Source organism: Novosphingobium sp. HNCC26DJ243, from assembly GCF_057180545.1.
This window is the reverse complement of record NZ_JBXUGN010000007.1, coordinates 1-113,364: the sequence shown is the minus strand read 5'-3', so window position 1 is coordinate 113,364 and position 113,364 is coordinate 1. Positions and strand designations below refer to the sequence as shown.

General features: G+C 61.4%; 109 protein-coding genes and 4 pseudogenes (1 of these 113 only partly in view). 58 read left to right on the top strand and 55 right to left on the bottom strand.

Annotated elements, in window-relative coordinates:
* A protein-coding gene (locus AC2A04_RS16895; RefSeq protein ID WP_484213532.1) for an MFS transporter crosses the window boundary here: on the bottom strand, window positions 1–816 show its 5' portion. The gene continues 519 nt to the left of window position 1, outside the view; only the first 816 of its 1,335 coding nucleotides appear in the window; its start codon is at window positions 814–816; its stop codon lies off the left edge, out of view.
* A 182-nt stretch (window positions 817–998) separates the two neighbouring features.
* On the opposite strand from AC2A04_RS16895, the gene AC2A04_RS16890 reads away from it, so the two are divergent.
* From AC2A04_RS16890 to AC2A04_RS16845, 10 genes are all read left to right on the top strand, one after another.
* Window positions 999–1,517, top strand: a complete 519-nt coding sequence (locus AC2A04_RS16890) for an RpiB/LacA/LacB family sugar-phosphate isomerase (protein WP_484213531.1) — start codon at window positions 999–1,001, stop codon at window positions 1,515–1,517.
* A complete protein-coding gene (locus tag AC2A04_RS16885; RefSeq protein WP_484213530.1) occupies window positions 1,507–2,457 on the top strand; it encodes a ribokinase in 951 nt (316 codons plus the stop codon). The genes AC2A04_RS16890 and AC2A04_RS16885 overlap by 11 nt, the downstream gene beginning before the upstream one ends.
* Window positions 2,432–3,193: a FadR/GntR family transcriptional regulator gene (locus AC2A04_RS16880; protein ID WP_484213529.1), complete on the top strand. Its 762-nt coding sequence runs from the start codon at window positions 2,432–2,434 to the stop codon at window positions 3,191–3,193. Before AC2A04_RS16885 ends, AC2A04_RS16880 begins: the two co-directional genes overlap by 26 nt.
* Before the next feature lie 245 nt (window positions 3,194–3,438).
* Entirely contained in the window at window positions 3,439–5,715 is a 2,277-nt protein-coding gene (locus tag AC2A04_RS16875) for a TonB-dependent receptor (protein WP_484213528.1), read from the top strand.
* 152 nt (window positions 5,716–5,867) lie between these two features.
* Entirely contained in the window at window positions 5,868–6,989 is a 1,122-nt protein-coding gene (locus AC2A04_RS16870) for a hypothetical protein (protein ID WP_484213527.1), read from the top strand.
* Window positions 6,990–7,088: 99 nt separating this feature from the next.
* Window positions 7,089–7,865 (top strand): RraA family protein, encoded by a 777-nt coding sequence (locus AC2A04_RS16865; RefSeq protein WP_484213526.1) that lies wholly within the window; start codon window positions 7,089–7,091, stop codon window positions 7,863–7,865.
* 223 nt (window positions 7,866–8,088) lie between these two features.
* On the top strand, window positions 8,089–9,321 hold the full coding sequence (locus tag AC2A04_RS16860) for a tyrosine-type recombinase/integrase (RefSeq protein ID WP_484213525.1): 1,233 nt from the start codon (window positions 8,089–8,091) through the stop codon (window positions 9,319–9,321).
* Window positions 9,318–10,559: a tyrosine-type recombinase/integrase gene (locus tag AC2A04_RS16855; protein ID WP_484213524.1), complete on the top strand. Its 1,242-nt coding sequence runs from the start codon at window positions 9,318–9,320 to the stop codon at window positions 10,557–10,559. The genes AC2A04_RS16860 and AC2A04_RS16855 overlap by 4 nt, the downstream gene beginning before the upstream one ends.
* 57 nt (window positions 10,560–10,616) lie before the next feature.
* On the top strand, window positions 10,617–10,949 hold the full coding sequence (locus AC2A04_RS16850; protein ID WP_484213577.1) for a type II toxin-antitoxin system RelE/ParE family toxin: 333 nt from the start codon (window positions 10,617–10,619) through the stop codon (window positions 10,947–10,949).
* Window positions 10,933–11,250 carry a helix-turn-helix domain-containing protein gene (locus AC2A04_RS16845; RefSeq protein ID WP_484213523.1) on the top strand — a complete coding sequence of 106 codons (318 nt, stop codon included), beginning with the start codon at window positions 10,933–10,935 and terminating at the stop codon, window positions 11,248–11,250. Before AC2A04_RS16850 ends, AC2A04_RS16845 begins: the two co-directional genes overlap by 17 nt.
* 590 nt (window positions 11,251–11,840) lie before the next feature.
* On the opposite strand, the gene AC2A04_RS16840 is transcribed toward AC2A04_RS16845, so the two are convergent.
* The 3 genes from AC2A04_RS16840 to AC2A04_RS16830 all read right to left on the bottom strand — a co-directional run bounded on the left by AC2A04_RS16840 (window position 11,841) and on the right by AC2A04_RS16830 (window position 14,243).
* Window positions 11,841–12,920 (bottom strand): extracellular catalytic domain type 1 short-chain-length polyhydroxyalkanoate depolymerase, encoded by a 1,080-nt coding sequence (locus AC2A04_RS16840; RefSeq protein ID WP_484213522.1) that lies wholly within the window; start codon window positions 12,918–12,920, stop codon window positions 11,841–11,843.
* 494 nt (window positions 12,921–13,414) lie between these two features.
* Entirely contained in the window at window positions 13,415–13,750 is a 336-nt protein-coding gene (locus AC2A04_RS16835) for a hypothetical protein (protein ID WP_484213521.1), read from the bottom strand.
* A 31-nt stretch (window positions 13,751–13,781) separates the two neighbouring features.
* Window positions 13,782–14,243: a hypothetical protein gene (locus AC2A04_RS16830; RefSeq protein ID WP_484213520.1), complete on the bottom strand. Its 462-nt coding sequence runs from the start codon at window positions 14,241–14,243 to the stop codon at window positions 13,782–13,784.
* A 208-nt stretch (window positions 14,244–14,451) separates the two neighbouring features.
* Between AC2A04_RS16830 and AC2A04_RS16825 the strand changes: the two genes are divergently transcribed.
* Entirely contained in the window at window positions 14,452–14,970 is a 519-nt protein-coding gene (locus AC2A04_RS16825; protein ID WP_484213519.1) for a DUF736 domain-containing protein, read from the top strand.
* Between the two features lie 170 nt (window positions 14,971–15,140).
* Window positions 15,141–15,482 (top strand): hypothetical protein, encoded by a 342-nt coding sequence (locus AC2A04_RS16820; protein ID WP_484213518.1) that lies wholly within the window; start codon window positions 15,141–15,143, stop codon window positions 15,480–15,482.
* 12 nt (window positions 15,483–15,494) lie between these two features.
* On the opposite strand, the gene AC2A04_RS16815 is transcribed toward AC2A04_RS16820, so the two are convergent.
* Window positions 15,495–15,686, bottom strand: coding sequence for a DUF6771 family protein (locus AC2A04_RS16815; RefSeq protein WP_484213517.1), 192 nt, complete (start codon window positions 15,684–15,686; stop codon window positions 15,495–15,497).
* 86 nt (window positions 15,687–15,772) lie between these two features.
* Between AC2A04_RS16815 and AC2A04_RS16810 the strand changes: the two are divergent.
* From AC2A04_RS16810 to AC2A04_RS16795, 4 genes and pseudogenes are all read left to right on the top strand, one after another.
* Window positions 15,773–16,167 (top strand): annotated as a pseudogene (locus AC2A04_RS16810) (SOS response-associated peptidase family protein); the annotation flags it as partial.
* Between the two features lie 99 nt (window positions 16,168–16,266).
* A complete protein-coding gene (locus tag AC2A04_RS16805; RefSeq protein ID WP_484213516.1) occupies window positions 16,267–16,665 on the top strand; it encodes a hypothetical protein in 399 nt (132 codons plus the stop codon).
* Window positions 16,662–16,997 carry a hypothetical protein gene (locus AC2A04_RS16800; protein ID WP_484213515.1) on the top strand — a complete coding sequence of 112 codons (336 nt, stop codon included), beginning with the start codon at window positions 16,662–16,664 and terminating at the stop codon, window positions 16,995–16,997. The genes AC2A04_RS16805 and AC2A04_RS16800 overlap by 4 nt, the downstream gene beginning before the upstream one ends.
* Before the next feature lie 44 nt (window positions 16,998–17,041).
* A complete protein-coding gene (locus AC2A04_RS16795) occupies window positions 17,042–17,554 on the top strand; it encodes a hypothetical protein (RefSeq protein WP_484213514.1) in 513 nt (170 codons plus the stop codon).
* Window positions 17,555–17,558: 4 nt separating this feature from the next.
* Here the strand turns inward: AC2A04_RS16795 and AC2A04_RS16790 are convergent, their stop codons facing one another.
* The 4 genes from AC2A04_RS16790 to AC2A04_RS16775 all read right to left on the bottom strand — a co-directional run bounded on the left by AC2A04_RS16790 (window position 17,559) and on the right by AC2A04_RS16775 (window position 20,366).
* Window positions 17,559–17,984: a hypothetical protein gene (locus AC2A04_RS16790; protein ID WP_484213513.1), complete on the bottom strand. Its 426-nt coding sequence runs from the start codon at window positions 17,982–17,984 to the stop codon at window positions 17,559–17,561.
* Between the two features lie 180 nt (window positions 17,985–18,164).
* The gene (locus AC2A04_RS16785) at window positions 18,165–19,391 is read right to left on the bottom strand and encodes a DUF1173 domain-containing protein (RefSeq protein WP_484213512.1); all 1,227 of its coding nucleotides are present in this window, start codon (window positions 19,389–19,391) and stop codon (window positions 18,165–18,167) included.
* A 157-nt stretch (window positions 19,392–19,548) separates the two neighbouring features.
* Entirely contained in the window at window positions 19,549–20,133 is a 585-nt protein-coding gene (locus AC2A04_RS16780) for a YdeI/OmpD-associated family protein (protein WP_484213511.1), read from the bottom strand.
* Window positions 20,130–20,366, bottom strand: coding sequence for a hypothetical protein (locus AC2A04_RS16775; RefSeq protein WP_484213510.1), 237 nt, complete (start codon window positions 20,364–20,366; stop codon window positions 20,130–20,132). The genes AC2A04_RS16780 and AC2A04_RS16775 overlap by 4 nt, the downstream gene beginning before the upstream one ends.
* Before the next feature lie 257 nt (window positions 20,367–20,623).
* On the opposite strand from AC2A04_RS16775, the gene AC2A04_RS16770 reads away from it, so the two are divergent.
* The 11 genes from AC2A04_RS16770 (at window position 20,624) to AC2A04_RS16720 (ending at window position 26,532) form a co-directional block, all read left to right on the top strand.
* Window positions 20,624–20,968: a thermonuclease family protein gene (locus tag AC2A04_RS16770; RefSeq protein WP_484213509.1), complete on the top strand. Its 345-nt coding sequence runs from the start codon at window positions 20,624–20,626 to the stop codon at window positions 20,966–20,968.
* A gap of 476 nt (window positions 20,969–21,444) precedes the next feature.
* Window positions 21,445–21,780, top strand: a complete 336-nt coding sequence (locus AC2A04_RS16765; RefSeq protein WP_484213508.1) for a single-stranded DNA-binding protein — start codon at window positions 21,445–21,447, stop codon at window positions 21,778–21,780.
* Window positions 21,781–22,281: 501 nt separating this feature from the next.
* Window positions 22,282–22,839, top strand: coding sequence for a hypothetical protein (locus AC2A04_RS16760; RefSeq protein ID WP_484213507.1), 558 nt, complete (start codon window positions 22,282–22,284; stop codon window positions 22,837–22,839).
* Window positions 22,840–22,956: 117 nt separating this feature from the next.
* Entirely contained in the window at window positions 22,957–23,457 is a 501-nt protein-coding gene (locus AC2A04_RS16755; RefSeq protein WP_484213506.1) for a Ros/MucR family transcriptional regulator, read from the top strand.
* 86 nt (window positions 23,458–23,543) lie between these two features.
* The gene (locus tag AC2A04_RS16750; protein ID WP_484213505.1) at window positions 23,544–23,906 is read left to right on the top strand and encodes an XRE family transcriptional regulator; all 363 of its coding nucleotides are present in this window, start codon (window positions 23,544–23,546) and stop codon (window positions 23,904–23,906) included.
* Window positions 23,907–23,924: 18 nt separating this feature from the next.
* On the top strand, window positions 23,925–24,215 hold the full coding sequence (locus tag AC2A04_RS16745; RefSeq protein WP_484213504.1) for an RES family NAD+ phosphorylase: 291 nt from the start codon (window positions 23,925–23,927) through the stop codon (window positions 24,213–24,215).
* Window position 24,216: 1 nt separating this feature from the next.
* Window positions 24,217–24,480: an RES family NAD+ phosphorylase gene (locus AC2A04_RS16740; protein ID WP_484213503.1), complete on the top strand. Its 264-nt coding sequence runs from the start codon at window positions 24,217–24,219 to the stop codon at window positions 24,478–24,480.
* Window positions 24,481–24,637: 157 nt separating this feature from the next.
* Window positions 24,638–24,883, top strand: coding sequence for an AbrB/MazE/SpoVT family DNA-binding domain-containing protein (locus AC2A04_RS16735; protein ID WP_484213502.1), 246 nt, complete (start codon window positions 24,638–24,640; stop codon window positions 24,881–24,883).
* Window positions 24,880–25,269 (top strand): type II toxin-antitoxin system VapC family toxin, encoded by a 390-nt coding sequence (locus AC2A04_RS16730; protein WP_484213501.1) that lies wholly within the window; start codon window positions 24,880–24,882, stop codon window positions 25,267–25,269. Before AC2A04_RS16735 ends, AC2A04_RS16730 begins: the two co-directional genes overlap by 4 nt.
* A gap of 10 nt (window positions 25,270–25,279) precedes the next feature.
* Entirely contained in the window at window positions 25,280–26,179 is a 900-nt protein-coding gene (locus tag AC2A04_RS16725) for a hypothetical protein (RefSeq protein WP_484213500.1), read from the top strand.
* Between the two features lie 95 nt (window positions 26,180–26,274).
* The gene (locus AC2A04_RS16720; protein WP_484213499.1) at window positions 26,275–26,532 is read left to right on the top strand and encodes a helix-turn-helix domain-containing protein; all 258 of its coding nucleotides are present in this window, start codon (window positions 26,275–26,277) and stop codon (window positions 26,530–26,532) included.
* A gap of 462 nt (window positions 26,533–26,994) precedes the next feature.
* On the opposite strand, the gene AC2A04_RS16715 is transcribed toward AC2A04_RS16720, so the two are convergent.
* Both AC2A04_RS16715 and AC2A04_RS16710 read right to left on the bottom strand, forming a co-directional pair.
* Window positions 26,995–27,984, bottom strand: coding sequence for a GSU2403 family nucleotidyltransferase fold protein (locus AC2A04_RS16715; RefSeq protein WP_484213498.1), 990 nt, complete (start codon window positions 27,982–27,984; stop codon window positions 26,995–26,997).
* A 180-nt stretch (window positions 27,985–28,164) separates the two neighbouring features.
* Complete coding sequence (locus tag AC2A04_RS16710) at window positions 28,165–28,434, bottom strand: hypothetical protein (protein WP_484213497.1); 270 nt, start codon at window positions 28,432–28,434, stop codon at window positions 28,165–28,167.
* Between the two features lie 654 nt (window positions 28,435–29,088).
* Between AC2A04_RS16710 and AC2A04_RS16705 the strand changes: the two genes are divergently transcribed.
* Together AC2A04_RS16705 and AC2A04_RS16700 are read left to right on the top strand one after the other, a co-directional pair.
* Window positions 29,089–30,144, top strand: a complete 1,056-nt coding sequence (locus tag AC2A04_RS16705) for a DUF2493 domain-containing protein (protein ID WP_484213496.1) — start codon at window positions 29,089–29,091, stop codon at window positions 30,142–30,144.
* Window positions 30,145–30,612: 468 nt separating this feature from the next.
* Complete coding sequence (locus AC2A04_RS16700; protein ID WP_484213495.1) at window positions 30,613–30,924, top strand: hypothetical protein; 312 nt, start codon at window positions 30,613–30,615, stop codon at window positions 30,922–30,924.
* Window positions 30,925–31,085: 161 nt separating this feature from the next.
* Here the strand turns inward: AC2A04_RS16700 and AC2A04_RS16695 are convergent, their stop codons facing one another.
* Entirely contained in the window at window positions 31,086–31,313 is a 228-nt protein-coding gene (locus tag AC2A04_RS16695; RefSeq protein WP_484213494.1) for a hypothetical protein, read from the bottom strand.
* Between the two features lie 472 nt (window positions 31,314–31,785).
* Here AC2A04_RS16695 and AC2A04_RS16690 point away from each other — a divergent pair, with 472 nt between their 5' ends.
* The 8 genes from AC2A04_RS16690 (at window position 31,786) to AC2A04_RS16655 (ending at window position 39,095) form a co-directional block, all read left to right on the top strand.
* Window positions 31,786–32,076, top strand: a complete 291-nt coding sequence (locus tag AC2A04_RS16690) for a ribbon-helix-helix protein, CopG family (protein ID WP_484213493.1) — start codon at window positions 31,786–31,788, stop codon at window positions 32,074–32,076.
* A complete protein-coding gene (locus AC2A04_RS16685) occupies window positions 32,063–34,393 on the top strand; it encodes a type IV secretion system DNA-binding domain-containing protein (RefSeq protein ID WP_484213492.1) in 2,331 nt (776 codons plus the stop codon). Before AC2A04_RS16690 ends, AC2A04_RS16685 begins: the two co-directional genes overlap by 14 nt.
* Window positions 34,394–34,396: 3 nt before the next feature.
* On the top strand, window positions 34,397–37,441 hold the full coding sequence (gene mobF, locus AC2A04_RS16680) for a MobF family relaxase (RefSeq protein WP_484213491.1): 3,045 nt from the start codon (window positions 34,397–34,399) through the stop codon (window positions 37,439–37,441).
* Window positions 37,438–37,662, top strand: a complete 225-nt coding sequence (locus tag AC2A04_RS16675; RefSeq protein ID WP_484213490.1) for a hypothetical protein — start codon at window positions 37,438–37,440, stop codon at window positions 37,660–37,662. Before mobF ends, AC2A04_RS16675 begins: the two co-directional genes overlap by 4 nt.
* Before the next feature lie 2 nt (window positions 37,663–37,664).
* Entirely contained in the window at window positions 37,665–37,868 is a 204-nt protein-coding gene (locus AC2A04_RS16670; RefSeq protein ID WP_484213489.1) for a hypothetical protein, read from the top strand.
* Between the two features lie 18 nt (window positions 37,869–37,886).
* A complete protein-coding gene (locus AC2A04_RS16665) occupies window positions 37,887–38,231 on the top strand; it encodes a hypothetical protein (RefSeq protein WP_484213488.1) in 345 nt (114 codons plus the stop codon).
* Between the two features lie 201 nt (window positions 38,232–38,432).
* Window positions 38,433–38,654: a DUF5818 domain-containing protein gene (locus AC2A04_RS16660; protein WP_484213487.1), complete on the top strand. Its 222-nt coding sequence runs from the start codon at window positions 38,433–38,435 to the stop codon at window positions 38,652–38,654.
* A 252-nt stretch (window positions 38,655–38,906) separates the two neighbouring features.
* Window positions 38,907–39,095: a hypothetical protein gene (locus AC2A04_RS16655; protein ID WP_484213486.1), complete on the top strand. Its 189-nt coding sequence runs from the start codon at window positions 38,907–38,909 to the stop codon at window positions 39,093–39,095.
* A gap of 1 nt (window position 39,096) precedes the next feature.
* On the opposite strand, the gene AC2A04_RS16650 is transcribed toward AC2A04_RS16655, so the two are convergent.
* A complete protein-coding gene (locus tag AC2A04_RS16650) occupies window positions 39,097–39,867 on the bottom strand; it encodes a GntR family transcriptional regulator (RefSeq protein WP_484213485.1) in 771 nt (256 codons plus the stop codon).
* 226 nt (window positions 39,868–40,093) lie between these two features.
* Here AC2A04_RS16650 and AC2A04_RS16645 point away from each other — a divergent pair, with 226 nt between their 5' ends.
* From AC2A04_RS16645 to AC2A04_RS16635, 3 genes are all read left to right on the top strand, one after another.
* Entirely contained in the window at window positions 40,094–40,738 is a 645-nt protein-coding gene (locus AC2A04_RS16645) for an FCD domain-containing protein (RefSeq protein WP_484213484.1), read from the top strand.
* Window positions 40,739–40,893: 155 nt separating this feature from the next.
* Entirely contained in the window at window positions 40,894–41,448 is a 555-nt protein-coding gene (locus tag AC2A04_RS16640; protein WP_484213483.1) for a tyrosine-type recombinase/integrase, read from the top strand.
* A 4-nt stretch (window positions 41,449–41,452) separates the two neighbouring features.
* Window positions 41,453–42,646, top strand: a complete 1,194-nt coding sequence (locus AC2A04_RS16635; protein WP_484213482.1) for an IS91 family transposase — start codon at window positions 41,453–41,455, stop codon at window positions 42,644–42,646.
* A 333-nt stretch (window positions 42,647–42,979) separates the two neighbouring features.
* On the opposite strand, the gene AC2A04_RS16630 is transcribed toward AC2A04_RS16635, so the two are convergent.
* Complete coding sequence (locus AC2A04_RS16630) at window positions 42,980–43,651, bottom strand: SDR family NAD(P)-dependent oxidoreductase (protein WP_484213576.1); 672 nt, start codon at window positions 43,649–43,651, stop codon at window positions 42,980–42,982.
* 26 nt (window positions 43,652–43,677) lie between these two features.
* Here AC2A04_RS16630 and AC2A04_RS16625 point away from each other — a divergent pair, with 26 nt between their 5' ends.
* Both AC2A04_RS16625 and AC2A04_RS16620 read left to right on the top strand, forming a co-directional pair.
* A complete protein-coding gene (locus tag AC2A04_RS16625; protein ID WP_484213481.1) occupies window positions 43,678–43,950 on the top strand; it encodes a hypothetical protein in 273 nt (90 codons plus the stop codon).
* A gap of 146 nt (window positions 43,951–44,096) precedes the next feature.
* A pseudogene (locus AC2A04_RS16620) lies at window positions 44,097–44,243 on the top strand (DDE-type integrase/transposase/recombinase); the annotation flags it as partial.
* A gap of 82 nt (window positions 44,244–44,325) precedes the next feature.
* On the opposite strand, the gene AC2A04_RS16615 reads toward AC2A04_RS16620, so the two are convergent.
* From AC2A04_RS16615 to AC2A04_RS16595, 5 genes are all read right to left on the bottom strand, one after another.
* On the bottom strand, window positions 44,326–45,657 hold the full coding sequence (locus tag AC2A04_RS16615) for an MFS transporter (RefSeq protein WP_484213480.1): 1,332 nt from the start codon (window positions 45,655–45,657) through the stop codon (window positions 44,326–44,328).
* Window positions 45,658–45,683: 26 nt separating this feature from the next.
* Complete coding sequence (locus tag AC2A04_RS16610) at window positions 45,684–47,393, bottom strand: GMC family oxidoreductase (protein WP_484213479.1); 1,710 nt, start codon at window positions 47,391–47,393, stop codon at window positions 45,684–45,686.
* Window positions 47,394–47,448: 55 nt separating this feature from the next.
* Window positions 47,449–48,426 carry a Gfo/Idh/MocA family protein gene (locus AC2A04_RS16605; RefSeq protein WP_484213478.1) on the bottom strand — a complete coding sequence of 326 codons (978 nt, stop codon included), beginning with the start codon at window positions 48,424–48,426 and terminating at the stop codon, window positions 47,449–47,451.
* 47 nt (window positions 48,427–48,473) lie between these two features.
* A complete protein-coding gene (locus AC2A04_RS16600; protein ID WP_484213477.1) occupies window positions 48,474–49,388 on the bottom strand; it encodes a TolB family protein in 915 nt (304 codons plus the stop codon).
* A gap of 185 nt (window positions 49,389–49,573) precedes the next feature.
* Window positions 49,574–51,907: a TonB-dependent receptor gene (locus AC2A04_RS16595; RefSeq protein WP_484213476.1), complete on the bottom strand. Its 2,334-nt coding sequence runs from the start codon at window positions 51,905–51,907 to the stop codon at window positions 49,574–49,576.
* Between the two features lie 466 nt (window positions 51,908–52,373).
* Here AC2A04_RS16595 and AC2A04_RS16590 point away from each other — a divergent pair, with 466 nt between their 5' ends.
* The gene (locus tag AC2A04_RS16590; protein WP_484213475.1) at window positions 52,374–53,372 is read left to right on the top strand and encodes a LacI family DNA-binding transcriptional regulator; all 999 of its coding nucleotides are present in this window, start codon (window positions 52,374–52,376) and stop codon (window positions 53,370–53,372) included.
* Window positions 53,373–53,630: 258 nt separating this feature from the next.
* Here AC2A04_RS16590 and AC2A04_RS16585 read toward each other — a convergent pair.
* Together AC2A04_RS16585 and AC2A04_RS16580 are read right to left on the bottom strand one after the other, a co-directional pair.
* A pseudogene (locus AC2A04_RS16585) lies at window positions 53,631–53,882 on the bottom strand (DDE-type integrase/transposase/recombinase); the annotation flags it as partial.
* A 102-nt stretch (window positions 53,883–53,984) separates the two neighbouring features.
* Window positions 53,985–55,409, bottom strand: a pseudogene (locus tag AC2A04_RS16580) (aldehyde dehydrogenase family protein).
* A gap of 167 nt (window positions 55,410–55,576) precedes the next feature.
* Between AC2A04_RS16580 and AC2A04_RS16575 the strand changes: the two are divergent.
* The 3 genes from AC2A04_RS16575 to AC2A04_RS16565 all read left to right on the top strand — a co-directional run bounded on the left by AC2A04_RS16575 (window position 55,577) and on the right by AC2A04_RS16565 (window position 59,012).
* Window positions 55,577–56,311: a TonB-dependent receptor domain-containing protein gene (locus AC2A04_RS16575; protein ID WP_484213474.1), complete on the top strand. Its 735-nt coding sequence runs from the start codon at window positions 55,577–55,579 to the stop codon at window positions 56,309–56,311.
* A 90-nt stretch (window positions 56,312–56,401) separates the two neighbouring features.
* Window positions 56,402–57,277: an asparaginase gene (locus tag AC2A04_RS16570; RefSeq protein WP_484213473.1), complete on the top strand. Its 876-nt coding sequence runs from the start codon at window positions 56,402–56,404 to the stop codon at window positions 57,275–57,277.
* 361 nt (window positions 57,278–57,638) lie between these two features.
* A complete protein-coding gene (locus AC2A04_RS16565; RefSeq protein ID WP_484213472.1) occupies window positions 57,639–59,012 on the top strand; it encodes a transposase in 1,374 nt (457 codons plus the stop codon).
* A gap of 589 nt (window positions 59,013–59,601) precedes the next feature.
* Here the strand turns inward: AC2A04_RS16565 and AC2A04_RS16560 are convergent.
* The 21 genes from AC2A04_RS16560 to AC2A04_RS16460 form a co-directional block, all read right to left on the bottom strand.
* Entirely contained in the window at window positions 59,602–59,985 is a 384-nt protein-coding gene (locus AC2A04_RS16560) for a hypothetical protein (RefSeq protein ID WP_484213471.1), read from the bottom strand.
* A 10-nt stretch (window positions 59,986–59,995) separates the two neighbouring features.
* Window positions 59,996–62,644: a conjugal transfer protein TraG N-terminal domain-containing protein gene (locus AC2A04_RS16555; RefSeq protein WP_484213470.1), complete on the bottom strand. Its 2,649-nt coding sequence runs from the start codon at window positions 62,642–62,644 to the stop codon at window positions 59,996–59,998.
* Between the two features lie 13 nt (window positions 62,645–62,657).
* A complete protein-coding gene (locus AC2A04_RS16550; protein WP_484213469.1) occupies window positions 62,658–64,112 on the bottom strand; it encodes a conjugal transfer protein TraH in 1,455 nt (484 codons plus the stop codon).
* Window positions 64,112–64,924, bottom strand: a complete 813-nt coding sequence (locus tag AC2A04_RS16545; protein WP_484213468.1) for a thioredoxin family protein — start codon at window positions 64,922–64,924, stop codon at window positions 64,112–64,114. The genes AC2A04_RS16550 and AC2A04_RS16545 overlap by 1 nt, the downstream gene beginning before the upstream one ends.
* Window positions 64,839–65,270, bottom strand: a complete 432-nt coding sequence (locus tag AC2A04_RS16540; protein WP_484213467.1) for a hypothetical protein — start codon at window positions 65,268–65,270, stop codon at window positions 64,839–64,841. The genes AC2A04_RS16545 and AC2A04_RS16540 overlap by 86 nt, the downstream gene beginning before the upstream one ends.
* A 55-nt stretch (window positions 65,271–65,325) precedes the next feature.
* Window positions 65,326–67,467 carry a conjugal transfer protein TraN gene (gene traN, locus AC2A04_RS16535; protein WP_484213466.1) on the bottom strand — a complete coding sequence of 714 codons (2,142 nt, stop codon included), beginning with the start codon at window positions 67,465–67,467 and terminating at the stop codon, window positions 65,326–65,328.
* Between the two features lies 1 nt (window position 67,468).
* Entirely contained in the window at window positions 67,469–68,245 is a 777-nt protein-coding gene (gene trbC / locus AC2A04_RS16530; protein ID WP_484213465.1) for a type-F conjugative transfer system pilin assembly protein TrbC, read from the bottom strand.
* A gap of 8 nt (window positions 68,246–68,253) precedes the next feature.
* Window positions 68,254–69,276: a conjugal transfer pilus assembly protein TraU gene (traU, locus tag AC2A04_RS16525; protein WP_484213464.1), complete on the bottom strand. Its 1,023-nt coding sequence runs from the start codon at window positions 69,274–69,276 to the stop codon at window positions 68,254–68,256.
* Window positions 69,273–69,539 (bottom strand): hypothetical protein, encoded by a 267-nt coding sequence (locus AC2A04_RS16520; RefSeq protein WP_484213463.1) that lies wholly within the window; start codon window positions 69,537–69,539, stop codon window positions 69,273–69,275. The genes traU and AC2A04_RS16520 overlap by 4 nt, the downstream gene beginning before the upstream one ends.
* Complete coding sequence (gene traW, locus AC2A04_RS16515; protein ID WP_484213462.1) at window positions 69,536–70,213, bottom strand: type-F conjugative transfer system protein TraW; 678 nt, start codon at window positions 70,211–70,213, stop codon at window positions 69,536–69,538. Before traW ends, AC2A04_RS16520 begins: the two co-directional genes overlap by 4 nt.
* Window positions 70,210–70,683: a S26 family signal peptidase gene (locus tag AC2A04_RS16510; RefSeq protein ID WP_484213575.1), complete on the bottom strand. Its 474-nt coding sequence runs from the start codon at window positions 70,681–70,683 to the stop codon at window positions 70,210–70,212. The genes traW and AC2A04_RS16510 overlap by 4 nt, the downstream gene beginning before the upstream one ends.
* Window positions 70,684–70,723: 40 nt before the next feature.
* Window positions 70,724–71,284, bottom strand: coding sequence for a type-F conjugative transfer system protein TrbI (locus AC2A04_RS16505; protein ID WP_484213461.1), 561 nt, complete (start codon window positions 71,282–71,284; stop codon window positions 70,724–70,726).
* Between the two features lie 34 nt (window positions 71,285–71,318).
* Window positions 71,319–71,669: a hypothetical protein gene (locus AC2A04_RS16500; RefSeq protein WP_484213460.1), complete on the bottom strand. Its 351-nt coding sequence runs from the start codon at window positions 71,667–71,669 to the stop codon at window positions 71,319–71,321.
* Window positions 71,666–74,272, bottom strand: coding sequence for a type IV secretion system protein TraC (gene traC / locus AC2A04_RS16495; protein ID WP_484213459.1), 2,607 nt, complete (start codon window positions 74,270–74,272; stop codon window positions 71,666–71,668). The genes AC2A04_RS16500 and traC overlap by 4 nt, the downstream gene beginning before the upstream one ends.
* Window positions 74,273–74,277: 5 nt before the next feature.
* A complete protein-coding gene (locus AC2A04_RS16490) occupies window positions 74,278–75,456 on the bottom strand; it encodes a hypothetical protein (RefSeq protein ID WP_484213458.1) in 1,179 nt (392 codons plus the stop codon).
* Entirely contained in the window at window positions 75,432–76,331 is a 900-nt protein-coding gene (locus tag AC2A04_RS16485) for a DsbC family protein (RefSeq protein WP_484213457.1), read from the bottom strand. The genes AC2A04_RS16490 and AC2A04_RS16485 overlap by 25 nt, the downstream gene beginning before the upstream one ends.
* A 10-nt stretch (window positions 76,332–76,341) precedes the next feature.
* Complete coding sequence (locus AC2A04_RS16480; protein ID WP_484213456.1) at window positions 76,342–77,766, bottom strand: TraB/VirB10 family protein; 1,425 nt, start codon at window positions 77,764–77,766, stop codon at window positions 76,342–76,344.
* Window positions 77,766–78,563, bottom strand: coding sequence for a type-F conjugative transfer system secretin TraK (locus tag AC2A04_RS16475; RefSeq protein WP_484213455.1), 798 nt, complete (start codon window positions 78,561–78,563; stop codon window positions 77,766–77,768). The genes AC2A04_RS16480 and AC2A04_RS16475 overlap by 1 nt, the downstream gene beginning before the upstream one ends.
* Complete coding sequence (locus AC2A04_RS16470; RefSeq protein ID WP_484213454.1) at window positions 78,563–79,174, bottom strand: type IV conjugative transfer system protein TraE; 612 nt, start codon at window positions 79,172–79,174, stop codon at window positions 78,563–78,565. Before AC2A04_RS16470 ends, AC2A04_RS16475 begins: the two co-directional genes overlap by 1 nt.
* 13 nt (window positions 79,175–79,187) lie before the next feature.
* A complete protein-coding gene (gene traL / locus AC2A04_RS16465) occupies window positions 79,188–79,472 on the bottom strand; it encodes a type IV conjugative transfer system protein TraL (protein ID WP_019053911.1) in 285 nt (94 codons plus the stop codon).
* Window positions 79,473–79,543: 71 nt separating this feature from the next.
* Complete coding sequence (locus AC2A04_RS16460; protein WP_484213453.1) at window positions 79,544–79,852, bottom strand: hypothetical protein; 309 nt, start codon at window positions 79,850–79,852, stop codon at window positions 79,544–79,546.
* A gap of 335 nt (window positions 79,853–80,187) precedes the next feature.
* Here AC2A04_RS16460 and AC2A04_RS16455 point away from each other — a divergent pair, with 335 nt between their 5' ends.
* Window positions 80,188–80,547: a hypothetical protein gene (locus AC2A04_RS16455; protein WP_484213452.1), complete on the top strand. Its 360-nt coding sequence runs from the start codon at window positions 80,188–80,190 to the stop codon at window positions 80,545–80,547.
* 95 nt (window positions 80,548–80,642) lie between these two features.
* Window positions 80,643–81,155, top strand: a complete 513-nt coding sequence (locus AC2A04_RS16450; protein WP_484213451.1) for a hypothetical protein — start codon at window positions 80,643–80,645, stop codon at window positions 81,153–81,155.
* 81 nt (window positions 81,156–81,236) lie between these two features.
* On the opposite strand, the gene AC2A04_RS16445 is transcribed toward AC2A04_RS16450, so the two are convergent.
* Both AC2A04_RS16445 and AC2A04_RS16440 read right to left on the bottom strand, forming a co-directional pair.
* On the bottom strand, window positions 81,237–82,097 hold the full coding sequence (locus AC2A04_RS16445; protein ID WP_484213450.1) for a lytic transglycosylase domain-containing protein: 861 nt from the start codon (window positions 82,095–82,097) through the stop codon (window positions 81,237–81,239).
* A gap of 175 nt (window positions 82,098–82,272) precedes the next feature.
* Window positions 82,273–82,695, bottom strand: a complete 423-nt coding sequence (locus AC2A04_RS16440; protein ID WP_484213449.1) for a Ros/MucR family transcriptional regulator — start codon at window positions 82,693–82,695, stop codon at window positions 82,273–82,275.
* A 623-nt stretch (window positions 82,696–83,318) separates the two neighbouring features.
* On the opposite strand from AC2A04_RS16440, the gene AC2A04_RS16435 reads away from it, so the two are divergent.
* Complete coding sequence (locus AC2A04_RS16435) at window positions 83,319–83,783, top strand: hypothetical protein (protein ID WP_484213448.1); 465 nt, start codon at window positions 83,319–83,321, stop codon at window positions 83,781–83,783.
* A 313-nt stretch (window positions 83,784–84,096) separates the two neighbouring features.
* Here the strand turns inward: AC2A04_RS16435 and AC2A04_RS16430 are convergent, their stop codons facing one another.
* Complete coding sequence (locus AC2A04_RS16430; protein ID WP_484213447.1) at window positions 84,097–84,303, bottom strand: hypothetical protein; 207 nt, start codon at window positions 84,301–84,303, stop codon at window positions 84,097–84,099.
* Window positions 84,304–84,794: 491 nt separating this feature from the next.
* Here AC2A04_RS16430 and AC2A04_RS16425 point away from each other — a divergent pair, with 491 nt between their 5' ends.
* Window positions 84,795–86,579, top strand: a complete 1,785-nt coding sequence (locus AC2A04_RS16425) for a CshA/CshB family fibrillar adhesin-related protein (RefSeq protein WP_484213446.1) — start codon at window positions 84,795–84,797, stop codon at window positions 86,577–86,579.
* A 516-nt stretch (window positions 86,580–87,095) separates the two neighbouring features.
* Here AC2A04_RS16425 and AC2A04_RS16420 read toward each other — a convergent pair.
* The 5 genes from AC2A04_RS16420 to AC2A04_RS16400 all read right to left on the bottom strand — a co-directional run bounded on the left by AC2A04_RS16420 (window position 87,096) and on the right by AC2A04_RS16400 (window position 97,615).
* Window positions 87,096–92,174 carry a hypothetical protein gene (locus AC2A04_RS16420; protein WP_484213445.1) on the bottom strand — a complete coding sequence of 1,693 codons (5,079 nt, stop codon included), beginning with the start codon at window positions 92,172–92,174 and terminating at the stop codon, window positions 87,096–87,098.
* 115 nt (window positions 92,175–92,289) lie between these two features.
* On the bottom strand, window positions 92,290–93,360 hold the full coding sequence (locus tag AC2A04_RS16415) for a hypothetical protein (protein ID WP_484213444.1): 1,071 nt from the start codon (window positions 93,358–93,360) through the stop codon (window positions 92,290–92,292).
* Between the two features lie 41 nt (window positions 93,361–93,401).
* A complete protein-coding gene (locus AC2A04_RS16410; protein WP_484213443.1) occupies window positions 93,402–93,875 on the bottom strand; it encodes a hypothetical protein in 474 nt (157 codons plus the stop codon).
* A 51-nt stretch (window positions 93,876–93,926) separates the two neighbouring features.
* Window positions 93,927–94,931 (bottom strand): hypothetical protein, encoded by a 1,005-nt coding sequence (locus tag AC2A04_RS16405; RefSeq protein WP_484213442.1) that lies wholly within the window; start codon window positions 94,929–94,931, stop codon window positions 93,927–93,929.
* Between the two features lie 953 nt (window positions 94,932–95,884).
* On the bottom strand, window positions 95,885–97,615 hold the full coding sequence (locus tag AC2A04_RS16400; RefSeq protein ID WP_484213441.1) for a methyl-accepting chemotaxis protein: 1,731 nt from the start codon (window positions 97,613–97,615) through the stop codon (window positions 95,885–95,887).
* Between the two features lie 618 nt (window positions 97,616–98,233).
* Here AC2A04_RS16400 and AC2A04_RS16395 point away from each other — a divergent pair.
* Window positions 98,234–98,641 (top strand): hypothetical protein, encoded by a 408-nt coding sequence (locus AC2A04_RS16395; protein WP_484213440.1) that lies wholly within the window; start codon window positions 98,234–98,236, stop codon window positions 98,639–98,641.
* A gap of 242 nt (window positions 98,642–98,883) precedes the next feature.
* Here the strand turns inward: AC2A04_RS16395 and AC2A04_RS16390 are convergent, their stop codons facing one another.
* The gene (locus AC2A04_RS16390) at window positions 98,884–99,477 is read right to left on the bottom strand and encodes a DUF4402 domain-containing protein (RefSeq protein WP_484213439.1); all 594 of its coding nucleotides are present in this window, start codon (window positions 99,475–99,477) and stop codon (window positions 98,884–98,886) included.
* A 341-nt stretch (window positions 99,478–99,818) separates the two neighbouring features.
* On the opposite strand from AC2A04_RS16390, the gene AC2A04_RS16385 reads away from it, so the two are divergent.
* Window positions 99,819–100,544, top strand: a complete 726-nt coding sequence (locus tag AC2A04_RS16385) for a response regulator transcription factor (protein ID WP_484213438.1) — start codon at window positions 99,819–99,821, stop codon at window positions 100,542–100,544.
* A gap of 260 nt (window positions 100,545–100,804) precedes the next feature.
* Here the strand turns inward: AC2A04_RS16385 and AC2A04_RS16380 are convergent, their stop codons facing one another.
* The 3 genes from AC2A04_RS16380 to AC2A04_RS16370 all read right to left on the bottom strand — a co-directional run bounded on the left by AC2A04_RS16380 (window position 100,805) and on the right by AC2A04_RS16370 (window position 103,443).
* Complete coding sequence (locus tag AC2A04_RS16380; RefSeq protein ID WP_484213437.1) at window positions 100,805–102,064, bottom strand: IS701 family transposase; 1,260 nt, start codon at window positions 102,062–102,064, stop codon at window positions 100,805–100,807.
* Window positions 102,065–102,257: 193 nt separating this feature from the next.
* On the bottom strand, window positions 102,258–102,914 hold the full coding sequence (locus AC2A04_RS16375) for a hypothetical protein (protein WP_484213436.1): 657 nt from the start codon (window positions 102,912–102,914) through the stop codon (window positions 102,258–102,260).
* A 124-nt stretch (window positions 102,915–103,038) separates the two neighbouring features.
* The gene (locus AC2A04_RS16370; RefSeq protein WP_484213435.1) at window positions 103,039–103,443 is read right to left on the bottom strand and encodes a PilZ domain-containing protein; all 405 of its coding nucleotides are present in this window, start codon (window positions 103,441–103,443) and stop codon (window positions 103,039–103,041) included.
* A gap of 687 nt (window positions 103,444–104,130) precedes the next feature.
* Here AC2A04_RS16370 and AC2A04_RS16365 point away from each other — a divergent pair.
* From AC2A04_RS16365 to AC2A04_RS16340, 6 genes are all read left to right on the top strand, one after another.
* On the top strand, window positions 104,131–104,535 hold the full coding sequence (locus AC2A04_RS16365; protein ID WP_484213434.1) for a hypothetical protein: 405 nt from the start codon (window positions 104,131–104,133) through the stop codon (window positions 104,533–104,535).
* Between the two features lie 379 nt (window positions 104,536–104,914).
* A complete protein-coding gene (locus AC2A04_RS16360) occupies window positions 104,915–105,409 on the top strand; it encodes a DUF4402 domain-containing protein (RefSeq protein ID WP_484213433.1) in 495 nt (164 codons plus the stop codon).
* A 175-nt stretch (window positions 105,410–105,584) separates the two neighbouring features.
* Window positions 105,585–106,043, top strand: coding sequence for a DUF4402 domain-containing protein (locus tag AC2A04_RS16355; RefSeq protein ID WP_484213432.1), 459 nt, complete (start codon window positions 105,585–105,587; stop codon window positions 106,041–106,043).
* Between the two features lie 336 nt (window positions 106,044–106,379).
* Entirely contained in the window at window positions 106,380–107,132 is a 753-nt protein-coding gene (locus AC2A04_RS16350; RefSeq protein WP_484213431.1) for a hypothetical protein, read from the top strand.
* Between the two features lie 1,484 nt (window positions 107,133–108,616).
* The gene (locus AC2A04_RS16345; protein WP_484213430.1) at window positions 108,617–111,229 is read left to right on the top strand and encodes a hypothetical protein; all 2,613 of its coding nucleotides are present in this window, start codon (window positions 108,617–108,619) and stop codon (window positions 111,227–111,229) included.
* Between the two features lie 561 nt (window positions 111,230–111,790).
* Window positions 111,791–111,994, top strand: coding sequence for an IS3 family transposase (locus tag AC2A04_RS16340; protein WP_484213429.1), 204 nt, complete (start codon window positions 111,791–111,793; stop codon window positions 111,992–111,994).
* A gap of 503 nt (window positions 111,995–112,497) precedes the next feature.
* Here AC2A04_RS16340 and AC2A04_RS16335 read toward each other — a convergent pair.
* Entirely contained in the window at window positions 112,498–112,974 is a 477-nt protein-coding gene (locus AC2A04_RS16335) for a PilZ domain-containing protein (protein WP_484213428.1), read from the bottom strand.
* Window positions 112,975–113,364: the final 390 nt, after the last annotated feature.

Below are 113,364 nucleotides of genomic sequence, written 5' to 3'. Positions count from 1 at the left end.
CAATTTGGTGAAGAGCGGCGTCCCGATAAATGCCGCCGAATAGGCCACCAGCACAAGTGCGGACGCTGACGCGCGATCAAAGCGGAGTTGGCCCATGTAGTAGAACAGTGCCACTGCATTTGCGACACCGGTTGACAGCGCAATCGCAAGGTCTGCCAGAAGCAGCCGGATCACTCCGTATTTTCCGCAAAGACGGAAGAACGCTCCCAGTTCGGTAAACTGGCCGCGCTTCTCGCCCTCATCAACCACAAGCTTTTCGGGCATGGTCTTGAGTGAAAGTGCAATGGCGCAGGGTATCAGGATAGCCATGACCCATCCTGCCACCTGCATGCCGAAGGCCTTGTCATCCGGGCGCATACCCGATGCCAACGGAAGGATGGTCAGGATCGAGAACTGTCCCGCCGTGGCGAATACCTGCCACCACGCAAATACCCGCGTGCGCTCGGAAGGTATCGACGAAAGTGTGGCCGTCCATGCAAGATGCGACAGCACGATCATCGAAAAACCGATGAAGCATACCGCGAGCCAGAACCACAGGTATACGATACTTACGCCGCGTTCAGCCTGCAGAAGCATGAAGATTGAGACCATCAGAATTGGCGCGCTTGCGGCCAGCCAAGGCCTGAACCGACCCCAGCGCGTCCGCGTAGCATCCATCATCGCTCCCAATACGGGATCGATTGCCATGTCCACAATGCGAACCGTCATGAACGCCACGCCCACCGCCGCAACCGGAAGGCCCATGGCGTTGGAATAGAATTCAGGGAGAAAAACAATCAGCAGCGTGGCCAGCGCCTGAATTGCCAAGGCCGTCATGCTGAAGGCTGCAAGCTTCGCTTTCCCGATTCTCTTCTCGCCAACCGACTCAATCGATCTGCTCATATTCACGCATCCCGTTGCGCTTTTGCTGCGCCTTGATTAATTCGAATATTGGTCATACCGTGGTTTGAGCAAAACACCAGACGTTTTGACCAATGATGTGAAAGGCGGAAAGCGGAATGGCAGCCAATGAGTATCTGGACGTTGACAGTAGCGGGATTCCCCATCGTGAAACCATCGGATTTGCAAACGATCATGCAGGATTTGGTCTACGCAGCCTGGTGATGGCGGAAATCGGGCGCTACTGCGGCCAAATTCTCGATGTTGGCGCTCCATCCGACGAGCCCGTCGATTTTCCTGATATCACTGCCAAGGCAGTAAGCATGATCCAGCGTGGCGAAACCGAACGCGTGATCCTGCTCTGCGGCACCGGGGCCGGGGCCTGCATCGCCGCAAACAAGTTCAAAGGCATCCGAGCTGCCGTCGCCCATGATACATATGTCGCGCGACAGGCAGTCGTGCATGACGATGTAAACGTGCTGTGCATCGGCGCGTGGATCACCGGGCCACAAATCGCGCTCGACATCATCCGCCATTTTCTTGGCGCAACGTTCAGCGAGAACGAGAACTTCCGGCGGCGAGTAGCCAAGCTGTCATTGCTGGAGAACGGTGGCGGAGATTTGACCCATGACAGCTGAGGTTGTCATTCTGGGCAGTATCAACGTCGATCTGATCGTCAGCGCGGCGCGTCTTCCGATGGCCGGTGAAACCGTTTCGGGCGAGGGGATCGAATATCAACTGGGCGGAAAAGGCGCAAACCAGGCCGTCGGCGCGGCACGGGCAGGCGCACCCACCCGTTTTCTTGGCTGCGTTGGCGAAGATGAAGATGGTGGCGCCATGCTTGCGCGGCTTCGTGGCTACGGCATCGACATTACTGCAGTAAGGCATGTGCCAGGCCGCACCGGTTTTGCCATCGTTGCCACGTGCCCGAGCGATAACCAGATAATTGTCGTGCCCGGTGCCAATTGCCAGGTCGACGAGGCACTGGTTGGCGACGCGCGGATTGCAGAAGGCGATATTTGCCTTGCTCAGCGGGAAACGCCCCTGGCCGCCACGCAGCGCTTCTTCATGACCGCACGATCCGTAGGCGCAACGACCCTGCTCAATGCAGCGCCCGCAGATGAAGCCGTTCACGCGCTGCTGCCCTTGGTCGATATTCTTATCGCGAACGAGAGCGAATGCAGGTTGCTCGCCGGGCTTCCGCAGGCCGATCCAGGCAACGATACCGACCTCATGACGATTCGTAGCGGCATCGGTCTCGCGCGCGATCAGGTTCTGATCGCCACCTTGGGTGCGGCGGGCGTAGCCATCGCCAGAGCGGACGGCATTCATCGCATCGAAGGCGAATGCGTCGACGTGCTCGATACAACGGGGGCCGGAGACTGTTTCTGCGGATATCTGGCGGCAGGCCTCGCCCAAGGCATTTCGCTTGAAACGGCCACGCTAAGAGCCAATATCGCAGCGTCCCTGGCGGTACAGTCGCGCGGTGCCGCCAGTTCGGTGCCTCAAGACTCGACTGTTGCAGCTATCCTGGGAGCACGTCGGAGGTTAAATGGTCGCGAATATTCCAAGGTTTGATGCAGAAATCGAACTTTCCCAGCCCGTTACTCCCAAAGGCTATGACCACGTCGTCGATTTTCTGAGCGAGCAGATGCAACTGGGCAAGCTCAAGGTCGGCGATCGACTGCTGCCTGAGCGCGATCTTGCAATCAAACTGAACATCAGCCGCCCGGTCGTGCGTGAGGCTCTACGGTCGCTTTCGATGATCGGCGTGCTGGAAATCCAGCAAGGGCGCGGGACATTCGTGCGCGCTCCCGATTTCTCCGCACTCGGCCACCTGTTTACATTCATGTTCATCCAGAGCGGTGAAGCGCTCGACGACATCATGGAATTGCGTCAGGCCATCGAGTTGCAGGCGATCCGCCTTGCCTGTGCTCGTGCGCGGACTCAGGATATCGCGCGCATTGGTGATGCCATGGAGCAGATCCGCGCCACCATAGACGATGCCGATGCAGGTGGCATGGCGGATTTCGACTTTCATTCGCGAATTGTCGACGCATCGCATTCCACCGCGCTGATCAATATCCATGCAATCGTGTCACGGATCTTGCGCGACAACCACGTTCAACGCCGACGGCGCATCGCGATGGGCGACCAACTTCATTCCTATGTCGTTGATCACCACGAGGAGTTGTACCGCGCCATAGTAAAGCGCGACGCAGACGAATGCGCGCGTTTGCTGACCCTTCATTTTGCCATAGGCGACAAGCTTTCAGCCGATGGAGCGGGCACTCAATCAAGGCCAGCGTCCTAGCGACGGCCGCATGAGTGCCTATCGGCTCTCCACTATCCCATTGAGATATATGGATACCATCCTGTCCTGCGCAAGCTGATCAAATTATCGCTCCAGGACGCTTGCAAATATCTGTCCGTGGTATTACCAATCCTGAGGTCAAGGCGGCGACGCCTGCTTTCTGGCAGGCGCCCGGCGGCCATACCGCCACCCTTTGGTCAAATTGCCCTCAAGGCCTTCAGCGCCGAGGGAACAGGAGAGGAAAAATGAACCCGATGATTCGTTCGATGAGGTCCGTTGCTCTGGCGACATCTGCGCTCGTGACACTTGCGGCCAATTCCGCAGCCGCGCAGGACTCGGCAGCGCAGCAAGAGACAAGTGGCGTCGGGGCCGGCGACATCATCGTCACCGCAAACAGGTCTGAAAGCCTGGCGTCCAAGACCCCGATCGCGCTTACGGCAATTTCCGGCGAGGGACTGCGCTCAAGTGGCGTAACCCAGCCTATGAACCTCGCAGAGCGCGTGCCGAGCCTTGAAGTCAACCGTTCGCGCGGTGGCCTGAACTTCACTGTTCGCGGCGTTGCGACGACCGATACTTCGGAAAAAGGCGACAGTTCGACCGCGTTCCTGCTCGACGGAATCTATATCGCCCGCGCGCCGATGCGCGACGCCAGTTTCTTCGACATATCTCGCGTTGAAGTGCTGCGCGGTCCACAGGGCACACTTTACGGGCGCAACACCACTGCGGGTGTCATCAGCGTCGTGTCCAATCTGCCAACATTCGACTTCGGGGGTTCGGTCGATGCGAGCGCTGCCAATTTTGACACGTACCAGGTAACCGGCGCTGTCAATCTGCCAGTCAATGAAAGCGTCGCACTTCGCGCTGCGGTGAATTACGAGCGCAACGGATCGTTCCTGCGCTCGGGGCCGGGTGTCGATACGAGTTACAAGAAGGCGCGCGAAATTGCCGCCGGCCGGCTTTCCGCGCTGTTCAGGTGGTCGAGCGGCCGGTTGGTGTTGCGCGGGGACTATGCCGACATTGGCGGGGCGAATTTCTATTCCGTGCCGCTGGGCAATTTCTTCGATCGCCCTTCGGGCGTTGGCGCGACGCCGGTCTACAATGCCTCGCGCAAGACCAACGGGCAACTCCGGACGATCAACGCGACCCTGCCTTGGCCGATGTATCGCAACAATTCCAGTTGGGGCGTAAGCGCGGACATCGAGCAGGAACTCGGCCCAGTCACCGTCTACTACCTCGGATCGTACCGAGAACTGGATCGGGACGAGCAGTTCTCGAACTTTCTTTCGAACGGCGTAAATGCCGCGCGCCAGCAGACGCAGGAACAGGATTGGCAGCAGTCACATGAACTTCGACTGGCCCTGACCAACGTCGATCGCGTGCAACTTCAAGTCGGCGCGTTCTACTTTCAGGAATCATCCGACGTGGTGCAGCGCGCCAATCTCGGCATCAACACCACGCCCAATGGCGAGGCAGGCACTACGCTCATTTTCGATATTCGTCCGAGTGCCGCCGAGTCCTATGCATTCTTCGGCCAAGGCACTTATGACCTTACCGAAGCGCTGCGCATTACCGGTGGAATCCGCTACACGCACGACAAGAAGACTCGCCGCGGCTTCGGCAACATCGTCTGCAGCAACAATTTCTTCAACTGCACCGTTCCAGCCGGCACCAACGAAACCGAACATTCGAACTTCGCTTCGTCGAAGATCACGTGGAAGGTCGGCGTGGACTATGATGCAGCACCGGGAACGCTGCTCTATGCAACCGTTGCGACAGGATACAAGGCGGGCGGGTTCAACAACGGCTGTGCACAAGGCACTGCACCCGGATGCAGCGTTGCGCCGTCAACGCTCTACTTCAATCCAGAGTCGCTGACGTCTTACGAAGCGGGTGTGAAGTCGCGCTTTGCTGGCAACACTGTGCAGATCAATGCTTCGGTCTTCCATTACGACTACAGCCAACTGCAATTGACGCAGGCTCTTTCGCCGTGCCCAAGCACGCCGAACCTGCCTGCGAGCACGTGCAGCTTCACCCGCAACGCCGCCAAGGCCAAGATCGATGGCGTCGAACTGGAAGCGGTGTTGATGCCCAGCCCGCTTGACCGGGTGGACCTGACTGCCGCTTACCTTGACGGCCGCTATGACGAATTCCAGATCCGTCCGACGATCAACCTGGCAGGATCTCCGCTCAACCGCGCCCCGCGCTGGACTGCGAGTGCATCCTACCAGCATACGTTCCTTCTGGGCGGTGACTATGAACTGGTCGCAGGCGCTCGTTCGCGGATCAGCGACAGCTACTTCATTCTGTTCGAGGGCGGCGTGAACTTCTATCGCCAGCCGAGTTTTAGCCAGACCGATCTGACACTGACACTGAACGGTCCAAACCGTCGCTGGTACATCCAGGGTTTCGGCAAGAACCTCGAAAACAATATCATTTTCAATGATGTTCAAAGCGGAAACTTCCAGCAGATCAGCATTAACGATCCGCGCACATATGGCGTACGCGCCGGATTCAAGTTCTGACACTTTCCAGCGAACGAATTCCCTCCCCTGGGAGGCGGCCTTCGAACCCTCCTCTCGAAGGCCGCCAAAGGTGGCTTGAAACAGACATCGCCGATCGGAGTATCGACATGAAAAAGCCTATAGCTAGCGCGCTCGCAATACTTGTAGCGAGCATGGCAATTCCGACAAACGCATTGCACGCAGCCTCGCCTCCCACTCGCGACTACCTGAACGATAAATTCGACGTGGAGCGTATCCTCGATTGGGGTGATCGCCCGGTGTGGTCGCCCGACAGCAGGCGGATCGCGTTTACCGTCAGCGACGCAAAGCTGAGCGCAGCCTATGAAATCGACGTGGCAACCCGCAAGGTGCGTTGCCTGACGTGCCGCTGGGGTGCAAACGGCATGGTCGCGCGCATCTATTATCTTGCGGATGGCAGCTTCCTGATTGCCGGTCCGGCATCGCTCGATACGGCCGAAGCCTCTATCGGCGTGGACTCCGATCCGAAGCGGCATCCGGCGTCGACCACATACATGTACTGGATGCCAGCGGATCTTTCGCTGCCCCCGCAACCGCTGGGCGCAGCGCCGCTCGGTGAGATTGCAATCGACTACGATCATTCCGCTCCGGGCGAAACCCGCATTGCCTGGGGCGAAAGCCAGCCGAAATACCGGATGGTCATGGGCAACATCGTCAACGACGGCAAACGGGCCTATCTGACCAACCGCACGCTGCTCCATTCCGATCCTGGCGTCGATCCCAAGTCGCTCGTAACGATGATCGAGACTTACGACTTCATCGACGATGGAAAATCCGTGCTGTTCTTCACCATCGAGAAAGGACGTGCCTACAACGGCATGTATAAGCTCGATACGGCGACGGGCAAGACGACATCGCTGCAGACTGACGAGCAGCACAACGAGACGCACAGCTTTCCAGACGTCCGCTATGGGCTGGAGGAATCGAACCGCGCTTCCGATCCCAGCGGACCCTATCGCGGATTGTCAGGACACCGCCCGTCCTTGCTCGCATGGTCGCTAAAGGCCGCGGGAGTTGCCGACGCCGAAGCGATGGGCGAGCGTTATGGCGGCAAGACGTTCGATCTCTACATTCTTGACTGGAAAACCGGGAAGCGGCGCCGTTTGACAAACGTCAGCGATCTGGGCGGAGAAGCCCACCAGTCTTCGCCTGCGCGCGACGGCACTCACATCGCCTTTTCCATGACGCCTCCGCCATCGGGGCCATTCGCCGGCAAGGGAGGCCTTTACATCGGCAAATTCTCGAACTCGAAATAGACCTGACAGCTGACAGCCCCGCCAAATGGCGATTTCGCCGTATGGCGGGGCGTCACGCATTCAGGTCGCTTTTCGTTTCGCAATACAGGGAGATCAATGATGACGCCGGAGTATCGCAAGCAGGTTCTGGACACCGTTGCAAAGCTGCGTGTGACTGATATCCGCGATGGGATGGACTGGGTCGGGCTGCATCACTTCGGCACTGTTTCACCGGAAATCCGGCCTTTGTGGCGCACGCAGGCGGCAGGATTTGCCCAGACCTGTCGGCAAATCCCGACACAGCGGGCAATACCTACGATGAGCCCGGAAGCCTATACGAAATGGGCTTATGAATACTGGTACGGCCAGCTCTACGATACCGGTGATTTCCGCGACAATTTCCAGGAAGGCGATTTTCTTGTCGTCGATACTTGCGGCGCGAGAACGCCTGCGGTGGGTTCGTTGGATTCCATGGTTTTTGCCGCTTGCGGCATGAAGGGCGCGCTTACCAATGGCGGTACCCGCGATACCGACGAGGCGCTGATCCAGAAGGCGCTGCCCGTGTGGAGCCGTTGGATCGTGCAGCCCATGTACCAGGGGCGCGTTGAATGGGGCGGGCATTCGATGCCGGTCGAAATCGGCGGTCAGCTCATTCGCCCCGGCGATTTGATCGTGGCCGATGGCGACGGGGTAATCGTCGTACCGCCGGACGTGATCGACGACGTGCTCAAGTACGCTATCCAGGAGTCGGAGAATGACCGCGCCGGTCGCCGAATGCTTTACGAACGGCTTGGTCTGGAACCGGACGACAGCATTCAATCGCAATTCGATGTAGAACCGCACCCCTATCCCCTCAGGACAACCGCCCTTGGGCGAATGCTCGACAGGTTGAAATAAACCAGTTGTAGAGCCCGTCAGCGGGTAAACACTCGGAGGACTTGGCCCAACGGGAGAATTCACTCGGGTCACGCACCTGCCAGGGTCCGATATTTGCAATCTGCCTTGGCACCTGGCCGGGCGCATGATGGCTGGAGCGCACCCTACGCCGCCACGCGGCAGCAATGGAATTTAAACCATTGGTATAAGCTGAATTTGTTCCTTCTATGAAGGAGCAAGATCGATGTCAACGAATGGCCATGTGGTAACGCCAAGAGCGGTCGAACTTGAAGGATCGAATCGGCGTCGTCAAAACGGAATTACGAGCGAGAAAGTCAGGCTCGACGGCAACATCGCCCGGCGCAAGGTCAAAGCCAAGGAGTTCTTCTGGTGGAATACCGAACTGCCCGGAGTTGGCCTCAGGGCCTTCGCTGCGGGCTCGAAGAGCTGGTTCGTTCAGTTCCGCCAGCGTGGCAAACAAAAGCGGGTCACACTCGGCCGCCCACCCGAATTAGGCGCGGAGGAGGCGCGCGTCTTGGCACGCGCGCAGTTGGCCAAGGCTGCGCTTGACGGGCTGCCAGCAGCTCCAAAGTCTAGGCGTGCGCGCGGCAATGCGACCTTGTTTCGCGACTATGCTCCGCGCTTCTGGGCCGACTATGCCCGGCATTGGAAGCCCTCGACCCGCAAGGGCAATCGCGCCCGCATCTTCAAGGATCTGATCGAGATATTCGGTCACCAGCGGGTTGATGCGATCCGCAAAGCCGACATCCTGCGTTGGCGCGATAGCTGGGCCAATCGCTCAGGGGCATTCAACCGCACGATCCCGATCCTGTCGGTGATGATGGGCTACGCAGAACAATTGGGATTACGACCGCGCGGCTCGAACCCGTGCAAGGGAACCCCGCGCTTCAAACGTAAGCTGGTCGATCGATTCCTCAGCGCCCGCGAGTTCAATCGCCTTGCGGCAAGTCTGAGTGCATTCGAGGAGAGCGAACCGGTCGCGGTCCAGGCTATCCGGTTGCTGATCTATACTGGCGCGCGGCACGGCGAAGTGGTGGGACTGCGCTGGGAATGGGTGCAGCCGCCGCGCTTGATGTTGCCGGACAGCAAAACCGGAGCGAAAATCATCTACCTCAACCGGCAGGCACAGGCCGTCCTTGCTGCCATGCCGGCCAAGGCCGAGACCGGCCTCGTCTTCCCATCGGCGCGTGGTGACAAGCCAATTGCACTCAGCATTCCCTGGCTTGCGATCAGGCAGCATGCTGCCTTGCCTGATGTCCGGTTGCACGACCTGCGGCACAGCTTCGCGTCAATCGCCATCGCAGATGGGATTTCGCTGGTTGTGATCGGCAAATTGCTCGGCCACGCACTCGCCGAAACCACCGAGCGCTATGCGCACCTGGCCGACGAGGCGATTGCCGATGCCGCCAAGCGCGTTTCGGGTTCGCTCGCCAAGTGCCTGGGGATTGCGGCATGACCCGCGTTAGCCTTGCTCGCATCATCGCGGATGAGCTCGCGACCCTGCGCCGCTTCGATCCGGGCGCGAGGCCCGGCGGAAGGCCGCGCCGGGTGGTCTGGTCGGAGAAACAGCCCGGCTTCGGTGTTCGCTATTACGCGTCAGGACGAAGCACTTACGTCGTTCAGTCGCTAATGAACGGCGTAACCCGAACCATCACACTTGGTAACGCCAATGTCCTGAGCAAGACCCAGGCTCTGACCGTCGCGCGGCGGATTCTGCTGCGTGCCCAGGTTGGCGAAGACCCGGCGACAAAGCGCAAGGAAGCCCGAAAGGTCCCGACTTACGACGACTTCCTGACGCTGTACTGGAAGCAGGCCGCCGCGAAATGGAAGCCGAGCACGTTGAAGACACATAACTACTATCGCCGCCGGCATCTTGACCACGCTTTCTTCGGCATGTTCATCGACGAGATCGAACAGTCACACGTGCTGACCTGGTTCAACAAGGTCTCGGTCAATGCCGGTCCCGGCGCAGGCAATCGCTGCTTCGAGATCCTGCGCTCGATGTTCAACCATGCTGAGCGGTGGGGCCTGCGTCCCGAAGGCAGCAACCCTTGCGCCTACATTCGGCCCAACAAGCGCCGGAAGTGCGAGCGTTTCCTCTCCAATCAAGAGATTGCGCGACTGGGCGAGGTGCTGAGCCGCAAAATCCATAGTCATCCGCTGCACGCCTCGATCATCTATTTGCTGCTGCTGACGGGTTGTCGGAGCTCCGAAATTGCGGACCTCACCTGGAGCGAGGTGAAGGGCGGGCGGCTGCTCTTGCACGACAGCAAGACTGGTCCTCGCACAGTCTGGCTCGGCTACGAGGCGCGGACGCTGCTTGCCTCGCTCGAACGACGCGGCGGATCCGATCCAGTGTTCTGGAACAAGCTGACCCGGCGTCCTGTCGGCAGCATCGACGTGTTCTGGAAAGGCGTGAAGGCCGAGGCCAATCTGCCTGGAGTTCGGATTCACGACCTCAGACACAGTTTTGCCAACCACGCCGCTGCTCGCTCCGAGACACTGCCGATGATCGGCAAACTCCTCGGCCACGCACGGTTGCAGACCACCTCTCGCTATGCGCATCTTGATGACGGCCCTGTTCTCGACGCAGCGGAGCGGATCGGCGAACTCATAGCCGATGCTATGGGCGAGGATCATTCATTGAACTATAATACTATGTGTGATATCAGGGCGCTGATCCATGACCGGTAAGCCGCGAACCCGCATCTACAGAACCGCTGGTTCGCGAAGTTCGCAAACCGGGAAGGGATCAGCGATGCGGCGCTTGTCGCGGCCATCGATCTGGCCAATCGTGGTCTGATCGACGCCGACCTCGGTAGTGGCCTGATCAAGCAGCTAGTCGCGCGAGAAGGCGGAGGCAAGTCTGGCGGTTACCGCACACTGGTCTTCTTTCGTCACGAGGAGCGGGCCATTTTCGCCTTTGGCTTTGCCAAGAGCGACAAGGCCAACCTCAGCGCGGCTGAGCTCAAGGTCTACAAGCAGGCCGCCAAGATCGTGCTCGCACTGACGCAGGCGCAGATCGATACCGAAGTGCGCGAAGAGAGATTGTTCGAGGTGAATGACGATGCCCAGGACCTATAAGAGCGAGGCGCTTGCTGCCGTTCATGAGATGATCGAAGGGCTCCACGAAGGTGGGGCCGTCGACAAGCGCACCCTTCGCCAGTTCGACGAGGCTTGCCTTGTTCCAGCCACGCCACTTCAGCCAGAGGAGATCAAGGCGATCCGCGAGGCTGAGCATGTCTCGCAGCCAGTGTTCGCGCGCTATCTCAACGTGTCGAAAAATCTTGTCTCCGATTGGGAACGGGGCAAGAAGCGACCCGGCGGGCCAGCTCTGCGGCTGCTGTCGATTGTTCAGCACAAGGGATTGGAAGCAATCGCATAGTCAGCTTCGTTGGACATTCCTGAAAGTCAGGTCCTGATATGGCAACGCGGTAAGCTGCCATTCCAACTGACCGAGCTGGTCGGGTAAGTTGGCTCCCCAATTGTCGGTGTCTAGCGATCCGCTGTGCGTTCCTCCAACCTTCCTCAAGGTACCAAGTCACGATCTGGCGATCCCGGCGAGGTTCTCGCGACCAGCACTGTCACCGAATTCACTGCTATGAAATTGATGTCTGCAAGTTGCGCTGGTTGGACCACCACAAGATGGCGAACCGAGCATGCAGCCTCGGGGATCGAAGGGGCAATCGAGCGAGGAGGGGAGTCCCGGAAGCACCTTCCGTCGCCTGTCGGTGGCTTCCTACTATTACCTCGCACGCTACGCCGCGCGCGCCTTCTCGCTGCTCCATGAAAGTCTCACCGAGGCCAATCTCAGCCTTTTATATCGCGCGACCGCGCTATCGATACTGCACGATCTGGATAGGCTCCAGGTACGTATCGAAGGCAATGGTCTGTGCTTTTCAAACAAGGGAGCCAGGTTGTCCGTTGCATGGCAAAGAAAGAACCTATCGGAGGGTCTGTAGATGCGAACATCCATCAAGTGCGGACATTTTTTTTGCCATCCGATTGCAAACGGTGTGACAGAAAAAAGCATACGATTTCGCGCGATGCGTCCGGGCCCGCAGGATCGGTATTTGAACCTGCTCGCTTGCCTCCAGACCACGCATGACCACCGCCATGGACTGTCCAGTTCTCGCAAGAGGCCTGGCCAGCGGTTGATTGGTAGAGAGTACGAGTGAAATCCCGTCCTCCGTGCGATCGCCCGCGGCGCAGCTGACCTGTGATCGGCCGGTTCGTCGATCCGGCAAACGCGCCAACAAATGCGTTCGAATTGCTGACGTGGACAACCCTGTCGCGGTCACCATGAAAAACGATTGTCGGCAACGCTCGGGCTGCTTTGCTTCCGATCGCCTGGACGCCGCCTTTTTGCATTGCCAAAAGAGCGCCGTGAAGCGTCCTGACTTTGCCGCTGGCGACGGCAGAGTGTATGCCCACTGCAGCGTAAATATCTGGATAGGCGGCGGCCGTGATGGCGGCGGCGGTTCCGCCAGCCGAGATACCAGCGATGTAGATCCGAGTGCGATTGGCCCGGCACGCACGGGTGACATGTAGTGTAAGCGCAGCGATGGCTCCCGGTTCACCGCTTCCGCGCCGCTGGTTCTCAGGTCGGTGCCAGTTCCAGCAGCGGTTGAAGTTCACGGCAGGAGACTGCTCGGGGTAAAGCACCAGAAAGCCGAGTTCATCCGCCAATGCATTCATTCCGGTCCCCGTCGCAAAATCAGTCGCTGATTGGGTGCAGCCATGGAGCATGACCACCAGTGGCAGCCTGCGGTTTTCCGAGCCTGTCGGGGTATAGAGCCTGTACGCAATCGCCCCGTACCCGCCATCATGACGGCCAGTAATGAAAGACCCCGGAGCTTGCCGCGGCGGCCGCGCAGGGTAGGCCCCGGCTCCATCGCTTACTGGCTTGGCCTGTCTGCGCTTGGCATTGGCTCGCTTGCGCTTGGGTTTAGGGGGCGAAATTAGTGCGCGCTGAAGAGTGACCATAGCCGCGAGCGGCTGACCCTTTTGCGATAAGCGCGATGCCTTTTTGATCGCGGCGAACGGATTCTTCATGTCAAAATCCAGCCCGGGCAGCAAATCGGTGCCCGGTTACACATCAGAACGTGTGCAGTGCAGCATTGATCCCGCAGTGCAATGGAGATGACGTCATGTCAGCGCTTCGATGCTTTGATGAAAGGGCGCATCTGGGCCATATCTGTTAAAAATTTGCCGATCCAGCTTCGAAGAAGCAAGGTTTCCAGCTTGCCGGCAAGCCGTTCAGTTTTGTCCATTCGTGGCCGTATTTACCCGGACCGACCGGAAAAGCAGTTCGAGGCGCTTGTGTTCGGGACTGCAAACCTCGATCTCCCCGAGCACGGGCCTCACCATGTACTTATCCCACTGGACTTGGGTGGCAAGAAATTCGGGGGATCCTGCGATGCAATGATTTTCACATGCTTCACGGCATCAATATCAACGATATCATAAACTTAGCTATATCGTAAAAATTACGTAGGGTTACATTCATCTCGTTCACGGGCATAGCCACTCCTATCGGTCAGCCCTGATCAGATGCCATCAGGCTTGACGCCAGATTGTTCCAGCCAGAACAGGTTCTCCGCCCGCCGCCTAATTTCTGAAAGCATGTGGGGGTCGCAATCCTGAAAGAGTGTTTCGGCCAGCGCCATGCGTTTGTCGAACGAAACACGCCCATGGTTGAACGATGGGTGCTTTACCAGGACCAACGCCCTGCTTTCGCTCGCCTTCGCTTTTTCGGAACTTTTCGAGACCTGCCCAGCACTGGCGCCTTCGCGGGACTCTTCAAGAATAGCCTCGACGGCGTCACCGAATTCGTCGTGCCAAGTCGCGGTAGAGACCGCTGTATGAAGCACGCCATCAATCATGAAGCTCGCAATTGTCGCACCAGTTTGCCCGTCATGGGGAGCAAAACTTTCGCTGGGTTGCCTTCAATAGGTCAGGCGAACGTTCGACGCCCATGTCGTCCATCTCATCCCGCGCAGCTTCAATCTCACCGGCTAGGTCGAAAGCCTGCTCAACAAGATAGATTATCCGCGGCGCATGGGCACGGATCACTCTGACCGCGTCATCGGAACTCAATATTACAACTGGTGTGGATCCGTCGTCGCGTGTCTGCGCTGTCGCCTCGACGAGAACGGATTTCGAGTTTGATGCCGCATATTTGATCGCAGATCCCAGATTCGCAGCTTCGTTAAATGCCATATTCATTTCCAATCTGCGTGTCTGGTTACTCTGCGACCGCCCGATCCTGCGAAGCCAAATTTCTGTCGCCAACCTCATCATGCCTATCGTTGGACTTGAACTACCAAAGCAATTGCGCTGGCTGGGCTGAAAGAAGTCCGGTTTGCGCACAGCCATCCCAAATAGGCAGAGTGGCGGGATAGACCGCCTGCAATGGCATCCAAGTCCCGCTTCGCATTCCGCAAGCACCGCGCAGCATGGGATAAATCTCCCCCTGCGGGCAAAGCCCGCAGCTTCGGCCTGACGGCCGGGAGGGAAGGGGGGTGGGAAGAGAGTGACCGGACAAGGGGTTCGGTCGCAATCGATCCACCTAGGAGACAAGTCCATGAACATCGGTGAAATCCGCAAGAACGCCAACGGCCAGCTGATCGGCTCTGTCGAAACGCTCACCATCACCCGCACTATCGGCCTGCGGCCGGTGACCTCCAGCAACCCCCGCGCACCCAAGTTCGAAATCGTCGCGCTCAACGACCAGCGCCGCTGGGTGATCGTCGGCGCGCTCTTCGAACTCTCTTCGAACACGACCGGCGAGAGCTTCTACCAGGGCAAGATCGACGATCCGTCGATGGCGCAGCCGCTCTACATCGCCGCGTTCCCGCGCGAGGATGGCACCATGGCGATCGCCTGGCAGCGTCCGCGCCGCCGCAACACTCAGCTCGGTTCGGCCGAATACGGCGAGAGCGACATGTTTCCGGCCGACGACGCCGGCGGTGATCGCAGCACCGAAGATGCTGGTGATGGTCTGGGTGACAGCACCGCGACCCCGCCCGCCAAGCGTGGCCGCGCCAACGCCAAGGACGGCGCCGAACAAGATGGCGCGCTGCCGCCCCTCGTCGACGCCTGATCGGCAATCCCGACTCCAACCGGCGGGGACCCCAAGCGGGTCCCCGCAACCCGAGCAAAGGCCGCGGATGAGCCCCCCGCGCGGCCTGAGGCGGAACGCCGGCATTGCCCCCCGCCCGGCGTTCCGCCTCCTTATTTGCATGGGGAAATCCGGAGACCAGACTGCTGACGATGAGCGAACGCTTCGCTTTCACCACCCGGCGCCATCACGCCTTTGAAAGCACCGGCAATGCCTACGACGCCACCCAGTGCGACATCCGCACCGGCGACACCCTTATCGTGCTGCCTGAGAAGGTGGTGGGCGTCGCCAGCCCCACGCCGTTTGTCGTGACGCAGGCGCATGGCCATCTTCATACGCTGTCCGCATCGCGCGGCGCCGAGACGCTCGCAGATCTCGCCCGTTCGTTACACGTCAGTTCGGACGACTTCGAACACGCCGCCGAGATCGCCAGACGTTTGGGGTTTCCGCTCGATCCCCAGATCGAAGCGTTGCTGCCGCAGCCGGCCGCCTAAGCGGGCCTGAGGTCAGAGCGGCAGCGAGGATTGCTCGGGCGAGGGGACGGGTGCTGGTGCGTCCACCGCATCGGCGATCACGCGCGCCAGTTCGAGCGCGGCATCCTCGCGCAGGCAAGAGCTCGGCGCAGTGATGCCGACGCGCGCCCAGCCCCGGGCAGCGAGGATCGCATGCGCGACCGCGGACGTATCGATTCGATCCATGGCGATTATGGAACGTAGAGAAAACATATTTACAAGAGCGCCCCTGCCAGATTGACACGGGCACCCGTCCAACCGAGCATCGGGTCATGTGCAACTTATCCCACATGACCAAGGGGCCTGCTGAAATCGCCCGGCTGTTCGGCGCGCGGGCAGGGTAAGGCGCGAACTTCGCTGCCGAAGTCTATCCCGGCTATCCCGGGCTGGTCGTCGCCGAGAGCGAAGTCCGCGTGATATCCTGGGGCTTCCGCTCGTTCTCAAGGGCAAGAGCGGTGAGCCACTGAAGCCCAAGCCCGTCAACATCGCGCGCGAGGACAAGCTCGGCACCGCCTTCTGGCGTGCAAGCTTCGAGCGCCGTCGCTGCCTGATCCCGGTCACCGCATGGGCCGAGACCGAAGGCGCGAAAGGCGCGATGACCCGCACCTGGTATTCGTTGGCGGCCGACCGGGAACGGGGCCAAGCCTATTCGATGGTGATGGTCGACCGCACCTCCGAGCGCTGGGCCGCCCGCCGCAGATGACTTCGAGGGGAGGGGGACTTGAGCGGGGGTCGGATCAACGATACCTGCAAAAGGACCTGGCCCATGGGCGACCGCGCTTCCGGTCACATCACCATCGGCGGCGCCTTGCCGCACGAACACCTTGCCACCTTCGCCGCGCATGCGGCTGACTATGACCTGCGCACCGACTGGGATGGCGAGCCGTTCGATCCCGAAGCGCTCGTCGCTGGTGAGCCGCTCGAACTCTACGGCACCGAGCTCAATGGCGGCCAGATCCCCGAGATCGATGCCTTCTGCTGCGAGCACGGCCTGCCGTTCCGCCGCTGGTCTGGCGGATGCTTCGGCGCATTCCTGCCCGAGATCGTCCTGTTCCCGCCGTCGTGGATCAAGAGCTTCACCCGCCTGCGCGATCTGAAGCGCGCGTTGGCCCGCGCCGAGCTGACCATCCCGCCGTTCGTCCTGCTGGAAGGAAGCCAGCCATGACACACAGCCGCTACGCGGGAGGCGCCGATACGCGCGCCGCACTGCTGGCCCGCTTCCCGTTGTCGCGGGTGAGTGAAGCCTTCCACGACGATATGCTCGGCGTCCTGCCGCCGGTCCATATCCACGGCATGACCGGGTTTCTGGTCAGCGAAGCCGTGGCCGAGGATGTCCATGCCCAATTCGTCGAGCGCGGTGGCCGTTTCTACGGGGCCTATGTGGCGCTGCGCGATCCCGCCACCTGGATCACCGACGCGGCGATTCTCTCGTTCGAGACGGCGCATTCCGACCCGCCGGTGCTGGACGGGTATCCGGACGATGCCGACGGCCATTGAAGGGGAGGGGGCTTGGAGCCGGTGTTCCACTGGGGAGACCAGCCATGCTTCGCTACTATTCCGGGATCGGCGCGCGCGCCACGCCGCCCGAAGTGCTCAGTCTGATGACCCGCGCCGCCTTTGCGCTCACCAAGCGCGGCTATGTCCTGCGCTCGGGCCACGCGATCGGCGCCGACAGCTCGTTCGAACGCGGGGCTGGCCGCGACGCGCAAATCTTCCTGCCTGCGGAGGGCTGGCGCGGCTCGGCGAGTTCCCTGCATCCCGAGGCGCTCGGCGCCGAACTCTGGGGCAGGGCGCGCGACATTGCTGCTGCGCATCATCCCGCGTTCGTGGGGCTCTCGGCCTTCGTCCAGGCGCTTCACACGCGCAACGTATTCCAGGTGCTCGGGCCTTCACTCGATAGCCCTTCGGAATTCGTGCTCTGCTGGACCGCCGACGGCGACGCCGCGGGCGGCACCGGCCAGGCGCTGCGCATCGCTGCGACATACGGCGTCCCCGTCTTCAATCTCCAGCGGAGCCGCGAGCGCGCCCACGTCGAGCGCCACCTCGTCCTCTGATCCTTCAACCCCTGAGCATTTGCGTCGTTCTTACCTGTGGCCCGGCGTCATGACGCATGGGGGCAGCGGCGCTGCGCGATGCCAAGCGAAAGCCTCGAACATGTCGTCTCGTACGCTCTCCCTCGAATTTGCCTGTAACCCGGACGAGGCTGCGCGCTTCGCCGCCGTCGAACTGTTCCTCGCCGACCTTGCGGCGGACCCTGATGCGCTCCCGCCGGGCGAAATCGATGCGGTGTTCGGCGCCAACGCGAAGCCGACCATCGTCGGCCTCGTCGGCCATCCCGAACCGCTTGGGGTCACCTGCCGTTATGATCGCGATTCCGGCGTGCTCACGCTTTTGGGCGTGGACGGCCGCCCCAATCTCGCGGCGCTCCCGGTGCTGCTGCTCTGGCTTTACCCCGAGAAGCTGCCGATCGCCTACTCGGTCCACGTGACCGACCGGCCGAACTGGCGGTCTGGACGATCGTTTCGCTTCAGCGGATCGAGATTACCCAGAATCCCGATGAGGTGCCTGCGCGCCTCGAAGCGTTGCGCGCGGCTGTGCCGACGCCGCGCCGGCTCGATCTCCTGCCCACCCGGCCGCTGCCCCGTCCGGAAGACTGAGCCGGTTTCAGGCAGCGACCTGCGCTTCCCAGCGTCGTGGCCGCGTGACGCGGGCCGGGAGCGGCTCGCCTTCCTTCCAGAACTGGTGCGCGACGCCTTGCCCAGAAAGCAGCGCTTCGAGCGGTTCGGCCACCTCATTGTCGCGGTCGTGGATATGGACCGCGCAGGCATCCTCGCCGGTGTCCTTGAGCACCAGGCTCGCGATTGGGGTGTCGGCGTCGAGATTGACGCGCAGGCCCTTCACGAAACGGCGCTTCTCGGCGACCGCCTTGGCAATGAGGTAGCGCTCGTCACTGGTCTCGTAGGGCAGCCATTCAGGCGTGACCGGCATCAATGCGACCTCGATCAGATCGAAGGTGCCTTCGCGCCGCCGCGCGAACGAGCCCGCGATCACGAGGTGATCCTGCTCGCCCTTGCCGCCGTGCTGCGCCTGCCACAGCGCGAGTTCGCCCGCGAAGCGCTTGTGGAAACGGCGGGCCATGTCCGGGTCCATCACGAAGGGCATGTCGCCGACATGGCGCAGGACGATCCGCTCCGCGCCGTGGGCGGCCACGATCTCCTTGATCTCGCCGACCACCACCATCATCTCGTCGCGCGAGCGGTAGACCCGTTCCAGCGCGGCGCGGCGGCGGGCGCGAATGTCCTCCTTCTCTTCCAGCTTAAAGCTCTCGGGCACGAACAGCACGTGGGGCAGGGCTTCCTGCTTGGCCCGGCACGAGGCCGCCGCCTCGAGCAGCGCGCGGCGCACCACGAACCAGCTGCGCTTGCCTGCCATCTTGGGATGCCAGTGCGTGAGTTCGGCCCGGTCCCACAGGACGTGGAGCAGCCCGCGCATCGACAGCTTCTGTCCCGATGACTTCACCGTCGGCTTGTCGTTGGTCAGCGCTGCCGGCGCGAGCCGGGCTGACCCACGCGACAGTGGGAAGCCGAGCTTGAGCGCGGTCTCACCACTCGTCTCATCGTCGAGGATCGCGCTGCCGCGCACCTGGCCCATGCCGGTCAGGTAGTCAGGCGCCTCGTAGTGATCGCAGGCTGTCGCATGGCGCGCGCCCGAGCCCGGCCAGCGCGCCAGCACATAGCGGTCATTGCGGTGCGAAATGTAGAGCGGCAAGTCGGTCCCCTTGCGGCATTCGCACAGGACCTGGGCCTTTTGCGCGTAGGCTTTGGCGAGCAGCTGCTGAAGATCATCGCCTTCGGCCACGCTGCGGCCGAGCACACGGTATCGCTGGATCATTGGGTATCTCCAATTTCTCGCGATCGACGCTGCCCGTTCGACCTCTCGCGCATCTCCTTCAGGTTTCGCGGGCCCCGCATGGGCTCGCTGGGGTCAGTCTATGCCGGGTGTGCGCCTCCGGCAAGATGGCGTGCACCGGTGCTGCTGCCTGCCCGGATCAGCCGTGCAGGGTCTCGCCGCGTTCGAGCATGGCGACGAACGCGGCGATCTTGCGCGCGCGGGTCTCGGCCCGTTTGACCGCACCGATGCGGTAAAGCACCGCATAGCGGTTAGCGCCCGTCAGCGTGGCGAAGAACGCCACTGCCTTGGGGTTGCGAGCAAGCGCTTCGGCCAGATCCTCGGGAACCTTTGCGGTGCTCGCCGGAGCATAGGCCGCCGCCCAGCGGCCGTCGGCTTTTACGCGCTCTACTTCCGCAAGCCCGCGCGGGCGCATGCGCCCTGCAGCGATGAGCTCCTCGGCCCGGGTGCGGTTGACCTCGGACCACTTGCTGCGGCCCCCGCGCGGCGTGAAGCGGATCAGCCAGCTCTCCGCATCGTATTTATCGAGCTGGCCGTCGATCCACCCGTGGCAGAGCGCGGCATCGATCGCTTCCGCCTTGCTCAGGCTGGCAATTGCAGCCCCCTTCTTCGCCATGCGCAGCCACGCTCCGGCGGCTCCCTCCTGCTGCTGCCCCAGCCATTCCTCGAATGCGGCTTGGGCCGCGAACAGCAGGATCGGCAAGTTTGCGCGCATTTCGGTCATCGCCGCGAGCCTAGCGGCCCCGGGCACTCACGGCTAGGGCAACGCTGGACCGCCTTCGGCTCACCTTGTGCCAGGTTCTCGGCCACGCCCTCGGCAAGACCGAGGCACAGGGCTGCTTCCTCGCTGGTCAGGACGATCTCACTGGCGCTTTGATTGGCGAGCTTCTTGCCCAGAACTGCCGACACGGCCTGTGCCACCTGCAGAGCGCTTGGCATGTCTGAATGATCAACCATCGGGTCTCCTCCTTGGGGATTGAACACGGCCCTGCCTGCGGCAGCGGGTCCCGGAAGATATCTGCGATGGCGGTGATACCGGGCTTCGGGCGGGTTGGCGAGGGCGCGGCAGGGAAGGGGCAACCCGCTCTACTTGGCTGGCGCGCGTCGGCGCTGTCGCACCGCCGCCCACCCAAGCTCGCCGGCATGGATGCCGGCCCTGCGGGTGACGATCAGGGCCATTGGCGCGAAGGACAAGGGGCGCTAGGCTGGCGGACATGCCCGTCCTTCTTGCCGCCGCCGTCCTGTGTCTTTCTCCAACCGTCCACGACGGCGACACCATCCGCTGCGGCCGCGAGAGGGTACGCATTGCCAACATCGATGCCCCCGAACTGCCCGACAGTCCCAAGTGCCATGACCGCCGAGCGTCCTACGCATGGTGCGATTATCGTGCGGGCGAGGCCTCGCGGGCGGCGCTGGTCCGGCTGCTGTCGCGGGGCCGCGTGATGATCGAGCCGCTCGGGACCGATCCCTATGGGCGGACGCTGGCCACCGTCTCGGTGGGCGGCGTTGATGCCGGTGACTATCTGATCGCCCAAGGTCTCGCCAAACCCTGGCGCTGAGAGTCCACTGCAGTGGGCGGCTGCGCGGAACTCGGACGCACTGACTTTCGCAGGTCCGGTGCCAAGGCCTGCGGCGGTGTCGGCGGATGGAGCTGGGGTCGGCGCACCACATTCTGACGTTCCCGCCGGGCGGGGCGGGCGGTGCCGGTGAGGGCGGGGCGCGCATGCGCCGCGCGGCAGATCCGGGGCGGGGCTGACAAGCGACCAAGGCTGACGAGTCCTGGGTCTTGCTCAATTCCGGCATGAATTGACGAAACCGCCCTTCGTTTGCCGATGAACCCTGCAGCGCCAGTCCCTGGCCGCAACCCAAAAGCAGCGAACCGTGAAGCCCTGCGGGCTTGCCGCACCACTCCTCGCTTTTGGGTTTCCCTCACGCCTGCGTGATTCTTGGCACTCGGTGCGGGCCCGGGCCTTTGGCCCTGCCTGTGGTGTTCATCGGCGGGCGGTTCCGCCGAATTCAAGACCGGAGAACACCCATGAAGAACCTCGTCATCCTGATCGGCCGCATCGCGTCCGCCCCCGAAACCCGCCACGCTGGCGAGACCGCCATCACCTCTTTCACCCTCGTCACCGACCGCCCCAAGCTGACCGGCGGCAAGACGGTCAAGAACGAGGCGGGCTACACCGAGACAATCCCCGAGTTCCACCGCATCACCGCCTTCAACGGCCTTGGCACGTCGGTCGCCAAGCACAAGAAGAAGGGCGAGCTGGTCGAGGTCCAGGGCCGCCTCCACTACTCGAAGTGGACCGACCGGGAGGGCGTCGAGCGCTACGCGGTCGAGATCGTCTCCGAGGAAGTCCTCTTCCTCTGATCCGAGGCGGGAGGCGGCAGCGCCGCCTCCCGCTGGGCCAGGGCTGATCTCGCAATTGCTCATGTACTCAGTGCGGCGAGCGAAACACCGGTTGCGAAAAAGGCAACGCGTCGCGTCTCTTTCGCACTTGCAGCATGAGAATCCTGGACCCATATGAACAGTGCCTTTCAGGCATCCTCTCCCAAAACTTTCCAAGGGGCCGGCTCACGCTGGCCCTATTTTTTTGCCTTCCGGATCGATGGCTTGCGCCCCTTCGGGCATGGCATCTGTGACACTCTGCCCTCGGGCGGAATGTCATGTTGCGCTGTGCGCGTGACATGTCCGGAGGGCAGACCATCGCTCATGCCATCACGATGGCTGAAGCGGTCGCGGGGGAAGGGCCGTACACTTGGCCGCACAAGTCACGTGGGGGGCTCCGGGCGAAGTGTCACGGGCGACAAACGACATGGCAGGGCACAAAGGGGATTCACAGGATTCACCTTTTGTGCTCAATACTGCTCGATGGAACGAGCCCACGAAATCACCGGTATCGGCGGGATCTACGCGGTCCTGGTCGAGACATCGAACCGGCCGCGCTACGCCTTCCTCGTCCTCCAGCTGGTTGCCGAGGCGGCCGATGGACGAGGGCAGGCCGGTCCGTTCATCGCGCAAGGCGGTGTGCCCGTGCTCCTGCGCGAGTGGCTCTGCTCGCAGCTCTTGCCGATGAGCGAACAGCGCGCACGTCGCGCCGCGTTGCGCGCGCGCGTGGCCGCAGCGCTCAAGGACGAACTCACCGGCGATGCCGAACACGACGCGCCGCGCATCGACGCGGCGGTCGAGGAGCAGGTCCAGGCGGTCGGCCGAGCCAACGTCAGCCGTGCGATTTCCGATCTGGTGCGCGCCGGATTGATGACCCGACATTATGCAGGCTACGCGACCAATCACAGGAACCGCGGGGGTGGACGCCATGCGGTCTACGTGGTCAAGCAGCCCGTCCTTGCGCTGCTTCGCAAACCTGCGTCGGTGCAGCGAAAGGATCATGGTCCGGCCAATGGCCAGGGTGAACTCTTCGCGGCCTGAACCCTTCGTCAAGCGCCAATCGTTGTCTGACGCGCGCTTCGGCGGCGCCCCACTGGCGTGAAGACGAACGATCGCCTAGAAAACCTCCGATCGTGGAATGGAAGGGGTCTCGCCAGCATGGAAAACGAAGCATTGCTAGAAATTGTTGCTGACATCGTGTCTGCCCATGTCAGTTACAATGCAGTTGCCGCCGCCGACCTGCCCGGCCTGATTCAGGCGGTCTTCGATTCGCTTGTCGTGCTTGGACAAGAACCGGCGCCCACAACGGAAGAACGCAAGCCATCCGTCTCGGTGCGCGCATCTGTCAGGCCTGGCACTCTTATCTGCCTTGAATGCGGCGTGAAGAAGAAATTGCTCAAGCGTCATCTCCGTACCGAGCATGGTCTTACACCAGCGGAGTATCGGTCGCGCTGGAGCCTGCCAGCAGATTACCCGATGGTCGCGCCCGACTATGCTGCAAAGCGCAAGGAACTTGCGTTCACGTTCAGTCTGGGCCGCAAACCGGGGCAGAGTCCAAAGGGCAAGGCCAAAGCCGCTTCCCAAGTTGCACCCGAGGCTCAGCCCGAGGACGAGGTGGCTGCGGAAAAACGCAGGAAGCTGGGCGTCACCTTCAGCTGAGCCCGAGGCGCGGCCTTTGGCCCGACCTTAACATCTCTCGCCAGATGCCGCATTATTGCCTCAGTATTCGGCAAATGGTCGGGCACATGGCAAGCGCGGCATTCCTGAGCAAAGTCATCGGCGAGAAGGGCATTTCGCCCGATCGGCTGTCGGCGGCCTTGCACATCACCAAGTCCGAATTGGCACTCGCGGCCGGACTGTCGCGCGATGCGGTCTCCAAGGCGGCCCGCTCGGGCAGCGTGGTCACCCAGGCCCGGCTGCGCGAGGTGAGTGAAATCATCAACCGGGTCATTCCCTGGGCGGGCAGCGAACTGGCCGCCTATGCCTGGTACCGCTCGCAGCCGCTGCCATCATTTGGCGACGCGACGGCTGAAGAGCTCGTGCGCCAAGGCCTGGGCGAAAAGGTCCGCGCCTATCTCGGCAGGATTGCCGCCGGCGGATTTGCCTGATCTTCAGGCAGACTGGGCATGACGCTGACTTTCAGCCGGTTCAACGGACTCGTCTACCGCGCGCATCATCCGGCCTGGGCCTGTGATCCTGAATCCGGCGAAGGCGCCAGGCTCCACGGTGGGCGTTTCAACCGGATCGGCTCAGGCTGTTTCTACGCGGCGCTGAGCCTCGAGACCGCCTGGCTGGAAGCCCAGCAGGGCTTTGCCTTCAAGGCCCTGCCACTGACCATCTGCACTTACCGGGCCGAGCTTGGCGATATCCTCGACCTGACTGACCCCGCTGCGCGCGCGCGCGCGCGCCGGGGTTAGCTTGCCTGAGCTGGGCTGTGCGTGGGAGCGCCTAGCCGGCGACCGCAAGGCCGTTCCGACCTGGGAGCTTGCCGACCGGCTGATCGCCGGTGGCTGCACCGGCCTGATCGTGCCGAGCTTTGCCTCGCGCGCGACATCCGATGACCGCAACCTCGTCCTTTGGTCGTGGAGCCGCGAAGCGCCGCAGCGGCTCGCGGTGATTGATGACGAACAGCGCTTGCCGCGCGATCAATCATCATGGCAGTATGGCGAAAAATCCGGCTAAGTTATTGATATGACTTAACATAAGATATATTATCAATTCGGACGATCTTGCCACATCATGCCGCTCGTGACATGTTTTTGATTTTATGGCATAAGCCTCGCTTGATGCCCTGAATGCGCCGCCTCGCGCCGCGTTCAGATCTGTGAGGAGCTATGCCATGACCGTGCAAGTGACGATCACGCCCAACGGCCGGATGAGCCTGCCGGTCGATATCCGCAAGCGGCTTGGCCTGGCTGGCGGCGGTGCGCTGCTGGTCGAGGAAACCGAGGATGGCGTTATCCTGCGCACAGTCGCGCAGTCTATCGCGCACGCGCAGGCGCTCGCCAAGAAATTCACCGGCGGCAAGCCCGAAGCCTCCGTCGATGCCTTTCTTGCCCGACGCCGCGAGGAATCCGGCGAATGAGCGAAGTCGTGCTCGATGCCTCTGCGCTCCTTGCCCTGCTCCGGGACGAGCCCGGAGCAGCCAAGGTCGCCGACGCTATCGGAGACGCGCGGATGTCGAGCATCAACTATGCCGAGGTCGTCAGCCACTTCATCCATGCCGGTATGCCCGCCGACCAGGTCGATGCAATGCTGAGGCCTTTGCCGATGACCGTGGTCGCAGCCGATCAGGCTCTCGCCGTGATCGCCGGGCGCTTGCGCGCCGTAACGGCCGAGGCCGGCCTGTCGCTCGGCGACCGGTTCTGCCTTGCACTTGCCCGGCGTGATGACCTGCCCGTGCTGACTGCGGACAAGCAATGGCGGACCGTCGCCGATGCCGCGGGCGTCACCGTTTCCGTTATCCGCTGAGTCCTGCGGAATGGCGGCAGCACCTTCCAAGAAAGGCAAAAGCGAACCTCTGAAGCAAGCAGGCCCTGATCTCAATCGCTTCCCAGATTGTGCCGAAATGCGCGAACTGGTGTCGTCAGCTGGTCGTGGTACGAGCGCCGAGGAGTTAAGGCGTGCGCAGGACCTCGCCTATGATGCCTGGGAAGAAAAAGACCGGTCTCGGCGCAATGCCCTTGCCCGCAGGGCGTTAGCCCATTCACCGCTTTGCGCTGATGCCTGGCTTCAGCTTTCGCAATTGCGCAATCTGTCCGATGAGAGCCGCCGGGAATATATCCTGCGCGCTGTCTGTGCCGGCGAACTCGCCATTGGCGAGCGCCGCTTTGCCCAAGGCAGGGGTGAGTTCTGGCTGGTTGTGGAAACCAGACTCTACATGCGCGCGCGCCATGCGCTGGCCGAAGATTTGTGGCTTTGTGGCGCGCGGCAGGAGGCAATCAGTCACCTTCGCGAGATGCTCGGACTGAACAAGAATGATAATCAGGGTTTGAGATACGTTCTTTTGACCTGGTTGATCCGGGCTGAAGAAGACCAGACCGCGCAGCTGCTGCTTGACGAACACGGCGAGGAAATCTCGACTTTCATGGAGTTTACGCGCGTGCTGCTCGCGTACAAGGAGATCGGAGATAGCGAGCAAGCTCGCTCCAAGGCGGCGAACGCGCTGCTGGCGAACCGTCATGTCGCCGAATATCTCGCCGATCCGGGGCTCTGGCACGCCACCAGCGACCATTATTCTCCCGGGCAGGAGAGCGAAGCAGCCTGGTATGCTCAGGAGCTTGGCATTGACTGGTATCGCACGCCTGGCGCGATCGCATGGCTGGTTCAGCAATGCGACAAGGAACCCCTCCGCAATCGCGACGGAGAGACTCTGCACTGATCATCTTTCGCATCGCTTTGACATTTCCGTTCGGGAATTTTTGCATGAACTGATGCCTAGATCTGTGCATTTGTTCCCGAGCGGGAATAAATGACTTGAAATCGGCCACAATCGAGCCGAACTTCCCGCTCGGTAATATGGACAGCACTTCACTTGGTCTCCTCGTGCGCCGCGAACGCAAAGCGCAGAACTTGAAGCAAGCAGAACTTGCGGCAGTGAGCGGCGTTGGTGTCCGCTTCATTGTCGATCTCGAAGCGGGTAAGCCCACGCTGCAACTCGGCAAAGCGCTTCAGGTCATCGCGACGCTCGGCTGCGACGTCCAGATCGTCTCTCCTGCGAGCCGCCGGTCATGATCAAGAGGCTCCGCGAGCGCGCCGGGCTGCTCGTTGGGAAATTGTGATCGCCGCGCCATTCGCAGCGGCCAGTCCGAGGAATTGTGCTTTAAGACGCCCATTTCCCGAGAAAATGAGATTTAGCGGCCGGTCCGCCCGAGATTTTGCGATTTGCCGTGCCGGCTCGCGACAGGTCTTGCTGAACGGTTTCTGATCCTTGAGGACTGCGCACTCTTGTTAGAAATATCGCCCAATTTTTCTAACAGGAATGGCTGTCCGACTGTTACAAAACCTATGACTAGATCGTTCATAGATAGAGGTTTTGTAACATAAGAATCCGCTCAACGGCGGCGAACCTGCCTGTACCGCGACGGGTCGATTGTCAGGACGACATATATCCCAGCGCCGTCCTGCAGATTGATGCAGTCAGCTGCCCTCGCCGACATCTCATTGGCGATCCCGGGTTGCCCAAGACCTAACTGCTCACTTCCGCTGCGGTCTTTTCGCCGCCCAAAGCTCAAAATGTGGCTTCAACGCATCGGGCAGTTCTTCGAAAAAGGTATTGTCCATTGGATAGTGCCGCATTGTCAGCCAAACGGCGTCGAGCAAGGCAGTGCCCTGCTTGTGATCCTTGGGCTTCTTTTGCGGGTCGCGTTCCGGTTTTTCCGCCATCCACAGTTTCTGCAAGGCAAACCATCGCGGATCAGGAACCACCATGCGCGCCGCTTCGCCATCGCGCACGCCGACGACCCGATCAACCCGCCGACCGTTCAGAAGCCATTCCTGCTCCGGGAGCGGGATCGGTCGCGGGCGGTCTTGCGCAATTTGCCCGCCTATCCGGCTCGGTGCCGAGAGGATCTCCACTTCATATGCTTTTGCGTTGCGTGCCTGAAATGGCCGCTCGGTGTTCACCGAGTAGGTCATGTCTGTTTCCTTGAGGACCTTCCACAAGGTGGGTCGATCTTCGTCGGCATTGAGTCCGGTCAGTGCCATATCGAAATCCATGGTTTCTTGCGGCGCATCGCGGATGAACCCGTTGGCTTCGAGCGCGTAGGCGATCAGCGCGTTGGTGCCGACGACCATCGCCTGGTCCCCAAGAAATCGGAGTCGATCGGCCTCGCGCAGAATCTTGCCGGCGTCAGCAGGAAGCATGGGCAAACGTAGCGCCCGATAAAGACTGGCCTGTTCCGTGAGCGTCTCCTTCGAAAGCGCAAGACGGTCTTTCAGTTCGGCTTTTTCGGTTTTGTACTGGTCGAATTCCGCCTGCTTCTCCGGATCGATCGGCCCCTTGCTTTTCATGCTACCGCGACGATCGGTGACTTCGTAAAGGTACTCTCGCCCAGAAACCTCCTTGATCCGCATATTGTAAGGCATATCGTTCAGCGTGCGCAGCGCATCCATCCAGACGTGATAAGCCTGGTCCAGATTGACGATCACCCTCGCTTGTTCGTCCGAGAACGGTTGGAAGTTCATGCATTACCCTGCAATTGGAGGATTTGACCAAAATGCAGGGTAAATGCCGTAATTGCAAGAGTTACCCTGCAAAACGCAAAACTCGTCGATTTGCAGGGTAAAGATGCTTGGCGCCCTAACCTCTTATCGGCCAGCGGGCGCAGTTGATGTTCCATGTTCATCAGCGTCAGCCTGATGCCGTCAAATGCCCTCACTGGCATTGGCCTGATCGAGCAGGTCCATGAATGTGCGCGCCGCGTCGCGGTCGCGCGCGTCCTTGAACGCGACATCGAGGTCCGGCGCCGAACCCAGCATGTAGAGCAGCGACCACATAGCGAACCTGCGCCCCTTGTCTGTCTCGAGACCGAACTCGACCAGCATGCGCTCGATCCCGCTGGCCATGCCTTCGGACGAAACCGCTCCGAGATCATCGGTGCCGAAGAAGCGCCGCATCTGGTCGTCGAATTCCATGGCGGTACTTCCCTCCAGCGATGCAATTTGCTGCCTACGGGAGCCATTTCAGATTGAGCGGCCCTGTCAAGAATGGCGCACTCGGTCCCGCACGCCCTGCAGGCGCGCTCCTGCGGGTGCGGCGTTCCCTGCATTGGGCCGCCGGCACTCTTGCCTCCGGCACCGTCGCCGTCCCGCGCCCGTGCGATGCACCGGGCCACGGGCCGACTGACTTGCTCCGGCAAGGGGTCCGTCATTTGTTGCTGGCCGCGCCGACGACGACGCAGCCAGGGCGCCCCGCGAAAACCCACCAACATCCTTCGGCCACCGCAATCAAGCGGGGCGAAGAGAGCATGGCGTTTTGCGGTTAACCCCGAACGCCCAGACGGGGTTCGGGGGCAAAACCGTAATCTCTCTCTCATCTCGGTGGCTGAGCGAAATCAGCATCGCCATAGCATGACGCCTGGGAGATTGGCGGCCGTCAAGGATCGCGGGTGCCCCCCGATTTTGGCCTGCTGCGGCTAGTGCCTTGCGAGCAAAAATCGGCTCCCCCCACGCCCGCTCATCGCGGCGGCAGCGCGTGCGCGCCGCCGTCCCTGACTGCCTGACTCCGGCGTCCTTCCGATGGGCATCTTTCATCAGCGTGATGAGAGACTTATTGCTTTGGAGGTTATCATGACGGACCGTTTCTCGAACTTCGCCGACCTTGCCGAACACTATGCGCGCGAAATCGCCACGCCCGACTACGCCCGGGCATTCATGGAGCAGACCGAACTGGCCAAGCTCTCGATCGAGCATGAGCCGAGCGCTGTGGAAATGCCCGACCCCGAGGTGGCGCAGGCGGCAATCGAGATGATGCTCGCTACCGTCTTCGACCTGTTCCGCGACACCCGGATGGAAGACTTCGGACCCGAAGTCGCATGGGGTGTGGCCAACAGCTTCCATGTCGTCGCCAAACGCCTCGACACCAGAGAGGATTCCATGGCGAACCGGTTGCAGGAAAAGCTGCGCGAATACGATCCAAGCGAGGTCTACGCGACCGACCTTGAGGACCTCACCATGCAGGCCCGCAGCCTTGCCGAATGCCGCGATGCGATGGAGTGCATGCGCGACCATGCCGCGCGGATATACCTTGTCGAAACCGGTCGGCCCTTCTCGCCGGTGCGTGGGTCCAGGGTCTCGTCCAAGACCAACGCCTCGATGATCGAAGCACGCGACTATCTCGCGGCACAGAAGGCGCAGCGGCGCGAACAGTTTGCCCCATCGGGTCCGGTCGTGGTGTTCTCGGGCGGACAGCAGTTCACTGACATTGCGCTGGTTGAAGACTATCTCGATGCGATCCATGCCCGGGTCCCGTCGATGGCGCTTGCAACGACCGCCCAGAACAAGGGCGCGGACGTGATCGCGGCGGCCTGGGCATCGCGCCACAATGTACCGGTGATCCTGTGCAAGCCCGATACCTCGCGGGGACCTTCGGCGCCCTATCAGCGCAACGCGCGCATGCTCGCCTTCAAGCCTGTCGAGGCGGTGGTGTGCAGCGGTGGCGGCATCCAGGCGAACCTTGCCGACCGGCTCCGCGAAGCACGCATTCCTCTCCACATCGTGCGCGACGCTTCGGTCCAGAACGAGGCTCCGACGGCGCGGACCAAAGCAGCAGCGCAAGCTGAGCGGCCTGCGATGAAGCGCACGGCATGTGGCACCGTCAATGGCGATGACCTCCCGCCATTCTGAGCGGGGCCTGCTCCGATTGCATCAACCAGAAGGGTGTCCGGCCTCACCGCCGGATGCCCTTCTTTTGTGTCGACCCGCACGCACACTGTCATGGCCCGGCTCGCTCGCTTCTTGCCCCCGCCAGTAATGGCCTGACGGCCTGCTGGCGCCTAAGCATCGCTACTGGCGATGCGGCAAACAAGAACGCTGCGAAGGCTTCGCATCGGTCGGGCGGGCGAGACCCGTGCCTGGGACCACCGGGGTGCTGCCCAACAGTGTTAAATACTCTCGCAGACTTCCAAGCATGATGGCCGCCATTGGCCCGCGTCAAGAAGGGCGGTTCCCCCAATTTTTACGCCTGAAGAAGGCGAAAAAATCGGCTCCCCCACCCCCGCTCACGCGGCGGGCCGCGAGCGGCCCGTTCCTGACCCGGGCCAAGCTCGGCCATCGGGCAAGAGACCTCTTTAATTTCTTTGACAGGAGGCTCACATGAACGCTCTTACCAAGACCCTCGAAATCCCGGCTTTCAACGCCATCAGCTACGACGCAGCAGTGCGCGCCGCGACGATCCGGGCCCAGCACAGCTTCTTCGACCAGCATGTCATCGAGGACGAGTTCGGCTGCTATCTCGCCATCGACGAAGGCGACTACAACGCCCTGCCCCAGGACCTGATCGACCGGATCGTCCATTCCGTCCCAGGCATGATGGCCGACGACTTTGATGAAGCGAACATCGCCCGCGCCGCAAGCTTCATGAGCGTGGTGATGGATCCCGAATGGGACGCGGATTGCCCGTTCTGAAATGATCATCGACCGCAGCGCCGGAGGGCACCGACAAGGGGCTCTCCGGCCCCCTTTTTTGCGTGTCCAAATAAAGCACAGCCGGGGCCCCTCGACTGCCTGCGCAAGGCAGGCAGTAACTTTGGGAACCCCGGCTGCGCTGGCCTCTGTCGAGACCGGTTTCAGCTTGCCCGAAGGCGCTTCTCGGCTTCGTCCAGACCGAGCTTTCCGAGAGCGGCGAAAAATGCTTCTACCCTCTCGAACGGCGCCTTGCCGAGAACTGACTTGTGCATCAGCTCGACGCTTGCCGCCCGCTCGCTATCCCGCAGTTTCGCCTCGCGCGCTACCAGCGCTTGACGCTCCTTTGCGATTGCCTGTCTTTCGGCTTCGAGACTTCCTTTCCTGGCCATGGTTGTACCTCGTGGGTTGGTGCTGAAACCTCCCGGCCTGAGGATTCCAACCAGCGAGTGCAGTGGCAAGCCTTTTGCCACTAGCCCGCCAAATAAATCGTGCGGTCCGTCCTGTAATCAGCGGCAGTCGCTGGTCTCCAGGCAGGTGGTCAAGGCCCGAATCCATGCGCATCAAAGACCAGTAACCACCCACCAGACACGAGCTATCGGATCAAGGGGAAGGATTGCACACCCTACACGGCAGGGCCGTAGGGAAAATGGCGGAAATGCGTGTGTGTACAGAGTGGGTATTTGGTAATACATCGTATTACAGTGCTGTAGCCTGCCGGTAAAGTCCCGGAATTTCGCGATTTCAGCGGTATTACAATGTAATACGCCATTCGGTCCCTAACGGCTTTCTTGCCAAGGCTTCCCGGATCGCCTAAAACCCATCTCGCGCAATCTCCACCAGGCCCTTTCGAAGGGCGTGGTGATGACAGAAACAGTTCTGATTACCCTCCGGCTTCCGCAGCCGCTGGTCGAGGCGGCGCAGGCTGCCGCAACAGCGCAAAACGTCTCCCGATCTAACTTGCTGCGAATCGCGCTCGAGCAGTTCCTGGGCGTCATGTCGGGCACCAGCGAGGCAGACCGGCGCCGCCAGTTCTCGGCCGAGTATCTGTTCCTGGTTGCAGACCTCATCGTGCAGCGCCAGTACCCCGATGCCCATAGCGCGCTGATCACCGAAGCCGAACGCCGGATGGAGGCGCTCTGTGCCGCGTCCTGATACCTGGTCCGACCGGGCGCGGCCGGGCAAGCTGCAGCACCATTCGGCGCGCGGAAACATGCCTCGCAATGCCGGCGATTTCACCCGCGGCTCGCAGCTCATCACCCACGAATTCATGATGTGGTTCGCCTCGGCGAAGATGCCCCTGCTGGTGTGGTTTTTTACCTTCGTCGTGGCGCTCTCGATCGTCCTCGCGCTGCTCCTCGAGAGCCAAGAGGTTCAGATGATCCTGATGCGGATCTACGCTGCCGGATGGAGCTTCATGGAGTTCAATCCGCGCAAGATCCTCAACCTGACGCTGCCTTCGGGCGAAGTGATCCCGGCGCCTATTTCGATGATCTCAAGCCACCCCGATGTCGTCATCGCCTGGAACAAGTTGATGCGCGCCATTCGGGGCTCGCTGTTCATTTCGCTGTTCGTCGCCGTGCCGATCGCGGTGTGGTTCGTCGACTTCTCGAAACGGCGCGGCAAGTCGATCCTGGAGGAGCGTCACCAGCGCGGCGCGATGCTGGTCGATGCCAGTGAACTTGCCCACGTCATCATCGCCCATAACCGCGATATGCTGGGAGCAGAGATTGCCGAGAGACTGCCTGGCAAGACCTTCGACGACGTCATGAAAATGAGCCTCGCGCAGCGCAAGCAAGCCGGCATCCACCACGTCTATTCGATCGCGGGCGTGCCCTTCCCCTGGCGCACCGAGCAGGCCCACACCATCATGATCGGTTCGACTGGCACGGGCAAGACAACGCAGATGCGCGCGCTTATCGCGCAGATGCGCGCGCGGCGCGACCGGGCCGTCGTGTTCGACCTGACCGGGGCCTATGTCGAGGCATTCTACAACCCCGAAACCGACACCATCCTCAACCCGATGGACGAGCGCTGCCCGTCCTGGTCGGTGTTCGCCGAAGCGAAGAACCATGCCGACTTCACCGGGATCGCCGCTGCCCTGCTTCCCGCCGACGGTGGCGGCGCAGAACCCTTCTGGATGCTCGCTGCGCGCACGCTGTTCGTCGAGACCTGTATCAAGCTGATCAAGCTTGGCGAGGCCACCAATCAGGCACTCGCGAGCCGGCTGATGATGGCCGACCTCAAGGAAGTCCACAAACTCCTCGAGCACACCGTCGCCGATCCGCTGACCGCGCCCGAGGCGGCCAAGATGGCTGAATCGATCCGCGCCGTCTTCAACACCAATGCCCAGGCCCTACGGTTCCTGCCCGAAGGCAAGGAGGCGTTCTCGATCTCCGACTGGATTCGCGCGGAGAACAAGCCGGGTTCGATCCTGTTCATCACCTCCTCGCACAACGAATTGGTGCTGAACCGGGCGCTGCTGTCGCTCTGGATGAACCTCGCGGTCCACACCCTGATGCGACTGCCGCGCACCCGAGACCTTCGCACATGGTTCTTCTTCGACGAGGTCCATGCCCTGCACCGCCTCCCCGCGATCGAGGATGGCCTGCAGACCGCGCGGGGCTTCGGCGGCGCTTTCGTGCTTGGCATCCATTCCTTTGCCAAGCTGGCCGAGACCTATGGCAAAGAAGGGGCTCAGAACCTCGCCTCACTCGCGCGGACCAAGTTGGTTCTGGCGGCGGCCGACCGCGACACTGCCGAGCACTGCTCGGACTATATCGGGCACCGTGAAGTTCGGATGATGGATGAGGCCTACAGTTACGGCTATTCCAACATCCGCGACGCCGCGACGATCACCCCGCGCTCCGAAGTGCAGCCGCTGGTGCTGCCCGACGACATCATGAAACTGCCTTCGCTGCGCGGCTTCCTCGTTTTCCCCGAAGGCTTCGATGCCGCCCGGATCAAGCTTACCTACAAGGACTATCCCAAGGTCGCCGAAGGCTATGTCCTGCGCGCCCATGTCGAGCCGATCGAGTTCGTGCGCGATGCCGATGATGACGCGGAAGGTGAAGCCGGCGGGCGCGAAACCAAGGACGAACTAGAACTCGCCCCCGCACCCGAGGTCGACGACGAACCGGCCAAACCGCACCCTGCACCCCGAGAGGGAGAACTGTACGTCGCAGCCGCGCAAACCGAGCCGACGGCAGGGCCGCAGCCTAGCCTTGGCCGCTCGATGATCGCCAGCGCCGAGATCGTGAAGAGCGCGGCGGCTGCGCGCGCCGGTGAGCCCGAAACCGCATCCAAGTCGCCCCGCAGTGCTCCCGCTAAGGTGCCCGCTCAGCGGTCCTCGCAAGTTTCGCGGGAACTCACCGAAGCGATCGACCGCGAAGCCACAGCGGAAAACGAGAAGGAGCGGTCGCGAGAGCCTGAACTCGACGCCCCCACCCCCGATGACGGATGGGAAATCTAGGCCATGCACTCCATCGCATCCGTCAGGTCGTCGAGCGGCGCCGCCGATTATTTCGCGAACGACAATTACTACACGGCCGATGAAAACGCGGAAGCCGGGGTCTGGGGCGGCGAAGGGGCGCGCGCACTCGGACTTGAGGGTCAAGTCGAGCGGGATCAGTTCGAGGACATCCTCAATGGGCGCCTGCCCGATGGCGAAATGGTGGGTCAGGTCGAGGGGCGACGCCTGGGTCTCGATCTCACCTTCTCGATGCCCAAGTCGGCCTCGATTTTGGCGCTGGTGAGCGGCGACAAACGCATCCTTGATGCGCACCTCGCCGCCGTCAAATCGACCATGTCGCAGCTTGTCGAGAAGCAGTTCGCCGAAAGCCGCAACTACGACCGCTCCCGCAGCGGCGAGCCGCAGAAGACGGGCAACCTCGTCTATGCGCTCTTCGCCCATGACACGAGCCGCGCGCTCGATCCGCAAGGGCACATCCATGCCGTGGTCGCCAACCTGACCCGCGATCCCAGAGGCACCTGGAAGGCGCTCTGGAACGGCGAGATCTGGAAGAACAACACCACGATCGGCCAGTTCTACCATGCCGCCTTCCGCGCTCAGTTGCAGAAGCTCGGCTACGAGACCGAGGCGGCCGGGAAGCACGGCTCGTTCGAGATCAAGGGCGTGCCGAGCGAGGTCATCAAGGAGTTCAGCCAGCGCCGCGAGGACATCCTGACCAAGGTCGCGGAACTGGGCATTGCATCGCCCCAGGGGCAGGACCGCGTGACGGTTAGCACCCGCGACCCCAAGCTCACGATCGAGGACCGCGCGGCGCTGGTCGAGACATGGCAGGATCGCTCGGCGAAGCTAGGGTTCGACGGTACGGCGCTCATCGCCGAAGCCAGGGCGCGCGCCGAGGTACAGGCGCGCCCAACGTTCCGCGAAACCGCAACCGCCGCACTCGGCGAAATCTCCACCCGGATCGGCGCGGCGCTGCGCACGCCGAGCCCGCTGGCGGTGAGTGGCGCGGCAGCCCTGTTCCTGCCTGCGGATACGATCAAGGCGCAGCACGCCACAGCATCCGCCATCCGCCATTTGTCCGAGCGCGAAGCGGCGTTCTCGCCCCAGGCGATCCTCAGCGCTGCCTTGGGCTTTCAGATCAAAGGTCTCGAGGGCAGCGCGGTAGTCGAGCGGATCGGCGAACTCATGCGCGAAGGCCATTTGATTCCCGGCAAGTCGGAGCGGCTCGATGGCCACTTCGATTTGGTGACCACGCCGGCGGCGCTCGCCATGGAGCAGCAGATTCTTGAGCGGATCGATGCCGGCAGCGGACAGGGCCGCGCGTTCATGCCGCCCGAAATTGCCATGGCGCGGCTACAGGACGCGGCGCGCGAACTCGGCCAGAGCCGCGCCGGGGTCGATACCTGGCAGCTCAACGAGGGCCAATTGGCCGCAGGCGTCGCGATCCTTTCGGGCACCGATCGCTTCCTCAATGTCCAGGGCGTCGCCGGTGCGGGCAAGTCGACGCTGCTCGGCGCGGTGGGCAAGGTGCTCGGCGATGAAGGCGTCAAGCTCGTCGGGCTCGCCTTTCAGAACAAGATGGTTGCCGACCTGCGCGGCGGGGGCGGCCAGGGCATGTCGGCCGAGCAGATGCGCGAGGCGGGGATCGAGGCCTATACGATCGCGAAGTTCCTCAGCACCTATGCTTCGGCTGCGGCAGCCGGTTCCGGCGAACGGTTCGAGGCGGCCAAGGCGGCCTTAGCCAATACCGTCATCATCACTGACGAGAGCTCCATGGTCTCCTCGCGTGATATGCTACGCCTGACCACGCTCGCCGAACAACTTGAAGTGGCCAAGGCGCCGTTCATGGGTGACCGCCAGCAGTTGTCGGCGATCGAGCAAGGCAAGATGTTCGCGGTCTCGCAGGCTTCAGGCCAGGCGACTGTGCGGATGGACGAGAACATCCGGCAGAAGAACTCCCCGCTGCTTCTCGCTGTCGCCGGGCTCTCGAACGAGGGCCATGCCGGACTCGCGCTCGAACTCCTCGCTGCGCACGGCCGGGTCATCGAAGCGGGTCCCGACCACGTCGCCCGCGCCGCCGAGTTATGGCTGTCGTTGTCACCAGAAAAGCGTGAGGCGACCGCGATCTTCACCGCCGGGCGGGACGACCGCGCCGAGATCAACGCGCGGGTCCAGTCGGGGCTGCTCAAGGAAGGCACGCTCACCGGCGCCGGCGTTGCGCTTTCCACCCTGCAGAGCGCCAACGCTACCCGCGAAGAACTGCGTTTTGCCTCGACCTACCGGGTCGGCCAGGTGCTCGAGGCGCGGATGGATGTGCGCGAGATTGGCCTCAGGCGCGGCGAGTATGAGGTCAGCGAGGTGCGCAAGGACGGCAAGGTCGTGCTCGAGCGCGATGGCAAGCGAAAGGTCATCGATCCGGGCCGCATCGACCCCGACCACCGCTTCGACCGGCTCGGGCTCTACGAGCAAAAGCAGATCAGGATACATGACGGCGAGAGAGTGTTCTGGCGCGACAAGGACGCAGACCGCGACATTGCCAAATCGACCTATGCCACGGTGCTCGAAGCACGCGCCGAAGGAATCCGTGTCGAACTCGCCGACAAGCGGCAACTGGTCCTCGCGCCCGGCGACCCGATGCTGCGCCGCCTCGACCTCGGCTATGCGCTCAATGCCCATATGGCGCAGGGGATGACCAAGCCGGAGGCGATCGAGGTGATCTCGTCCGCGCAGCGCAATCTTGCGACCCAGCGGACCCAGAACGTCCTCAATACGCGCGCGACCGACGACATGGTGGTCGTTACCAACAACCTCGATTCCCTTAAGCAGCAGCTTGACCGCACCCCCGGCAACAAGACGTCCGCGCTTGAAGTGACCGGCAAGGTCGAGGTCGAGCCGCGCCATTCCAATCCGATCGATAGTCGGCAGGTCCCCGAACTCCGCATGAGCCCGGAGCTCAAGGCCAAGCTCGATGCAGTACTGGGGCCTGCGCCCCAAGCGCCGGTGCGCCAGCTCCCCGTCCCTGAAAAATCGCTGGGGCTCGATTTGTGAGGGCGCGGCTCACCGTTTCGGCCGAGGCCGCAGCGCGGGTGTTCGACCGCGCGCATTCGACGCTGGTCTGGCTCGCGGTCCTCGTCGTCGTCCTGCCTGAGCCTTCGGTGCGGGGCTTGGCGATCGCAGCGATGGTCGCGGTGGCCCTGGCGGCGAGCGTCGTCGCCTGCCTTGCCAAGGGCGGCCCCCCTCACCCCCCAGCACCGCAATCTGGAGACTGATCATGGCCTATGAGCAAGAGGAAATCGGCGACTTCGCCAGCGAGCGCGATGCGCAGGACTGGGCAGAACGCAACAACATCGATCCCACCGATCTCCATTTCCGCGCCCGCGGAAAGCGGGGTGTCACCCTGAGCGTGCGCCGGTCGGCGCTCGGGGATTCTTCGAAAGCCGACCTCTCGTTCGGTCGCCGAACCGGCTTTTTCTAAAACCCAAGGAGTCTGAAGATGAAGCGATATCTCTGCCTGATAGGAGCCATGCTCGCCGCCGCGGCCACCCCTGCCCTAGCCTCGGAAGCGCGGCCCTCGGCGCCGACTGCCCCCGTTGCTGCCCAGCGAACCGCCGATCATCAGGTGATGTCCGAGCAGGTTCGGCAAGGCCTCAGCCAGCTGCGCGAGACGCTCGAGGCCCGCAAGCGCGAAGCCAAGCAACGGGCGACGGCCGCCCAGAATGAAGCCAGCGGCCTTTGCTCGGACTGCCCCGAGAAGGACGCCGAGGCCCATCACCATTCCGTCAGCGAAGAGCGCAAGGCCGACTGCCCTGAGTGCACCGACCGCGCGATCTACGCCTGATGGGGTGCGGCGCGGTTCGGGCCACCTCCCACCGGACCGCGCCGCTTTCCCGGCCGCATTCCTTGCATTTCTGCATCTGACACCCGAAGTGCGCATTGATAGGAAGCTGTCGTTGGGATTTTCCCTCGTCTCCTGCTAGAGACTTCCTTGCTTGGAATCGCTCCCGGCAATGCCCCCATCAACCTCGACCTAGTCTTGCCTATGAACCACCCTGCCCGCCTTACAGCCAACACGATCACGGGAACGCTCGAGGCAGGTCCTCGAGGGCCGATCCTTCGCGATGCCGACGGCGTAGCCTGGCGACTGCATTTTGGCGAAGAACCGGTGCCTGATCGCCTGGATGGAAAGGTGAGTGTGCGCGGCAAGATCGTTCAGCCCGACAGGATCGATGTCGAATTCTGGACGCCGCTGGCCGGTGAGTGATGAAATTGGGTTAGCAAAGTCTGGCCGTCCTCGCCAGCTTGTTGAACGCGAAGGGATAAGCCGGGTATTGCACTGTAGAGTGCGGTTAGATTGCTTTCACGCAGTCAAACGTCTTCTCGCTCGGGGCACCTACCTAACTCGCACCATTTTAGAGGCAATATTCGGCAAATTTAACATGGTGAAATATTGACAGATTCTTGCGTTTGAACAATCGTTTGCGCGATAATGGGCTTCGGGGGCGCCTAGATGCGAATGCGGCGACTGCTGATCGATCGAAGCACGCTCGACCTGATCGCCGCCGATGCCCAGGACTTCCTGAACGTGCTCAACGCATCCGGCCTTCATCAGGCGTCGGCAATGATGCTCGCCGTGTTGGAGCAATTACAAGCCGACCGGGCAAACCTGCCGGACGAGCGCGGTGACGCCGCGCAATCCCCCTAGCCTAGCTGAGATTGCCCGCCGGCACGCCGAACGGGATGACCCTGCCGTCCGCGCCAGCTTCACGCGTCCCCTGCCCGTAGACCCTCCCGTCCAGTTCAAAGGTCGGCGCGAACCGGACGATCGTCGCCACATCGGCTGCCTCCACACCCGCCAGGGCCGCAAGCGCGCCAAGCACGCTCTCGCGCGAGGAATAAATGTCTTCGCGCATCAATAGCCGCGCCATCGAGGCCGAGCGTTCGCCAATGGCAGCCGCAATCTTCTGATGCATACGAAAAGACTGTTCGGCATCGTCGGCCCGCTGCGACCAGACAATCCGGCGATGAAGCGCGTTGGGAAGCACCATGCGCGCCATATCGGGCATCAGCGTAATGCGGGACATTCGCATCACTTCAACATGGAAGCGAAGGTTCTCGAGCACCACGCGTTCAAGCGCGTCGGGATCGCCCGGCGCTCGTTCGCGGGCCTCCAATGCCAGCGCGCCCAGCATCGATATTTCTGCGGCGGTTGCGCGTTCTGCCGCTCGGTATGCGGCGAGCCCCTCGAAATTGGCGCGCATCTCGAAGAGATCCTCGATCTCTTCACGGCCCCAGGTGCGTACCGCAAATTCGCTCCGCCCCTGGCGGGTGAGGTAGCCTTCATGGGTGAGCGCATTGAGCACTTCAGCCACTGCGGCCGGGCGGCAAGCATAGACTTCGGCCACGTCGGCCTTGGAAATTACCTGCCCGGGCAAATAGCGCGCGGACAGGACCCCGAACCTGATTTCGAGGAACATGAGTTCAGAAAGAGACTGCGCTCTGGTCAACCGACCTCCCTTGTAGACGGGTTCTTGCCCGCCGCATCATTGCAGGCATCCTAGCACAAGATCGATTTGATTTCCGAATCCGGGTGGTTCGGATTATCCGGATTGTGTCTTCAGAGAGCAATTTGAGGCATCGGTGGCGAAAGCAAAATTGCCAATCCTGCGAACGATTGCCTGCCCGGCGCAGGTTGTCTTCGCTTTGCTTAGAGAGCCCCACAAGCGGCAGCGCTGTGATAATCCCGGCCACCTTCCTGGCTTTCAGGATCTTACTGAAGGCGATGCGCCGCGCTTCGCGCAAGAGCTCATCGATCTCGGCCTTGTTGGCCGCGATCACGGCCGCTTCACGATCGTCGACTGGACCTTTGAGCGCATCGTCGAGCATCTGGCGCTTGCCGGATCCATCCAGGCCCTGGCTGCGGCTCAGGTGGCTGCACTGCAGGGCAAGGTTGATTTTGCTTACCTCGAAGACATCAACGCGGCGCTCAAATCTTACGAGACGCAGGCGGATAACCTGCTGCAAGGCGCCTTTCTTGATTACCAATGGCATCTCGAACTTGTCCGCCTCAGCGGCAACCGGGTGGCCCTTGCCACTTATGCCAAGGCGATCCCGCCTGCGGTCTGGATTGCCGGAGCCAACTACTTCCAGCTCGACGAGGCGCGAAGCTCGCTGATCGAGCATGACCGCCTGGTCGCCTACATGAAGGCGGGGGATACCCTGCGTGCGCGGGCCGCAGTGTCGTTTCATGTTGAGGAAGCAGCTATGCAGATCCGCCGAGCAGGGGCGGCGCGGATCGAAAGCTATCCCGTAGACACTAGTACGGCAGTTCGGCTTGGACAGAATTGAGCGACATTGCGGGTCAGGCGGCAGCATTCGACCAATGCACGAACCCGCTGCGCGGGAGGGTCGCTTGGGGTGGCTTAGAGTAGTATTGGTTAGGCTTTAGGCAGGGCGGCGCCGCCTTGCGACCGTGGAGTTCCTTCAACGCAAAGGAACTCACGATGGATGCTGTCACGACCGCCGCCCCGAACACTTCGCTCCGCCAGCGGATGTTGCAGGATATGAAGATGCGTGGCCTGGGGGAGCACACGCAGAAGGATTACATCCGCCACGTTCGGCGCTTCGCTGCTTTTCTCGGCCAGGGCAAGGGGCGCAAGGATCGCAACGCCATGCTCTCATCGCATCTGCTGGACTTGCTCCGTCAATGGTGGCGCGAAGGCAAGCGCCGCGGGGTGATGTTGCCACATGGATGGCTGTTCCCCGGCTGCAGCGGCACGGACCCGATCTCGGCTCGCCAGTTGCACCGCGTGGTGCAGGAGGCGGCTGAGCGCGCCGAGATCCACAAGCGGGTAAGCCCCCATACACTGCGGCATTCGTTCGCCACTCACCTGCTCGAGCAGGGTGTCGATATCCGCGTCATCCAGGTCTTGCTGGGACACGTGAACATCAACACGACCGGCATCTACACTCAGGTCTCGAGCAAGACCATGCGGGCGGTAGCCAGCCCGCTCGACCAGATCGTTGCCGTGTTGGAAGGCAGGGCATCTCCCGGTTGAACCCGTGCGCACCGGCCACGAGGTCGCCGATATCTTGCGGAGTGCCGGGCCCGCGTATCGCGCTGCCCATGCCGGGCATCTCAGCCTCGGCCAGCTCAAGGTCATGACGGCCATCGAGAATTGTCGCACCGCCGCGCTGGGCGGTCACGTCGAGGCCTGCAACGACTGCGGGCAATGGCGGATTGCCTATAATTCCTGCCGCAACCGGCATTGTCCCAAGTGCCAGGGCGCTGCCGCGCGGACCTGGCTGGCCGCGCGCGAGGCCGATCTGTTGCCGGTGGGCTACTTCCACGTCGTGTTCACCGTGCCCGCAGAGGTTGCCGACATCGCCTTCCAGAACAAGGCGGTGGTCTACGACCTGCTGTTCCGCGCAGCCGCGGACACGATGCTGACCATCGCCGCCGATCCCAAGCACCTCGGCGCGCGGGTCGGCATCACCGCTGTGCTGCATACGTGGGGATCGGCGCTGACGCATCACCCGCATGTCCACATGATCGTACCCGGCGGCGGCATTGCGCTGGACGGCATGCGCTGGATCTCGTCGCGCTCGGCCTTCCTGCTGCCGGTGCGTGTGCTGGGTGCGTTGTTCCGCCGGCTGTTCCTTACTCGCCTATTGTCGCTGTTCGACGCCGGCAAGCTGGCCTTCTTCGGCACCTTGGCGGGCCTCGCGACACGCACGGCCTTCCTGAGGTATCTGTCGCCGATCCGGAAGAAGCGCTGGGTGGTCTATGCCAAACCACCCTTCGCCGGGCCGCAGGCGGTGCTGGCCTATCTCTCCCGCTATACCCACCGCGTCGCCATCTCAAACCGGCGGCTGATCGGCTTCGACGAGGGCGGTGTGACGTTCCGGTACAAGGACTACCGTCGCGACGGTGCCGAACGCCAGCAGGTTATGACGCTGGCGACGGACGAGTTCATCCGCCGCTTCCTGATCCACGTCCTGCCGCGCGGCTTCCACCGCATCCGGCATTACGGTCTGCTCGCCAGTTCGGCGCACAAGGACGCCATGGCGCTCGCCCGCAGGCTGCTGTGCCTCGCCGCGCCGGTCGCCGAGCCCGAACCCGACGAACCGGCCGACAATCGCCCGCCATGTCCATGCTGCGGCGGGCACATGACGATCATCGAGACCTTCGCCCGCTGGTGCCAGCCCCGCGCTCCGCCGCAGCCGGCGCCGCCTGTCCGGACGCACGCGCCATGATCCGGCATGGCTCACCCTGCACGACGGTCACACCCATGGTGCCCTGGCCCACGACCCAGCGTATGCCCTTCCCAAAATTGCGCCGGGCGCAGGGCACACCGGCCAGCAAAACCAACGCCCCCAGCAATCTGGCACCCTACGAAATCCGGTTGATCGGACCCGCAGCGGCACTTCTGGATCGGCAGCGCTTACCCGCCAGAACCATCCCAGAGCCCATTTACCCATAGACCAGCGCGTGGGGCCCGCGGGTTCCTGCACTGGAGGCTTTCGAACGCAAGCGCCCGAAACCCTTCACAGGTCCGGCCATTCTTTCGCGTGGACCCGAACGTCCGCTCATGCCCACAGCAGCCTTTCGCGGATTGCCGCCGGAGGAGATTTCCTCGCCGTTTTGACAAAGGGCGGGCACCGTTCAAGCAGAAGCGGCAATGGTTCGCCGCCGATTCCTGCCAACATGGTATCGCAGATGACGCCTGCACAGCGGCTCAGCCCGCGAACGAAGCCAGTTTGAGCGCTTGCCCTTGCTATCTCATGGCTGAATTGGTCAGGCCCATGAAACGGCACGAATGCGCCTAGGCGGTCTTCAATTTCGGGCCAACTTTTCAATATTGTGGCAGCGGCATCAGGTTCGTCCACGACCAGCCCTTGCGTCAGCACCATCTTCGCGCTCTCAAAACTTCCAGCGCCGGCGCACAGGATCGCGCCGTTGGGTGCATGGTCGGCCGAGAGGGCCACAACGGCGGGAGCGACTCGCGCAGGATCAAGCTGGAGCAAAGCATCCGCAGCATACAAACCATCGGTCATGCGCGTTGCTGCCGACGGGGAAAGGCAATTGACGCGGATGCCATATTTCTCCCCTTCCAGGCGAAGCGTCTGCATCAGGCCCACCAGCGCCATCTTCGCGGCGGCATAATTGGCCTGCCCGAAATTGCCGAACAGACCCGATGACGAGGTGGTGAAGATGATACGCCCATGCCGGCGCGCGCGCATACCGTCCCAGACCGCAATATAGCATCAACGTGCCCGGCGGTTCGTTGACGATCCGGGGGGAAAGCAACTGGTCGGACCGTGTCTATTTCTCGCCCTTCAACCTCGATTATGTGTCACAGCCCGCTTTCAGTACCCAGAACGCCTTCGTCACCTACCGCACCAACTCCGGGTTGCGGCTGACCGGCTTCGTGCGCAATATCGGCAATGAAACCATCCGCGCATCCGGGCAGGTCGCAACGACCCTCCTCGGCTCGCCGGTCATCGGCTTCGTCAAGCCGCCGCGTACTTACGGACTGACGATCGCTTTTGACTACTAGGCCAAGGCTCGAACGGTAAAGCGTGGCGGCGAAATCTGTTGAGGATCGACAGGGCCGTCACTGCAAAATTGGTGCGACCTGTTGCCTCGCGTCGGCAATTCTTCTCAACGGCTGCCGGGCCCGCTTTCGGCAGCCGTTGAGGCCTAGAATGGAAGTGGCATCTCGATGAAGTGTACGTAAAGATCACCGGCGAGATGCATTACCTGTGGCGGGCCGTTGATCGCGAAGGGGAGATCCTTGGTTCCTGCGTCACCAAAAGGCGTGACAAATCCGCGGTATTGCGGTTCTTGAAGTAGGCCCTGAAGCGGCACGATCGCGCCGAGGAGAGCCACCCAGTCGTGCTTCGATGTTACTTCCGCTGCTCGCGCCGCCGTGTCAGGCTTTTGGGATATGGCGCCGAATAGCGACCAGGGCGAACAGGACGACGGCCGTGCCGATACAGATCGCGATGAAATATCCGTCCGCGCCTGCGGATTGGAGCGCCCAAGCGGCGGTGAACGCGCTCATCACTGCACCAAGCCGCCCCACACCACTCGACACTCCGATGCCCGTGGAGCGAAGTGGCGCCGGGAAAATGTGCGCTGCAAGCGAAAAGAGCGCGGCCTGCACGAGCCCCATAAGGGCGGCTTGCATCGCAAGCAGGAAGAATACTGCGCTGGGATGGGTCGCGAACAGCACGTCCGCTTGGGTCAACGCCAGCGCGCAAACGATCGCCCCCAAGCAAAAGATGGTGAGAGGCCAACGCGAGCCGAAGCGCATCATGATGACCGCTCCAAACAATATTCCCACCAGCCCACCAGCGCTCGAAATCGCGGATGCCATGCCCCGGTCCGCCACGTCCATGCCCAGCAGCGACAGCGTGGAGGGTAACCAGCTCTGATTGGTGTAGCTGTTCAGGAGTGAGAAGAAGAAAGCGACGCACAGCGCGATCGTGTCGCGACGATAAGGATTTCGGAAAATTTCCGAAGTGTGATGCCTGGCGACGTCGAGAGCTGGGGCCGGGAAGTTGGCCAGGGGGGCGACGGTGATGTTCAGCTGCGTAAGCGCGCGCCGCACGCGTTTTGGATCGGCCTGCTTGTCGACGAGGAACTTGGGCGACTCAGGCAGCACGCCAAGGAGGAACAGCGAGAAGACGAGTGGCGACGCGCCGCCGATGACGAAAAGCGTTCGCCAACCGAGTACATCCATCCACTTGGCCGATACGGCCCCGGCAACAATCCCGCCGACTGGAATGCAGGCGACCGCGCTCATCACCACCATGCTGCGCCAGCGAGCCGGGGTGAATTCGGCGATCAGCGTCAGAGCGACTGGCATGAAACCGCCCAGGCCGATTCCGGCGATGAAGCGAAGGATCATGAGGTGCATGACGCTGTCGGCGCGGGAGATGAGCACGGACGGGACTGAAAAGCAGATGATACAGGCGAGGATCACGATCCGCCGCCCGATGACATCGCCCAGCCTTCCGGCCAGGACCGATCCGATAGTCACTCCGACCAGGCCAGCGGCGAAGATGTTCGCAAGGACATCTTTCCCGATCCCGAAATCCTGCTGGATGCTCGGTGCGGCAAGTCCCAACAGCTGATTGTCGAAGGCGTCGAATACCATCGCCGAGGCAATGAGCACGATCAGCAAGAAGCGCTTGGCCGACCAATTGCTTTCATCGAGCAGCGTGTCGACGTTGAGGGGGGGCACCGCGTCTTCCGCCATATCGTTTCGCTCCTTCGCGGTACCGGTCATGGGAATCGATCGCTTACGAGAGCGGGTTCGCCAGCTCCGCGGTCATGCAATTTTGCCGAACCTAGCGGCTGCCGCCCGCGGATCAGGTCTGCAACCTTTTCCGCGATCATGATCACTGGCGCATTGGTGTTGCCGCTGACCACCGCTGGCATCACGGACGCATCCACCACGCGCAGGCCTTGTATGCCGCGCACCCGGCACTCGGCATCAAGAACGGCATCAGGGCCGATGCCCATCGCGCAGGTTCCTGCCGGGTGCATCGCCGTCCCCACGGTATTTCGCACGAAGGCGTCGATCTCGTCGTCGCTCTCGATGGGAAGTTCAGGCGTGACGCGCTTGTCGATCATGCTCGCGATCGGCTCCTGCGCGAAAAACCGGCAAAGGAAGCGCACGATCCCGCGAAAGTCCATGCGGTCCCGGGTGGCACCAAGCAAATTGAAAAAGAGGCGCGGGGGATCCTGCGGGCTAGGCGAACGTAGCGATACCGTGCCGTGACTTGCGGGACGTAGAAGGACCCCCGACGCCGCGATCTGATGGCCGACGCCGGAGCGCAGCCCGGGCAGCCAGAGACGGGAATGCATTGCCACGGGCGTAATGATCGTTTGGGCATCGGGACGCTCAACTGACGGATCGGTCCGAAAATATCCCATCGCGGAAACCGGGACGGTGGCGACAGGTCCGCCCCTGTTCAGGCCCCAGCGCAGGACCGCAGCGGCCATCCTGTCCAGGCGCAAAGCGGTTTCGAAGCCCACCGGATCACGCAAACCAAGCACGAGATTGACCGCGTGATGATCCTGCAGGTTCCGACCCACGCCCGGCAGGTCATGGATCGGGTTGACGCCGGCGGCCTTCACCTCGGCGGCAGGCCCAATGCCCGATAGCAGCAAAATCTGGGGCGAGTTGAATGCACCGCCAGCCAGAATGACTTCGCACGCCGCGTGCAGGCGCTCCACCGAACCATCGCGCTCGAATTCGATACCGATGGCGCGGCTCCCCTCCATCAGCACTCGGCGCACGAGCGTGCCGGTGACAAGCGAGAGGTTGGAGCGCCGAAGGGCGGGATGAAGGTAGCTTTGCGCGGACGAAGCTCGGCGGCCGGCCTTGATCGTGAAGTCCGGCACGCCGAAGCCCTCGATCCTTTCGGCGTGAAAGTCATCGAGTATGGGAAAGCCCAAGCGTGTCGCGGTTTCCATCAACGCGGAATGAATCGGTTCGTCGGGAATGTGGCGCGAAACCGTTAACGGGCCATCGCCGCCATGGAATGGCCCGGCACCGCGCCAATCGCTTTCGGCCCGCCGGAAAAATGGAAGGACGTCCGCGTAGCTCCAGCCCGCCAGCCCCCGATCGGCCCAACTGTCGTAATCCTGCGGTTGGCCGCGTGCGTAGAGCATGCCGTTGATCGAAGACGTGCCGCCCACCACCCTGCCGCGATGCGCGGGCACGCGGCGACCGGCAGCAGACGGTTCGGGCTCGCTCTGGTAGTTCCAATTCACCGCAGGATCGCGATAACTGTCACGCCACGCCAGGGGCATGGCCATGCGCAGCGCGCGGTCCATCCCTCCGGCTTCCAGCAGGACGACCCGCTTACGACCATCTTCGCTCAGCCGCGCGGCCAGGACGCATCCTGCCGAACCCGCCCCGACGACGATATAGTCGCATTCCGGGTTTCGCTGAGTGTCGCGCCGCGGGCCATTAGAAGGGGTCATCTCGCCACCGCATCGAGTGGACGCTTGCCCGTCCCAAGTTCAGAAAAGGACCGCATCAGGTACATGCGATCAGTCTGCCCTGTTGCTCGAAGGACTGCCGGATGGCGTCCAGACACCGTGTGTTGGCAAGCGCGTTATCTAGATCAACCAGTGGCTGTGTTCCGCTTCGGACCGCGCGGGCGAAGTCCGCAAACTGCAGTCCGTACTGCTCGATCGCGGGAAACACGTGCTCCGTCGTCTGGCCTTGGGACGTCAAGAACACGCGCGAGCCTCCGGGCAGGGGGTGTATTGGTGCGAAAACCTCGATATTCCCGCTCTCGCCGACGATGTGCATGCGCCGAGTGGGCGCGAACTTGCGCGACACAAAGAGCTGCGCCCAGCCTGCGTCGAACTCCATCTGCGCGGCAATGGTGACATCCCGCCCGTTCTCGTTAGCCGCGCAGGCCGACACGGTCTGCGGCTCTGCGCCGAAGATGGTCCGGATCAGATGAACTGGATAACACGCGATGTCGAGCAGCAGGCTGCCTTGCCCCGGCATGGTCGCCGTCACCGGCGGCAAAGGGACAGAGGTATGCGATTGGACCAGCCGGACGCCGCCGATTGCCCCCTCGGCGATGCGTGATTCGATCCATTGCCACTGCGGCTGATGCCGGACCATGAATCCTTCCGCCACCCGCAGCGACTGCGAGGCCGGGTGGTCGCGCACGCGCTCGACCTCCGAGGCGTTCATGCCCAAGGGCTTCTCGCACAATACATGCTTGCCCGCATCGAGCGCACGCAACACGACATCCACGTGCAGCGCATGCGGCAAGGCCACATAGACTGCCTCGATCGCATCGTCGCCAAGGAGGTCGTCAAGTTTCGCAAACGCCGCGTCGAAGCCGTGTTCACGTGCGAAAACGCGCGTCCGCTCGTCGTCCCGGCCCCAGACGCCGACAAGACGGGCGGTTCCGCTGGCGGCCGCCTGCTGCGCGACGGTCCTGGAGATGGGGCCGGCGCCGATAAAGCCCCATTTGATCGGGTTATGCGGCATCTCGATTTGCTCCGGTTATCGCCGTCTCGGCTTGATACCTTGCCCGCTTAATTCGCGCGCGCAGGGTAGTCGATAAAGGCGATCCGACGACCGTCTGGCGACCATGTGTTCACGTTCAAGCTGCCTTGCCCGCCGAACAGCCGGTGGACATCGCTCGGCTCGCCCCCGTCGGCAGGCATGCGCCTGATCGTAACGGCCACATCGGCGGGATGGCTGATCGTACCCGGCTCGTACGCCAGATAGACGAGGCTGGTGCCGTCGGGCGAGAGGTGCGGGAACCAGTTGACGTTGTCGTCGAAGGTCAGCTGCTCGACGTCCGAGCCGTCGGGCCGCATCCGGAAAAGCTGGGAGTGGCCGGGGCGCTTTGCAGCAAGCTCGGAGTTGAAATAGATCCAGCGTCCGTCGGGCGAGTATTCCGGTCCATCCGCGCCCACGTCGCGATCCGAGATAGCGACGTCCTGCCCGCCCGCCGTGGGCAGCAAGGCTACATAGCGATGCCCACGCGGTTGGTCGCCTCGGGGCTCCACCGCCACATAGGAAAGCCACGTCTCGTCAGGCGATACGCCGTGGAGCCAGTAAGAGTAGGGTGTCGCGTGGTCATTCGAGAGCTTGCGCGGCTCGCCCCCCTCGATCGGCACGACATAGAGGTGGCCTGACGCGCTCAGATAAATTCTCTTCCCGTCAGGCGACAGGACGTGATCGTTGTTGCACGTGTCGAGCGCGCCGGTGCCGATATGCTCCATCGCCCCGCCCGAAAGCGGCACGCGGTACAGCAGTCCTTCCGAATTCACGACCAGGGAGCTGCCGTCCGGGGTCCAGTTCGGCGATTCGATCAACCTGTCCGACACCAGGATCGTCGCGATCTCACCGCTCGCGAGATCCAGCGTGAGTACGCGCGAACATTGGCCGTCTTGCAAAGCCTTGCGACCGGGCGAACGCCCCGTTTCGAGCACAGTAGTCAAAACATTCTCCAATAATTCTGATGTAAGTTGAGGGCTGAAGTGCTGCGGTACTGTTCAAATCGGCTCGGCACGCACCCCGGCGAGGCCGGTGCCTGTCACGGAGCAGCCCACACGCATCCGGGCCGAGCCGCACAGCGCCCCGCCGCCGTCCAAGACGGCGACGGTCACGCTGGTGCGGTGCCTGCTCAGAACCGGAAGCCCGCACGGGCGCCGATAATGCGCGGTTCCTGGATATTCACGTTGCCGTTCCCGAATCCGCCGACCGTGATCTTGTTCTCGATGTTTCGAACGAACGCGCCGATGAAAAGACGATCGCCCTCCGCCGTGTAGGTGACATTGATATCGCTCTTCGAGAAGCCCGGCTGCCGATAGAGCCGGCGCCCGCCGATGTCCGTGATGTAATAGTCCCCGCTCCAGGTCGGACGCACGTTGAGGTCAATCCTCCCTCCGTTCCCGATCGGGATCGTATGCGTATAGCTTAGCGACGCCGTGCCCTTGGGCGCGAAGCTCAGCGGCTGACCGTTGAAGTTGAAAGTCGGGAACTGGATGGGGTTGGGCACGAACTGGACGTAGCGCGCGTTCAGATAGTTAGCCGATATGTCGATCCGGTCGCGATCGGAAAGCTGTGCCGCTGCCGTGAACTCGATGCCGTCGACCTTGGCCTTAGCGGCATTGGAGGTGAACGACCCTGGCTGCTGTCCAGGAATTTCGAGGATTTGCGACACCTGCAAGTCGTTGTAGTTGTAATGGAACGCCGCAGCGTTGACGCGCCAGATTCCCAACCGGAACTTTACCCCGGCCTCGTACGCGATCAGAGTCTCCGGCTTGTAATACAGGGTGTCGACCGGAACGACGCACCCAATTGCGTTTGGAGTTCCGGGCGCGCAACCATCGTTGAAGCCGCCGGCCTTGTAGCCGCTGGCGACGCTCGCGTAAACCAGGCCGAGCGGCGAATCCCAGTCCATGCCAGCGCGCCACGTCGTTCTGGTAAAGCGCGCCTCCTGCTTGTCGGACGAGCGAAGGCAGCGCAGGCCGATGCAATTCTGGGTGCCCACGGGGATCGAAGCCGCATTGGGATAGACCGCCGTCCCTGTACCGGTGCGCACCTTGTGGTCCTTCGTGTACCGGATGCCACCGGTCAGGTGGAGGTTGGGAGCAAGGTCGTAGGTCAGTGTGCCGAAGACAGCCTTCGAATCCGACCCTGTGGGATCGACCCGAAGGAACTCCGCCACGGCGCCCGGTGCGCCGCCGAACGAAGCACCGAAGGAGCCCCCTCTGGTCACGAGCGCAGAGATGTTCTCCTTGAAATAGTACAGGCCGACCTGACCATGCAACGGTTGCCCACTACCGAAAGCGGCGCGCAGTTCGTGCGAGACCTGGTCAAAATCCTGCGGGTCGAAAGTAACTGGATAAGTGGTGCCAGCGAAGAACGAGAAGTCCGTGCCAGTGTAATCCGACTTACGATATGAGCCCAGATACGAGAGCTGGACGGGTCCGAAATCATACGTCGTGTCGGTTCGGATGCTCCAGGTCTTGAAGTTTTTGCCCAGGTTTGCCGGGGGCGCGAGCGTCAAGAGCTGCTGCTGTGAGACCGGGCGCTCGATCCTGAGCGGGTTCTCACCGGCCACCAGCGGAGTGTTGTAGAAACGATCGGTTGTCACGAGTGATTGGGCGCCCGGAAGATCTCCCTTATCCTGTGAGAAATCACCGATGATGATAAAGGTCAGCCGGTCATCAAGCGCCTTACCTCCCAGCGAGAGGCGACCCGAGATTGCGTCGTACATGCTCGCCGTCTGGCCGGACGCCGTCCGCCAGTAAGCGTTCTGCTTGCGGTAGTTCACCGCGGCGCGCAAACCGATGCCATCCGTGAGCGGAACGTTGACGACGCCATTCGCCACGCGCGTGCCGTAAGAGCCGAACGACACGTCGCCCGAAACGCCGAATTCGCCGGTCGGCCGGGCCGAGATCACGTTGATCACACCGGCGGTCGTGTTGCGACCGTACAGAGTTCCTTGCGGCCCGCGCAGTACTTCGACGCGGCCAACGTCGAACAGGCTGCTCTGTACATCCTCGCGCCTTGCCAGATAGATGCCGTCAATGAGGAAGGCAGCCGACGGATCGCCCTTTTCGGTGATGTCCGTGCTGGTCACGCCGCGGATGGTAATCTGTCCTGTGCCGGTAATCGCGAGGTTAGGCACACTACGCGTGAGATCGCGCGCGTCCGTCACCCCGAGGTCCCGGATTGCTTTGTTGTCCAGGACTGTCATGGTGACCGGCGTCTTGGATAGAAGCGTTGATTGGCGGGTTGCGGTTACGACAATGTCCCCCCCTTCGCCTGCTTTTTCACCGATCTGGGCAGAAACGTCGGCCGCAGTCACTGTTGCATCGGGCGCGGCCGCCCCGGGCACTGCGCCAGTCTGCGCGGCTGTGCTCGTCGATGCGATCGTCATTAGCGCGGTCGTAGCCATCGCTTTGATCCACAGGGGAGCAGCGGCGGCGCGGTTGCCAAGAATTTTCAACATATCCTCCATCCCAATGCACTCTCGGAGTTCGTGCTGAGATTAAGCCGACCCGTGGAGCCAAGACGCCCCTCTATGAAGGCGTTAATGTAAAGGATATCATTCCAAAAAAATTTGGCAATGGGTCTGTGTTTGACCATATCCCAATCCTCAATGTCCAAAAAACCGTTGAATTTACTGGCTAATAGAGGAATCTGGCGCGGCGGCGGACAGGGTGCAGATGAAATTGCGTCCCAACTCTCTTGCCATTCGTAAAGGGAAGAATGATTACGTTTACATCGATTCGCCCGGGGAACAGCTGCTTGGTTATCGAACCGCCTGACCTGTCCCTGACCTGTCACTGCTGCCAGGGGCCTGTCGTCACGAGACATTGAACGGAGAGGGAGTTGAGAGATGAACGCGACTAACATGGTGCACTTCGGAACCGTGAGTTCCATTGGATGCACGCAGCGACTATGGTCATCAAATGTCCACTGAGAAGCACAGCATCCAAGATGTCGCGAGGCGGGCGGGCGTGTCGATTGCGACTGTTTCGCGCGCATTCCAGCATCCAGACAAGGTCGCGCAATCGACACGCGAGGCCGTCGAGGGAGCTGCGCGCGAACTCAACTATACGCCGAACGCCCAGGCTCGCAGCCTGCGAACGGCCAAGACCAACCTGATCGTTACCTTCATTCCGGAAATCGGGAACTCGTTTTTCTCCGATGTAATCGGAGGAGCCGAAGACGTGGCCAAGCGGTACGGTTACTCGCTCTTGCTCGGCGACGCGCGCAACGGAAAGGCGGACGAGCAACGTTACGGCGACATGGTCTCCTCGCGGCAGGTCGACGGTATGCTAACCATGGTAGGCAGAGTTCCGCCGATCCGCGGTAACGGACGCGTTCCGGTTGTGAATACATGCGAGCCCATAGACGTGCCGGGCATTTCCAGCGTCGGCATCGATAATGCTGCCGCCTTTCGCGAAGGCATCGATTACCTGATCTCGATAGGCCACAGGGACATCGCCTTCATCGGCGGGCAGTCGAAATCAACGCTGGCCCGGAAGCAGGGTTACGATGAAGCTTTGGCCAAAGCGGGGATCTCCCTGCGTTCCGAGCTATGCAAGATCGGGGATTTCTCCATCGCAGCAGGCCATCGGGCGGCGAACTTGATCCTCTCCTACGGCATCCCGGTGACAGCAATTGCATGTTGCAGCGACGAGCTCGCCATTGGCGCAATGCAGGCAGTAAAAGACAGCGGCCGAACGGTGCCGGATGACGTGTCGGTCCTCGGCTTTGACGACATAGCGTTTGCCAAATATACCGATCCGCCGCTCTCGACGGTAGCCCAACCCAGAGAGCAATTGGGCAGTGAGGCTATGCTGATTTTGGTGCAGCTCCTGGCGGATAACAGTCTCCCGTCAAGACAACTCATCTTGCGCACTCAACTCGTTATCAGAGGATCGACCCGCCCTCGAGTTCCATGAACTGCACGGTCCAGAGCATGAATGCGCTCGCGTTGGTTGCAATGTAACCGTCGGCCAGCCTAGCCAACTTTCAGTCAGCCACGTTTGAGGAAGGCGGGTTGGATCTGCTAGCCGCGCTTGGCCAGGGCAGCTTGGCCCGCCATGGCCATCCACCTGCAAAACCCCAGCCAAGTCGCCGACATGTGCCTCTGCTTGCCCAAACTTATGGGCGGCGGCGTAGGATGTAAGCGACCATCGGCGGATCACCTCAGCCTTTCAAAGACCGTTGATCGTCGCGGCCAAGGCGTTGTCATAGCTATCGCCGACGCTGCCCACCGATGGCTCGATCCCGGCCTCCGCAAGGCGCTCGGCATAGTTGATAGACACGTGTTGGCTGCCGCGCGCGCTGTGATGGATCATGCCACCACGATGAACTGGTCGCCGACCATGAATCGCCTGCTCAAGCGCGTCAAGCACAAAGCTGGCATTCGCCGTCCTGCTTACCCGCCAGCCCAAGTTATAGCGGGCGTAGGTGAGCCGATGCAATCGGATCAAATTCTTCGCTATGTAGATAGCACTGTCGGCCGAGGCTAACTTTCCATCGCCGTTTTGGCGAGAAATCAGCCCCTTGCTTCACACGGTCACCGCCTGGGCAAGCTCGACGGCGTTAATGATGTGAGCCTGGGTGTATTCGAGCATTCCCGCCTCACCTAGCTCTCCGCCAAGGCCAGACTACTTTGCCCCCTGAAGGGAATGTTGGCATCAATGGCGAGATGCTGGTTGACCCAGACTGTACCTGCATCAATCTGGCGTGCGATCTCGATGGCGCGCGCCGTATCCTTGCCCCACTGTACCATCAAGGCCATATTCGGAATCGTTAGCCCGAGAGATCACGTCCTCGATCTCACTGAACTTCAGTACCGGCAGAACCGGACCAAACTGCTCTTCGCGTATCAGCGGTGCATCGTCCGCAAGACCCACTACAATCGTCGGCGGAATAAAATAGCCAGCGCGATCCAAAGGCGCTCCTCCGACCAGTATCTGTCCGTTCTCACTTGCGTGGGCCGGCAACGCGGACACCTTGTCGTACTGCATCTTGTTCTGAACAGGACCGATCGTGACGCCCTGCATGGTGCCTTCATCGACTACCGCACGACGCGCTGGCTCACTGATTTCGATCAGAAACTCATCATAAAGTGATTCATGGACATAGGCACGCTTGATCGCGACGCAGATCTGTCCCGCGTTGGTCATCGCCCCTTGGTAAACTTTCTCGGCAGCCAGTTTAGCCGGCATGTCATCCAGAACTATGGCGGCGTCGTTGCTACCCAGTTCCAGCGTCACCCGTTTTAAAGTCCCGGCGCTCGAGGCCATTACCTTCTTTCCCGTGGCAGTCGAACCGGTAAAGGCAACCTTTGCCACGTCCGGATGACAGGACAAGATAGCGCCCAGTTCGTTCTGGTCGACAATGATGTTGACGACGCCCGCCGGCAGCACTTCGCGCAGGATTTCGCCCAGCATAAGTGTGGTCAGCGGTGTTGTCGGCGCCGGCTTTGCAACCATCGTGTTGCCCGTGACAAGACAAGGACCGGGCTTGTTGCATAGCAGGATGATCGGGAAGTTCCACGGCGTGATCGCGGCGCACACACCCAGCGGGGTGCGGTGCTCGAAAACGAAGTTGCCGCCCTCGTTCCTCAGAACCTTTTCCGTCACACGCATCTCGGCAAAGCCCCTGAGCGTAAGGACAGCACCCATGATCTCAAAATGCGCCTGATCGAGCGGCTTGCCCTGCTCGGCGGTTAGCAAGCGGGCAAAATCCTAGGCGCGCTCCAACAGCCTGTCAGCGATCTGCTTGACCAACCCGGCTCGCTCGTCCTGAGGTATTACTGCACATGCGGGGAAAGCGCGCTTGGCCGCCGCCACGGCTGCGTTCAATTGCGCCTCGTCTGCTTTGGGGCAGACGGCGACGGACTGCTCGGTCGCCGGATTGATTACATCGAAGGAGCCGGTACCGGCGACCAGTTCACCGTCAATCAGCAGACGAAATTCGGTTTGCATGGCATTCTCCGCAGAGGCGAATTTTCAAATTAATTAGGTCCAGCCCTCGCAGGGGCCCGTTATTTTCCGCGGTCGCTAGCACCGGTCTTGCTCGCAGCAATCCATTTGCCCAACGCCTTTAGTTCGGCGTTGCTGATCTCGGTCGGACGGAAAGCCGGCATGGCTACATGGACGTGTTCAGCGTGACGTCCGGGGCTCGGACGACGATCGGCAACCAGAACACCAAGATGGAATACTCGTTCCTGCAGGAAGTGGGGTATCGCTATCAGGGCTTCGTGAACTTCTCGATTGCGGGCTTCCACAACAAGCTGACCAATCACCAAGTCAACACCATCGTCGACCAGGACGGGGTGATGACCCAGTCGCAGATTGCCGCTGGTGGCAAGACGATCTGGGGTGCCAACGTGGAAGTCGGCCTGCGTCCCTGGCACAACTTCAGCCCGTACGTCTCGGGCCAGTACCTCGACGCCACGACCGACGACGACATGCCGATGGGCAACGACTTCCTGCCTACCAAGGGCAAGACCTCGGTGCGCAGCCCTAAGTTCATGGGCGCCGCGGGCATCACCTATGACGATGGTTCGCTATTCTCGGTCATCACCTTCCGTCATGTCGGGTCGCAGTATTCGACCTTCATGAACGACCAGAAGATGCCATCGTACAACACGATGGACTTCTCCATCGGCTACCGTCTGCCCGACATCGGCCCGATGAAGGGCCCGACGGTTCAGTTGAACCTCACCAACCTGACCGAAGGTGCCTACCTCGGCGCGGTCGCCAGCCCGACCGGTACTGCGCTGGGTGCAATTGGCCGCAACGGCACGAGCATCGCGGCCTCGCAGCCGGGCTACTACATGAACTCCGGCTTCGTCGCGATGGGCTCGATCCGCACCGACTTCTAAGCCACATACCGAACCCAACCCACCTGCGGCGGCGCTCTGTAACGGAAGGCCGCCGCTCTTTTTGAATCCTTCCTTTTCAGAGCCAGGCAGTTGCGTATCCATTTGATTGATGCCGGCGGAACGATCACCTCGATTCCTGGCGACAATGGAGCCCTCAGAGGTGCCACCGGCCCCGGCGATCTGGAGCGATTGCTGCCATCGGGCCTGCCATCGGTTTCCGTCGAGAAAGTCTATTCCGGCCTCAGCGAAGCGATGACTTACGCGGATTTCGCAGCGATCGCCCAGGCAATTCGCATCGCTGCGGGCGATCCCGAGATCGCCGGGATCGTCGTGGTGCATGGGACCGATACGATGGAAGAATCGGCCTATTACGCCGATCTGCTCCATGATTGCTCAAAACCGGTCGTGTTCACCGGAGCACAGCGCGCCGCCCAGGCCCCGGATTTCGACGGGCATCGCAATCTTCAGGACGCCGTAACTCTGGCGGGGCTAGAGGACGCACGGCACCACGGCGTGCTCATCGCATTCGGCGGCCTCGTCATCCCGGCAGCACGAGCGTGCAAGGTCCATCTGTCGCACATCCAGGGCTTCTGGGCCCGCGACGGCAACAGCGGCAGGATACAAGGAGCGCACATCCACCACCCCAGGCCGACGAAGCGCCTTGCCGCCTTCAAGCGCGGTCCTTTGCAAGACAATGTCGCGCTTGTGACTCTGTCGGCCGGTATGTCAGGCCGACTGATTGATGCGGCGGTGGCAGCGGGGTACGCCGGGATCGTCATAGCCGGGCTTGGTTCCGGCAACGCGCCGCAAAGCGTCTGCGATGCGATCATCAAGGCGATGGCCGGGGGTGTCTTCTTGGCGCTGGGCACGCGCTGCCTGAGCGGCGACATCGATGGCAATTATGCAAGCGGACGCCGCCTGCTCGACAGTGGCGCCATCGCCTTGCGCTCGCTGCCAGCCCCCTAGGCGCGCATACTTCTTTCAATTGCCCTTAAAATTAATAATGGCTCGATAGACGAGATAATTCGCAATGCATCTTTAGTAAATTACTGAATAAGCAAACAATTATAAAGTTGAGTAAATTGAGTATTTTTATTATTAGAAAATGCATGCAGATGGGTTTATGCTAATTCCGGAATGGCCCTTTGAAATAGACATCGTCCATCGACTGGTCGCCGCCAGTTAACGATCGGCAACGTCCGCCATAACTGGACGTCCGTGATAGCGCTTGCGAACGTCGGGAATGTCCCGATGCCGTTGAAAAAGTCGGTCTTGCAGTCGGGGTGACGGTCTGATTCAGCATCAACATGCTGAAGGACGCCAAGCGATGATGGGCGAGCGCCGGGTGGCGCAGGAAGCCCTTTTATACGAGTTCAGTCTGGATCGACACGTTCCGGCCGATCATCTGCTGCGTGCAATCGACCGGTTTGTGGACCTGTCGGACATGCGCGAGCACCTGCGCGGCTTTTACAGCGCGATCGGTCGCCCTTCGATCGACCCTGAGCTGATGCTGCGGATGCTGATCGTGGGGTACTGCTTCGGCATCAGGTCGGAGCGCCGCCTGTGCGAGGAGGTGCACCTCAACCTGGCTTACCGCTGGTTCTGCCGCCTGGGTCTCGACGGTGACGTGCCGGATCACTCGACATTCTCGAAGAACCGGCATGGCCGCTTTCGTGAGAGTGATCTGTTTCGCCAGCTGTTCGAAGCCACCGTGCGGCGCTGCATCGATGAAGGGCTGGTCGGAGGCGACGGCTTCGCTGTCGATGCCAGCCTGATCCGCGCCGAGGCCAACCGGCAGACCTATGTCGAGAGAACGCAAGGTCTTGGCGCTGGTCCGGCGGGGCGTGCCGTCGAGGAGTATCTCGCCGTACTCGACGATGCCGTTTTCGGCGGCGCAACGCCGGTTGAGCCCAAGCGCGTTTCGCCCGTCGATCCTGCGGCTCGCTATACCCAGGCGCACGGCAACCGCGCCGACTTCTGCTACGCCACCAACTACCTGATCGACGTCGACAATGCGGTGATCGTGGATGTCGAGGCGAGCACGGCGGTGCGCCAGGCCGAGGTGACCGCCGCCAAACGGATGATCGAACGGGCAGCCGATCGCCATGGACTATGGCCCCGCAAGCTGATCGGCGACACCGGCTATGGCTCTGCGGGCATGCTCGCCTGGCTCGTCCATGAGCGTGGCATCGAGCCGCATGTGCCCGTCTTCGACAAGTCCGCCAGAAGCGATGGCGCTTTCGAGCGCAGCGACTTCACCTTCGATCACGAGGATGACAGCTATATCTGCCCGGCCGGCAAGCGCCTGAGGCCGCGCAACCGCAACTTCACCTCGCCGCGCCCGGAAGCCGACCAGGACGGCTTCATCCGCTACCGAGCGCGGCAGCAGGACTGCCGCAACTGCGCGCTCAAGCCACAATGCACACCCATCCTGCCAGCTCGCAAGGTGACCCGTTCGATCCACGAGGGCGCTCGCGATCTCGCTCGGGCCCTGTCGCAGGAAGATGAATGGATCGCCTCACGCCGCGAGCGCAAGAAGGTCGAGATGCTGTTTGCCCACCTGATGCGCATCATGCGGCTCGACCGGCTGCGATTACGCGGACCCAATGGTGCCCGGGATGAGTTCCACCTCGCCGCAGCCGCCCAGAACCTGCGCAAGCTCGCCAAGATCAGCATCGCCAGGCAGATGGCGATGACATGAGGTCAGGTGATTCTGCTCAGCCATCTCGATCAGCACCCTTAGCTTCGTCGAGAAGGCGACTTTTTCAACGGCATCTCCCACTTCCTGTCATTCGCGACGCTCGGCAGGAGAAGGAATTTATGGCACACGTCGACGGACGCAATTGACGAAGCGCGCAGCTCGTTGATTGAGCGTAACCGCCTCAACGCCTGCATGAAGGCTGGCGATCCGCCGCGCAGGTGAGACGCGGATCCAGAGTTATCCGGGCACTTCAACCTAGGATTTCAGCGCATCGGCGCTGCGAGGGGAGAGGGTGCGGGCTTAACGCGGGGGGCTCGACCTGTTCCTGGCACATGATTGAAAATTCAGTCCGATTGGGGTAATAATGGCCGGGGCGAGGAGACCCTCGATGGACCAGGATCGTTACGGACTGGATGGAATGCCGATTTATCCTCGGCCTGGTTACTTCGATCATGTGACGGGGTATCGCTTGCCGACATACCGCGGCAAATCTGGCCGCTTGGGCCGAGGGGCCACCGCAATGCTAGTCATTATGATGATCATTGTGGGTATAGGATTGGCTGTTGCCTCCAACCTATTCGGATAAAGCTTAGGATGATCGTCTAGCGACATGCAGATGGTCGCGTTCCGGTTTGTCGGGAAATCGCTCGAACTGTACGGCATAGCCCTCGCCTAGGCGGTCTCGAACCTGCTTTGCCCAGCGCTCGCCCTGTTCATCAGAAATGTTGTTGCCTCTGAAGTCGAGCGCCCGGTCGGCGTAGTGCGCGGATCCAGTCATGTGCTGGGTGCTGTCATTGCCCGAGGTGACAACCGGCGCAGGCAGACCAAGTGCGCGTGCCTCGTCCGCGACCACGCCCAGCGCAGGCACCAGCCCGCCATCCATACGGCCGAGTCGAGCGCCACGCTTGACCGTCATGCCAAGATCGCGCGCATAAGTCGCCCCATCGACGGGGCCTTCGGGGATGGCGAGCAAGGTTCCTCCCTCAAGCGGGGGACGGCACGAGCCTATCGGCGCGCGGAACCGGAGGAAGTGCTGGCGCTTGCGGCATGCCAAGACTGGCGTTGGTGCCCAGCGAACCTGAGCCAGAGATGTTGGAGACGTCAGTCAGCTCGTTGATCCGGTGCGCCCGTAGATCGCCAATCAGGTCATCCATGATGTAGGCGATGGCCTGGTCACGGCGGGTGAGGTCGCGATAGTCGAGCCGTGGGTTCGAGATGTCCGGCAGGTGCCATTCGGGATGATCACGCTGGAGCGTCTCGTAGCGGTCCTGGATGAGGTTCGACATGTCGCTCGAGATCTGGAAGCCATGACTTTCGGCATAACTAGCCTCGGACATCATCCTGCTGCCGATCTCGCGATAGCGGGCGGCGGCGGCACGGCGTTCCTCGGCCTCGCCAACCCGCCAATCACTGCCATCGGTGCTGGTCCGGGAACTACTGTGATCTGCGTATTCCGAGCTTTGGCTATAGGTTCCTGACGACTGGATATCGCCGCTCGATCCGCTGACGACAACACGATCGCTTGTTTCTTCCGACTTGTCTGTGCCGCGTGTGGTCTGATTGGTTGCAGAGCGTTCGGAGCCGGCACTGGCACTATCGCCACTTTCGCGCCTCCCGCTGAGTCCTGCGGAAAGTGAGGCTGACAGGCCACTACCTCCTTCTGACTCCATGGGTGTGCCGACGGTGCCAGTTCCAGTCAACGAGAGGCTCGAGCCAAACGTTCGCCTACTGAAGTCACTCGACGACCGGTTGTTGCCTTCCCGCAAGATCAGATCGTTGTTGGTGACCTCGCGCGTCGAGTTGCCCTTGGCCCCTTCGACCACCACATTGCCGCCGACATTGTGAGTGTCGGAAGAGCGTGAACCGCTTTCGCGCCGCGCGCCAGAAACGTCGCTGGTTGCGGTAACAGCGCTGCCGAACTGGCCCTTCGAACTGGTCCAGCTGGTCGATGTGCCGTTCTCGATCTTGTCGGCTTCGCTGAGATACCATTGCCCCTGCGACCTGAGATCTGTCGCATAGCCGCGGGTCATCGTCGGCTTGAACGGTAGCTGCGACATCGCGGCATTGGTATCGATGACCGAATGGCCTGAGCCGTATTCGTTGAACATGCGCCCATCCGCCTCGCGGAAACCCGAATGCCCGGCACCTGACAGGAGGTTTGGCGCCATGTTCCACTGTGACATCTGGCGGTTTTCGGCGTTGAGATTGCCGTAGCTGACATCGCCGTAAGCGTAGTTGCCGGTGGTCCGCTCGAGCGCTGCGGCGTCCGATCCGGTTTGGACCGGGGCGAGCATCGAACCCAGGTTGTTCGCCACCGACATCGTCCCGCGCATGACCATCAGCGCCAGGACCGGCACCGACATCATCAGGAACCCCGCCATAGTGGCGACGTCCTGGTTCACCGCGTCAATCCCCGCCCAGTTGGCAAGGCTCACGCTTCCCGCCGAAACCGCATTGGTCTGGCTCGCCAAGCGATCCATGATGAAGGAGTGAATGAGGACGTAGATCGGTCCCCAGGCCGAGAGATAGAAGAAGCCCGAGAAGTAGCCCTTCAATGTCGCGATACCGCTGCGCGGGAACAGCAGCAGCGGGAAGACGATCGGAAAGAGCGCGTAGAATACGACGGTCAGGACCACGCCGAGCACTGGAATCCAGATCAGGCCCTGCTCGGCCGCGGTCGTCATGGCGTTGCGCGTCTGGGTGTCCGCGCGCTGGAGCGCGAAGGAGTCGGCGTCGGCATTGCCGAAATCGAGCTGTGCGGCCTCGAAGGCATCGACCATGCTCTTCTGCTTGAAGAACTGGTTCCGGGTCATCGCCGTGCCGGTGAGCAGCTGCGAAACGACCGGCACGTCGGCGGCAAGCTTCGCGCCAGCGGCGGCTTCGGTGAGCTTGGGATACATCGAGTGCGCGAACGGCAGCGCATAGGCGCCCAACTGCGCATCCCACTGGTTGTTGATCAAGGTCCAGGCCTGAGCGCAGGTCTTGCCCTCGATATCGACCGTGCCCGCACCTGTATCAGTCAGATACTTCATGCCGCGGTTGGTCGCGGCATTGACCCCGAGTTCAGCCCAGAGATCGGGCGCTTCGCTCAAAAGCTTGAGGCTCTTGGTCCCCAGCAGAATGTCGTAATAGGCGCAACTCTTGAGGTAGCCGTCGAGATTGGCCTTGAAGACGGGGTCACGGATTTCGAACCCGCGCACCTTGTCCCACATCCGCGCCCCATAGACGAAGCCCCCGGTCGAGTAGTTGAGCGATGCGGGCATGACGAAGACCGTCTCGGCGGTGCGGGTCAGGTAATCGCTGACCTGGCTGGTGAACGAGGCCATCGCGGCGAGTCCGATCGGCACGTTGGCGACAGTGGCGGGCGCGAGGCCCGGATTGACGCGGTCGGTGACCTTGACTGTCACGTTCGGGACCATCAGCACGAGGTAGATCAGCGTCGACTGGACGAACCAGCGAAACCACGCCCGCCAGTCGAGGTCCATGGCAGTGATGAGGAGCGCGTAGATCAGCCCCATCACCATGCAGACGCGGATCAGCGACTTGAACCCGCCCGATCCGGTCCAGGCGGCGATCGCGTTGAAGGTGTTGACGAGGTAGTCGCCGCCCCCGACCGTGAAAACCTCGAGCATGGCCGAGGCGCTCCTACTGGACCTGGCTGCCGAGCGTTCGCGAGAAGCGAAGCGCGGCCGACATTTGCGGAGATAGCTGGGTGCGGAGGGTCTTTTCCAGCATCTGGGTGCGCTGGATGAGCGCGAAAGTCTGGTCGAAGCGCTGCGAGGTGCGCGCCGCGATCCCGAGGAAATTGCGCCGCGTCTCGTAAAGCCCTTCGCGCCATTCGCGCAGGGAATCCGCGTCGGCCCCGTTGAAGTCCGAGCGCGCATTCACTGCCATGTCGATGAACCGCATGGTCATAGTGGTGACGAGATCGACCGCGACGATTTCGGAGAGGTCGTTGATCTCCTGGGCTGATATGCCAAACTCGGCCGCCGCGCTCACGGTGATGATCTTGTAGACCGGCACGCTCGCCATGCCCAGGAGCTGGATCTCTGCCGGGGTCAGCGAGGCACCCGGATCACGCACTTTCAAGGCCATACTCTCGATCAGCGTGCGTACCCGCGCCTTGATCGCAGCGTTAGGCCCGATGACCATGTCGGTTTCGCTGGGCGCCATGCACTTGGGGCTGTCGCCGCCGCAGCTCCAGTATTTGTGCGGTGCCTGCGAGGTGCCATCAAGCATGGCGCTGATCAGTGCGGGATCGGCGGGGCCGATGAACTGGACCCGAGGCTTGCCGCCGTTGCCTTCAGGATCGTAAATAACTGTGCCAACCAGAGTCATCAGAAACTCGCGGAACTGTGTGTCGAACCCGCCGTACTTCTTGCCCAGTGCCTCCCAGGTGTAGTTGTTGGGCATCCCGGCCTGTTCCTTCATGTCCGGGTCGGAATTGGCGCCCTTCAGGGCTTCGCGCTGGCCGCCATTGTTGCACTGCTGGCGCGCGCGGGCCCAGTCGGACACTGCGCCCTGGCTGTTGGCGATCGCCTCGCAGATGACCGAACTTGCCGTATCGCTCGTAGGCCAGAGCCCGCCGACCAGCGCCTGCGCGGTCTCGCACGAGGAGATGTTCATCTGATTCATCTGCTGAACCTTCTGGGCCAGCTCATCCATGACCTTGCCGATCTCGGGCGAGATTGTGTCGATGGCGAGTTTGAAGGCGAAACCGAGTGCGTTGTTTGCGGTGGCCTTGAGCATCGCGACAAGCTCGGCGGTGTTGATGAACGAGAAGGACCCGGCGAACAGGTCGATGCCCCCGCACCCGGCCCGCGCATGCGGCAACTGGATGTTGAAAGGCTGGATGTTCTTCTGTGGAAAGCGCGACCACACCGAACCCATCGAATAGTAACCGGCCGACTGGCCCTGGTAGGCGCTCGGGCCAGTGACGTTGGCCTGGACTCCCATGTCGGACATGAAGCTTTGCATCTCGCCTTCGACGCCGGCGGAGGCGGGACTGGGAGACGCGAGCAACACGGCGGCGCCGAGCACCGTGCCAAGCGTGCGCCGCGAAACCCGGTGGAGGCCACTGGCGAAAAGACGCGGGCGCATCAGTAGTCGCTCCCGGGCTTGACTTGCGTTAGCTGGAAGACGCGGTCCATGATCTCGTCCTGGCTGAGGATTCCGTAACCGATCGGCATCGGCTGCTTGGTGACGGAATCGAACAGGACCAGTGCGGGCACTTGACGGTCTGTGCCGAGCCCCAGTTTCTCGTACTGGCCGCTGTCGACCATGTACCCGGGGAAGGTCGCCGAAGGCCCGCCGTCGGTCGAGACCGCGAGCACCGCAAGGCCGTATTTGTCCGAAACTGCTTTGAGGATCGGCGAGAAGATATCGCAGGCCCCGCAGCTCGAGGCGAAGAAGTAGAACACCCCGTAGCGCTGCGAGAGACTGGCCATGACGCGGTCGCGGTCGGACTTGCGCTCATCGATCCACGCGCGCTTGCCAAGCGTAGAGACCGGACGCTGTAGCGTGTAGTCGAGGCCCGGGTCCTGCCACAGGGCGCGCTGCCAGACATCGGCGAACATCGACGAGCGGTCGAGTTGCTCGCGCTGGAAGCGCACATAGGCCGTGACGTTTTCCGGGCTCGGTTCGAGGATCGCGCGCGCCTTGAGTTCCTCGAGCTGGGTTCCGATCGCGGCGAGGCGCTCGCGCGCCGGCGGCTGCGCGGGTGCAGCCTTGCGCGGTTCTTGCTTGGGCTTCTCGCAGTAGAACCAGGTGCCGAGCCTGCGCTCCTTGCAGTAGAGCGCGTCCTCTGACTGCTGGACCTCGACGCCGTCACCGTTCGACGCGCGCAGCGGGGCGGTTCCGGCAAGGGCCAGGCTGGAAGCAGCAAGCAAGGCAATGCATTGGCGGTGGGTCATGATCCTCCTCCGTGAATTTCTTGATCCGTGACATGAAGACAGCGACGTCGAGCAGCCGGCGGCCGCCATCGAGCATGCGCACGAACGCGCTGTAGAAGCCGCAGAGCGCTTCGGTTCCGGCTTCGCTCAGCGTGTAGGTTCCCGCCTCAAGGCGCGCCGAGCCTCTTGCTGCGATGGTCTTGAGCTGGCCGTTCAGCATGCGGCAGCGCACCGGCTTGTCGAGCCAGGTGGAGACCTCGCCCGCGATCTCGCGTGCCGTCAGGCTGCCGCGCCGGGCGAGCGCCATACCGATGCAGAATTCGAGCACGGTCATGTCGGCTGCGGAACCGACCTCGCTAAGCGCCACAACGCTCGCCCCGGAGGAATCGCGGACCGGTTGGCCACGAGGAATTGGGCCCGCTTCAGGGCTTGTGCGCGGCATAATAGGCCTCGATCTTTGCCTGGATTTCGATGAGCGCGGCGGCTTCGTCGGGGAGCTTCGCCGCATCGACGAACTCCGCGTAGATTTCGGAGAAGTCCATCACCGAGAGGTCGAGTTGCTGGAACTCGAAGATGGTGAAGCCATCACAGACGGGCTTCTTGGGCGTCCCCCAGCTCTTGCCGAGTTGCGGGCGGCCCTGTTCCTGGAGGATCCGGCTGATCTTCGACTGGAAGCAGCAATAGACGTCGCGTTTGGAGAGGCAGATGCCGAGGAAACTCGACGAGCAGTAGGTCCCGATCTTGTGGCAGAGCCCGGCATCGTCTTGTCTGTCGAGCAGGACCTCCGAGGGGCTGCACAGCAACGGCACGAGAAGCGGCACGCCTTTTCCTGAGCAGCAGTTGGCAAGGCCAAAGACCTTGTGCGCACAGCTTTCGGCCGTCCCTTTGAACAAGGTCAGTGTGGACTCGTCGAATTCGGAATTGGCCTGACCGAGCGCGTTCAGCGCCACGACCGCATCCTTGAACTCGTCGGATGCTTCGCGGACGATCGGCTCGCAGTTGCCATTGACGCAGTAGACGTCGCCGCCGCAGATGTACTGTGCTGGCTGCTGGGTGCTTCCCGGGATCGGGCACTTGTAGACACGCTCGGCTACCTTGCACGAGCCATCGCCGCTTGGCGGATCGTCGAGGCAAATCTTATGGTCGAAGGTGCAGCCGGGTGTCGCGTCGAGCTTGCCGCAGTCGTTGCCGCCGCCAATCACGGTTTGGCATTGATAGGTCTTCGTGCTCTCCCAGCAGGGCCGCGTTACCGGCACGCCGTCGATGAGACGGGTCTCACCGGGCGCAGTGCAGGTCTCGCTGGCGAGTGTGCACGAGCCGAGATCAACCGAACAGGCATTGTCGGCCCAGGTTTCGGTGAACCACTTCGAAATCGAGCTTTCGGGGACGATCCCGGCGACATTGGTACTGCAGGCATAGACCTCTTCGGGGGCGGCCGGCTCGGCGCAGGTGAGGTAGCCTCCGCCCCCGAAGGGATCCCCGATGAGGTCCCAGGTTTTGCAAAGCTGCCTGTCGGTCAAGCCTGCTGCGTTCGGGCTAGTCCGGGTGCAGCTGGTTTCGCTCGCCAGTGAGCCACATTGCTGGAGCCCGGCCACATATTGCAGCGGGAAGCCGGTCACCGGATCGAAGGTCAGCGCAGCGGTCAAACCTTCGTTGTTGCAGCGGTGGACGTTGCTGACGACCTGGAAGGCATTGGCCGGCGGCGGCTTGGCCACCGTGCCCATGAGGAACACGTTGGGATCGGTGACGGCCGCGTCGCAGTCGTAATAGTCGACAGCGAGATTGTACTGCGGCACCGGGTAGGTCCCGGTTTTCCGGCAGAGGCTGCTCCCCTCAAGCGAGGCGCAGGCAGCAAAGCCTGGGCTTGTGACGCAGATGTACTGGTAAAGCGTCTCGTTCCACGCCGCGACCGAGAGGCTGCGGGTGCAGGTCTTGGGCTGTTCGACCACCGTCGATCCGACGTTGCAGGTCCACTCAGCCATGTTCGCCCCGCCGGAGCCCGGCGGCAGCGGCACGCAGTTTCCCGTCGAGCCGTCAGCGTTCATTCCCTGCAGGTAAGCGTTGGGGTCCTCGGTGACTGTGGTGGCGCGAGCGAGGTCGCTGCGCTTCACATCGACCGTCGGCCTCTGGCTTGAATTGGCGGTGCGATAGGCATCGCTATTGTAGCCTGCCGTCGCGCCATCGACGACCATATTGCCGGGATTTTCGTAATACTGGGTCGGCCCGGGATGGTTCGCCTGATAGCCCGGAATCTGACCGGCAGCGCCCGGTGCGTTGGTGATCCCCTGGTTGGCGCCCCGGACCGCCGATCCGAGGTCGCGGGCCTGCGTCTTCGCTTCGTCCCAGGTCATGGTGGCAGGCGCGGAAGGAGGTGGGGGTGCTGGCGGCGGCACGCCGGGGTCGATTGCGGGCGGAAGCGCGGGTTGCGGCTCGATGAGGTCGTCGGGCGGCGGGATATAGACCTGCGCGTGTGTACCGGTTGGCGCGAGCAGCGTGATCGTGAAGAAGGAGGCGGCAAGAAGGGCCGCAGTTCGCCGACGATTGCGCAAGCCCCGCCCATCCATCTCACTGGCCCTTGGTCAGTTGGGCGAGCGCAATGCGCGCCACTCCGGCGCCTGGCCCCCGGCCGCCGGCGAAGGTCTCGAGCGCGTATTGGACGGTGACGTTTCCGGTGATGCGGTCATGATCGGGTGCGCTGCTGATGCAGTCGAGCCCGTCGCAAAGCTCGTATTCGCGGCCTGCGGCAACGAAGGTCGGGGCGGCGCTGACCTTGAAGGCGCGGAACAGGCGCGGGTCGATCGCCAAGTGAGCCTCCTGGCCCTCGCTGGTCACCACCCGCTTCAGCCCTTCGGCGAAGGCCTTGGTGCTTCCACCCGGAAAGCCGCGGAAGACGACCACCCCGCCCGCCCTCGTGGTGTCGGCAATCAGCCGGGAAAGCGATGCCTCGGGCATCGACAGGCTGGCGAAGACGATGAACATCGGCCCCTCGCCCATCGGCGTCCTGGTATTGGCTGCCGCCCCGCTCAGGAGTTCGTCGAAGTCGACTGCGCCGTCCGGCCCTTTGGGCAAGTCGGCAGGATTGATGTTGGCGACAGCCGCCATGCCCTGTTCGCGCAGTTGCTCGGCTTCGGCGCGGTGGGCTTCGCCCTTGCCCGCAACAGCATCGACCAGGGTCTGCGCATCGGCCGTGGCCTCGGTTCCGCGTGCCCTAATCGCCTTCAGGTCGAGGCCCCCGACATCTTGGGCGATGGTCTGTGCAAGAGCGGCCGAAACGGCGCTCAGGGCGAGGAAGCCCGCAAGCCCAATGAGCCGGGATTTGTGCGGGAGCCGCGCGAAAGTCATGGGTGTCCTCACAGCATGCAGCAGTTGCGCTTGCGCCAGACGAGGTAGCCAAAGTCCTCGCCCTTGACGGGGTAACCCTTGCCAGTCTGGGGAATGATGGTGGTCGCGCCAACCGGCGCGCAGGCATATCGGCCCTTCACCGTCGAGATCGGGTTGGTCATCTGCAGCCGGTATTGCTGCTTCCTCATCACCGGCATCAGGTACTTGTGGCACAGCGCCTTCGAACCCATCGTGCCCCAGGCCAGGCCCAAGCGGTGCATCTTGTAGAGCATGCGTGTCGCTACGAGCCGCGAGGCCTGGATCGGGGTGACGTGCGCCGAGACGTGGCCGTTCAAGGGATACATCCCGCCGTTGCAGCCCGCGCACCAAAACATCTGGTCGATCGGAAGCTTCGCGGTTGCCGCGACGCAGTCCGCGGCGCAGGCCGCGGTGGCGATCGGGTTGGCGAAAAGCGCGACCTCGGGATTGATGATCGAGGTCAGCGCCGAATCCTGCCACAGCGGGTCGATCTCGGTCACATAGGCGACGTCGAAAGTGGTCTGTTCGAAACAGAGGAAATCGGTCAGGATCTCCATCCAGTAGAGCAGCGGATAGACGTAGTAGTGTGACTGCCACTGCGACGAGTTCTGCGTTTTGCCGCCGATCTGGCTGCGCCCCTGAACGTGGCCGTGGCCGATGTCGAAACCGGGATTGAGCCGGATCCCGCCGAGGTTGGGAAAACACCACGACTTGTTGGTGACATCGACGAGGCGCACCGGCTCCCAGAAGCCCACCGAAATTCCGATGTGCGGGATCGGCGAGCCGCAGGCGCACAAGGGGAACGAGGGGTTTTTGGGGTCGGGCCGTGAACCCTTCCAGATCGAGAGCCCGCCGATCGACAGCGGAAACAGGCACGACCAGCACACATCGGTAATCGGATTGATGAACTTGCCGTGGCACGAGACCGTGTCGGCCCGGGCGGGCGCGGCCGCGACACCGGCGAGCGCCAGCACGGCGAGAAGAACAGCGATCAATCTTGTAGCCCGTTTCATGACTGGCTCTCCCCGCGACAAGCCTCGTCGGCGAGGCTCTTGGACCGGAAGTAGATCAGCCCGTGGACTGGGACGGCGAGCACCAGCAGCAGCGCGGGCACCGCGCCCCACTCACCCAGCAGCGCCTTCGAAAGGGGCAGCAGCAGGACAGCAAGCGCCAACCCCCAGCACAAGCCCATCCACCATCGCCGCATGTGGCGCAGGCACGGAGTTTCGGGGGCGGCCATCGGGGTCATGAGGAAGGTGATCAGCGGATGGGTCATGAGATCTTGCCTTCGCCCGCGGGCGCGGCCGGCGCCGGCGGCAGCGGGAACTCGCTGATCTTGAGGTTTGCGCCCGCGGTCGAGACGACCGCCGGGGTATGGCGAATGCCGAACTTGCCCGTGAGCGTCCCGCCTTGATCAAAGTAGAACCGGCGCTGCCAGGGCTTCATCGCGTCGAAAGGCGAGCCCGAGACGAAGATGATCTTGGCCCGGGCATCGCTCCAGGTCTTGACCGCCCAGGCGAGCTCCGCTGCGTTGTCGCCGTCGATAAAGACCAGCGCCTGGCTCAATTGCACCATGTCGAGCGGATTGACCCGGGTGCCGCGCGCCGCGATCAGATTGCCCTTGGCGTCGACGATATCGTCCTCGGTGACAATCGAGGGATCGAACAGCCACTCGCGCTTGGTGGTAGCCGGGGTCATGCCATCGACCCGCTTGGGCCGCCGCACGCTCGCCACAGCCTGTTCCTGCATCTCGCGCTGCAGCCGCTCGATACGGCCGTTCGCCTCAAGGGTCCTGAGCTTGGTCTCGATCGTCGTGAGCAGATCGGCCTCGATGATCGGGAAAGTCTGGCCCATCTGGCCATAGTCAGCGGCCCTGACTGCCGAGATCCGCGGCCAGCCTATCAGCAGAGCGGCACTTGCCGCGGCGGACAAGACGGCGATCCGGCTCACAGCAGCGAGTCCCCGGAGCCGATGATGCGTGCCGAACAGACGAAGCCGATGTCGGCATAGCGGCTATCAAGCCCGTCCTTGTGCTCGGTACCGACATAGTAGCAGTGCTCGGGAATGCGGCCTGTGGGGCCCGGCTCCAGCGGCTCGCCGCGCGAACTGACCGGCTTCAGCCGCGAGACTTCGGCGCCGTTGATCCGCACAACGCTGCCCTCGCGGGTCACCATGTCTCCTGGCATCCCGTAGACGCGCTTGGCAAAAGGCGGAGAGACCTTCCCGAAATGCGCAGTGATGAGGCGTGTCTGCGGCGGGGCAAACACCACGAAGTCCCCGCGTGCCGGGCGGCGGTGCTTGTCGATCCAGAAGGCCCAATTGGGAAGCGACCTCGTCGTATTGATGAGAATTGCATGGTCGTCGCGCCAGCTCGCCAGCGAGGAGTTGGCCGCAAGCGCCGCCGCAAGCGCGCCGATCACCAGCCAGCGGCGGGCATGCGATGATCGCGAGGCCAGGGGCTCAGTTGACGGGAGCACTGGCCTGTCCTCCATAGGCGGCGCCCGGCATCGGGGCCGGGGCGGCTCCCTGCGGGCTCCCCTGCCCGTTCATCGCCGCACGCATGGCACCCATGACGTCACCGGCAGAAGCATTCGCCGGCTGCGGCATCTTGATGTGCCCATAGACTTCGCGGCGGACCTCGGCGGTGATGTCGGGGACATTGCCCGCCAGCACGGCTTCGCCCACCAGTACGATCTGGCCCGCCGCGCCGCGGCGCTCGAGGTTCTTCTGGACCTCGCCCATGAATGCGCGGGTCTCGGTAGTGACCTGCTCGGGCGGTGTGGCCGAGCGGGCCTGGGCCTGGATATATTCGCCCACGATGCCGGAAAGCTGGACCTTGGCGATGGCCGGTCGGTCCCCAGCCCCCAGCACGGTCTTGGTGACCCAGGCGCCCCACAGCCCTGCGGCAACCAGCGTGCCGACAAGCGCGACGGGAATAAGTCCGATGCGGGCCCGGGGCGCGGGCCGGGGCGTGCTCACCTCGGCCTCGAACAGCGGGCCGGCGCCTTTGCTGGCGGACATGCTGGCTGCATGACTTGAGGGCGTTCGGGGGCTTCTAGCCATGGGGGATCTCCCTGGAATGTGAGGTGGCCGCACCGCCCGCCTGCGTGAGCGAGTGGCGGCGAAAGAAGCCGACTGCGACGAAAAGTCCGGCGCTGGTCAGCCAGAAGAAGCGAGAGAAGTGGTCCTGGCGCTCGGCGCTCGCGGCGACATAGCGCGAGGCGAAGTTCTCGAGCTGGAGTACGGTCCCGCCAAAGCTGAAATTGCCGAGCGCGGCGAAGAACAGCAGCCATAACGCGGCGACGCAGCCCAGCGTGACCGCGAGCCATCCTGCGAGGCGCAGGCCGTGGTAGCAGGCATCGGCAAGGTGCCAGGACTGGCGGGCAGAGGCGTGAGGCGTGATCATTCGGCCGCCGCCGCCAGTTCACCGTCCGTGAAATCGGGAGCACCGAGCTCAGGCGGGATGAAGTCCGGGAAGGCGACCCGCTCGATCGCATCGGGGAGCGGCAGGCCAGCACGGACCTTTTCCTCGATCTGCGAGAAGACCCGCGGGCTCGAGGAATAGAGCGTTGCCGAATAGGGATCGAGCACCAGTCGTCCGACCGCGAGGGTCTCCGGGCCTTTGATCAGGACGTCGGAATATTCGGTGCCGTTGCGTTTTAGCGAGCGCAGCAGGCTTTCGGTATAGTGGTCCATCTCGAAGCGCTGATGCTTGGCGAGATCGTTGATCGTCTCCTCTTTCTGCTGGAGGACGATCGACCAGTCCGAGTTCTCGAGCGCGGCGAGCGAGCCTTCCGACTTGTAGAAGTCATTGAGAGACTGGGTGGCGGTGATCAGCGAGCCGCCGTACTTGCGGCAGGTCCGGGCATAGGTCTCGATCGCCTGGCCCATCTGCCCGCCGCCGAGCAGCTGCCAGGCTTCATCGATCATGGTGAGCTTGGGCACAGAACGGTCGAGATCGCGCATGACGCGCAGCGTCAGGAACATGAGCGCTGTCAGCGCGACCGAGCGAAGTTCCGGCTTCGATGAGAGATCGGAGAGTTCGAACACGGTGAGCCCGGCGGACAGGTCGATCGAGCACGCGCCTTCGAAGAAACGGCCATAGGTGCCGCCGGTGAGGAACGGCGACATGGCGTCGGCGAGATCGCCTGCATAGGGCGAAGGCAATGCGCGGAGCGCAACCGCGACATCGTCGATCGTCCCGGCGCGCTGCTTCTCGCGCCAGACCTTGCTCACCGCGGAATCGATGAGGCCGCGCTCGGTATCGGACAGCCGGTCCTGCTGGCGCGCCATCTGGCCGACGATCGATTTCAGCATCGCGAGGCACTCGACCTCGTAGTCTTCGCCATCCTCGTCGCTCGACAGCGCTTCACCGTCGATCATGTCGAAGGGATTGAGCGAGAAGCCCGAAGACAGTTTGAACTCAACGAAGGCGCCGCCAAAGGCCTTGGCCATGTGCTCGAACGAACGGCCATCATCGATCACGATGACCTTGGCCCCGGCCCCCGACATTGCCGCGCAGACGTCCTGCAGGAAGACCGACTTGCCCGAGCCCGACTTGCCGAAGACCGCGACGTTATGATTGCCGGCGGCATTCTGGAACGGCGACCAGAAAAACGGTTGCCCGCGCCTGCCGATGAGCAGGACATGCGGGATGTGACCGCCGGTATGCTCGCCCTGGAGCGGCGCGATCGATGCCGCGGTCGTCGTGAGCATCGTCTTGAAGCGCTTCATGCGCTTGAGGTCGGCCGAGAGGCCATTGGGCAGCGACAGCGGCATCGCCGCGAGAAGTCCCATCACCTGGAGGTAGCGCTCGTCGATGAGGTCCCATCCGCAGGCCTTGTAGACCGACTTCACCATGCGCTCGTTGATGTCGCCCTTGCCGAGAGGCGAGAGCGCGCCGACGCCGTAATAGACCTGCGCAAGCTTGCGGCCCTGGCGGATCTGTCCTTGCACGTATTGCCATTCGTCGCGCTGTTCTGAGAGCTGTGGCAGGAACCGCGCCGAGCGGCTGTCGGCGAGGCTGGTGGTGCGCATGACCTTGAGCCCGGCGCGCGAGGCGACCGCGTCCTCGTCCTGATAGACAAGCCCGAGCACCGTCATGACATTGCAGCCGAAGCGCAGCTTGTCGTTGATGACGTCGCCGATGATCTTCTGGACGTCCCACGGTGCCCACTGCTTGGGCAGGTTGCGCACCGAGAAGAAGCGCCAATCGAACTTGTCGGGGACGACCTCGCCGATGACCGGCGCGCCGTCCTGGCGCTCGCCGGTGGGGCGAAAGCGCTCGGTGTGGAACACGATCCGGTCGGGGGTGACCTGGGTTTCCAGATCGCGCCGCACGCATTGGACGTTTATCGGATCGAGCTCGGAATAGTGCTCGGGCTTGTCGGCGTTATCGACCGCCGGGCAGAGAAAATCGTCGAAGAAGGCGATCAGTTCAATGGGACCCAAGTCGCGTGCCGGGATCGACAGCGCCTGAAGCGTACCGCGCAGGCTTTCGCGCACCGATACGAGCGTGTCGGCCCCGATCGGACCGCTGAGCCGGGCACCAATCGAGAGGATCACGCGGGTATTGCGCAGGTAAAACGGCGCATCACGCGAGATCGACATCCAGGCCGCCCGGCGCAGCCAGCGCGCGCGGTGCATCGCGGCGCGGCCGTAGACGCCCTTGGCGACAACGCGTGGCATCACCCAATCGGCAATGCGCTCACCGACCGAGGGGCTTTGCCAATGAATCAGCTGGATCTCGCAGCCGGGCGGCACTGCGTCAGAAAGGAACTGGGTGAGAAGTTCGCCGCTGCGTTCGTCGGCCCCCATCATCGGGGCAAGCTCGAGAATGAACCCGATCGAGTCCGTGTTGATGAACATGCCGTGCTTCTTGTCGAAGCTGCGATAGGGCAACCAGTTCGAGAGCATCGGAGCGCCAAGCACTGGGCGTGCCGCCTCGGGATGCGCGCTTTCGCCGAACAGCATGTCGAGGAACCGATCCCAGAAGCCGCGCGAGGTCATTGCCCCTACTCCTCGACCTTGGCAGGGAAGGCTGCCGGCGCATTGGCTGGCGTTAGTTCACCCGCGGCCGCCGATGGCGCTTCAGCACTTGGGGCAGCAGGCGGAACAATCGCTCCACTGCGGGCAGAACCTGTGGACTTTGCTGCCGATGGGGTCGGCGCTTTTGCGGTGTGGGCGAGCCGCGCCTGAACTTCGGCACGGATGACATCGACCGCGTTGGCAGACTTGAGCGCAGCGGCTTTGGCACGCGCTGCCGCAATCGCTTCGGGCGTCGGGAGGGCTGCCGGAGCGGGGTCATCCGAAGCGGCGCTGGCATCGGTCATGGGAGCAGGAACCCCAGGCACTGCCGCTAACGCCGCGCTGGCGAGGCTAGCCGCCCGGCTCTCGACTTGCTCCCCCAGATTGGGCTCGCCCGACGACAGCTGCATCCAGGCGCCATCGTCGACCACCGCGTGAACGATACGCGGCTCATGGAGATTGCCGCCGCCATCGACGAAGGACGGGAATACGACCTTCAACACACGGCGCTCGCGATGGATCATGCCATTACCGGAAGCAGCGAGCCTGCCCGAACCGGAAGAGGTGCAGGCAGCTGTGACAGGCCTGGCTGCCGCCGGTTGACGAATATACGGCCCCGCCAGCGAATGTCCGGGGGTCATGGGCCGGGCATTCCGGATCACCGACAGTGCCTGATCGTCGATCAAAGTTGAAGGCGCGCAGGTTCCTCCCGGTGCGCTGCAGGCGAAGCTTCCCTTGATGTTGCCGCCGAACAGCGAGGTGCAGGCTGCAAGCTGGGTCGCGGCGAGGCCGACCGCAGCGATGCTAGCCGCCCGGACCAGACCGCTGGGCGAGCGATGCTCAGCGAGCATGCCAAGGCGCACGGCAAGGCGCCAGAACGCGAGACTTGAGCCGAGCGAGATCGTCTCGGCGGCAAGTCTGGCATGGCCCGCCGAGCGGGCCCAGGCGCGTCGGCGCAGCTTTGTCAGTTCGAAGGGCGTAAGCTCCCGGCCGATTGGCTCACCGAAAGCGAGCACGAGATCCTGCCACAACCGGATTGCCTCGCCGCGTTTCAGCTCAACGCGCGGCAACGTGATTGCCCCGCCCGAGCGCCGCGCGACCGCGCGCACGAGGCTCGCTTGGCTCTTCGGGTCAAGCGCGGTCACGACTTGGCGCCCATCAGCCATTGCTCGAGCACCTCACGCGGTCGGTATCCTTCGATCACCGCGCCGTCCGATCGGACGATCACCGGGGTTCCGGCCAAACCCTGCTCGCGGGCAAAGTGCTCGTTGGCATCGAGCGGCGAGGTGTCGCAGGTGCGCGTGTCGGTGATCGGCGTGCCGGCATAGGCGGCCTTGATGGCTTTGCGCCGATCGCGCGCGCAAAACACCTGATTGGCAAGATCGCGGCTGCCGAGCACCGAGATCGGCCGCTCGATCACGCGCACATTCATGCTTTCAAGCACGCCCGACAACGCCCGGCAGTAGCCGCAGCGGAAATCGCTGAACACGGTGACAGACGGCCCCGAGCTTGCTCCCCAGACAATGCCGCCCGCCTCGGGCAGTGCGGCGAGCGACATCGTCCGGGGGGCACCGCTCGCCGCCGGCGTGCTGACGCCGCGGCGGGGGGTCTCGACTTCCTGTGCTTCCTGCTTGCTGCCCGCAGCGCCGCCCACGAGGAGATCGGGATTGACCTCGAGCAGGCGGACCGCGGTCAGGTCCTGACGGGTCTGCATGTCGTAGACACGCCCGATGAGCAGGTAACGCGCGGTCCTATCGACGTAGAACAGCTGGGATCCAGCGGTCACTTCGCAGACCCCATCAATCAGGTGGCAATTGACCCGGCTCACCTGGGTACGCGGCAGGCGCTGCTTGAGGAGCGCCGTGACGGCCTGGTCGGCCTCGGACGGCGAGTAAATTGCACTTGGCGCGGCGTTCCCGGCGCCCTCAGCATTCGCATTTGCCCAGACCAGCGATCCGCCGCTGCCGAGCACGATTGCGGCCAGCGGCATCAGGGTTTGGCGAAGGCGGGGTCTGCCCAAGTTCAGTGGTTTCAGCTTCATTGCACCCTCCTCATCCGTTGATGAACACGCCTTCGAGAAACACGATTTCGACGTCGATCCCGGTCGGCATTTCGATCACGGGCTGGTACTGCTCGGCCCGCTCAATCAGGTATTTGCTGACCATGTCGCCCGAGGTGGCGATGCCTTCGCCGAGGCCGCCTTCGAGAATGTCGCCGGGCCCGAGCTTCTGGCGCTGGCCGTTCACGTTGACGTTGGTGCCGGTGAGCGTCGAATTGGTGTTGGCGGAAAAGCCGCGCCCAAACCCGCCCGCGAGCCCGGCGAGGAAGGCCTGGCCGATCAGCGAGCCCTCGCGGCTCACCACCCTGCCCCTGACCCCGGTTTTGCCGCCAAAGGCGATGAAGCCCTTCACGTCGGAGACCGCGTAGCGCCCATTGGGCTGCGGGCATGTCATCCGCTGCAGCTTGACGTAGACCTTCTCGCTCGAGAGGTCGCCGCGGGCTGCGCCGTTGACCAGGCAGCCTGCGATATTGGTCGTGAGCAGCCGCCCGTTGTCGTAGACCGAGCGCGCGGGGCCAGTAATGCGCAGCACGACCGGTAAAGGATCGGTCTGGCTCTGAACGCCGGCAGCAGCATCGACCCCGACGATGACCTTGGCGACCGCGATCGAATTGGGCGGCAGGTAATTGGCGCTGTCGGTGAAGACCGTGTTCCCCTTGGGCACTGGACTTGCCGTCCCACTGGTGCCTTCGCCAAACGAGACCAGGCTCACCTCGCTGCTGCGGCCTCCTGGCATGCCGGCTGCCGCCATCGCCGCCTGACCGGCAGGGGTGCCCGGCGGGCTCTGGTAGCTCGGCGGACTGGTCCGCCCATAAAGCGCATTGGGTCCTGCCGAAGTCGCACCTGGTCCGACAACAGGCTGGCTCATGATTGGCGACTGGCGCGCGGCGGCGAGCGCAGCCTTCAACTGCTCGTTTTCGTTCTGGTACGCCGACAGCACCCGTTCGGTATCGGGCGAAATGCCTGCTGCCCCGCCGCTGTCTCCGCCCCATGATCCGCTTTGGGCCTGGTTCTGGGCAAGCTGCGCTTCCAACTGGTCGGCGCGCTGCGCGCGGGCGGCGAGCGCGCGCATGCTGTTGTCCATCGACATCATCTGTGCCTCGGACTGGGCGCGCCATTCCTTCTCGGCCATGTTCTTGTTGACCATCTCGTCGACCGAGACGTCGGCGACCTGGCGCTTGACGTTGCCATCGCCGCTCCTGTTTTCGCCTGCGAAGATCCACGACGAACCGATGATCAGGGCAGCGAGCCCGCCGGCACCAAGCAGCAGCATCTGCTTCTTCCTGACCGCTTCGTTGGCGACGATCGCATCGCCAAGCGGCGACGCATCGCTGCCGTCCGGATCGGCGCCAAGGCCATCAGCCGAAGGACCATCGAGCGCCTTGGGGCCTTTGCGGAACGGGTTCTTCCAGTCCATCACTGGTCTCCATTCGACTGGATCAGGTAGACGGCAACTGCCTCGCCGGGAGCAAGTTCGCTGACCGGGGTCATGAAGGCGATGCTGCCGCGGCCTGCGAGCAGGTTCTCATCGAGCGGCATGGGACCTTTGCCCATGTTGCGAACCTTGAGGATCAGGCCATGGAGCTCCGTGCCGCGGTATTCGCCGACTTGCTGGACCTCGAGCTTGCCGACTGCGACGGGCTCGAGCACGCTTTGCCGGATCTCGAACCCTTCGATGGTCTCGCTGCGATACATGGCCTGGGCGAGGCGTACTGCGGTGTCCTCGGGCGAGGAGCGCACTTCCCAGTCGCGCGCGGCTTCGGCTTTGACTGCAGTGTTGGTGACGAACACCTGCTCTGCATCATTGCCCCGAACCTGGCAGAGGAACTTGTAGACGAACCCCTTTCGGGTTGTGCCGAAGAACGAGAGGTTGGGCTTGGTGAAGCCATCGGGCACAGAGATGTAGATGTCGCCGCGCACTGGCTCGTTGACGATCTTGAAGTCTTCGGCCGGGTTGCCCGTGGTGATCTTGGACACCGACGCGAACTGGTCTCCGGCGAGGCTGATGCGGGTCAGGTCCTTGGCCGAAGCGGTGCAGGCGACCGTGCCGTTGTCGGCCGCCGGGATGCTTTGATCCGCCATCGCGGGGCTGGCCGCCAGGCAGAGCACGCCGCAGCAGATGAGCGCCGCGCCCACCGGCCGCACGGTAATCCCCAAGGGGCGTCCCGCCAGCACAGTCCCGGCGCCGATCGCGCCCCAAGCCACAACGGCCATCACATGTCTCCCCCATCGGTGCCGCTGTTGGCGCTCGCGTTCGCGATGACATTACCCGCCGCATCCCTGGTGACGCGCCCGAACCCTGCGAGCTTCAGGCTGACGCCCGAGTAGCTCCACACGTATCGGAAGGTCCGGGCTTCGGAGGTGACCTCCTTTGAACCGACAACCGTGTGCAGCACGCCATTCACTTCGCTGGTCAGCGCATCGGGATCGACGGAGAGGTTCTCGATCGTGAAGAATTGCGAGACATTCGAGCCGTTCTGCTCGCTGAAGATCTTCATCAGTTCGGCCTTCATTCGGCCGTGGGTCTTGGGATCAGTGATCTCGAGGATCGAATCCATCCAGTATTGGAGGTTCGAGGGCGAACGGTTTAGCGTCAGCAGCGCGGCATCGCGCGTGACGAGTTCGAGATAGTCCTTGTCGACGTGGCTCGATGACAGCGTCAGCGGCTTGGCGAGCACCGGCTGCAGCACGATCTCGCGGTCGCGGCACGCGGCGGTCAGCGTCAGCAAGATGCTCAAGGCAAACAGGCCCGTCGCTGTAATGGCCAGCAGATTGCGCTGCTTCAGCAGCCGCTGCGCCTGGCCGTGAGAAATCGAGAGGTCCATGACTGTGCCGTCCTCAACCCGCCATCAGGCGAAGATGGGAGGGCGGCGTCGCTCTCAGCCCCATGAAGGCACCGGGCAGGTACCAGTAGGCTGAATGGATGATCCACGAGACGGCTCGTCCCGCCTTCAACTTGCGCAATCCCCACCAGGCCAGCACGCTTGAAATCAGACCGATGAAAATATGTTGAGACAGGATGCCCCACGCGAACGGGATGATCATTGCGAGGAACTCATCGAGTGTCCAAAACCCGATCAGCTCCGGATCATCGAGGTGCGCGGGAACCGTGTAGCGATTCATGAGCGGCACCACCCTCTGTGATGTCCGACCGGATGTACGGATGCATTGTCCGGACGGAACGGGGTTGAAGGTCAGATCGTCGCGGTGACCGCTGCGGTGACGATGGGCACGCCCGTGCCAGCGCCGACGCCGACCCCGACGGGGATGGCGACCTGCGCGAGGCTGAACCGGCCCGATGCAAGTCCGACAATGCCGCTGGCCAGGCTCAGCACGGTGATGATCTTGCCACCTGATCCCTGCAGGAAGCCTGTAAACTTGGTGAGCGCCGTAGCGAAAGTTGCATCGGTCCCTGCGAGGGCCATTTCACTTCCGAAGAGCGTAGCCAAAGCAATCACGGCCGCACTTTGGAGCAGAAACGGCCCAGTCTTTTTGATTACCATCCTCAAGTCCTTTTCTGGATGCCGAGACATTCACGGCATCGGAAATGAACATGGGAAAGCCGGGGCCATCAATGATCCTGCTCGGGCCTGCATTATTCAAAGCATACTATTTCCCACATTCCCGATTTCTCAGGTCGAGAAAATATCGAGCCCGGAAATGGATTTCCTTTTTGCAAATTCGTGTTTTCCAATTTTGGAAACATCTTTGTCGAAAGGGACTTTTCTGTTGCTCCGGCCGGAAACACTTGCGTGATTCGCAGGTCCATCAGCAGGGTCGCCAAACCGGGAAACTGATTCCATAATGGCTGCAAATCGCGACCTTGGAGGTAGCGCAGGTGACCCCCGGTATCCGCAATATTCGAGTGTGCTTGAGCCAGCAGTGTTTCAACCTGCTGGCCGACGCTATGTGCGCATATTCCAAACGAACCGGGCGTTTCCAGACAATCCGGACGACAGTCCAGGCAGCCTGTGAAGGCATTGGAAGTAAAGACGTTTCGCGAGAGGATGTGGAGACGTTCTTCAGCGAATACTCCGTTGATGGTGATGTCGCGGTTTGGCTCGAAATAAGACCGGCATGGGCAGCGCAGTATGATTCACTTCGTGAACAGGTAAAAAAATTTTCAGGAAAGCAGGGCGCGGATAAGATAATGGTTCCGCTAACGGTCTTTATCGCGACGCGGGAAAACCTGATCTAGAGGCATGAGTTACCGGCATGCGACTACTTTAGCCTCTTGACAGTCTATGGCATCCCATAGAACTTTTGTCATGGGAGGGATGGAAAATGCCTCACATGAACTTGACGCCTGACACGGTATTTGCACCAAAGCTGCTTTCTCGAAGCGAGCCCTTGTTTGCCTTTGCCTGTTCCAAGCCCGCGGCATGCGAACAGGAACAGTACAAGCTGTTGATCAATACAGAGCTAGCCCGGCAAGGGACCTTCTGTGCCCATCTGGCCGACCGTATCAACATGCCACGCACGCGAATGCACAAGATTCTCAAGCAGGGCAGCCCGCTCTCCGACAGCTTGCGAGATCAGATCTTTCAGGAAATGGGAATAGATCACGTCCGCGCAAAGATCAGTGTGGCTCTGCTTAATGATCACGCCGCATATTTCGACCAGGCGGTGTTTCTTGCTGCTGAAAACCTGAAGGGTTTCTTTTTTGAAGCCAAGACAGCCCAGCGTGGGTCAATCGAGATCGAGATTCGGCCGGCTGTCGTCCACCAGGCCGCTCGACACACGTATGACCTTCTTGTCGTACATCAGACGCGCGTGCTGCAATTTGACCACAACCTGCAACGGTAACTCGTACCATAGCTAAGGTGCCCGGCAGGAGCGGACCCACTTTGACATCAGCGGTGACCAGATCTCGCTCGGCCGATCGTTTCAGGGGAGGCTGCGTCGGTCCGGCTGCGGAGCATTCTCTCGCGAGGGCGTCCAGCCGTATCCTCCGCGGCGACTTGCCGTCTGCGCCAATGCTTGAAAAGTCGAGCTCACAGTGGTCTGGCGCGTAAGCCGCGCCCAATTTCTGGTAATGGTACGAACATAGGTGATTGTCTCCGGGATCGCGGGAAGCAATCCCGCAGCCAACGATCTTCGTTCCGGTCCGGCGTTATAGGCCGCCAGCGCAAGATCGATCCGCCCGAAGCGCTCAATCTGCTGGCGAAGATACCGTGCCCCTGCTCGCATGTTGGCCTTTGCATCAAACGGCAGCCTCAAACCAAGAAGGCGCCCTGTCTCCGGCATGATTTGCATCATGCCCTTCGCCCCGGCGCTACTGACCGCTTGTGCGTTGTAGCCGGATTCCTGCGCAATCATTGCATCAAGCAAGAGCACTGGTACGCCCGCTTCACAGGCGATGGCCGCTACTGTGGCGAAGTACGCTGAGCGACGGGTTTCGACGGCGGGCGGTAGCCACCCCGCAGGGGTATAGCCATATGTCGAACAACCGGATTGGCGAAACCGGTCGGTGGCAAGGCGTTCATCATGCAGGCGTCGTTCAAAACCTCGCTCACGCACGCGCACTGCCGAGGCCCTGATCGTTTCGGCTCCCGCAGATGCAAATGATTGGCCAAGCGATTGCAGATGGAGGCGAAGCGCTGTTTCCAGCGGACTCTCCAAGATTGTCCCGGTAATGTTCGGCCCGGCCACTTGGTCAAACCGCAAAAGCGTCACCTCGCGCGCATCGGCGGGCGATACTGACACCCACGCCAGATGCATCACAATCCAATATTTGCAAAAAGTCACGCAAGCCCCCCGATCGGGCGGGCTGACAAGACCGGGGACGCGCAATACCGCACCAAGCAAAAACTGCAGGTTGAGTCAATTGCGAAGGGTCGGGGCCTCAGCGACGAGACTACGCAAGGATGTAGTTCATCGAAACAAAAGCGAGCCTCGAGATCAGGGACCGGAGTGCCTGGGCTTATTGCTGAACCGTGGCCTTCTTGCGACCAAGTCCGATAGCTTTGGCGATCTCCCTGCGCTTTTCGGCATAGGCCGGGGCAACCATGGGATAGTCTGCAGGAAGATTCCAGCGAGCCCGATATTGTTCGGGCGTCATATTGTAACTTGTCGCAAGATGCCGTTTAAGCATTCTGAGCTTCGTGCCATCTTCCAGGCAAACGATGTAGTCCTTCTTCACCGACGATCGGATGGGAACGGCCGGTTCCAGCACCATTTCTTCTGCAGATGCATTGCCCTCGACGCCGGCAAGTGCCCGGTACACATTCGCGATGAGGGTCGGAAGGTCGCCAACCGCGACATTGTTGTTGCTCACGTGCGCCGAAACGATATCCGCAGTGAACATGATTAGCGCGTCGGTCTTTGCCTCTTGCTTGACAGCCATATCCATTTCTCCGCTTAATTTCATCGCAATCGCAGGATGCTGATCTTTGGGCTCAAAGTCCAGACGTTGATTGAATATGGCCGAATGACATTTGGGATTGGCAGGGCGCGCGCCAAATGGTCATTGCGTTCGGACAATACTTTATTTGTTAGCGGTAATCCGACGCAAATGCGGCAGCGCAACCGGGGTGTTCAAAGTAGGCACGCTCGACAACAGGCGGCGTGTCCATCTCGCGGTCGACCTCAGCGGCAGTCGAGGGCACGTGCCCTTGCTTGTACCTGCTGGCTCTGGCCTCTTTTCTGCCCCAAGCTGGCTTTTGCCGAACATTTTGCGCCGGGCGGGCTTGACGGTCAATCTGGCAAGGTGGTCGGAGCCTGAGGGAATTGAACCGCATTGCCAATCAGGAGCCGCCTCAGGCAAACGCAAGATGGGAAGCACGCCTATTTTCCTCGCGCTTGCAAATTCTTACAGGCCGAACGCAAGTTCCGGCAACGGCAATTCGTAACAGATGCAATTAGATTCGTGCATCGCTGTTAACAAAGTGATTAATCACAATGACAAGTGGCAGAATTATGGTTAACCTAGCTTGCAGGTATACCATAGCGGGCGAGTGGTGTCGGGGCATGGATCAGATTCTGAGAATGCAGCTCGCCACTGTAAGCCGCATTCTCAGCAATTTGCTCGAGCCGAGTTCGGATGACTTTCAAGACAGACCATGGCGCCAAAAGAAAAATGCATTGGCGGCGGCTAAGGCAATCCGGGCGAATCTTGTCGACCGCGAGCAGCAGGTGGCATTCCTCCCCTCGTGCAATCCTGGTTGGCGCATTCTCGTTGAACTTTATATTGCACAAGGCGAAGGCAAGCCGTTGAGTATATCCGATGCCGGGCATGTATCCGGCATTCCCATTGCTACGGCTTTGCGATGGCTGACCTTGCTCCAGGAACACGATATGTTGGAGCGACTTCCCGATGTCAGAGACCGTCGCCGGTACTGGCTCAGCCTTTCCCCCAAAGGACAAAGCATTGTCGAGATCGCCGTGCTGAATCTGTTCGAAAACATGGCTAGCGTTGCCGCCGTGAACACCTAGCCGGATTTGGCTGGCAAACTCCTTAGAATTTTCGGCATGTTCGGCTCCAGTACGGGTCGTGGGCAGGCGACTTGCAGCGCATTGAGCGCTCGCAGGCACCTTCGTTTTGACGATTGCGACATCCGTGGGTGCAAAGCCCTGGTTTGACCGCGCCAGTAAAATCGTACCCCGTCCGTCGGTCGCAATGCTCACCACATCGAGCAAGCATTGACCCTTCCCACATCCCGAGACACTCGGATTTCAACCTGTCGCGTGATCAATCGTTATCGACCGGCCCGACAGCCCGTTTTGCAAGCCCAGAGCCTTTGCTGCCTCAATGCCGGGCTGCCGATCGACCGACCGCGTCATCGGGGAAATCCCCATGCCCCTCCGAAATCGCGACAAAAGCCGCATCCAGATGCGCTGCAGCCAGGAACAGCTGGTGCCGATCGAGTGCATCTCTGGCGACTTCGATCAGGCCCAGTATGCCTTTCAGTTCGCATCCGCCTGAAAATGCAATGATTTCAAGTGAAGATTTCATAGGTCAACCCCGAATGCACAGTTTGCCGAAGGTCCGATTTGCCGAGGGTCCAATTTGGCTGTTGGCTACTAGCCAATCCTGTCTTCAGGTGAAATGAATAGTCGATTCAGGCGACTGACAAGTTTGTAAATAATTGTAAATTTTTCGAGTTGGCGCGAACAAATCCGGTGCGCTGTTTGGGTCGATCGTGGGAAATCGGTATTTCGCGTTATGGAGAGGGACACCATCGTGGCGAGGTATTCGCTGGTTCTGGAACACTGCCGTTCCGTTACGGACCCATCCCTTGCCATGGGCATGACCCCATAAAAGGAGGGGCAACGGGCATTGCCGAGTGCTTAATCCCCCGATAGGGAATCATCGATAAAAATGGCCCTCGAATGACAAACCATTTAACCAAGCAGGGAACCGTGGATCGGCGAATAACGCGCGCGTGCTTTCGTGCTGCTGCAAGTGCTGCAGCTTTTGCAGCGAGCATATGGGCTGCGCCAGCCTTGGCAGCCAACTGCTACGTGGCCTCAGCGCAGGGCTCAACTGGGCCTGCCGATTACGGCACTTACTGCTGGATCGATTTTTCCACGTACAACGACACCCAGGCGCGTTCTACGAGCGGCCAGGCATTCAGCCTCGTTTTGCAGGACGGTTCGACCCTTGCTTTCCGCATGAAAGTAACCGGTGCAGCCATAAATGCCGCTTCGTCACCATCATGGAGTGGATCGGCCGTCGGCAATACCGCCTTCCTCGGGGTTGCGGGACGTCCAATTGTCTACCAGACGGCTGCCGGTACCACGACAGTCACCTTCTCCGGCATCAGTGTCACGCCGCCTGCCGGTGTGCAGGCAGTGACACAATACATGTTTGTTGCCGGTGACGGCGAATCGTCCAATGGTGGTGAAAGCCTGTCGTTCCAAACCAATGGGACGCCTTGGACCTTGTTGGATCAGGCAGGACCGATAACCGGTTCTGTCTATCCACCAACAACAGGGCTGGGAACGCAGACATTCACCGAATCCGGTGCCAACGGTACGGTTGGTGCCTATATTGTCGGATCAAGCACACCGACAACGGTGACGACCACCCTGGTCGGCGGAGGTCTTCAGGGGGCGATGTTTGCCGTACGCTTCGCGACAATCCAGCTCAACACCCAGATTGTCGGCGCACGTATCGATGCGTCCGACCAGTTCACGTTTTCGATCAATGCCACTGCGGGCGGCTCGCCGCTCTCGAGCGGAACGTCGACCGGTTCCGGGCTGGGCCCCTTCGCCGCGGCCTCGCTTGCCAGTACCTCGGCAGTGCCGGTGACCCTCATACAGTCAATGGCAAGTGGAAGCGCGAGTGCGCTAGGGCAATATCAGACAAAGCTTACGTGCAGCAATGCCTCCTCGTCTTCCACGCCTATGCCCAATGGCGTCACTACAACATCCTTTAAATTTGGCTCACTGCAATACGGTGACACAGTTGCATGCAACTTTGTCGAGACCGCCTTTCCCCATCTGCAGCTTACAAAGGCGCTGGGAGGGAACCGGCGTTATACCAACGATCAGTTCATCATGACCATCAATGACGGTGCGACGACGGTTGCAACGACGACGACCGCAGGGGCGAGTGCGACAATCTCGAACGGCAGTACGCAACTGGTGCAGGTCACTGCGGGCAAGTCTTATGCACTGGCAGAGATAGGCTCGGGAACCACAAGTCTGAATGAGTACACAGCGTCCCTGAGCTGTGCAAATGCCAACACCAGCTCTTCGACCTCCTTGCCAAGCGATCCCGCGACCGCCACCGTCACGCCGACAATGGGCGATGTGATCCGATGCACGATCACGAACACTCCTTTGGCGGCAAACGCCCGACTGACAATCGACAAGACGGCAACTCCCCTGTCGGATCCGGTCAATGGAACTACCAATCCCAAGTTCCTGCCAGGCGGGCTGGTTAGGTACACCTTCACTGTCGCAAACACGGGCAGCCGCACGGTTTCATCAGGGTCGGTATGGCTGATCGATGCCCTGCCGTCACGGGTCTGGGTTGGTAATGCTGCTTCGCCGACCTTCTTAAATGGCTCGCCTGCGAGCGGGCTGACATTCACGGCAGCCACCGATCTTCGCTTCTCCAACGCAAGCAGTGCGCCCGCCTCGTTCGCAGCCTGCACCTATACGCCGGTGCTCGACTACGATCCCGATGTTCGGTTCGTCTGCCTCAATCCCAAGGGAACCATGGCCGCCTCGTCTGGAAACCCTCCAAGCTTCAGCCTCAGCATTACCGCAAAGGTTAATTAGCCCTGGCATCGAGACTGGCAAGTAGCAGAGCTGGATCGTCGGTGATCACGCAAATCCCGTGGTCCTCGCAAGCAAGGTTTGCGGTCCGTCCCGTAGATTGCCGCCGGCCTTCAGAAGCCGACACAGTCTTAGGCTGGAAAATGCCGCCGGCATCGAGCATGGCATGAGGCTGCTCACTCTCGTGGGAGTGGGCGCTGGCGGCAAAGAGGACGCACTAAGTCGCACCGGCGTGCTTGACGCTCTCCCTTGCGGCAGCCGGGGTGTGGCGTGAACGCGGGGCCAGCGATCAGCGTGGGTTGCGATGCTCGCGCGGATCTGGCCTTCGTTGCAGTCATGCACCTTGGTGCGCGACTGCCATGGCGGCGGGTTATTCCGGCGGTCAAGGTCTGGTTGCAGGAGACAAGGCGTCCGGGCTGAAGATTGGTCTGCCCTCGCCTCTTTGCCAGTGTTGCCTCAGGACGTCGGCAAGGTCAGGGCTGCATCAATGCCCACTTGCGCGGCGCACAGCATTGCCGGTCAGGACCCCAGGCCGAGAAATCCAAGGGTGGAAGTGTCAAATTTGGCCTTGAGAGCGACAAAGACGCCTTGCTGGGTGTTGCGTGAGGCAGAAAAATCCCGGTCTCGAAAGCCTGTGAAATTGAATCCGACAATTGCGAGAACGTCGCGCGCTGGCACGATCCCGATCGTCGGAGCTAGCGCAAACTGCGTTACTCCGTCGCCGAGCATCGTGCGGATCGTGGCGCTGCCACCGATCTCCAGGCGCGAACCAATTCCAATATGAGCGTCAAGTCCGCCCAGCAGCGCGGTGGCAGCCAAATCGTAGCCCTGATAACTGTCAAACGTGTAGCGAACCGCGCCAAAAACGCCGATTTCACTACGCTGCGCGTAGCCTTCGTCATTTCGGGTCCTTGGTGACAGGTTTAGCGATACGCTGCCGATCACCCGGTCGGAACTGGCGTCGCCATCGACATCAAGCGCGGACGAGCCGGCAGCACCTGCGAGGCCATTCAAGGCACTCTTGACGCGATCCCGGCGAAACTCGAGCTTTGAAAGCAATGCGACAGGTCCGTCTGCCGGCCGGTGTGCAACAGCCACGGCCCCGTCGAGCACCTGTGACGACGTTCCAAAGGACCCGTTTGACTGGGTCCAGGTGATACCTGAGCCAAACGCCGAGCCATTGCCCAGTTGCCGGATTGCACCGAAGGTGACACCCCGGCGGTTGGCGAACTCCCCGTCGCGCCACTCGCTACGCGTGCTCACGGTCCAGAGGTGCGCGCGCCAGCTTGCTCCGAAGGTGACGGCGGTGAAATCTTCCGTGATTGTCCCGTTCTGGCCGAGGAATCCTCCGCTGGACGCAGGATGCTGAAGATTGAGAACGGCTTCCCGACTGATTCCGCCAATCGCCTTGTTGCTGTCGAGCGTTGCGTCAACGGACAGGTGGCGCGTAACCTCCAGCGACTGCGCCATTCCGAATGCCGCGAAGCTTCGGCTTCCCAGTTCTGCAATGTCCTGCTTGCCGAGTGCAGACACGATCCGTGCGCCGCGCCATGGCGAAACTTCAAGGCCAGCGCGGGCCATTCGGGTGTCGGTCCTCGCGCCTTTGGCGATTTCATAACTGCCTACCAGCTTGACGTCCGACGTCAGCGAGTAGCGCAGCGACAGCGCATAACGCGAAGGCTGGTCGACAGATTGCGTCTCCCCCAGTCCGATACTGGCGCTGCCCTGAACTTCCAGTCTGTCGTCGAGCAGCTTGCGGCTGACCGCCCCGTCCAGGGTGGTGGACATAGCGACGGTGCCATCGGCAAGGCGGTCGCGCATGGTCGAGAACCCACCGCGGAAGGTATCCTGACCCTGACGATACTCGGCCACGACCTGTCCGGCTTCGCGATGTGAGGTATCTGACAGGCTCTCGTCTTTCCAGACGGTCGCCCCTACCGAGAGATCTTCGGTTAACCGGTAGCGACCGTCGACGCCGATCTTGCGGCGGCCCTGCTCGACCCCGTTGGTCTGGCCGACGCCATATCCGGACTCCACGGAGCGTGCATAGGCAAGCAGATCGGCCCGACCATCATGACGTTCGATTTCAACGAGCCAGGCCTTGCGCATGGCTCCGCTCCGGCGGCTTGCGGCCAGTTCTGTCCGGATTTCGGTCGAGGCGTCGATGCGGCCTTTCAGATCTAATCCGGCCATCGTGGTCCGCACACCGTTCCCGGTATCGGTCAGCGCAGTCGCGCCGATACGAAGCTTTCCATTTGCAAGAGTGCGGTCCACGCGCACGCCAGCATTGATCGGCCCTCCGGCGGAATTCTGGTCGATTTCATAGTCGATGATGATGAAATTGGGGTTTTGCGCGAAATCCCTGCTCAAGACCGGCGCTTTGAAGGTGATGGTTCCCGCCAGAAGATCGATGTTGTAGTCGACAAACCGGGTCAGTGTCTGGCTGTTGAGAATAACCTCTGGCCGAAGTCGATCACGCGTTTCCAGAACCACGATCTCGCTGTTGGCGATGATGCTGCGGCTCGCGAGCTGATAGGGACCAGTAATGCCCGCACCCTGGATTTCGTCGCGTTGATGTGCAGATGCAATCCGGGCGGCAAAGCCTTCGGCGTGCCATGTGCCGACCTGCCCTTCGGCCTTGATGCCGGTTGCCACACGCTGGTAGCGGGTAAGAAGGGTATCGTTGAAGCCGGCCTGAAAATCGCCAAACAAGGCGTAGAAGGCGCGGCTTTCGACCCGCAGATAGAGCTTTTCCCGGCTTGCTGCGTCGAAGCGGCGGCTCGAGCCGTCTGCGAAAACTGTATAATAGGCACGTGGATCAATCATGCCCAGCAGGCGCTGGTCATCGCGCTGCTTGCCGCTGTCATAGGCAAGCGTGAGCAGGGTCGAGCCGAGGACACGGCCTTTGGCATAAACCGCCACCCGTGCGTCGTTGCCGAGATCGCTGTCAAAATGGCCACTGCGTTCCATGGCGTCAGCGATTGTCTTGGCGCCGACCGAACCTTCGGCCAGGCCGACGAGGGTCCATTCCTGATCCCCCGGGACGACCCATGCGTCCAGCGTGCGCTGGCGGCGCTGACGGCCATCGGCGAAATTGAAGGTGAGCTGGAGCGCACCACTGACCATCGTTGGGGCCAGTTCGATCAAGGCAACACCGTCATCGCCCTTGACAGTCCAGCGCGGCGTTCTCTGACCAAATCCGGTCAGTGCACGCGCCTGCAAGGCATCAAGTGTTTCGGCGCTTTCATAGGGCGCGCTGAGTTGAAGTTCGCCTGACACCCCGGCATGAACCGGGCGACCGTCGCGGTCCAGCATCCGCACCGCGATGACCGGCTTGGTGCGGCCGTCGGCGACAAGCTTGGTCCGTTCAGCGACCAACGACGCGTCAACGGCAACCGAGGAAAAATGCACATCGCGGGTCAGGCGTTCGGTGACCACTCCGTCCGGATTGACGATCTCTGCAACGAGGTGGCCAACCTCGCCTTCGATCGGAATGCCACGCCACATGCTGACCACCCACGCGCCGTTTGCCGATTTCTTCATCGAGTCAAACGCGACGGCCGGTACGGGATGGCCATCTATTGAAAGGCGTACTTTCTGCGCAGGTGCATGCCGGATCACCACGCGGACCGCTGGGGCCCGCGGGTTGTGATCGGGTCCCGGAAACAGAAACGCAGGGGGGCCGTCACCAAGCGTGAGCCAGTCGATATCGGCACCGGCCGACTTGCGATCTGCGCGCGCGTTATCGTCAAGCTGGTCGGCGGTGGGCGCCTCGCCGGGCTTGGCTGCAACAGGTGGCGGCATGTCGGAAGGCATCTGCCGAGCATCGTCAAGGCGACGATGGGCAATGTGCTCGGCCAATTCGGACATTGCCGCCTCGGGCAATTCGGCGAAAAAATCTGCAACGGCCAGGCTACCACCCTGCCCGGTCACAAAGCGTGATGTCGCACTGCCGGCGGTCCGTGTCGAACGTGAGCAGTCGGTTAACCGGCCACCGTCGGGAAGAGTCTGCGCAATGACGGCGGCGACGTGATTGCCAGGGACGAGCCCATCGAAGTGATAGCGACCATCGGTATCGGTTACGGCGAAGCTGCCGTCTTCAAGCATGACGCGGACGCCGGGAATTCCCGAATGCGGACCAGCCACGGTGCAGCCTCCTGCAGTGACCCGGCCGATCAAGGTCATCCGTCCGGCGATGGTATCAGGATCGATGGCTACCACTGCACTGGCAAAGCTGCTCAAGCCGCGCTGATCGGTGACTTGGGCCTTATTCACGGCCTGTCCTGCAACTGCAGAGGGCAAAACCGTCATAGCATAGGTAACAGACCGCTTGCCGCCAGGAGCAATCTTGCCCAGCTGCACGGTGATCGTATGACCGTCGGCGGCGAGTGCAACCGTACCCGGGGCCGGCACAACACCATCAACGCGAAGAGAATCCACGCGCAGCCGGAGCGACGCAGGAGGCCGATCGATGACCGTCACTCCAAGCTTTGCATGGCCGGCATTTTGATTGGTCGCAATGACCTCGTAGAACACCACGTCGCCAGGTTGAGCCCGGTCGCGCGAGGCAGACTTGACCAGGCCGACCGCGACTCCCGGCCTGTCCAGCGGTACGTCTATCTGCAACGCGCTCGCGCCGGTCAGCGTGAAGGCCTTGCCATACGAGGCATCGGTAATCTGGAGTGCGTCCCCGTCAGGTTTGGTCATCCCGAGCAGATGCCCCGACGTCGCCGTCGAGGGCGAGGCATATGGCTGTGGCGCCTCGACAACAAGACGATAGCTGCCCGGCGGAGCAAATGGGAAGCGGTACTCACCGGGCGAGAGTTGGTAAACTGCGCCTGCGCCGTCCTCGACTGTTCCACCTGTAGTTACAGTCGATGGCCAGACCGTGACGCCGTCCGGCGCGAATACCTTTGCCGGCCGGCCGCTGGCGGCATCAACCATCGTGACCCGAGCGCCGTCTACCGCGGTTCCATCTTCGCTGTCGAAGACAAATCCAAACGGATCAGCAAGCACTTCAAGCGCGCCGGTGACCATTGGTGTCAACATGCCTTCGGAGCGGATGGCAATGGTCACCTTCTCACCGCTCGAAATTGACAAGAAGCAATCATGATCTGCAGGCGTCGGGCGCAATGAGCGTGTCGGCATCGCTCCAATAAAGGCACCAGTATCGACCCCGGTCTCACGGACCACGATGGCTTCAGTGTCACCACCGCTGGTCGTTATGTCCGCCAGTAGCGTATCGAGCGCATTTGGGTTGCGATTGGCGCCCGGGGCAAGGACACGGAAGTAGACGGTATCTCCGGCATGGAGCGCTTCGGTCTGAATGACATTTGCACTCAATGTGCCCACCGATTTGGTGGTGACGCTCTTGCCTGCAGGCGAAAGGCCGCAAGTTGAAGGATTGTAAGTGATCCGACTGGCACCGTCCCCGCCCGGCACGAACATGCTGATCGTGATTGGGTGATGCGTGACGTCGAATACGACTGCATTGGATGTTGTAGCGAAATGGCCCTTGCCGTCGCTCCATGTCGCCTGCGCTGTATTTGCAATCGACTGCGCGTCAGCCGTCGGGGTCAGGACGGAGGACACAGCCATGACAAGAGCGGTCCAGGCCGCTTTGAAACTGGGGTGTCGAAGCATCCTGGTTCGCAAGGTCCCGGCGGCCGACAGCAGGATGCGTTGCCGCCTCCCTGCTGATCAAGACCTGTCCTCAGTTGATCGTGGCGCGGAAGCGCAGGGTTTCGGTCGCGCCTGCTGCAAGATCGGCGAGCGTGCCAGTCACCGTGGCTGACCCGGCAGTGAATGTACCACCAGCGGACCCGTCAGTGTTGCAGGTATAATTCGGCGCTGTCCCGCTTGCGGTTCCGTTGAGAAAAATGCCGTAGCTCGGAACATAGCTGACGGTGCTGGGCAGGACGTCGGTGACTGTCAGGGTTCCAGCAGTCGCAGCACCTGCCGCATTCGCGACCACGATGCAGTATTCCAGAGTCGCGCCAGGAATAGCCTTGGGCGATGAAGTCCCGTTGATCGGATCGTTGACCAGCGTGCTGATCTTGGTGATCGTCAAAACCGGAGCGGCGACCGTATAGTCGCCTTTGGCAGCATACCTGCCATCGCGTGATGCGTCTCCACCGTTCCCTGCCACGTCAGCAAAGACAGTGTCGATACCCGAGGTATTGGCGCCGGTGTTCTGGGTGAATGCAGTGCCCGCACTGTTGCTCGCGCCGCCGGTTGCGGCCTGAGCTGTTAGAATGATGCCTGCGACCTGGCCGTTGGTCTGTTCGATCGGAATATCAGACACGACAAACACCGTACGGTTGGTATCAGGCAGGACCTCGTCGAGATACGTGATCTGAAGATCGCCTGCGTTGAACGTGCCGTCGCTGTTGGTGTCGGCGTAGATTTTCACGTTGGTCGTGTCGAAGATGTCAGTTCCGCCGTGCGCGGCAGTGCCTCCGCTTTGCTGGGCCGCGGTAAGCAGGAAATCGACAGTGTCGTTCGACGTGTTGGTCAGGACATATTTGATCGCCGCCGCACTCTGTGCTGGCGATACAGATGTTGTCGCATCCGAGGCAATCGTGAGGTTTATCGACCGATCAACCGTGACCGAGTTCGAGGCCGTCTGCGCCGTTTGCGACACGCCGCCGACCTTGTAGTTGACCGTGACGGTGTTGACGATCACCGTACCCGCAGAAGATCCGGCTGCCGCGAGCGCTGTGCTGGAGGCAAAAGCGATCGCTCCGGCTGCGGTAGCAGCCAGCAGCTTCAGGTTGCGTGGCATAGTATTCCCCCTCTGCGTTCAGTACGCGCAAGCTGCACGGCTCAGCGCACGACTCCATGGTATTGGACTGCTCCCGTACCGCCCGGCGCAATTGCCGCGACAGTCCAGCGGACATGCGTCACATCGGTGGCCTGTGCTGCGCGTTCACCGCCCTGCCCGTCAGCAACTTTGAGCGTGTCAATGGGCCCCCAGGTCTTGCCTCCATCGACGGAGACAACAGCGCTGGTCGACTCGTCGGTGGCATAGATGACGCCTTGCGGCAGAGGGTTGGTCACCACGAAGTTGTTGACCGCCTGCCTGCCATTGTTCGCGAAATTCGTGATGAATATGAGCTTGTCGCCGGGGACGACTTTCTCGGGAATCACAAGAACGTGGCGCTCCATTCCGTTCTCGTTGACGACCTTGTCCTGCTTCACTTCGCCGTTCAATACGACGCTCTCGGGCGCTGCAAACGCTGGAGCAGACACCAGCAGCAGACCTGTGGACACGATGCACGCGAATGTGACTTTGTTCATGGTTCATCTTCCCGAATGACGCGACGTGAGAGGTGCAACAAGGCACCCGCTTTAGTTGGTGCTGTTGATCTTGACCTGGAAGGTGACAGCCTTGTCGGGCGAACCTCCGGCCATGTTCCCCAATGCAACATCGATCCCGGCCGAGCTTGCCTCGCCGGCATCGCCATCCGAACCGTCGGACAGAGACGTGGTCCCGATCTTAAGAGATCCCGCCTGGTACGAGGTGCCGGCAGGGATGACGTCAGTGACATGCAGACCTTCGGCCGTGCCAGTGCCGGTGACATGCGCAACGATCCGGTAGGTCACGACCGCACCAGGCACTGTCGAAGTTCCTCCGAACTGGTCGGCGATCACGGCCGTCTTGGTTAGGGACACTGCAGCAAGGCTGGCGATGACAGAGCCAAGTGCATTTTGCGTGGCACGCGAAGAACCGACAACGGCATCGACACCGGTCACCCCTTTTCCAGCGAACACGGTACCAGGCGTGCCGGATCCGATGATGGAGGTCGCGGTCAGACGCAATTGGCTCGTCTGTGCGTCGGACGCGCCGTTGGGCAGGCTTACGACAACAAAAACCTTGAGCTTGCCATCAGCGGTCATCGACGGTGTAGCTGCCGAGCCGGTCACAACGGCATCTATGCCAGGATCGTACTGGCCATTGGCATTGCTGTCGACAGCGACGGTCTCGATGGTTCCGTTGAAGGCATTGCCGGAAACCGCTGGGTCGACAAGTAAATTGAAACTATCGGCACCATTGCCCGTGTTGGTCACTTCATAGGTCAGCGTTGCCGCTGTCGAAGTAGCCGTTACCGGCGACGTGTCCAGACCTGCGACAGCAACATCGAGCAACTGGTCGACCTTTACTTCGACTGTGTTCGACTGGACGCTGCCTGTGGCTGTGCCAGAGTTGTATGTCGCAGACGCCGTATTCTGGATGAGCGTCCCGGCGGCCACGCCGGCGGCATAGGCAGGGCCCGCGACAAGGGTTGCAAGGGTCAGAGTGCTGACGGCGAGAAGGGTGTGGTGCTTGTTCATGGCAAGCGTCGAATAGATCATTGGTGGTTAATGAATGGTAATATCCTTAGCAAAATTACGTATCGATGATTAACCCGTTCAGTGCACTCACGACGCAGGGTTGTAATCCTTGTCATAATGGTTTTAATTCTCGCCGCTATCCTGACTATCTGATTATCACCCAAGTACATGAGCTTTATAGAAAATTTTGATGGATTTTCCAACTTCGCCACTGGCGTGACATGCCGCATGTCATGAGCGTGAATCGCGCTTCCGTACATGGACTGAAAGTAATCGCTACTATAGTCCAAAGGTATGATTTAGCGCGATATTTTTGCGTCCACGTGCAGGTAAACGGAGCTCCCCGTCACGCCTCCGATGATGTGGTCGTGGACGCATCGCCAGCAATCTCCGACATTGGGCGCGACCTCATTCCTGCGCAAGGCTCGCGCTCGCATACGATGTTTGGTGATCGCAACGCGTCATCGGCGCCTAGATCGTAGCGCGCGACCGGTCAGTGTCTCATTTCCTGTGTCTTGCAGGACAGTTCGAGTCGAAGGTCCACCTCAAGTGCCAATTTACGCCTGTGATGGCGTGCAATTCAAAGCGCACGATCAGGGCTTGCCGACACGCAAGTGCGCGAGACGCCACAAAGGGTGCTCGTCAGCTTCAACAAGCGAGTGTCGCGTGAAAACGCATTGGCCACCCGAAGGACCTTGAGACAGAATACCCGGCGCGAAAATCAAGGCATTGCAGGATTGCGATCGCAACATCGTCCACTGCCCCGCACGATGGCCCCACACCGCTGCGACGAGAGTGTCCAGCGACGCTGTGCCATCGTGCGGCCCATTGCGACGACTGTTTACGATCTCGTCTCGTGTTGGGCATGAGCAGCCTGGCGTTGGCGCTTCCCAAGGACAGGCTACTCCAGCGCCTTTTATCGTGCTCCATTCCAAAGCGAATGCGAGCAAGGCTTCACGTCTTTGGCAGGCCCATCAGGCTGCCTGGGACAACCTGCGATGGCTGGTCTCGCGGCTGATCCGGAATTGCGCCACCAATCTGTTCAATTCGTTGGCTTCGGCTGCCAGGTTCTGTGCTGCGGCGTCTGACTCTTCGGCCATCGCCGCGTTTTGCTGGGTAACCTGATCCATCTCGCGAGCGGTCCCGTTGATCTGCAAAACAGTTGCAGACTGCTGAGCACTGCCTTGCGCGATCGTTTCAATCTGCGAGCGGATCTCAGACATGCGTTCAAGAATCCGTGTGAGGGCCATACCCGTATCGTTGACAAGCGCGACGCCTGTCTCGACTTGTGCGCCTGATTGCGAGATCAGGCTGCGGATGTCGGACGCAGCTTCCGCGCTGCGCTGGGCCAGCGCCCTGACCTCGCTCGCGACGACCGCAAAGCCCCTGCCCGCTTCGCCGGCTCGTGCCGCCTCGACGCCTGCGTTGAGCGCGAGCAGATTCGTCTGGAACGCGATCCCGTCAATCAAGGCAACGATCTGCGAAATCTCATTCGACGATGCTTCGATCGTAGCCATCGCCTGCGTTGCCTTGCCCACGATCTTGCTGCTGTCGCTTGCTTCGGCAAACGCCTGGTCAACCGAACCTTTCGCAATATCCGATCCGCTAGCGGTTTCACGCAGGAGGACCGACACCTGGTTCATGGCCGCAAGGGTTTCCTCGACATGCGCAGCTTGACGGACGTTACGCCGGGCAAGATCATGGGAAGCCGCTCCAATCTCCTGGGCGCCAGTGGAGACGCGCGCGGCCGAGCGCGAGACCTCCAACAAAGCATGGGCAAGCGTTTCGCTGCTTCGGTTGTAGGCGGTGCGTAGCCCATCAAGGCCGTCGACGAAGGGTTGGTCAATCCGACAAGTGAGATCGCCCTTGGCCAGGGCATCGAGTCCCAAGGATATCTGTTGAACGGCTTGCGCCTGATCCTGCTGCGCTTTCTCGCGCTCCAAAGCCGATTGACGAAACGCCTTGGCCGCCTTCTGGATTGCGCCGACTTCATCGTCGCGATCGACTGTCGTTTCCGCAGAGAAGTCGCCTTGCGTCATATCCTCGAGCTGTGTGGACAGCACCGAAAGCGGAGAAACCACCATCTGTCGCAGCATGCGAAGTGCCCAGGCCAGCAGCGCTGCAAAGAGGATCGAAAGGACGAGTATAAATATCTGGGACAGCGTGCCCAGGAATCTGGCATGGTCGTTTGCGTCGCGCGCCATGCTCTCGATACGGTCGGCAACCGTCTCTTGCTTCACTTCCAGTTGATGAAACACAGAGTCGAAACGGTCGAGGCGCTGCGCGGCCGATCCTGGATCCGTTTGCGTCAATTCGGCAATCTCGATCGAAGCGTGCGTGTAGGTACTCAGTTCCTCGCCAACGCCAGCCAACGCTATCGCAACATCGGGGGCAAGGTGCAGTTTTCGGTTGGCATCGATTTCCGATTGCATCTCCGCGCTGTAGTCACGGACCTCTTGTACAGCGGCATCGCGCCCCGGGATATCTGCCAGTGTCGTAAGGTACAAAGCCCTGTAGACTGATCCGCGAATGCCGTCATGAAGCATGTCTGCTTGCATATGATGTCGCATCGCCTCCGACGCGACCCGCTCCTGGTCGCCCGCTGCAACGAGGCTGTGTTCGATAAAGAGTGTTGCTCCGGCCTGGACCGCGAATGCACTAGCGATCGCAATGCCACCACGCTTTATCCGCATACTGATAGACATGGCCGTGCGCCTCGTTTCTGATATCGTTTGCAGAGGCCGCCGTTAGCGTGATCGGACTAACCATTCGGCAGCCGGCCGCTCCGACCGTTTGCTTATCCGCGTTTTCGCGCAAGTGCTGGCTGCCCTGAGCAACGTGCTGATTTCAAACAGGCCCAATCCTTAATGGCGTGTTCAGCATAAGGGATCGCATCATTCGAACCCGACCGGCCGCAAGACATTGCCGAGACCTGGAGCGCAACCCCTGTGACCTGCAGCTGGAATGGCGGACGCCGAGGCCAGGCTCCCCGCAAGAATCATTGCAGACCACCACGCCGCGCCTCAGCACCTGTTCATGACCTGCATGGTGGCGCCGATGGTCCCCGACGGCCCAAGCAACGGCGACTGGTCGCAACCTGCACGTGACCCGGGCCCCCGCTTCCGGACGGTGGCCCTGCGCTATCGTCGAGGGGGACAATATCTCGCGCAATAGCACGCGTTGGCCCCGATTTTCATTGAGGAAGCAAGTCCTGGCTCGCGCAAAGTCACGCCCTGCAAGCAATGACGAGATTACCAAAAGGACAATGTACTCCCCGCTGCAAGGTCATGCGGCTGCCAAGCAGCCGAGCGAACTGTCGGCGCATGTTGGCCCTGCTTGGCGCAGTCACCGATATCTTCAGGCTCGACGCATGTGCAAATTGGTTCCGGTCGTGCGCCATGGCCAGGGCGAGTGGCAACCACTCCGTTTGGTCAGGCCTTTCTAAAAGGCCAACTTTTCTATTGCAGAAAGCCAAAATGGTTGTTGTTGGTGAGTTTCCGGATGACCAAGTTCTAATTTCTTCTTGGCAGAATCTTGATGCTTTGGCATCAAATGCTGCCATGAAACGCGTCAGCAAGCGAGATCAGGTCCGGCTGGTAAATGAAATTGAGCTCTTGCTGTCTGATGAGATCGCTCCGGAAGTTCTCGGTTATTGGGTAATGCTCAACGAGCAGTCGCTCGTGAACTTGATGCGGCAAGGGCTCCCGGCAAAAACCTTTGAGTCCGCGTGACGCATTCCCCGATGCGGATTTGGGAATTGGCATAGCTGACGTTCCGCGCAACTAAAAAGCACACCCGTGCGCTCGACATGTCTTGGCTTTAATTAGGCCCAAAGTTCGTCATTTGCCGATGGCGTTATGCTTTGAAAGTGTCGTCTATGAGCGCCCGGTAACAGGCGGTCAAAAACCCGCCAGCGCTTGAGCCCTGACGTGTTGCTGCCATCAGCGCAAGCGACGCAGGTGACACGCGCAGGTCATTGCGCGCTGCGCGCAACGCGGATCACGCTGGCTTGGAGTGGCACATCCAAGACAATCGCTCCCCCGCCCTGGTTTCGACTGATTGATAGTGTGCCACCTATGCGAAACGTTGCAGCGCAAACCCGAGTAACGCAATTTCTGAGGCGGATCGTTGCTGTCTGGCCGGTGGCAGGCTGAACATCGCTCACGATATTGGTGAGTCTGGCTCGAAGGCCGACTGTGCCATAGTCGAGGGCGACAGGCAGTATGACAAGCACTTCGATGTCGAGTGGTTGGCGCCCATTGTTGCCTCGGTCATACGTTACGGTGAAACGGCCAGGCCCCGCCTGGTCCGGCCAGACCGAAGGCAAGACGTCCTCATCGATGACGGAACCGGTGGCGGTAACCGTTCGGCGGCCCTGGGCCGGTACGACCATGCTTCCAAACCGCAGTCTCTCCTGCTGCACGACCTCAAGGTCGCCAATCCGTGGCAGTTCCTGGGCCGACACCGATCGCGGCATGGCGGCAAGGTCGACCGCTGCTGCAAGACAGAGCAAACCCGGTTTGCGCATTGCGGTCGCAGGTCGCAGGGAAGTCTTCGACACCAGCATGTGGCAATTGTAAATCGGTGGCTGTCCGCCGCAAGGATAAACGAGCCCTACCGTCAGCATGGCAACGCAGCGCCAATGCCGCGTTTCGGGATCAGAAAATTCTTAGCGGAACGGGTAAATTTGAACTTAATAAAAGTGCCTTTCTCTGCGCGCAGGGTAATGGTGTCCTTAGATTTCAATCGCTTGCAATAAGATAATCCCACTTTTTTGCTGCTTTGGCACAGCAAAATAAGTAAATTCCCTAAGGGAAGCACTGTAGGACGACCGCCCGGTGCTTGTTAACCCGGGAATGTGATTTTCCCTTAGGCGATGCCGAAGCGGGCATGCTGGAGGGAAACGTTATGTCGCTGATGGAAAAGCTGGTTATTGAACGGACCGACTTCACAGGTACAGTTGTGGGCTTCCCGACAATTGGAAAAGCCATGGCAGCAACCGCCGACGGTCTTGGCGAGGCTCCCGAAGCCTTCGTCCGGTTGACGGTTCACATCGTTTCTAGAAATGAACAGGAGCGTGCCCAGATGGCACGGCTTGTCTTTTCCCTGGGCCACCATGCCGAAGTCTACACCGACATCGAGGAGCTCGTGGAGCATGCACCGACAAGCGGGGTTGTCCTGGCGCGAGAAACCGAGGACGGCTTCTGCCCTGCAGTCGTTGAACGCCTTACCGCTTGCGGACTTTGGCTCCCGCTCCTCGGGTTTGCCGAACAGCTGAGCATCGACGCGGTTGTCCGGGGGTTGAAGTCCGGCGTGCTCGATTACCTGGTCGGCGCTGCCTCCACCGCACAAATCGCGCGCAAGCTTCAGTCCTGCCATGCCGAGGCACTTGAAATCCTCGAAGCTCAGCAGCACAAAGCTGAAGCGCGGCGCCAGGTGAAGCGCTTATCGCACCGCGAATTCGAAGTTTTGTCACACCTGGCCAAGGGGTGTTCGAACAAGGAAATCGCCCGGGCCCTCGAAATCAGCCCGAGGACTGTGGAAATCCATCGCATGAAAATGATGGGAAAGATCGGTGCGCACCACTGCGCCGAGGCCATCCGCATATACCTGGAGGCGTCAAACCAGGTCTGACGAATTGGTCAAAGCCGCGCAAGAATTGAGGGCAGGAATCTTGAATCAGGGAAGGGTGCGACCCGACCTTCAAGAGTTGCGAGACCGGGTCACCGCCCCCTTTGGCATCCATGGTGCTTGGCTCTCGCAACAAAACCTCGAAGGTCCCTGCCATGTGCAAGTGCTATGGCTACACGACCTTGGCAGATGTTTGGTTGGCAGGTCACTGGTGCGGCATCCGCAGTGCGAGCATGGTTGGTTCCGGCGGCCTGTCGAGGCGGTCAATGATGGCTTGTCTGTTGGCTGGCAGGCTCGGTTTCGGTGGTGGGTCCGCAATTCTTTCTTCCCCCCTCCATCGCCTGCTTGAGGCGAAGTGACTGGAGGAAGGCGAGAGCGATCATGGACATCAGTGCGTGTCGGTGCAGACCTGTCCATGTCCGCCCCTCGAACTGGTCGAGGCCGAGCTCTTCCTTGAGTTGCTGATGGGCCTTCTCGCAGACCCAGCGTGCCTGTATGGCGCCGGCCAGGTGCTTGATCGGCGTGTCGGCAGGCAGGTTGGAGAGGTAGTACTTGCGCTCGCCTGTCGAACAATGTTCTCCGACCAGCCAGACTTCCCCGCCAGGCAGATGCTGGGCGCCCATATCGTGGATACGCTGCGGCGGTCCGTTTGCGACCCGCACGCGCATTGCGGCAAAGCAGGCAGCGAGCTTGTCCTCGTTGCCACGCCGCCAACTGACCTGGCGCCACTTTGCTGCCTCCAGCGTGGTCTGTGCCGATACCGAAGTAACGTCGGGTATCGCATTCTTTCTCGGGCGTCCGCGACCGGCAACGGGAAAGATCATGCTGACGTCGGCAGGGTAAACCTTTTGCTTGAACGAAATGCCCACAGCCCAGGCGAGGCCTCGCTCACTCAGGCCCTGCCGGAAGGATGCGGAGAGGCCGTATTCAGCATCGGCAAGGACACAGCCGAAGCGAACGCCTGCGGCACGGATCCTGTCGATCTCGGCCAACGCGATCTCATGTTTGGTCCGGTACGCTCGCAGCTCTTCTGGAACCCCGGCGCGCTTCAGGCGAGCCGCATCGCTCGTCCAGCTCTCGGGCAGGAACAGGCGCAAGCCCACCATCACTGGCACCTTGCGCGATGCCAGCGTTACCGACACGAGCGTCTGGCAGTTGGCGTTCTTGCCGAGCACCGAGGCATACTGCGGCGCCACGCCAACCGAATGCTGCCCTTTCTTGGGCAAGGCCGTATCGTCGATGATCAACCAGGCATCGTCACCACCAACCAGTCGGTCCGCCTCGGCAAGCAACGCCGCCTCAAGCGGAGCTTCGTCCCAGACGCCGCTGCCGACAAAGTGATGAAGCCGGTCGTAGCTGACCTCGTCGTCCCGTGCCGCCATGGGCTGGACACTCTTGCGGTCACCCGGCCCGATCAGCCCCGCGATGTAAGCCGGGCACATCCGACGCCGCGTCTTGTTCCGTAACGCCGAGGCGAACGGCGCAAGCCACGTCTCCAGTTCCTGCCGCCAATTTGCTTCCATCACCAGCCTCCAGAAAAGCTGGCTCCCTTTGAATCAGTGATTTCCCGCCTTGGGAATCCCAAAGATCGCATTTTCTGCCAAAGTAGTGCTAGTAAAAAAGCAGCATAAACCTCGGATCGGGACGCAATGCCCCCCACCCCCGCGACAGGGTAGTTGCAGGCGGCCGGCGTCGATGCCGTTTTACTAGGGTCGCTCACCGTGCATGCCAGTCCAGCACGTCCTTACGAGGCAAGGCGATCGTGCTGCCCAGCTTTGGCGAAAAACCCCGGATCATGTCATCGCATCTGCTCCAGTTCATCAGCACCTGCCAGGCAGGGGCAGCGTCATTGCGTGCGACGAGGAAGTGCATAACACTGCCCGACATCGCCAGTGCCTCGAATTGACTGCAGCCATCAGCTTGCCGCGCTAGCCAATCCAGCTTTCCGTGTACCATGGTTTGAAGGTCGGCCAGGCTCTTGCGCCGCTGTTCGAGATACGCCATTTCGAAGTCACCCTGCCCCATGGCCTTTTCGACGAGATGCTGTGCCTCATCCACCCAATGCAGGGTGTCATGAAACTGGTGCTTCAGCGCATCGGCAGTCTTGTCCCCGCGCAAAAAGACGAGAACATCACGCTCCAGCCTCAGGGCGATTTTCGCAAACTCAGTGTCGCCTACTCGTAAATCCCTCTCGGCCCGGGACCTGGCACACATCGGCGCTTGCACTGGGCGTGGATTGCGAAAAAGCACGTCCCACCAGTGCGCCCGCGCAGCCGTGACTGCTGCGACCATCACTTTGCGAAGAGATCTGCCGTGCGGGTGTTGCGCGAGCCGATCCAGCGGCCAGGTCTTGCTTGCTTGCCCTTCGATCATGAACTTGCCCTTTGTGCAGCCCAAGGCGTGTTCTGATCCTACACCAATTGAAACATGGTTAATGCCTGCCGGACGATTACGTCCGGATTGCCGCCTTTGTACCCGCGATCGGAAGAGGCCTGCTTCAGACCCGGCGCAGGGTTTCGATGGCAGGCGGCAGTGTCTGCACGAGATGCATTCGGGAAACCTCCCATTGGCCCTGCTTGGCAGTGGTAGTCCGGAACTCTTGCAACGCCTGCAAACTGTCTTTCGCAAGCACTTCGTCGAACTTGACGCCGAATTTGCGATCCCGCACCCACTGGACAATGCCGGACTGTTCCTGCCCTGAGGGCAAGGCGACGAACAGTCGGGTTCCAACCGCAAGGATGCGTTCGAATGTGGATGCACAAAGTCCACCATGCGATACGTTATGGATGACTGCACTAAACTCGCCGCAATCGGCGATTCTGAAATGGGTTGGGACAAGTCCACGTACGCGGACGGGATCCTCACGTACATCCTGCGGTGGCGTCTCGGGCGAAATGTCCATCTGACCTTCCCACACCCTTGTGCGAAAGAATATTTGTACTGCCTGAAATCTTAACAGGTCCCAAATTTCATTCCGATGAGTGCTTTTATAACGTGCAGGCACTTCTCTGAAAATTTGAAGATTGGCTGCGGCCCGAAGACGGGCGGCGGCGCCGCCCATTCGCTCATCGATTGAACCTTGACCTCCCTACTGTCGTTGACAGGAAAGCGCAGACCAGGTCTCCATCACGCCGGGTGCGGATGACGGTTCATCCGAGTATGTTATGGAGAACGCGCCACGAGACGAACGCGATCCCCCCGAGAAAAAGGACCAGCAGCGCAGCGAATTCAAGCTTCAATCGCACGAAAGTCCTCCCGACATTTGGCCAAACAAGCGAACATTGAACCAAGCGCAGCATGCTCCGATCGCTCGATGTCCCAATCGACTTGCGGTCAGCGCGCGCCTTGCCTCAATCGATTTTGCGCGCACTGAGCGAAGGCTTGCAGCTTGGTCATTGTGCCCCACCCTTCGGAAAGCCCGCATCTCTTGGAGCCCTTTGGCGCTCGTCTTGCAGGAAAGTGGTCGCAGCGCCGTCACCAGCTTGCGAAACACAGAGACGGCCGGAGTCGCAAGCTCCCGATCCAGCCTGACGCCGCAATCGGGAGGTCACGAGGCTGCTTGTCCCATCCCGGGATGGTCGATCGAAGAATGACCGTAGCATCCCCTATCGCACGGACACCCGAAATTTGCCAGATTGACCTTCAAGGTCGTGGCTCTTCTGGACCACGATTGCAGGACACCCCGGACGTGATCGGATCGCACTGGCATTGCCTTATCATCGGCCCGGCATTTCTCCTGGCGATTACCAAAAGCGCTTATGCCGCCCAGGTTCCGGGTGTCGCAAATGCAGAAATCGTCGATCCCGTCGCAATAGCAAGCGTCAGTGCATTGCCGGAAGACGACAAAGGCAAAACACGCCCACGATGCAGTCCCATGCCAGCCTGCCACGACCTGCGTTCGAGGGGGCTTGAGGTCACCAATGGTACGGATCGCAGTTGGCACCTCCTGACTCCCGGCGGATTTTCAAGGTCTGCCATCGTCGCTTTTGAGTGACGACTGATCGCGCTGGAAGGCAAGCTCTCCCCTTGCAATGAGCGCTCGCAAGTCCGGAAATTTAAAGACGTTAGCCGAGACGGCAACTGCGTTCCCGGTCAGGCCAGGGCGCATGACACGCGCGCCAGCTGCGATTCCATGTTGTTGAGTTGATCGTGTGTTTATCGCAATAACGACATCAGGTCAGATACTTAGGGTCTGACCGAACAGTCTGGCGCCATTGCCCCTTTTTCCGCAGAATTGCTGCCTTGCGGTGGATAACTGCTTGTTAAGATCTACGCGCTAACCCTTAGTGGAAGGACATAGGGATCTGTCCTCAGACGGTAAGCATACCATGCATGTTGCAGATCATCTGATCCCGGCAAAGAGGGTTAACAGGATGAAGTCGTTCGTCATTGCTGCGGTTTCTGCCGCTCTCGTTTCGTCGCCGGCATTTGCCGCCGGGAACACCGCCACTACTTCAGGCACCGCCACTGCCACCGTGATCGCACCGATCACGCTGCAGCACACGAGCGGCGCCTCGCTCAACTTCGGCAAGTTTACCACGGGCACGGGTGGTTCCGTGACCGTCTCGTCGTCCGGTTCGGGTTCTGCCTCGGGCGACGTAACTTTCGTCAGCGGCAACGCCAACTCCGCGGACGGTTTTGCCGTGACCGGTGAAGCGAACCGGACTTTTGCTATCTCGACGACCGGCGGGACGGTCAGCAACGGTGCCGCTTCGATGACCTTTACCACCTCCCCCTCGGCGGCCACCGGGTCATTGAGCGGCACCGGTACTGCAAGCTTTGCAGTTGGCGGCACGCTCACTGTCGCGGGCACCGAGACTGCCGGAAGCTACACCGGCTCCTACAACGCGACGGTTACCTACAACTGACCTTCGTTTGTTCAGGCTGGCGTTAGTGCAGTCTGGCAAGTTTCAACTCGCCATCTTCATCTGAGACTCGGCAAGGATCTCCCCGTTCCTTGCCGCCTTTCCCGGGGGGATCATGCGTACGTCAAAGTGGCTTCAAAGCTTTGCTGTGATTGCCTGCGGCGTGTGCTGGTCCTCCGTGGCGCACGCCGACACGCGTGCAGGATCGGCAAGAGCTTTGGTGGTCGCCTCACTTCAGGTGGCAGAGATAGACAACTTGCGTTTTGGCCGGTTTTTCCAGCCGACGTCGGCGGGCAACCTCACCATCTCGGCCACGGGGACAGTGACGGGAACTGGCGGAATGTCCGGCGCCCCTGCCACGGTGCAATTCTCTGGCGGGCGGGGAGCGGGTCATTTCCTCGTCTCCGGCGAGCCGGGTCGCAGCTTTCGGGTAAATCTCCCCAACCGGATAGATATCTCGAATGGCGCGGCAACGATGCGCGTCAGCAATTTTACCGACAACGTGCCGTCAAGCGGCACTAACCTGAGCGCCAGCGGAACCTTTACAATAGCTGTGGGTGCACGTCTTCAGGTCGCTGGCGCCCAGGCGGTCGGCAGATACAGCGGCCAGTACACCCTGACGGTTTTTTACGACTAAACCAAATCCACAGATTTCGATGCCAAGAGGACGACTGTATTCCCTCTTAAATCATACAGTTAATTCGTTGTGTCCATAACGGACCAAAGAAGACGCGTCTGAAGACGTTGCCAAGCTTAGGTATTTGTCCGTAATCCTTGTCAAGGCTCGGTCTTGCATAGGATTTTGGCTTACATGCGTGTGACCTCGACCCTTTCGGCCGGATGGGGTGCGATGGCCCTGCTCGCTTCGTGCACACCCGTCTTCTGTCAGGAAGCGCCATCTGTGGGGCCATCCTTGCCCACAGGCGCAGTGAGCGGCCTTGGCGACATCAACCTTTACCCGAAGAGACTGGTCTTGACCGACCGCGACCGGATCGGAACGATCGGGGTGTACAATCGGACCGCTGTAACCGGCGAGTACGAGATATCCATAAACGACAAGATCATGCGCCCTGACGGGAGCATCATCGACCTCGCGGACGAAGAGCCTTCCGCGATCCCCGCCAGCTACCGGCCAGCCAGCACGATGCTGAAATGGTCGCCGCGCAATGTCCAGCTCCCCGGCAACGAGTCCCAGACCGTCCGGATCATGCCGCGCTTGCCGGCGCAGCTGCCTGCCGGTGAATACCGGGCACACTTCACGATTATCGCCGTGCCCCCGGTCAATTCGGACACGGATTCGATCGAGGCGGCAACCGGGCAACAAGCGTCCACAGGAATCGGGGTGCAAATCCTGCCACGCTTTGGCATTACGATCCCGGTTATCGTGCGCGTCGGCCAGACCACGCTGCAATCAGGCATAAGCGATATCCGCCTCAGCGAAGCACCTGACGGACGCAAAGCCATTTCAGTGACCCTGACGCGAGAGGGCACACGGTCCGCATTCGGCGATATCGTCATCACGACGACCGGAACGACTAAGCCAGTGGCCATTGTCCGCGGGGTTGGTCTCTACACCGAAATCACGTCAAGGACGGTTCTCGTGCCCGTTGATCCATCGCTTCCGGCCAATATGCTGCATGCAGGGGTCCCGCTGTCTGTAAGCTATGTCGACGATGACTTTGCGCCCGGGACAGTGCTTGCGCGCAGGGACTACCGCATACCGTGAAACGGCCAAGGTTGCGAGATGCCGCGGTTGTAACTGGCGCAGGCTCCGTTCTCGCAGTGGGCGCGGTCCTTCTCGACGGCGAGGACAGCCAGGTGTCTTCAGACGTTCGGCCTGTCGATGCCACCCGCGTAACGCTACGGCCATCAATGCCTTCTGTCGCATTCGCCAATCGTGCAAGCGGGAGGCGCGATAGCTCGCCTCGCACGGCGACAGTCGGCAACTCGCGCAAGCCCGGCTCCGGCAATGCAACTCGTGCCGTTGATGATCCGGCACCAACGTCCCGAGCGCAACGCCGCAGAAGCGGCCATTCCGAGCCGGACCAGAGCGGCGCGAACATGGAGCCTGATGTCGAAGGCGCTTTCGGCCGGACCGCTGGCGATGACAGAGCGCAACCCGCGCTGCTACCTGCCACCAATATGCCCTTGTCAGGGCCCATGCGCGCCTCAGGCCGCGACACGGCAGAGACCATGCGCTCCGTGGAGCGAGCTGAACCAGGAGAACGTCCTGGCGACCTTGCGGGAAAGGGCGCCGCGTTACCAATCGGGTTATCAGCCCCGATCGAACCTGAGCGGCCGGCTGCCCAATCGCCGTCCAAGTTTCCTCCCGATCCGGAGGATGAAAGTTCCGACGCTCCGGTTGGCGATCTGCCCAAGGCGGAAGCAGAAAGTCTCTTGAGCGCAAGCCCGCCGGACGAACCTGCGCTATCGCACAGCGCGGATGAGAAGAACAGGAAAGGGAATTCCCGCAGCGCCGTAGACCCCGACCTGCTCCCGCAAACCGGCAGCGCCGGTACGCCGCTGGACAGTCCCGGACGCGACGCTGACGCTTCGGCTCTTGCTGCGGTTCCCTTGCCAGTTCCGCTCTTTGGTTCCCCCTCCCCTCGTTCCGCAGCGGAACCGGAGGCAGCCAACGCCTCTGTCCAGGATCAGCAAGCTTTGCCCCGCCCGGGGTTTTCGATCTTCGAAGATGCCGATCCGCGCCCCGAATCGCGCGCGACGGTGTCCTCCGACCACCACACCGTGCCATTGTCCGAACCAAATGTGTCCGACTCCGGGGACAAGGCCTTCCCAAACGGCATGCCGACAGAAATGAGGCCGTCCGAGCCTGCGTCGGGTCCTCGGCCGCGCATCTCGATGCCCTGGGACAACGCGGGCGCAAAAGGCGAAGCGGTCGGGACGCCGAAGGAAGAAGATGCGGGATCTGACGTCATCGATCCGCTTGCCTGGGATAAGGTCTCTCGTCGGGCAATTCCCGCTCCGGAAAGTCGCTCGGCACCGCGGTTGGCAAAAGCCTCAACGCAGATGTCTGGAGGCGGAACTTCCAAATCAGTAGGACCATTGCCGGCGCCTGCCTTCGGGTTTTCGCCCCCATTGCAGAGCGATAAATGTCCTGGGGCCTGCCCGCAGGCCGGCGGAGGCGAACCCGAACCGGCAAGCGCTTCACTTTCGCATGCGCAACGCGCGGACTTGCCAGCACTGCCAGGGTTGCAGCAGGCGTCTCGCGGCAAGCCGCCGGTCATCACATACGATGACGAACTCATCCTTGCCTTTCGCGTCACATCTGGCGAATTCGACGAGACGATCTCAGGGTACGGCACGCGCCAGGGACTGTATCTTCCGTTCGGTGAAATTGCCCGGCTGCTCGATCTGGCCATTCCGGTCAGCGATGACGGGCATTACGCCAGCGGCTGGTTCATCGAGCCAAATCGCACCTTGTCGATAAACCTGCGCGAGAGATCACTCGTACTCCAGGATTGCCATATAGCGCTCGATCCGGCAGATGCGGTCGCCTTCGACGGCGAGCTCTATGTCCGGTCGGACCTCTTCGCTCGCCTGCTCCCCCTGTCGCTGAAGGTGGATCTGCGCGACCAGGCCGTGCTTGTAACGACACTGGAGGTCTTCCCTTTTCAGGCTCGTCTCAAGCGCGATGAGATGCGCGATCGTCTCGCTGCGCGCCAGACAGCGCAGCCTTCCGATAGCTGGCCACGCGACCCTGCGCCTTGGCACCTTGCAACCTATCCGATCATGGACATGGAAGCGCGAGCGGTCAGTGACGACGTCTTCGGCCCGCGGGGTGAATATGAGTTGCGCGCCGCTTCCGACTTGGCCTTCCTGACCGCGCGCGCCTATCTCGAGGCGACGACCCGCGATGGCGTTACCGGAGCGCGGTTGGAGTTGGGTCGGCGCGACCCGGACGGACACCTGCTGGGGCCGCTCGCTGCGACCCAGTTCGGCATCGGAGACGTGACCACCTTCGCACAACCTATCGGCTTGCGTTCGATTGCCGGCCGCGGCCTGTTTGTCTCGAGCGCCCCCCTCGAGCGCACATCCATCTTTGACCGGATCGACGTGCGCGGCGCTCTGCCGGACGGATACGAAGTCGAGCTCTACCGCAACAATGTGCTGATCGGATCGACCCGATCTGCGATCAATGGCCAATACGCGTTCCTGCAGGTGCCGCTCGACTTTGGCAGCAATGTCATGCGACTTGTGTTCTACGGCCCGCAAGGTCAGACCCGCGAGGAAACAAGGCATCTCAGCGTCGGAGATGGTCGTCTGGGTTCAGGCGAGCTGACTTATGAAATGGCGATTGCGCAAGAAGACGTCACGCTTTTCGGAGTCCGGGCCCCAGGCGTCCTGCCTTCTGCCGATGAGGGCCAGTGGCGCGCCGTCTCCGGACTTGCTTTTGGTCTGTCCAGCAGATTGACAATTGCTGGCGGCCTTGCCGCGACATGGGGCCGCAGATCACCCTTGCCTGGCCTTGCCGGCAATCTGGGGCTGCGCAGCGAAGTCGCAGGCTTTCCCGTGAAGCTGGACGCAGCCTGGCAAGGCAGAAGCAGCTGGGGCCTGCGCGGCGCCATCGCCGGTACAGTCGGTCCCTTTGCGCTCGCGCTTTCGCATGCCGAATATGGCGGCTCCTTCATCGACGAAATACAGTCATTTTCAACAAGCCCTCTGCGCCGATCTTCCAGCCTGGATGTAAACGGGCTCCTTCCTGTCGGCGCCGGCGGCCTGCCGATCATCGGGCGCTACGCACAGCGCACTTTCGCCGATGGTCGATCTTATGCCGAAGGCGCCTTGCGCACCTCACTCCGCCTGGGAACAGCCTTGCTCACCCCTGCCCTCGACTATTCGCGCAGCCGCAGCGAAAACCTGTCTTCCAGTCAATGGCTCGGCAATTTCGACCTCGCAGTTTTTGCAGGCAGGAAAACCAGAGTGCGTGCCGGGTTCGGGATCAATCTTTCGGGCGGTGCCCGGATGACAACTGTCGCCACCGAGATCGACCGCCAGATATCTACGCGAAATGCCCTGCGGTTGAGCGCATCTCACAGCTTCGACGCGCACGCGACGACGTTCGGCCTTTCCGCAAGCCATGAGTTTGCCAAGATACGCTTGGCGCTTGATGCATCTTACACAACCCCTACGCGATCCTACATTGTCGGTATCAGGCTGTCCTCAGGTTTCCTCCGCACACCTTTTGACGGACGCTGGAGACTGCAGCCACCGGGCCTGTCAGGCGGCGGGCTCCTTGCCGCAAGGGTCTTTGACGACGCCAACGCCAATGGCCTTCCCGATTTCGGTGAACGCCCTCTACCTGACGCCCATGTTCTTGTCGGTGGGCGCGACGCGCAGTCCGATGACGAGGGCCTGGCCCTTGTCGCAGGACTTGGCGACGGCTCTCGCACGGTCGTTCAGGTCGATCCTGACAGCTTGCCGGACATCGCCATGGCACCGGCGCGTCGCGGCGCGACTTTTATCGCTCGTGCAGGCCGGATACAGGCCACGCAACTTGCCATCGTCACGCTGCAGGACATCGATGGGCAGGCCGTCTTCGCCGATGGAATGGCGACCCGGGGCGTATCGGGCTTGCGCGTCCGTCTTGTTGCCGAAAACGGGACAGCAATCGCTGTAACGAGAACGAGGGCCGGAGGGTCGTTCCTGTTTGAGCGGATCGCGCAAGGCCGCTACCGCGTCGAACTGGTCTCCGAACAGGCAGAGCAACTCGGCATCAGGCTCTTGCAGACTGCCCCCGTAATTGTCCGAGGAGAGGGCTCGGTCTCCCGGGTGTCGTTATTGCTCGGAAGAGCAGCGCATTAGAACGTTTTTCTCACGAACTCACTCGCCGGGATTCGCTCCGCAACTGCGTTGTAATTCATGTGTGAGCGCCCGCAAGAGCTTTGATATGGCGGCCTGGACAGCGTGTCTATGGCTACAGCAAACTGTATGATTATCTGCTCAATCGCGGCGATAACTGCTGCGCCAATCGCATTGCTTGGTTGACCAGGCGGGCGGATAGCAAAGTGCAGACTGGCTACAAGCCCCTGCCGGGATTTGTAGTGGCAATCCGTCCCCGGGGTTCGAAAAACCTCGAATACCCGGTCCGACGATGGTGCACCCGACCGGGCCTGGTGACGGACATCACCTGCATTCACACCCTGAAGGGCTTCGCCTATTTGGACGTCACAATCGACCTCTATTCCCGTTGCGTGGCGGGCTAGTCGATGCAGGAACGGCAGGCCACCGATGGTGCTGGAGTTGCACATGGCGGTATGGCGCCGCAAGCCAAAGCAACGGGTTCTGATCCACTTGGACTAGGGCTCGCAGTTTATCAGCAGGGACTGTGACGCGCTCATCCGAGCTCATAATTTTGCGCATTCGATGGGCCGGCGCAGCAATTGCCATGACAACGCCGTGGCGGAGAGCTTCTCCTCGTCGCTCAAGCAAGAGCGTGTCCGGCGCCGGACTTACAAAACCCACGAAGAAGCCCGGCAAGACCTGCTCGATCATGTCGTGATGTTCTACAGCCCGGGTCGCAAGCAGGTTAGGCAAAGAATGCTGTCGCCTGTCGAGTTCGAACGGTAGCAGATTTTGAAAGCGGAAGGCGTCTAGAAAACTAGGGGATAGTGACCCCGACTATCCCGTTTATGGGTTCACGACTTGCTTTTGCAATCCGCAGCCTCGCCAACCGTCGGTAGCAAGGCGAGCAGTCGCCCGAGAGCCTCAGCTTGCTAGTCTTACTGGTGGAACCCGGCCCGCGAGCGGCTAAGAGCGCGTCGATGCTGTTTTGGCCGCTGTCCGCCAAGATCTCAGCAAGCATCACCGCTACCGTTTCCCAGAACTCGGCTTCGCGCCATTGCCGGAACCGTCAACGTCGACTCTCCACCTTGACCGCTGGCAATCATCCAATCGCGCTTTCCTGAGCACATCGGTCCAAAGCAGCGGCTTGAACCGAGACCACTGCTCATCGGGAAAACAAGAGAAATCAGACATCTCACTGCCTCCTCGTTGAGGCAATGAATGACAATCGGTGTCGCAATTAGGAACTATTTAACGCGGATAATAATGACGCTGTCAATATTATTGAATTAAGCCTTTTGACTTAAAACAGCCATGCCTATTACGCTAAGCCAAGAAAACATCGAAAGTGTGGCGATAATTGCAAGCCTGCTGCGGATCGAAAAAACTTTTTCAACACTGCTTTGATTAAGATCCCTATTGGCAAATAGCGAGATTATCTGAGTGCCGCTAAACGCGCTACCCAGCACCTCATGTCCGAGCTTTTTTTCGAACTCGATCCCGTAGTCGTTTTGACGTTGATTTATGATTCTGCCGTTGACGGAACCAGCTCCACCTAAGCCTACTACCACATCAGTGCCTAGAGGAAGCTCCCGACTTGTGGTGATGCGGCAGCCAAACGCGGAGATGTCCCGAACGTCTACAATGATTTCTGCCCTGATCTCGGTGAAGCGCACGGAACTCTTTTGGCCGATTTCCTTACGACCACCGCTACGCCGATCGACATTTGCTGCTTGATGCGCTGACTGAGTTACACTTTTCGCCATACCGAGTTTCCCCCTGAATTGTAAATTCAGTCTCGCATAAGAGATATTAAAATAGTTTTACCAAAGCATTCACAAGACTAGGAATTTTCGTCTGCCACGCCTTTTTCCCTGCTTTTATGACGATTTTCATCGCGTGCCGAAAAGACGAACCTTTTGGACGAATGATATGATTAACAAAAAACTAAGCAAGGAAAAGTTTAATCAATTAAATCTCCACGAACCGGCTCTATGTTAGATTCTTGCTTCGATCATTTTTGAGATAAGCTAGCGCTCTCGGACGGCTAATCACTTTTGACCTGCCATGGGGCTTTCCTCCAACTGGGATTAGAGCTGAGCCGTTTTTTGATCCGACACCATTTTCTGGACCACTCCGGGTTGGAGTTTCCCGGT

Coding starts and splice junctions, on each gene's coding strand:
- AC2A04_RS16490 (WP_484213458.1), bottom strand. CDS start 75,456: ATGGCTGATGGGCGCCAAGTCGTGACCGCGCTTGACCCGAAGAGCCAA.
- AC2A04_RS16485 (WP_484213457.1), bottom strand. CDS start 76,331: ATGAAGCTGAAACCACTGAACTTGGGCAGACCCCGCCTTCGCCAAACC.
- AC2A04_RS16375 (WP_484213436.1), bottom strand. CDS start 102,914: ATGATCGAAGGGCAAGCAAGCAAGACCTGGCCGCTGGATCGGCTCGCG.
- AC2A04_RS16885 (WP_484213530.1), top strand. CDS start 1,507: ATGACAGCTGAGGTTGTCATTCTGGGCAGTATCAACGTCGATCTGATC.
- AC2A04_RS16840 (WP_484213522.1), bottom strand. CDS start 12,920: ATGAAGAATCCGTTCGCCGCGATCAAAAAGGCATCGCGCTTATCGCAA.
- AC2A04_RS16390 (WP_484213439.1), bottom strand. CDS start 99,477: ATGCTGGTGTCGAAGACTTCCCTGCGACCTGCGACCGCAATGCGCAAA.
- AC2A04_RS16795 (WP_484213514.1), top strand. CDS start 17,042: ATGCTTCGCTACTATTCCGGGATCGGCGCGCGCGCCACGCCGCCCGAA.
- AC2A04_RS16835 (WP_484213521.1), bottom strand. CDS start 13,750: ATGATTGATGGCGTGCTTCATACAGCGGTCTCTACCGCGACTTGGCAC.
- AC2A04_RS16650 (WP_484213485.1), bottom strand. CDS start 39,867: ATGTTCCTCGAAATCAGGTTCGGGGTCCTGTCCGCGCGCTATTTGCCC.
- AC2A04_RS16605 (WP_484213478.1), bottom strand. CDS start 48,426: ATGCCGCATAACCCGATCAAATGGGGCTTTATCGGCGCCGGCCCCATC.
- AC2A04_RS16500 (WP_484213460.1), bottom strand. CDS start 71,669: ATGATCACGCCTCACGCCTCTGCCCGCCAGTCCTGGCACCTTGCCGAT.
- AC2A04_RS16705 (WP_484213496.1), top strand. CDS start 29,089: ATGACGGACCGTTTCTCGAACTTCGCCGACCTTGCCGAACACTATGCG.
- AC2A04_RS16565 (WP_484213472.1), top strand. CDS start 57,639: ATGATGGGCGAGCGCCGGGTGGCGCAGGAAGCCCTTTTATACGAGTTC.
- AC2A04_RS16750 (WP_484213505.1), top strand. CDS start 23,544: ATGGCAAGCGCGGCATTCCTGAGCAAAGTCATCGGCGAGAAGGGCATT.
- AC2A04_RS16550 (WP_484213469.1), bottom strand. CDS start 64,112: ATGCGCCCGCGTCTTTTCGCCAGTGGCCTCCACCGGGTTTCGCGGCGC.
- AC2A04_RS16555 (WP_484213470.1), bottom strand. CDS start 62,644: ATGCTCGAGGTTTTCACGGTCGGGGGCGGCGACTACCTCGTCAACACC.
- AC2A04_RS16385 (WP_484213438.1), top strand. CDS start 99,819: ATGTCGCTGATGGAAAAGCTGGTTATTGAACGGACCGACTTCACAGGT.
- trbC (WP_484213465.1), bottom strand. CDS start 68,245: ATGACTTTCGCGCGGCTCCCGCACAAATCCCGGCTCATTGGGCTTGCG.
- AC2A04_RS16360 (WP_484213433.1), top strand. CDS start 104,915: ATGAAGTCGTTCGTCATTGCTGCGGTTTCTGCCGCTCTCGTTTCGTCG.
- AC2A04_RS16700 (WP_484213495.1), top strand. CDS start 30,613: ATGAACGCTCTTACCAAGACCCTCGAAATCCCGGCTTTCAACGCCATC.
- AC2A04_RS16460 (WP_484213453.1), bottom strand. CDS start 79,852: ATGGTAATCAAAAAGACTGGGCCGTTTCTGCTCCAAAGTGCGGCCGTG.
- AC2A04_RS16890 (WP_484213531.1), top strand. CDS start 999: ATGGCAGCCAATGAGTATCTGGACGTTGACAGTAGCGGGATTCCCCAT.
- AC2A04_RS16820 (WP_484213518.1), top strand. CDS start 15,141: ATGAGCGAACGCTTCGCTTTCACCACCCGGCGCCATCACGCCTTTGAA.
- AC2A04_RS16410 (WP_484213443.1), bottom strand. CDS start 93,875: ATGAACAAAGTCACATTCGCGTGCATCGTGTCCACAGGTCTGCTGCTG.
- AC2A04_RS16615 (WP_484213480.1), bottom strand. CDS start 45,657: ATGGCGGAAGACGCGGTGCCCCCCCTCAACGTCGACACGCTGCTCGAT.
- AC2A04_RS16710 (WP_484213497.1), bottom strand. CDS start 28,434: ATGGAATTCGACGACCAGATGCGGCGCTTCTTCGGCACCGATGATCTC.
- AC2A04_RS16340 (WP_484213429.1), top strand. CDS start 111,791: ATGGGCCGGCGCAGCAATTGCCATGACAACGCCGTGGCGGAGAGCTTC.
- AC2A04_RS16755 (WP_484213506.1), top strand. CDS start 22,957: ATGGAAAACGAAGCATTGCTAGAAATTGTTGCTGACATCGTGTCTGCC.
- AC2A04_RS16480 (WP_484213456.1), bottom strand. CDS start 77,766: ATGGACTGGAAGAACCCGTTCCGCAAAGGCCCCAAGGCGCTCGATGGT.
- AC2A04_RS16805 (WP_484213516.1), top strand. CDS start 16,267: ATGGGCGACCGCGCTTCCGGTCACATCACCATCGGCGGCGCCTTGCCG.
- AC2A04_RS16695 (WP_484213494.1), bottom strand. CDS start 31,313: ATGGCCAGGAAAGGAAGTCTCGAAGCCGAAAGACAGGCAATCGCAAAG.
- AC2A04_RS16870 (WP_484213527.1), top strand. CDS start 5,868: ATGGCAATTCCGACAAACGCATTGCACGCAGCCTCGCCTCCCACTCGC.
- AC2A04_RS16745 (WP_484213504.1), top strand. CDS start 23,925: ATGACGCTGACTTTCAGCCGGTTCAACGGACTCGTCTACCGCGCGCAT.
- AC2A04_RS16520 (WP_484213463.1), bottom strand. CDS start 69,539: ATGACCCATCCGCTGATCACCTTCCTCATGACCCCGATGGCCGCCCCC.
- AC2A04_RS16770 (WP_484213509.1), top strand. CDS start 20,624: ATGCCCGTCCTTCTTGCCGCCGCCGTCCTGTGTCTTTCTCCAACCGTC.
- AC2A04_RS16415 (WP_484213444.1), bottom strand. CDS start 93,360: ATGCCACGCAACCTGAAGCTGCTGGCTGCTACCGCAGCCGGAGCGATC.
- AC2A04_RS16780 (WP_484213511.1), bottom strand. CDS start 20,133: ATGACCGAAATGCGCGCAAACTTGCCGATCCTGCTGTTCGCGGCCCAA.
- AC2A04_RS16365 (WP_484213434.1), top strand. CDS start 104,131: ATGACCGTAGCATCCCCTATCGCACGGACACCCGAAATTTGCCAGATT.
- AC2A04_RS16660 (WP_484213487.1), top strand. CDS start 38,433: ATGAACCACCCTGCCCGCCTTACAGCCAACACGATCACGGGAACGCTC.
- AC2A04_RS16830 (WP_484213520.1), bottom strand. CDS start 14,243: ATGGCTGTGCGCAAACCGGACTTCTTTCAGCCCAGCCAGCGCAATTGC.
- AC2A04_RS16405 (WP_484213442.1), bottom strand. CDS start 94,931: ATGATCTATTCGACGCTTGCCATGAACAAGCACCACACCCTTCTCGCC.
- AC2A04_RS16475 (WP_484213455.1), bottom strand. CDS start 78,563: ATGGCCGTTGTGGCTTGGGGCGCGATCGGCGCCGGGACTGTGCTGGCG.
- AC2A04_RS16855 (WP_484213524.1), top strand. CDS start 9,318: ATGACCCGCGTTAGCCTTGCTCGCATCATCGCGGATGAGCTCGCGACC.
- AC2A04_RS16765 (WP_484213508.1), top strand. CDS start 21,445: ATGAAGAACCTCGTCATCCTGATCGGCCGCATCGCGTCCGCCCCCGAA.
- AC2A04_RS16715 (WP_484213498.1), bottom strand. CDS start 27,984: ATGAACTTCCAACCGTTCTCGGACGAACAAGCGAGGGTGATCGTCAAT.
- AC2A04_RS16430 (WP_484213447.1), bottom strand. CDS start 84,303: ATGAAATCTTCACTTGAAATCATTGCATTTTCAGGCGGATGCGAACTG.
- AC2A04_RS16735 (WP_484213502.1), top strand. CDS start 24,638: ATGACCGTGCAAGTGACGATCACGCCCAACGGCCGGATGAGCCTGCCG.
- AC2A04_RS16730 (WP_484213501.1), top strand. CDS start 24,880: ATGAGCGAAGTCGTGCTCGATGCCTCTGCGCTCCTTGCCCTGCTCCGG.
- mobF (WP_484213491.1), top strand. CDS start 34,397: ATGCACTCCATCGCATCCGTCAGGTCGTCGAGCGGCGCCGCCGATTAT.
- AC2A04_RS16440 (WP_484213449.1), bottom strand. CDS start 82,695: ATGGCTGTCAAGCAAGAGGCAAAGACCGACGCGCTAATCATGTTCACT.
- AC2A04_RS16505 (WP_484213461.1), bottom strand. CDS start 71,284: ATGTCCGCCAGCAAAGGCGCCGGCCCGCTGTTCGAGGCCGAGGTGAGC.
- AC2A04_RS16545 (WP_484213468.1), bottom strand. CDS start 64,924: ATGACCCACCGCCAATGCATTGCCTTGCTTGCTGCTTCCAGCCTGGCC.
- AC2A04_RS16335 (WP_484213428.1), bottom strand. CDS start 112,974: ATGGCGAAAAGTGTAACTCAGTCAGCGCATCAAGCAGCAAATGTCGAT.
- AC2A04_RS16865 (WP_484213526.1), top strand. CDS start 7,089: ATGACGCCGGAGTATCGCAAGCAGGTTCTGGACACCGTTGCAAAGCTG.
- AC2A04_RS16670 (WP_484213489.1), top strand. CDS start 37,665: ATGGCCTATGAGCAAGAGGAAATCGGCGACTTCGCCAGCGAGCGCGAT.
- AC2A04_RS16400 (WP_484213441.1), bottom strand. CDS start 97,615: ATGTCTATCAGTATGCGGATAAAGCGTGGTGGCATTGCGATCGCTAGT.
- AC2A04_RS16380 (WP_484213437.1), bottom strand. CDS start 102,064: ATGGAAGCAAATTGGCGGCAGGAACTGGAGACGTGGCTTGCGCCGTTC.
- AC2A04_RS16860 (WP_484213525.1), top strand. CDS start 8,089: ATGTCAACGAATGGCCATGTGGTAACGCCAAGAGCGGTCGAACTTGAA.
- AC2A04_RS16690 (WP_484213493.1), top strand. CDS start 31,786: ATGACAGAAACAGTTCTGATTACCCTCCGGCTTCCGCAGCCGCTGGTC.
- AC2A04_RS16395 (WP_484213440.1), top strand. CDS start 98,234: ATGTTGGCCCTGCTTGGCGCAGTCACCGATATCTTCAGGCTCGACGCA.
- AC2A04_RS16470 (WP_484213454.1), bottom strand. CDS start 79,174: ATGGACCTCTCGATTTCTCACGGCCAGGCGCAGCGGCTGCTGAAGCAG.
- AC2A04_RS16800 (WP_484213515.1), top strand. CDS start 16,662: ATGACACACAGCCGCTACGCGGGAGGCGCCGATACGCGCGCCGCACTG.
- traN (WP_484213466.1), bottom strand. CDS start 67,467: ATGGATGGGCGGGGCTTGCGCAATCGTCGGCGAACTGCGGCCCTTCTT.
- AC2A04_RS16845 (WP_484213523.1), top strand. CDS start 10,933: ATGCCCAGGACCTATAAGAGCGAGGCGCTTGCTGCCGTTCATGAGATG.
- AC2A04_RS16640 (WP_484213483.1), top strand. CDS start 40,894: ATGGATGCTGTCACGACCGCCGCCCCGAACACTTCGCTCCGCCAGCGG.
- AC2A04_RS16665 (WP_484213488.1), top strand. CDS start 37,887: ATGAAGCGATATCTCTGCCTGATAGGAGCCATGCTCGCCGCCGCGGCC.
- AC2A04_RS16785 (WP_484213512.1), bottom strand. CDS start 19,391: ATGATCCAGCGATACCGTGTGCTCGGCCGCAGCGTGGCCGAAGGCGAT.
- AC2A04_RS16370 (WP_484213435.1), bottom strand. CDS start 103,443: ATGGACATTTCGCCCGAGACGCCACCGCAGGATGTACGTGAGGATCCC.
- AC2A04_RS16875 (WP_484213528.1), top strand. CDS start 3,439: ATGAACCCGATGATTCGTTCGATGAGGTCCGTTGCTCTGGCGACATCT.
- AC2A04_RS16825 (WP_484213519.1), top strand. CDS start 14,452: ATGAACATCGGTGAAATCCGCAAGAACGCCAACGGCCAGCTGATCGGC.
- AC2A04_RS16775 (WP_484213510.1), bottom strand. CDS start 20,366: ATGGTTGATCATTCAGACATGCCAAGCGCTCTGCAGGTGGCACAGGCC.
- AC2A04_RS16725 (WP_484213500.1), top strand. CDS start 25,280: ATGGCGGCAGCACCTTCCAAGAAAGGCAAAAGCGAACCTCTGAAGCAA.
- AC2A04_RS16880 (WP_484213529.1), top strand. CDS start 2,432: ATGGTCGCGAATATTCCAAGGTTTGATGCAGAAATCGAACTTTCCCAG.
- AC2A04_RS16760 (WP_484213507.1), top strand. CDS start 22,282: ATGGAACGAGCCCACGAAATCACCGGTATCGGCGGGATCTACGCGGTC.
- traL (WP_019053911.1), bottom strand. CDS start 79,472: ATGAATCGCTACACGGTTCCCGCGCACCTCGATGATCCGGAGCTGATC.
- AC2A04_RS16435 (WP_484213448.1), top strand. CDS start 83,319: ATGGATCAGATTCTGAGAATGCAGCTCGCCACTGTAAGCCGCATTCTC.
- traU (WP_484213464.1), bottom strand. CDS start 69,276: ATGAAACGGGCTACAAGATTGATCGCTGTTCTTCTCGCCGTGCTGGCG.
- AC2A04_RS16450 (WP_484213451.1), top strand. CDS start 80,643: ATGAACTTGACGCCTGACACGGTATTTGCACCAAAGCTGCTTTCTCGA.
- AC2A04_RS16575 (WP_484213474.1), top strand. CDS start 55,577: ATGGACGTGTTCAGCGTGACGTCCGGGGCTCGGACGACGATCGGCAAC.
- AC2A04_RS16610 (WP_484213479.1), bottom strand. CDS start 47,393: ATGACCCCTTCTAATGGCCCGCGGCGCGACACTCAGCGAAACCCGGAA.
- AC2A04_RS16420 (WP_484213445.1), bottom strand. CDS start 92,174: ATGGCTGTGTCCTCCGTCCTGACCCCGACGGCTGACGCGCAGTCGATT.
- AC2A04_RS16655 (WP_484213486.1), top strand. CDS start 38,907: ATGCGGCGACTGCTGATCGATCGAAGCACGCTCGACCTGATCGCCGCC.
- AC2A04_RS16590 (WP_484213475.1), top strand. CDS start 52,374: ATGTCCACTGAGAAGCACAGCATCCAAGATGTCGCGAGGCGGGCGGGC.
- traC (WP_484213459.1), bottom strand. CDS start 74,272: ATGACCTCGCGCGGCTTCTGGGATCGGTTCCTCGACATGCTGTTCGGC.
- AC2A04_RS16815 (WP_484213517.1), bottom strand. CDS start 15,686: ATGGATCGAATCGATACGTCCGCGGTCGCGCATGCGATCCTCGCTGCC.